The sequence below is a fragment of the Flavobacterium sp. P3_A6 genome (assembly GCF_056403035.1).
Map to the genome: position 1 here is coordinate 115,344 of NZ_JBFUGG010000002.1, position 115,343 is coordinate 230,686.

96 protein-coding genes, 2 tRNA genes and 2 pseudogenes (2 of these 100 cut by a window edge) are annotated in these 115,343 nt (G+C 34.6%); 45 read left to right on the top strand and 55 right to left on the bottom strand.

Translation table 11 applies throughout. The features are described from left to right. On the bottom strand, positions 1-270 hold the 5' portion of the coding sequence (locus AC1DVP_RS02415) for a metallophosphoesterase family protein (RefSeq protein ID WP_477181962.1). Its footprint begins 462 nt before the window's first position; 270 of the gene's 732 nt are visible here — the first part of the coding sequence; its start codon is at positions 268-270; the stop codon falls past the left edge of the window. A gap of 470 nt (positions 271-740) precedes the next feature. Continuing rightward, complete coding sequence (locus AC1DVP_RS02420; RefSeq protein WP_477181963.1) at positions 741-1,880, bottom strand: DUF5929 domain-containing protein; 1,140 nt, start codon at positions 1,878-1,880, stop codon at positions 741-743. Positions 1,881-1,992: 112 nt separating this feature from the next. Between AC1DVP_RS02420 and AC1DVP_RS02425 the strand changes: the two genes are divergently transcribed. After that, positions 1,993-2,805 (top strand): DUF4382 domain-containing protein, encoded by an 813-nt coding sequence (locus tag AC1DVP_RS02425; RefSeq protein ID WP_477181964.1) that lies wholly within the window; start codon positions 1,993-1,995, stop codon positions 2,803-2,805. Positions 2,806-2,869: 64 nt separating this feature from the next. Here AC1DVP_RS02425 and AC1DVP_RS02430 read toward each other — a convergent pair whose 3' ends face one another. Continuing rightward, positions 2,870-3,742, bottom strand: coding sequence for an aldo/keto reductase (locus AC1DVP_RS02430; RefSeq protein WP_477181965.1), 873 nt, complete (start codon positions 3,740-3,742; stop codon positions 2,870-2,872). Positions 3,743-3,966: 224 nt separating this feature from the next. On the opposite strand from AC1DVP_RS02430, the gene AC1DVP_RS02435 reads away from it, so the two are divergent. From AC1DVP_RS02435 to AC1DVP_RS02480, 10 genes and pseudogenes are all read left to right on the top strand, one after another. Further along, positions 3,967-4,971 (top strand): AAA family ATPase, encoded by a 1,005-nt coding sequence (locus AC1DVP_RS02435; protein ID WP_477181966.1) that lies wholly within the window; start codon positions 3,967-3,969, stop codon positions 4,969-4,971. Positions 4,972-5,052: 81 nt separating this feature from the next. Then, complete coding sequence (locus AC1DVP_RS02440) at positions 5,053-5,916, top strand: DUF58 domain-containing protein (RefSeq protein WP_477181967.1); 864 nt, start codon at positions 5,053-5,055, stop codon at positions 5,914-5,916. Between the two features lie 88 nt (positions 5,917-6,004). Then, positions 6,005-6,364 carry a four helix bundle protein gene (locus tag AC1DVP_RS02445; RefSeq protein ID WP_477181968.1) on the top strand — a complete coding sequence of 120 codons (360 nt, stop codon included), beginning with the start codon at positions 6,005-6,007 and terminating at the stop codon, positions 6,362-6,364. 94 nt (positions 6,365-6,458) lie between these two features. Next, positions 6,459-8,084 (top strand): hypothetical protein, encoded by a 1,626-nt coding sequence (locus AC1DVP_RS02450; protein WP_477181969.1) that lies wholly within the window; start codon positions 6,459-6,461, stop codon positions 8,082-8,084. Then, the gene (locus AC1DVP_RS02455; RefSeq protein ID WP_477181970.1) at positions 8,084-9,085 is read left to right on the top strand and encodes a vWA domain-containing protein; all 1,002 of its coding nucleotides are present in this window, start codon (positions 8,084-8,086) and stop codon (positions 9,083-9,085) included. The genes AC1DVP_RS02450 and AC1DVP_RS02455 overlap by 1 nt, the downstream gene beginning before the upstream one ends. A gap of 71 nt (positions 9,086-9,156) precedes the next feature. Next, a pseudogene (locus AC1DVP_RS02460) lies at positions 9,157-9,513 on the top strand (GxxExxY protein). A gap of 90 nt (positions 9,514-9,603) precedes the next feature. Beyond that, positions 9,604-10,635, top strand: a complete 1,032-nt coding sequence (locus AC1DVP_RS02465; protein WP_477181971.1) for a VWA domain-containing protein — start codon at positions 9,604-9,606, stop codon at positions 10,633-10,635. Positions 10,636-10,705: 70 nt separating this feature from the next. After that, a complete protein-coding gene (locus AC1DVP_RS02470) occupies positions 10,706-11,470 on the top strand; it encodes a tetratricopeptide repeat protein (RefSeq protein WP_477181972.1) in 765 nt (254 codons plus the stop codon). An 88-nt stretch (positions 11,471-11,558) separates the two neighbouring features. Beyond that, positions 11,559-13,310, top strand: a complete 1,752-nt coding sequence (locus AC1DVP_RS02475; RefSeq protein WP_477181973.1) for a BatD family protein — start codon at positions 11,559-11,561, stop codon at positions 13,308-13,310. A 13-nt stretch (positions 13,311-13,323) separates the two neighbouring features. Next, positions 13,324-14,070, top strand: a complete 747-nt coding sequence (locus tag AC1DVP_RS02480) for a tetratricopeptide repeat protein (RefSeq protein ID WP_477181974.1) — start codon at positions 13,324-13,326, stop codon at positions 14,068-14,070. Between the two features lie 140 nt (positions 14,071-14,210). Here the strand turns inward: AC1DVP_RS02480 and AC1DVP_RS02485 are convergent, their stop codons facing one another. Then, positions 14,211-14,711, bottom strand: coding sequence for a CvpA family protein (locus AC1DVP_RS02485; protein ID WP_477181975.1), 501 nt, complete (start codon positions 14,709-14,711; stop codon positions 14,211-14,213). Between the two features lie 151 nt (positions 14,712-14,862). Between AC1DVP_RS02485 and AC1DVP_RS02490 the strand changes: the two genes are divergently transcribed. The 3 genes from AC1DVP_RS02490 to AC1DVP_RS02500 all read left to right on the top strand — a co-directional run bounded on the left by AC1DVP_RS02490 (position 14,863) and on the right by AC1DVP_RS02500 (position 16,847). After that, the gene (locus AC1DVP_RS02490) at positions 14,863-15,219 is read left to right on the top strand and encodes a hypothetical protein (RefSeq protein WP_477181976.1); all 357 of its coding nucleotides are present in this window, start codon (positions 14,863-14,865) and stop codon (positions 15,217-15,219) included. Positions 15,220-15,339: 120 nt separating this feature from the next. Beyond that, positions 15,340-16,359, top strand: a complete 1,020-nt coding sequence (pheS, locus tag AC1DVP_RS02495; RefSeq protein ID WP_477181977.1) for a phenylalanine--tRNA ligase subunit alpha — start codon at positions 15,340-15,342, stop codon at positions 16,357-16,359. Positions 16,360-16,439: 80 nt separating this feature from the next. After that, complete coding sequence (locus AC1DVP_RS02500) at positions 16,440-16,847, top strand: hypothetical protein (protein WP_477181978.1); 408 nt, start codon at positions 16,440-16,442, stop codon at positions 16,845-16,847. Positions 16,848-16,995: 148 nt separating this feature from the next. Here the strand turns inward: AC1DVP_RS02500 and AC1DVP_RS02505 are convergent, their stop codons facing one another. From AC1DVP_RS02505 to AC1DVP_RS02515, 3 genes are all read right to left on the bottom strand, one after another. Next, a complete protein-coding gene (locus tag AC1DVP_RS02505) occupies positions 16,996-17,991 on the bottom strand; it encodes an NAD(P)H-dependent glycerol-3-phosphate dehydrogenase (protein WP_477181979.1) in 996 nt (331 codons plus the stop codon). Positions 17,992-18,287: 296 nt separating this feature from the next. Next, a complete protein-coding gene (locus AC1DVP_RS02510) occupies positions 18,288-19,451 on the bottom strand; it encodes an iron-containing alcohol dehydrogenase (RefSeq protein ID WP_477181980.1) in 1,164 nt (387 codons plus the stop codon). Positions 19,452-19,564: 113 nt separating this feature from the next. Further along, positions 19,565-20,335 carry a type 1 glutamine amidotransferase domain-containing protein gene (locus AC1DVP_RS02515; RefSeq protein ID WP_477181981.1) on the bottom strand — a complete coding sequence of 257 codons (771 nt, stop codon included), beginning with the start codon at positions 20,333-20,335 and terminating at the stop codon, positions 19,565-19,567. Positions 20,336-20,424: 89 nt separating this feature from the next. On the opposite strand from AC1DVP_RS02515, the gene AC1DVP_RS02520 reads away from it, so the two are divergent. Further along, entirely contained in the window at positions 20,425-21,321 is an 897-nt protein-coding gene (locus AC1DVP_RS02520; protein ID WP_477181982.1) for a LysR family transcriptional regulator, read from the top strand. Here the strand turns inward: AC1DVP_RS02520 and nadD are convergent, their stop codons facing one another. The 4 genes from nadD to AC1DVP_RS02540 all read right to left on the bottom strand — a co-directional run bounded on the left by nadD (position 21,322) and on the right by AC1DVP_RS02540 (position 23,937). Further along, positions 21,322-21,933 (bottom strand): nicotinate (nicotinamide) nucleotide adenylyltransferase, encoded by a 612-nt coding sequence (gene nadD / locus AC1DVP_RS02525; protein WP_477181983.1) that lies wholly within the window; start codon positions 21,931-21,933, stop codon positions 21,322-21,324. Between the two features lie 66 nt (positions 21,934-21,999). Next, the gene (gmk, locus tag AC1DVP_RS02530; protein ID WP_477181984.1) at positions 22,000-22,569 is read right to left on the bottom strand and encodes a guanylate kinase; all 570 of its coding nucleotides are present in this window, start codon (positions 22,567-22,569) and stop codon (positions 22,000-22,002) included. Positions 22,570-22,637: 68 nt separating this feature from the next. Next, positions 22,638-23,498 carry a YicC/YloC family endoribonuclease gene (locus tag AC1DVP_RS02535; protein ID WP_477181985.1) on the bottom strand — a complete coding sequence of 287 codons (861 nt, stop codon included), beginning with the start codon at positions 23,496-23,498 and terminating at the stop codon, positions 22,638-22,640. 88 nt (positions 23,499-23,586) lie between these two features. Further along, a complete protein-coding gene (locus tag AC1DVP_RS02540; RefSeq protein WP_477181986.1) occupies positions 23,587-23,937 on the bottom strand; it encodes an arsenate reductase family protein in 351 nt (116 codons plus the stop codon). A 160-nt stretch (positions 23,938-24,097) separates the two neighbouring features. Here AC1DVP_RS02540 and AC1DVP_RS02545 point away from each other — a divergent pair, with 160 nt between their 5' ends. Both AC1DVP_RS02545 and AC1DVP_RS02550 read left to right on the top strand, forming a co-directional pair. Next, positions 24,098-24,553 (top strand): DinB family protein, encoded by a 456-nt coding sequence (locus AC1DVP_RS02545; protein ID WP_477181987.1) that lies wholly within the window; start codon positions 24,098-24,100, stop codon positions 24,551-24,553. Positions 24,554-24,611: 58 nt separating this feature from the next. Beyond that, positions 24,612-25,769: pseudogene (locus AC1DVP_RS02550) on the top strand (cystathionine gamma-synthase); the annotation flags it as partial. A 58-nt stretch (positions 25,770-25,827) separates the two neighbouring features. Here AC1DVP_RS02550 and AC1DVP_RS02555 read toward each other — a convergent pair. Further along, positions 25,828-26,613, bottom strand: coding sequence for a THC0290_0291 family protein (locus AC1DVP_RS02555; RefSeq protein ID WP_477181988.1), 786 nt, complete (start codon positions 26,611-26,613; stop codon positions 25,828-25,830). Between the two features lie 300 nt (positions 26,614-26,913). Between AC1DVP_RS02555 and gdhA the strand changes: the two genes are divergently transcribed. From gdhA to recO, 3 genes are all read left to right on the top strand, one after another. Then, complete coding sequence (gdhA, locus tag AC1DVP_RS02560; protein ID WP_477181989.1) at positions 26,914-28,257, top strand: NADP-specific glutamate dehydrogenase; 1,344 nt, start codon at positions 26,914-26,916, stop codon at positions 28,255-28,257. Positions 28,258-28,655: 398 nt separating this feature from the next. Further along, positions 28,656-30,950, top strand: coding sequence for a type IX secretion system anionic LPS delivery protein PorZ (gene porZ / locus AC1DVP_RS02565; protein ID WP_477181990.1), 2,295 nt, complete (start codon positions 28,656-28,658; stop codon positions 30,948-30,950). A 66-nt stretch (positions 30,951-31,016) separates the two neighbouring features. Beyond that, complete coding sequence (gene recO, locus AC1DVP_RS02570) at positions 31,017-31,730, top strand: DNA repair protein RecO (RefSeq protein ID WP_477181991.1); 714 nt, start codon at positions 31,017-31,019, stop codon at positions 31,728-31,730. Positions 31,731-31,932: 202 nt separating this feature from the next. Here the strand turns inward: recO and AC1DVP_RS02575 are convergent, their stop codons facing one another. The 21 genes from AC1DVP_RS02575 to AC1DVP_RS02675 form a co-directional block, all read right to left on the bottom strand. Then, positions 31,933-32,373 carry a peptidoglycan-binding domain-containing protein gene (locus tag AC1DVP_RS02575; RefSeq protein WP_477181992.1) on the bottom strand — a complete coding sequence of 147 codons (441 nt, stop codon included), beginning with the start codon at positions 32,371-32,373 and terminating at the stop codon, positions 31,933-31,935. 49 nt (positions 32,374-32,422) lie between these two features. After that, positions 32,423-33,718, bottom strand: a complete 1,296-nt coding sequence (locus tag AC1DVP_RS02580; protein WP_477181993.1) for an ATP-binding protein — start codon at positions 33,716-33,718, stop codon at positions 32,423-32,425. A gap of 183 nt (positions 33,719-33,901) precedes the next feature. Beyond that, positions 33,902-35,500: an eCIS core domain-containing protein gene (locus AC1DVP_RS02585; RefSeq protein ID WP_477181994.1), complete on the bottom strand. Its 1,599-nt coding sequence runs from the start codon at positions 35,498-35,500 to the stop codon at positions 33,902-33,904. A 28-nt stretch (positions 35,501-35,528) separates the two neighbouring features. Further along, positions 35,529-36,161, bottom strand: coding sequence for a YkgJ family cysteine cluster protein (locus AC1DVP_RS02590; protein WP_477181995.1), 633 nt, complete (start codon positions 36,159-36,161; stop codon positions 35,529-35,531). Between the two features lies 1 nt (position 36,162). Further along, positions 36,163-36,768 carry a hypothetical protein gene (locus AC1DVP_RS02595; RefSeq protein ID WP_477181996.1) on the bottom strand — a complete coding sequence of 202 codons (606 nt, stop codon included), beginning with the start codon at positions 36,766-36,768 and terminating at the stop codon, positions 36,163-36,165. Positions 36,769-36,836: 68 nt separating this feature from the next. Next, positions 36,837-38,381, bottom strand: coding sequence for an eCIS core domain-containing protein (locus AC1DVP_RS02600; protein ID WP_477181997.1), 1,545 nt, complete (start codon positions 38,379-38,381; stop codon positions 36,837-36,839). 48 nt (positions 38,382-38,429) lie between these two features. Continuing rightward, positions 38,430-39,572, bottom strand: a complete 1,143-nt coding sequence (locus tag AC1DVP_RS02605) for an eCIS core domain-containing protein (protein WP_477181998.1) — start codon at positions 39,570-39,572, stop codon at positions 38,430-38,432. 25 nt (positions 39,573-39,597) lie between these two features. Continuing rightward, positions 39,598-41,172, bottom strand: a complete 1,575-nt coding sequence (locus tag AC1DVP_RS02610; protein ID WP_477181999.1) for a contractile injection system tape measure protein — start codon at positions 41,170-41,172, stop codon at positions 39,598-39,600. A 3-nt stretch (positions 41,173-41,175) separates the two neighbouring features. Next, complete coding sequence (locus AC1DVP_RS02615) at positions 41,176-41,742, bottom strand: hypothetical protein (protein ID WP_477182000.1); 567 nt, start codon at positions 41,740-41,742, stop codon at positions 41,176-41,178. A 10-nt stretch (positions 41,743-41,752) separates the two neighbouring features. Then, positions 41,753-44,728 (bottom strand): hypothetical protein, encoded by a 2,976-nt coding sequence (locus tag AC1DVP_RS02620; RefSeq protein ID WP_477182001.1) that lies wholly within the window; start codon positions 44,726-44,728, stop codon positions 41,753-41,755. 10 nt (positions 44,729-44,738) lie between these two features. Continuing rightward, positions 44,739-47,765, bottom strand: coding sequence for a hypothetical protein (locus AC1DVP_RS02625; protein WP_477182002.1), 3,027 nt, complete (start codon positions 47,763-47,765; stop codon positions 44,739-44,741). A gap of 10 nt (positions 47,766-47,775) precedes the next feature. Continuing rightward, the gene (locus AC1DVP_RS02630; RefSeq protein WP_477182003.1) at positions 47,776-51,009 is read right to left on the bottom strand and encodes a hypothetical protein; all 3,234 of its coding nucleotides are present in this window, start codon (positions 51,007-51,009) and stop codon (positions 47,776-47,778) included. A 7-nt stretch (positions 51,010-51,016) separates the two neighbouring features. Beyond that, the gene (locus tag AC1DVP_RS02635; RefSeq protein WP_100432813.1) at positions 51,017-51,430 is read right to left on the bottom strand and encodes a GPW/gp25 family protein; all 414 of its coding nucleotides are present in this window, start codon (positions 51,428-51,430) and stop codon (positions 51,017-51,019) included. Positions 51,431-51,691: 261 nt separating this feature from the next. Continuing rightward, complete coding sequence (locus AC1DVP_RS02640) at positions 51,692-51,985, bottom strand: PAAR domain-containing protein (RefSeq protein WP_100432814.1); 294 nt, start codon at positions 51,983-51,985, stop codon at positions 51,692-51,694. After that, positions 51,985-53,667 carry a phage baseplate assembly protein V gene (locus AC1DVP_RS02645; RefSeq protein ID WP_477182004.1) on the bottom strand — a complete coding sequence of 561 codons (1,683 nt, stop codon included), beginning with the start codon at positions 53,665-53,667 and terminating at the stop codon, positions 51,985-51,987. The genes AC1DVP_RS02640 and AC1DVP_RS02645 overlap by 1 nt, the downstream gene beginning before the upstream one ends. A 4-nt stretch (positions 53,668-53,671) precedes the next feature. Beyond that, positions 53,672-54,442, bottom strand: coding sequence for a CIS tube protein (locus tag AC1DVP_RS02650; protein WP_477182005.1), 771 nt, complete (start codon positions 54,440-54,442; stop codon positions 53,672-53,674). Next, complete coding sequence (locus AC1DVP_RS02655) at positions 54,439-54,615, bottom strand: DUF5908 family protein (RefSeq protein WP_477182006.1); 177 nt, start codon at positions 54,613-54,615, stop codon at positions 54,439-54,441. Before AC1DVP_RS02655 ends, AC1DVP_RS02650 begins: the two co-directional genes overlap by 4 nt. A gap of 11 nt (positions 54,616-54,626) precedes the next feature. Continuing rightward, positions 54,627-55,085 (bottom strand): phage tail protein, encoded by a 459-nt coding sequence (locus AC1DVP_RS02660; protein WP_477182007.1) that lies wholly within the window; start codon positions 55,083-55,085, stop codon positions 54,627-54,629. Between the two features lie 5 nt (positions 55,086-55,090). Then, positions 55,091-55,531 (bottom strand): phage tail protein, encoded by a 441-nt coding sequence (locus AC1DVP_RS02665; RefSeq protein WP_100432818.1) that lies wholly within the window; start codon positions 55,529-55,531, stop codon positions 55,091-55,093. 32 nt (positions 55,532-55,563) lie between these two features. Beyond that, on the bottom strand, positions 55,564-57,495 hold the full coding sequence (locus AC1DVP_RS02670) for a phage tail sheath family protein (protein ID WP_477182008.1): 1,932 nt from the start codon (positions 57,493-57,495) through the stop codon (positions 55,564-55,566). A gap of 27 nt (positions 57,496-57,522) precedes the next feature. After that, on the bottom strand, positions 57,523-58,194 hold the full coding sequence (locus AC1DVP_RS02675; protein ID WP_477182009.1) for a Pvc16 family protein: 672 nt from the start codon (positions 58,192-58,194) through the stop codon (positions 57,523-57,525). 260 nt (positions 58,195-58,454) lie between these two features. On the opposite strand from AC1DVP_RS02675, the gene ileS reads away from it, so the two are divergent. The 3 genes from ileS to AC1DVP_RS02690 all read left to right on the top strand — a co-directional run bounded on the left by ileS (position 58,455) and on the right by AC1DVP_RS02690 (position 62,994). Beyond that, complete coding sequence (gene ileS, locus AC1DVP_RS02680) at positions 58,455-61,916, top strand: isoleucine--tRNA ligase (protein ID WP_477182010.1); 3,462 nt, start codon at positions 58,455-58,457, stop codon at positions 61,914-61,916. 4 nt (positions 61,917-61,920) lie between these two features. After that, positions 61,921-62,301, top strand: coding sequence for a TraR/DksA family transcriptional regulator (locus AC1DVP_RS02685; protein ID WP_100432822.1), 381 nt, complete (start codon positions 61,921-61,923; stop codon positions 62,299-62,301). 87 nt (positions 62,302-62,388) lie between these two features. Then, a complete protein-coding gene (locus AC1DVP_RS02690; protein WP_477182011.1) occupies positions 62,389-62,994 on the top strand; it encodes a lipoprotein signal peptidase in 606 nt (201 codons plus the stop codon). Between the two features lie 324 nt (positions 62,995-63,318). Here the strand turns inward: AC1DVP_RS02690 and AC1DVP_RS02695 are convergent, their stop codons facing one another. The 4 genes from AC1DVP_RS02695 to AC1DVP_RS02710 form a co-directional block, all read right to left on the bottom strand. Continuing rightward, positions 63,319-63,513, bottom strand: a complete 195-nt coding sequence (locus AC1DVP_RS02695; RefSeq protein ID WP_477182012.1) for a hypothetical protein — start codon at positions 63,511-63,513, stop codon at positions 63,319-63,321. Between the two features lie 45 nt (positions 63,514-63,558). Further along, positions 63,559-64,122: a 5-formyltetrahydrofolate cyclo-ligase gene (locus tag AC1DVP_RS02700; protein ID WP_477182013.1), complete on the bottom strand. Its 564-nt coding sequence runs from the start codon at positions 64,120-64,122 to the stop codon at positions 63,559-63,561. Next, positions 64,091-65,353, bottom strand: coding sequence for a pyridoxal-dependent decarboxylase (locus AC1DVP_RS02705; RefSeq protein WP_477182014.1), 1,263 nt, complete (start codon positions 65,351-65,353; stop codon positions 64,091-64,093). Before AC1DVP_RS02705 ends, AC1DVP_RS02700 begins: the two co-directional genes overlap by 32 nt. A 63-nt stretch (positions 65,354-65,416) precedes the next feature. Then, entirely contained in the window at positions 65,417-66,394 is a 978-nt protein-coding gene (locus tag AC1DVP_RS02710) for a succinylglutamate desuccinylase/aspartoacylase family protein (RefSeq protein ID WP_477182015.1), read from the bottom strand. A 151-nt stretch (positions 66,395-66,545) separates the two neighbouring features. Between AC1DVP_RS02710 and uvrC the strand changes: the two genes are divergently transcribed. The 12 genes from uvrC (at position 66,546) to AC1DVP_RS02770 (ending at position 83,109) form a co-directional block, all read left to right on the top strand. Further along, the gene (gene uvrC / locus AC1DVP_RS02715) at positions 66,546-68,342 is read left to right on the top strand and encodes an excinuclease ABC subunit UvrC (protein WP_477182016.1); all 1,797 of its coding nucleotides are present in this window, start codon (positions 66,546-66,548) and stop codon (positions 68,340-68,342) included. 89 nt (positions 68,343-68,431) lie between these two features. Beyond that, positions 68,432-70,585 carry a patatin-like phospholipase family protein gene (locus tag AC1DVP_RS02720; RefSeq protein WP_477182017.1) on the top strand — a complete coding sequence of 718 codons (2,154 nt, stop codon included), beginning with the start codon at positions 68,432-68,434 and terminating at the stop codon, positions 70,583-70,585. 247 nt (positions 70,586-70,832) lie between these two features. Continuing rightward, positions 70,833-71,990, top strand: a complete 1,158-nt coding sequence (locus tag AC1DVP_RS02725; RefSeq protein ID WP_477182018.1) for a homogentisate 1,2-dioxygenase — start codon at positions 70,833-70,835, stop codon at positions 71,988-71,990. A 120-nt stretch (positions 71,991-72,110) separates the two neighbouring features. Further along, positions 72,111-72,470 (top strand): four helix bundle protein, encoded by a 360-nt coding sequence (locus AC1DVP_RS02730; RefSeq protein WP_477182019.1) that lies wholly within the window; start codon positions 72,111-72,113, stop codon positions 72,468-72,470. Between the two features lie 93 nt (positions 72,471-72,563). Further along, entirely contained in the window at positions 72,564-73,724 is a 1,161-nt protein-coding gene (gene hppD / locus AC1DVP_RS02735) for a 4-hydroxyphenylpyruvate dioxygenase (protein ID WP_477182020.1), read from the top strand. Between the two features lie 277 nt (positions 73,725-74,001). Then, positions 74,002-74,775 (top strand): DUF3108 domain-containing protein, encoded by a 774-nt coding sequence (locus AC1DVP_RS02740; RefSeq protein ID WP_477182021.1) that lies wholly within the window; start codon positions 74,002-74,004, stop codon positions 74,773-74,775. Next, positions 74,772-75,704, top strand: a complete 933-nt coding sequence (locus AC1DVP_RS02745) for a tryptophan 2,3-dioxygenase family protein (protein ID WP_477182022.1) — start codon at positions 74,772-74,774, stop codon at positions 75,702-75,704. The genes AC1DVP_RS02740 and AC1DVP_RS02745 overlap by 4 nt, the downstream gene beginning before the upstream one ends. 17 nt (positions 75,705-75,721) lie before the next feature. After that, complete coding sequence (locus tag AC1DVP_RS02750) at positions 75,722-76,939, top strand: peptidoglycan DD-metalloendopeptidase family protein (protein WP_477182023.1); 1,218 nt, start codon at positions 75,722-75,724, stop codon at positions 76,937-76,939. Between the two features lie 322 nt (positions 76,940-77,261). Continuing rightward, positions 77,262-78,905, top strand: coding sequence for a glucose-6-phosphate isomerase (gene pgi / locus AC1DVP_RS02755; RefSeq protein ID WP_477182024.1), 1,644 nt, complete (start codon positions 77,262-77,264; stop codon positions 78,903-78,905). A gap of 296 nt (positions 78,906-79,201) precedes the next feature. Beyond that, positions 79,202-82,009 (top strand): TonB-dependent receptor, encoded by a 2,808-nt coding sequence (locus AC1DVP_RS02760; RefSeq protein ID WP_477182025.1) that lies wholly within the window; start codon positions 79,202-79,204, stop codon positions 82,007-82,009. A 100-nt stretch (positions 82,010-82,109) separates the two neighbouring features. Further along, positions 82,110-82,532 (top strand): hypothetical protein, encoded by a 423-nt coding sequence (locus AC1DVP_RS02765; protein ID WP_477182026.1) that lies wholly within the window; start codon positions 82,110-82,112, stop codon positions 82,530-82,532. 82 nt (positions 82,533-82,614) lie between these two features. Further along, positions 82,615-83,109, top strand: a complete 495-nt coding sequence (locus AC1DVP_RS02770; RefSeq protein WP_477182027.1) for a septal ring lytic transglycosylase RlpA family protein — start codon at positions 82,615-82,617, stop codon at positions 83,107-83,109. A gap of 167 nt (positions 83,110-83,276) precedes the next feature. Here AC1DVP_RS02770 and AC1DVP_RS02775 read toward each other — a convergent pair whose 3' ends face one another. Further along, positions 83,277-83,747: a CYTH domain-containing protein gene (locus AC1DVP_RS02775; RefSeq protein ID WP_477182028.1), complete on the bottom strand. Its 471-nt coding sequence runs from the start codon at positions 83,745-83,747 to the stop codon at positions 83,277-83,279. A 189-nt stretch (positions 83,748-83,936) separates the two neighbouring features. Between AC1DVP_RS02775 and dinB the strand changes: the two genes are divergently transcribed. After that, entirely contained in the window at positions 83,937-85,019 is a 1,083-nt protein-coding gene (gene dinB / locus AC1DVP_RS02780; RefSeq protein WP_477182029.1) for a DNA polymerase IV, read from the top strand. Between the two features lie 135 nt (positions 85,020-85,154). Here dinB and AC1DVP_RS02785 read toward each other — a convergent pair whose 3' ends face one another. From AC1DVP_RS02785 to rseP, 9 genes are all read right to left on the bottom strand, one after another. Then, positions 85,155-86,102 (bottom strand): transglutaminase family protein, encoded by a 948-nt coding sequence (locus tag AC1DVP_RS02785; RefSeq protein ID WP_477182030.1) that lies wholly within the window; start codon positions 86,100-86,102, stop codon positions 85,155-85,157. Positions 86,103-86,108: 6 nt separating this feature from the next. Then, the gene (locus tag AC1DVP_RS02790; RefSeq protein ID WP_477182031.1) at positions 86,109-87,062 is read right to left on the bottom strand and encodes an alpha-E domain-containing protein; all 954 of its coding nucleotides are present in this window, start codon (positions 87,060-87,062) and stop codon (positions 86,109-86,111) included. A 392-nt stretch (positions 87,063-87,454) separates the two neighbouring features. Then, complete coding sequence (locus tag AC1DVP_RS02795; protein ID WP_477182032.1) at positions 87,455-87,817, bottom strand: hypothetical protein; 363 nt, start codon at positions 87,815-87,817, stop codon at positions 87,455-87,457. Between the two features lie 29 nt (positions 87,818-87,846). Beyond that, positions 87,847-89,283, bottom strand: coding sequence for a circularly permuted type 2 ATP-grasp protein (locus AC1DVP_RS02800; RefSeq protein ID WP_477182033.1), 1,437 nt, complete (start codon positions 89,281-89,283; stop codon positions 87,847-87,849). Between the two features lie 437 nt (positions 89,284-89,720). Next, positions 89,721-91,076: an alpha-amylase family glycosyl hydrolase gene (locus AC1DVP_RS02805; RefSeq protein ID WP_477182034.1), complete on the bottom strand. Its 1,356-nt coding sequence runs from the start codon at positions 91,074-91,076 to the stop codon at positions 89,721-89,723. Positions 91,077-91,359: 283 nt separating this feature from the next. Beyond that, the gene (locus tag AC1DVP_RS02810; RefSeq protein ID WP_477182035.1) at positions 91,360-91,500 is read right to left on the bottom strand and encodes a hypothetical protein; all 141 of its coding nucleotides are present in this window, start codon (positions 91,498-91,500) and stop codon (positions 91,360-91,362) included. A gap of 92 nt (positions 91,501-91,592) precedes the next feature. Next, positions 91,593-91,666 (bottom strand) — tRNA-Asn (locus tag AC1DVP_RS02815). Positions 91,667-91,705: 39 nt separating this feature from the next. Next, positions 91,706-91,779: transfer RNA gene (locus AC1DVP_RS02820), tRNA-Asn, on the bottom strand. Positions 91,780-91,861: 82 nt separating this feature from the next. Continuing rightward, entirely contained in the window at positions 91,862-93,205 is a 1,344-nt protein-coding gene (gene rseP / locus AC1DVP_RS02825) for an RIP metalloprotease RseP (protein WP_477182036.1), read from the bottom strand. 201 nt (positions 93,206-93,406) lie between these two features. Between rseP and AC1DVP_RS02830 the strand changes: the two genes are divergently transcribed. The 5 genes from AC1DVP_RS02830 (at position 93,407) to AC1DVP_RS02850 (ending at position 101,360) form a co-directional block, all read left to right on the top strand. After that, positions 93,407-94,477 carry an NADH:flavin oxidoreductase/NADH oxidase gene (locus AC1DVP_RS02830; RefSeq protein ID WP_477182037.1) on the top strand — a complete coding sequence of 357 codons (1,071 nt, stop codon included), beginning with the start codon at positions 93,407-93,409 and terminating at the stop codon, positions 94,475-94,477. Between the two features lie 115 nt (positions 94,478-94,592). Further along, complete coding sequence (locus AC1DVP_RS02835) at positions 94,593-95,633, top strand: Gfo/Idh/MocA family protein (RefSeq protein WP_477182038.1); 1,041 nt, start codon at positions 94,593-94,595, stop codon at positions 95,631-95,633. A gap of 77 nt (positions 95,634-95,710) precedes the next feature. Then, on the top strand, positions 95,711-96,925 hold the full coding sequence (locus AC1DVP_RS02840; protein WP_477182039.1) for an MFS transporter: 1,215 nt from the start codon (positions 95,711-95,713) through the stop codon (positions 96,923-96,925). A gap of 228 nt (positions 96,926-97,153) precedes the next feature. Continuing rightward, positions 97,154-99,991: a carboxypeptidase-like regulatory domain-containing protein gene (locus AC1DVP_RS02845; protein WP_477182040.1), complete on the top strand. Its 2,838-nt coding sequence runs from the start codon at positions 97,154-97,156 to the stop codon at positions 99,989-99,991. Positions 99,992-100,010: 19 nt separating this feature from the next. Then, positions 100,011-101,360, top strand: coding sequence for a DUF5689 domain-containing protein (locus tag AC1DVP_RS02850; RefSeq protein ID WP_477182041.1), 1,350 nt, complete (start codon positions 100,011-100,013; stop codon positions 101,358-101,360). 115 nt (positions 101,361-101,475) lie between these two features. Here AC1DVP_RS02850 and AC1DVP_RS02855 read toward each other — a convergent pair whose 3' ends face one another. The 7 genes from AC1DVP_RS02855 to AC1DVP_RS02885 all read right to left on the bottom strand — a co-directional run bounded on the left by AC1DVP_RS02855 (position 101,476) and on the right by AC1DVP_RS02885 (position 110,193). Next, positions 101,476-103,593 (bottom strand): glycoside hydrolase family 97 protein, encoded by a 2,118-nt coding sequence (locus tag AC1DVP_RS02855; protein WP_477182042.1) that lies wholly within the window; start codon positions 103,591-103,593, stop codon positions 101,476-101,478. A gap of 387 nt (positions 103,594-103,980) precedes the next feature. Beyond that, entirely contained in the window at positions 103,981-105,627 is a 1,647-nt protein-coding gene (locus AC1DVP_RS02860) for a DUF6377 domain-containing protein (protein WP_477182043.1), read from the bottom strand. 99 nt (positions 105,628-105,726) lie between these two features. Further along, positions 105,727-107,157, bottom strand: a complete 1,431-nt coding sequence (pyk, locus tag AC1DVP_RS02865) for a pyruvate kinase (protein WP_477182044.1) — start codon at positions 107,155-107,157, stop codon at positions 105,727-105,729. A gap of 5 nt (positions 107,158-107,162) precedes the next feature. Then, the gene (locus tag AC1DVP_RS02870) at positions 107,163-107,651 is read right to left on the bottom strand and encodes an IPExxxVDY family protein (RefSeq protein WP_477182045.1); all 489 of its coding nucleotides are present in this window, start codon (positions 107,649-107,651) and stop codon (positions 107,163-107,165) included. 115 nt (positions 107,652-107,766) lie between these two features. Further along, positions 107,767-108,507, bottom strand: a complete 741-nt coding sequence (gene rnc, locus AC1DVP_RS02875) for a ribonuclease III (protein WP_477182046.1) — start codon at positions 108,505-108,507, stop codon at positions 107,767-107,769. Position 108,508: 1 nt separating this feature from the next. Further along, positions 108,509-109,768: a beta-ketoacyl-ACP synthase II gene (fabF, locus tag AC1DVP_RS02880; protein ID WP_477182047.1), complete on the bottom strand. Its 1,260-nt coding sequence runs from the start codon at positions 109,766-109,768 to the stop codon at positions 108,509-108,511. Between the two features lie 188 nt (positions 109,769-109,956). Beyond that, a complete protein-coding gene (locus tag AC1DVP_RS02885; protein ID WP_007137004.1) occupies positions 109,957-110,193 on the bottom strand; it encodes an acyl carrier protein in 237 nt (78 codons plus the stop codon). Positions 110,194-110,371: 178 nt separating this feature from the next. Between AC1DVP_RS02885 and purN the strand changes: the two genes are divergently transcribed. From purN to AC1DVP_RS02905, 4 genes are all read left to right on the top strand, one after another. After that, the gene (gene purN, locus AC1DVP_RS02890) at positions 110,372-110,941 is read left to right on the top strand and encodes a phosphoribosylglycinamide formyltransferase (protein WP_477182048.1); all 570 of its coding nucleotides are present in this window, start codon (positions 110,372-110,374) and stop codon (positions 110,939-110,941) included. A gap of 2 nt (positions 110,942-110,943) precedes the next feature. Further along, on the top strand, positions 110,944-111,423 hold the full coding sequence (rnhA, locus tag AC1DVP_RS02895; protein WP_477182049.1) for a ribonuclease HI: 480 nt from the start codon (positions 110,944-110,946) through the stop codon (positions 111,421-111,423). Positions 111,424-111,498: 75 nt separating this feature from the next. Next, the gene (locus tag AC1DVP_RS02900) at positions 111,499-112,422 is read left to right on the top strand and encodes a PfkB family carbohydrate kinase (protein WP_477182050.1); all 924 of its coding nucleotides are present in this window, start codon (positions 111,499-111,501) and stop codon (positions 112,420-112,422) included. Between the two features lie 142 nt (positions 112,423-112,564). Continuing rightward, entirely contained in the window at positions 112,565-114,463 is a 1,899-nt protein-coding gene (locus AC1DVP_RS02905; RefSeq protein WP_477182051.1) for an amidophosphoribosyltransferase, read from the top strand. Positions 114,464-115,220: 757 nt separating this feature from the next. On the opposite strand, the gene AC1DVP_RS02910 is transcribed toward AC1DVP_RS02905, so the two are convergent. After that, positions 115,221-115,343 carry the end of a superoxide dismutase gene (locus tag AC1DVP_RS02910; protein ID WP_477182052.1) on the bottom strand. Its footprint extends 486 nt past the window's final position, so 123 of the gene's 609 nt are visible here — the last part of the coding sequence; its start codon lies beyond the right edge, outside the window — the gene reads right to left on this strand; the stop codon is at positions 115,221-115,223.

Here is a 115,343-nt window from a genome sequence, read left to right on the forward strand (position 1 = left end):
TTCTCCTCCATGCTGATGCCATTGCTCATTGTCTTTATTGTCTTGGAGCCATTCTCTTAACAGCTCATCATGATTACCGCGGATGCAAACAACATCATGAGTTTTTTGCAATGCGATCAAAAAATCAATTACCTGCGGGGACTGACTCCAGCCATCTACATAATCCCCCAAAAAAATGAGTTTGTCTTCTGTGCTTACGTTTGCTCTTTCCAGAATTTGATGCAAGGCTCTCAAACCGCCATGTATATCTCCTACTACTAATGTTCTCATATTCTCAATTTGTTCTTTTACAAAAATAGCAGAAAAGTAGAATTGATGGATTTTTTTTAAAGATATAAAGCAGTTTGTTTATAAGAGAGAAAATGGAACTTAAAAGTGTTTGAATTTCAAAGACAAAGTGATTTTGAAAAAAATAAGAATTAAKCCTAAAATAAATTTAAGTTTTTATTAAGAATAAATCGGTTGAAAGGCTGTTTATAGTCGTTGAATTTCAATATAATAATAACCATGGTATAGTAATTTTCAGTATTTTTGAAAGCCAAAATATCATTGCTTTTAGTGATTGTTTGGTATTAGGAATCATTGTAATTTTACTTAAAATTTTTTAAAATGAATGCACTTCTGACCTTATTGCTTTTAATGACTAATTTTATTTGTCAAGTTATTATTGATGTGGTTACTTGGGTAGCGGGATTATTCAGCTAATATATGACAAACGGAATTGCAATAAGAGAAATATCTTATTGCACATCATATTTCATTTTTCTTAAAATTCGTAAAGCTTCTTTAAACGAAAGATAGATTTGCGCAAATGGCTTCAGCAATTCTTTGGAGTCAATCAGTTTTTGTTTAGCATCTTCAAAACCGTTGAGATAACAAATCATGAAGGTGGAAGGCAAATGATTCAAATCCTTTTTTTCCCGTTCAGTTAATTTAATATTTTTTTCGAGTTTATGCAGCAAAGCAATGTTCGAATTGTAAATATGGAATAACATTTTCTTATTATATTCAGGAGGCTCAAAAAGTATTTTCCGGTCAATTTTATAATACCCGTTATCATGAAAATGGATTGTTTGCTGTTCCAGCGGATAGTAGCTGGTCTTGTCGTTCAATCCTAGCGGAACATATTCGATAATCGTAAAACTGTCTTCATCGTAGCTAATTTCAACCACATCCTGAGCCGAATAGAATAATTTGATCTGTTCGTTAATCAGCTCAATATCAACTCGGGACAAATAGGTTTTGTTTTTGGATTTTTTGACAATTCCTGCCCAGCAAATGACAAATAATTCTTTGAAGACTTTGTATTTTGGAGCCATGTCCTTATGGCGGTAATTCATAAAATCAATGACGCCGTCAAGAGTATATTTGATGCTGTTTCTTGAGTTATTTTCAATGCCGATAACGGTTTCAGTATTTTGATGGTTTTTCTCTATCTCACCTTCAATCGGCATTGTATTGCTGCCACGCCGAACAAAAATACTGTTGGCAGGAATTGTATGTATTCCTTTTTTGAAGAAAGAAGTTTTACTATTGGGTTTTATAGTAACAAGTCCAATTACTTTGTCTTTTGGCAAATTAGGAAAAGGTACGTTTTCATATTGAATTCTAGGTGGGTTTTCAAGAAAAGCATTCACTAAATTCTGAATTCTGCTATCGTCAAAAAAGTCATCACCGACAATTTCATTGTTTTCATCTTCGACACCAACTACTATATAAGAGTTATTAGTTGGATTAGAATTGGATAAGGCGCAAATGTGTTTCAAAAATTTTGCTTTGCCCTCTCTGGTATGTAAATTCAGTTGTCTTTTTTTGTCATAAAAGCTGCTCTCATCATTGTGAGCAAGAAGATTTTTAATAAGAAGCCGTTTGTTAATCATTGTTAATACTGGATAGTTTGAATAAAAAACACACTAAATCACAATTTGACACGTTCTAAATTTACTGATTTTATATGAATTAAATTTACTAAAAATGTAATTATCAAAGATTATGAAAACAATTAAGCCAAGTACATTAGTTTTTTTTGCAATGACAATGTTAAGTCTTGTTTTTATTGGATGTAATGAAAATGATGATTCTTCAAGTTCAGGTACATCAAATGTCATCGTAAGATTGTCTGATGCCCCCGGGGATTATAAAGAGGTAAATCTTGAGGTTAAAGATGTTTTGATAAAAAACAGCTCAAGTACTGATGATCAAGGCTGGGTAAGTATTGGAAAAAATCCAGGGGTTTATAATTTACTGGATTTAACAGGAGGGGTAACTGTTTTAATAGCAGATAATACTATTGCTTCAGGATATTTGGGACAAATTCGATTATTGCTTGGTGAAAATAATACTGTAGTGCTTAAGGATGGTACTACTCATTCTTTGAAGACACCGAGCGCTCAACAATCGGGATTAAAATTACAAGTTAATCAGACGTTACTAGCAGACAAAACCTATGAATTCTTATTGGATTTCGATGTAGAGCATTCAATTGTTGTCCAAGCAGGAGCTTCTGGTATTTATAATTTACATCCAGTTATCCGGGTTTCAACAAACGAAACTTCAGGAAGTATTAAAGGAACTATTAGCCCGCCATTAGTTGGCTATCAGGTTCTGGCATCTGTTCAAGTAGGAACAACAACAGTATCTGCCTACGCTAATGATGCAGGAGTGTTTCAATTGGACGGACTGCCTGTTGGAATTTATACGGTTACCTTAACTCCGGATATAGCATCAGGTAAGGCGATAAAAGTAATTCCGGAAGTAGCTGTTGTTAATGGAACAGTAACGGATATAGGGAATATTGCATTATAAAAATGAATCTGCATTATTTTATAAAAACAAAAAACAGCTAATTTTAGCTGTTTTTTGTTTTTAATTAAGGAATATCATTTCCTGTGCTTGCTGTCCAAAGAGAAAACCAATCTTCCACTTCCATTTCAAAAGTTGAAGCCCGCATTAAATTAGCGAGTCTATTTTTGTCGGAGGTACCGCAAACAGGTAAAATGCCAGCAGGATGTTTTAATATCCAAGACAGCAGAATAATATCATTGGAAACCTGATATTTGGAGGCTAATTCATTTGCAGTTTTTTGAATGCGCTGTGACTGCTCGTCATCTTTTCTAAAAACAGTTCCTAGCGGCGACCAGCACATTGGCGTAATCCGGTTGGTTTGCATGTGATCCAAACTTCCGTCAAGCATTGGTCTCAAATGCGTAATCGAAAATTCGATCTGATTGTAGTTTATTTTGGTTTTTGACTCGATCAGGCTGCATTGGCTTGGCGTAAAATTAGAAACACCAAAATCCAGAATCTTTCCGGTTATTTTTAATTTTTCAACAGCTTCTGCAATTTCATCTGCCTGCATTAGCGGACTTGGCCGATGCAAAAGCAAAAGGTCTAAATAATCGGTCTGCAAATGTTTCAGAGACTGTTCTGCTGAAGCTATAATGTAGTCTTTGGAATAGGAATAATGCTTGATTGTGTTATTTCTGTTTTCAGAAACCATTTGGATGCCGCACTTCGAAATTAACTGAATATCACTGCGGTTTATTTTGCTTTCGCTGAAAGCTTTTCCAAAATCTTTTTCGGTAGTGTAACCTCCATAAATATCAGCGTGATCAAAAGTCGTAATACCGTTTTCCAGACATGAATTCATAAGAGTTATCATTTGTTCGCTGGTGCAGTTTTTGCCCCAAATTCCCCAAGTCATAGTGCCGGCAATAATTTTTGAAAATGGAATTTTACTCATGGTTTAATTTTTAATGTTCCCTCTTGATTATGGGGTTAATTTAATGAATTTGAAGTTTATTTTTTTTTGTTCTTAAAAATAGATAAATACAATCATAATTCGTCCTTAAAATTGGGGGATCTGCAGAAGTTTTAACCATTTTTTAACATCCTACTTCTAAAAAAAAATTCAATTTGCACCATCAAATTAAGGATACCAAAAACAAGAGGTTTAAATATAACAATATGGAACAAAATACAGCGACTTTAGACATTAGAGCAATCAATGAAAAAATCGAAAGGGAAAGTGCTTTTATTGACCTTCTCACAATGGAAATGAACAAAGTTATTGTGGGTCAGAAACATATGGTCGAAAGACTGTTAATTGGACTTTTGGGACAAGGACATATTCTATTGGAAGGAGTTCCCGGGCTGGCCAAAACATTAGCTATAAACACACTTTCACAAGCTATTCAGGGGTCATTCAGCAGAATCCAGTTTACGCCAGATTTATTGCCTGCCGATGTTATTGGAACTATGATTTACAATATTAAAGCTAATGAGTTTTCTATAAAAAAAGGGCCGATCTTCGCTAATTTCGTTCTTGCCGATGAGATTAACCGTGCTCCTGCCAAAGTGCAGTCGGCTTTGCTGGAGGCGATGCAGGAAAAACAAGTTACAATTGGCGACACTACTTTCAAGCTAGACAAGCCGTTTTTAGTTTTGGCTACACAAAACCCTATTGAGCAGGAAGGAACCTATCAATTGCCGGAAGCGCAAGTTGACCGTTTTATGCTGAAAACAGTTATCGATTATCCGAAGATGGAAGATGAGCGTTTGGTAATTCGCCAAAACCTTAAAGGAAGCTATGATAAAGTAAATCCGGTAGTTTCTGTAGAACAGATTTTGAGAGCTCAAGAAGCTGTGCGTGAAGTTTACATGGATGAGAAAATAGAGAAATACATTCTGGATATTATTTTTGCTACCCGTTATCCAGAGAAATATAAATTAGCTGATTTAAAACCTTTAATCAGTTTTGGAGCTTCCCCCCGCGGAAGTATCAATCTTGCTACGGCTGCTAAATGTTATGCTTTTATCAAACGCCGCGGTTATGTAATTCCTGAAGATGTTAGAGCAGTAGTACATGATATTTTGCGTCATAGAATCGGAGTTACTTATGAAGCGGAAGCCGAAAACATTACATCGGTGGACATTATCAATAAAATCATAAACGAAATTGAAGTACCATAAAAAGTGAATAGTAATAAGTGAACAGTAATTAGCCTTGGTTGGTTACTATTCACTATTCACTAGTTACTAATTACTAAAGAAATGGATACAAAAGAGCTTTTAAAAAAAGTACGTAAAATAGAAATCAAAACCCGAAGGCTGAGCGATCATATCTTCTCGGGCGAGTACCATACATCGTTCAAGGGACGGGGGATGACTTTTAGTGAAGTTCGTCAATATCAATTTGGCGACGATATCCGCGCCATCGATTGGAATGTAACCGCTCGTTACAATGAAGCTCACGTTAAAGTTTTTGAAGAAGAAAGAGAATTAACCATGATGTTAATGGTTGATATTTCCGGTTCGGAAAGTTTTGGCTCTAAAAATCAGTTTAAAAAAGAAATTGTTACCGAGATTGCCGCTACCATGGCATTTTCGGCTACTCAAAACAATGATAAAATTGGATTGATTTTATTTTCCGATCAGATTGAATTGTATATTCCGCCCAAAAAAGGAAGATCTCATGTATTGCGTATCATTCGGGAGCTTATAGAGTTTGAACCTAAAAGCTACAAAACGGATATTGCACAGGCTTTGAAATTTTTATCGGGTACCCAAAAAAAGAAAGCCATTGTATTTGTCATTTCCGATTTTATGTCTGGCGAATACGAGCATACATTGAAGATCGCTTCAAAGAAACACGATATTACAGGTATCAGAGTGTATGACATTCGAGAAGAGAAAATGCCGGATTTAGGAATCGTTCCAATGACGGATGCAGAAACAGGAGAGACCAGACTAATTAATACAGGATCAAAATCAGTGCGGACGAGTTATGAAAAACACTATCATGATAATGTAAATTATTTTAAGGAAACTTTTAGTAAATCGGGTTCTGGTGTTGTGAATACTAGAGTTGATGAAAGTTATGTTACCAAATTATTAGGCTATTTTAAATCGCGATAAAGATTGCAGATTTTTGATTAACGATTTTTGATTTCAGATTTGTTGGATTGTGTAAAGATTTTTTATTTGCTGATAAACTAAAGAAATAATGAATAAACAAGAACTTGAAAACAGGTTAATAGATTTTGCCGCTACTATAATAATTTCGGCGAGTACTTTTAAAGTAAATTACGCAGGAAATCATCTAGGAGGACAAATAATTAGATCAGGGACTTCACCAGCATTAAATTATGGAGAAGCTCAAAGTGCTGAAAGCACAAAGGATTTTATTCATAAAATGGGTATTTGTTTAAAAGAATTAAGAGAAACTTTCGTGTGTTTAAGAATAGTCGAAAAAGCAAATTTAACGTCCGATTTAAATAATTTAATGATGGCAAAAACAGAAGTAAATGAGTTGATTTCTATTTTCGTAACAAGTATCAAAACAGCAAAAACAAATTTGAAATAATATATTTTTTGGATTGAAAATAATTTTTGTTCGGTGGAAAATCTGAAATCAAAAATCGTTAATCTTAAATCAGAAATTAAAGTTCCCAAAATAAATGTTTAAAAAACTATTAATATACCTACTGTTTTCAACTTCTCTTTTTGCCCAGCAAAAAGTAGTCACCAGTATCGATACCACAAAAAATAAGATTGGAGCAGAGTTTAAGCTGACTTTAAAAACTTCGGTGGATACATTGTCTAAAGTGGTTTTTCCAAAGCTAAAAAACATTGGAGCGCTGGAAGTTATTCAGTCCTATCCCATTGACACTATCAAAAAAGACGACCGATACGAATTAATTAAAAAGTACGGTTTGACTCAATTCGATTCAGGCAGATATACAATTCCAAGCATCAAAATTCTGATAAACAATAAAGAGTTTTTGACCGATTCCATAAAAGTAGAGGTTGCGAATGTGCAGGTCGATACATTGAGACAAAAAATGTATGACATCAAAGACATTGTAAAATCCGAAGATTCGTTGGGCGATTGGTGGAAATATCTTTTGGGAATTCTGTTAATTTTAGGAATTGGAGCTTTTGTTTACTGGTACACCAAAATTCGTCAAAAGAAAAAAATTGAAGAAGAAGTTTATAAAACACCAATTGAAAAAGCGACAAGCCTGCTTAATATATTAGAGAAGAAAGAGCTTTGGCAACATGGAGAAGTCAAAGAATACTATAGTGAACTGACAGACATTGCAAGAAACTATATTGAAGAAGCAATAGAGATTCCAGCAATGGAAAGCACTACTTCTGAATTGATTGAGGGACTTAAAGCGGCTTCGTTAAAAAAGAAAATGAAGCTCTCTCAGGAAACAATAGAAAATTTATTTGTTGTTTTGAAACAGGCTGATTTAGTAAAGTTTGCTAAATCGAAACCGCTGGAATTTGAAATTACCGAAGACAGAAACAAAATTCAAAAAGCGATTTTAACACTTGACGAGGCTATTCCTGTTGAGGTGCCAATTGAAGAAGACACTATTTTGAATGAAGCTCAAAAGCAAAAACAAATTCAAATTTTACTTAGAAAAAAGAGAAACCAGCGTATTGCAATATCGATTGGATCTATTCTTTTTCTGCTTTTTGCAACAACAGCCTTCTTTATAGCGACCAAAGGATTTGACTATGTAAAAGACAATATATTGGGGCATCCGACTAAAGAATTACTGGAAGGCGAATGGGTAAAAAGTGAATATGGAAATCCAGGCGTTATTATTGAAACTCCAAAAGTTTTGAAGCGGATGGATTTGACAAAATCATTGCCAAAAAACGGAATGGCATTAATCAAAGAGATGCAGTCATTTGGATATGGAAGTTTGTTGGACAATTTTTACATTATGGTATCCACTATAAAATATAAGAAGGAAGGAACATTGGATTTATCCAAAGCTATTGAAAGTTCTTTAAAAGTATTGGAAACCCAAGGAGCGCAAAATATGATTGTTAAAGAAGAGGATTTCCAGACTAATAAAGGGATAACAGGTAAAAAAGGTTATGGAACTTTCTCAAGGATTGATGGTCAGAATCAAACGAGTTCCAAAATATATTATGAAATTTTGCTATTTGGGCAAGAAGGAGGATTACAGCAAATTATGATTCTTCACGAAGAAGGAGATCGTTATGCGACAGAATTATCAGACCGTATTCTGAATTCTGTAGAACTTAAAACTGCAGGTAACTAATGGAAAAAATGACCTTTTTAAATCCAGAATTTTTTTGGTTGTTCCTTCTAATTCCGATTGCAGGCGTTTGGCTAGTTTGGAAAAGAAATCAGAGGTCTGCTACCCTAAAGATGAGTTCGCTTCAAGGATTCAAAGGGACGGAATCTTTGACAACGAAACTAAAACCGGCGTTAGATATTTTACGGTTATTAGCATTGACATCATTGATTGTGGCTATGGCCAGACCCAGAACAGTGGACATCAGCAATAAGACAAAAACAACAAAAGGGATTGACATTGTTGTAGCTGTCGATGTATCTGGAAGTATGCTTGCAAAGGATTTGAAGCCAAACAGAATGGAGGCCTTAAAAAGAGTGGCAGCCAAATTTGTTGACGAAAGACCAAATGACAGAATAGGATTAGTAGTCTATGCATCTGAAGCTTATACAAAAGCACCTGTAACCAGCGATAAAGCGATTATCCAGGAAGCGATCAGAAGCATAAAATATGATAATGTTTTGCAGGACGGAACTGGAATCGGTATGGGATTGGCAACAGCCGTAAACCGTCTTAAAGACAGCAAAGCCAAAAGTAAAGTAGTTATTTTATTGACAGATGGAGTAAATAACGCAGGATTTATCGAACCGGAAACAGCATCAGATATCGCACATCAATATGGTATAAAAGTATATACTATTGGTATTGGCACCAATGGAATGGCAGAATCTCCTTATGCAATTGGCCCAAACGGGCAACTCCTCTTTCAAATGATGAAAGTAGAAATTGATGAGCAGTTGATGAAGAATATTGCCATGAAAACTGGCGGGAAATATTTTAGAGCAACCAGCAATGACAGGTTAGAACAAATTTATAACGAGATCAATAAACTGGAAACTACTGAAATCGAAGAATTGAAATTCTATGATTATGATGAAAAATTCAGGCCTTTTGTTTTACTGGCAGGTTTTTTATTATTGTTTGAATTCATTTTGCGCAAAACAGTATACAGGAGTTTTATTTAGGTTTAAACACAAAGTACACGAAGAATGCGCAAAGCCTACAAAGAGAAAGTTACAAAAAGTAAAAAATAGAGATGAGCGAAAATGATATATCAAAAATTGTTTTTGAAAGTGCATTAAAAGTTCATCAAGTTTTGGATCCAGGTTTATTAGAAAGTGCTTATGAAGAATGCTTATTTTATGAATTAAAAAAGCACAATTAAAAAATTGAAAAACAAAAACAATTGCCTCTAATTTATGAGGAAGTTAAGCTGGATGCGGGTTATAGAATAGATATTATTATTGAAAATAAATTTATAGTTGAAATTAAATCAGTTGAAGCTTTGAATGACGTGCATTTGGCACAACTGTTAACATACTTAAGATTGTCAAATTGCAAATTAGGTTTGTTAATTAATTTCAATGTCAATTTATTGAAAAATGGTGTCTAAAGAGTAATAAACGGAACTTTATAAAAAAACAGTTTGCAATTAACTTTGTGGACTTAGTGAAAACTTAGTGACCTTAGCGGTTAAATAAAAATGGAATTAGACGAACGCAATTATTTATACCTTCTTTTTATACTGCCAGTTTTGGTGGTACTTTTTCTGTTTAATTTATATTGGAAAAGAAAGAAACAGCGCGAATTTGGAGATTTGGAAGTTATCAATAGGCTAAGCCCTGAACGTTCTGTTTTTAAACCAGCTTTAAAATTGGCAGTGTTGCTTTTGGCATTACTGGCGCTGATTATAGGTTTGGTGAATCCAAAAATCGGCACGAAGTTAGAGACTGTAAAAAGAGAAGGAATAGACATCGTCTTTGCTATGGATGTATCCAAAAGTATGCTTTGCGAGGATGTAGCCCCAAGCCGTTTGGAAAAAAGCAAACAAATCGTATCACAGATTATCAATCAGCTGGGGAATGACAGGATAGGAATTGTAGCGTATGCTGGAAGTGCTTTTCCAGTATTGCCGATAACAACCGATTATGGTGTGGCCAAGATGTATCTGCAAAGCACGAATACTGATATGGTGTCTTCTGTAGGCACTTCTTTTGATGATGCCATCAAAATATCATCTACTTTTTTTGATGATAAAAAAACCAGTAAACTGCTGATTATGATATCTGACGGAGAAGACCATTCTGAAGGAGCCGAAGCTGCAGCAGAAGAAGCAAATAAATTGGGAATTAAAATCATCACAATTGGAGTAGGAACAGAAAAAGGAGGCACTATTCCTTTGAAAAGAAATGGAGTTGTCGAAAGTTATAAAAGAGATAACAACGGAGAAATTGTAATTACGAAACTGGTTCCGAAAAACCTCGAAGCAATTGGGAAAGCTACAAAAGGAGGTTATGTAAACGGAAACAACACCAAAGAAGTAGTGGATTACATAAAATCGGCATTGGATAAAATTCAAAAAACTGAATTTGAAGCAACCCAAATGGCTGATTTCCAATCGCAGTTTCAATGGTTTTTAGGGTTTGGATTTGTATTATTATTTGCGGATATTTTCTTATTAGACAGAAAAACCAAATGGGTAAACAAATTGGATTTATTTGGAGAAAATAAATAAAGTACAAAAATCAAGCAAACCAACAAATCAACTGCTGTTAAGTCATCTTGAAAGGAATATTGAAATGAAAATGAAAAATAGAATTATATACTTATTGCTGATGCTTTTAACTTTTGTGGCCAATGCCCAAGAGAAAGACAAAGTTTTGCCTAAAGCAAATGAGGAATTTGCAGCTAAAAATTTTGTGGAAGCCGAAGCCGATTATAGAATTTCACATTCTAAATTTCCAAACAGAACGGTGGCCTCCTATAATTTAGGAAATGCAATTTACAGGCAAAATCAGTTTTCGGAATCCAAATTTGCGTTTGATAATGCGTTGAAGAGCCTAAAGACAAGACCGCAAAAACACAAGGCTTTCCATAATTTGGGAAATGTTTTTATGAAAGAGAAGGATTATACCCAAGCTGTGGAAGCGTATAAAAATGCCTTGAGAAACAATCCTGAAGATGAAGAGACACGCTATAATTATGCTTTGGCCAAAAAAATGCTAAAAGATAATCCGCCTCCAAAAGACGATAAAAAGAAAGACAAGAATAAGGATAAGGACAAAAACAAGGATAAGAAAGAGGACAAAAAAGACAAAGACAAAAAGGACGACAAGAAAGACGGCGATAAAGATAAAAAGGACGATAAAAAAGACGGAGACAAAAACAAAAAAGATGACGGCAAACCCAAAGATGATCAAGGGCAGCCAAAACCTAAACCAGGCGGAATTCCAAAACAGCGAATGGAAAATCTTTTGGATGCTGTAAACAACGAAGAAAAGAAAATACAGGATAAAGTAAATGCCAATAAAGTAAAAGGATCTCCTGTAAAAACAGAGAAAGACTGGTAAAATTCAAGTTGATTTGTTTAATCGTTTATTTGTTTATTTGAACACTTAAACGATTAATCAGTTAAATATTTAAATGATTAAAAAAGTAATGAAAAGATTTTTAATTTTATTTCTATTATGTTTTCAAGGACTTTTGGCTCAAGTACAATTTGAGGCAAGAGTGAGCAAAACGACGCTTGGACTCAACGAGAGACTTCGTATCGATTTTGTAATGAATATTGATGGTGATAATTTTGTGCAGCCTTCTTTTGAAGGTTTTAGGATTATTGCTGGACCAAGTCAGCAGGTTAGCCAATCTTGGATCAACGGAAAAACATCTTTCGAGAAAAGTTATTCTTATTTTTTATTGCCTACTCAAAAAGGCACTTTGACAATAAGACAAGCCGTTATTGAGTTTAACGGTCAGATTTATAAAACGCAGCCTATAAAAATAAATGTAACTGCAGCTACACAGCAGCCGAGAGATCCAAATGATTCTCAAATTTCTGCAGATGATAATCTCTATTTAGTTGCCGAAATTTCCAATACCAGTCCGTATATCAATCAGCCGATTACGGCAGTTTATAAATTGTATTTCAGTTATAACATCGGCATTGATAATTGGAAAGAGCTTAGCAAACCTAAATACAATGATTTTTGGAGTCAAAACATCGAAATCAAACAATTGGTTGCCGAAGAGGGAATGTTTAAAGGAGAGAAGTATCGTTATGTTGTATTAAAAAAAGTAATTCTATATCCGCAAAAATCTGGAAAGCTGGTGATTGAGCCTTTGTCAATGGATGTTGATGTTAAACTGCCTACTAATCGTAGAAATATGTTTGGTCAAGTAGAAGTCATAGACGGAAATAAGCATGTATCGGCAGGAGCCAAAACTATCAATGTAAGAGCATTGCCAGAAGCAGGAAAACCAGCTGATTTTTCAGGAGCTGTAGGTAAATTTGATTTCCAAGCTATTCCTTCGAAAACCACTTTGAAAAACGGAGAAAGTCTGGATCTTGTTTTGAGTGTTGCCGGGACAGGAAATCTAAAATTATTTACGCTGCCAAAACCAGAAGTGCCAAACGCATTAGAAATGTATGATGCCGTACATAGCGAAAAAGTAAACACGCCATTATCTGGAATGAATGGTAAAATATCTGATTCGTATACAATAGTACCGCAATATAAAGGCGATTATGTCATTAAGCCAATGCATTTCTCGTATTTTGATTTAGGAACAGGCACTTACAAAACGATAAGTTCATCGGAGATAAAAATTAGTGTTCTGGATGGGCCATCACAAGCGGCAGAGACACAACATGTCGCCACAAGCGCAGGTAAAAATAAAATTGAGCCTGCTGAGCAATTCAGGTATATTGATTTAAGAACAGATCTTGTATCAATTAAAGAGCCTGTTTTTTTTGGGTCTAATAAATTCTATGCTTTATTGTTTTTACCATTCTTATTGCTTCCGATAATTGTATTATTCAGAAAGAAAAAAGAAGCAATCGACAGCGATGTTTTTGGCAATCGAATTAAAATGAATAATAAATTGGCTAAGAAATATTTATCCGAAGCCAAAAAACAAATCAACAATAAAGAGCCTTTCTATGTGGCGCTGGAAAAAGCGATGCATAATTTCTTGAAAGCAAAACTGCATATCGAAACTTCTGAAATGAGCAAGGATAATATTCAAGAATTATTATTGTCCAGAAAAGCGAATCCTCAGGCGGTAAATGATTTTATTGCGCTAACCGAGAATTGCGAAATTGCGAGATATGCGCCATCATCAAGCGCAACAATACAGCACGATTTTGATAAAGCGGTAGCCATCATTTCTGAATTAGAAAAACAGATTTAATTTTGAAATTAAAATGAAAAATATCTTTTACTTATTATTATTGGTTTCACAAGTTTTCTTTGCCCAAACAGGCTTTGAAAGAGGGAATGATTTATATAAAAGCGGGAAGTACGAACTTGCTGTCAAAGAGTATGAATCAGTTTTGGCTGCAAACAAAGAATCAGCCCAATTGTATTTTAATTTAGGGAATTGCTATTATAAACTGCAGCAAACGGCTCCGTCAATTTATAATTACGAAAAAGCTTTAGTTTTAGATCCAGCAAACAAAGAGGCATCAAACAATATAAAATTTGCTCAAAAGCGTACAATAGACGAAATTAAAGTAATCCCTAAAGTAGGTTTTGCAAAAATCCTTCGTGATTTTACGGGAATTTACCCATTCGATACTTGGGCTTATATAGCCATTGGCTTTGCATTTTTGTTTCTGACTTTTTTTATAGTCTATTATTTCTCTCAAACAGTAGTGACTAAAAGGATTTTCTTTGTAGGAATGTTTATAGTTTTACTTTTTGTACTAATGAGTGTTGTAGCAGCTTTTTTTGAAAAAAGTCATTTTGACAACGAAAGGCCAGCTATAGTTTTTGCTGAATCAGCCGATGTAAGGAGTGAACCTCAAAATGCCAGCAGCTCGATTTTTATTTTGCATGCAGGCACCAAAGTATATGTAGAAGAAACATTAGATAACTGGAAAAAAATTCAGCTAACTGATGGAACTGAAGGCTGGATCGACAGTAAAGCAATAAAAGAAGTGAAGGATTAGTTTTTTAGACAGCAGACAGCAAGTTTGTGTTTCACTTGTTGATATTTAGATTAAAACAGAACAGCCCATGGTACAAACTATGGGCTGTTCTGTTTTAAGAATCTAGCTAACTGAAGCCTGAAAACTGCTATCTTAAAAAATTACTTTCTTGCTTTATCATACCACTTCTCAATAGAAGGAAATATAAATCCTGCTGTTTTTTGAATCGGGTTAAAGAAAATGGATTTGTCCAGTGTTTCTTTTTTGGCCAAATAATTATGGTAATTTATTTTTTCGAAAACCGTAAAAAATATACTCATGATTAAAATGGTTTTCAGCACTCTGAAAAAACCGCCGCCAAGGCTGTTGATCCAACCCAAAAAAGCAAAATCTGCTATATTGGTCAGGAACTTTCCAAGCATATAAATCCCAATAACCACGATGATAAAAGTTAAGATAAAAGCAAAAACCTGAATAGTATAGGGATTCCAATGCAGCCAGCCCGATAAAATACTTTTCACAACATCCGAAAATTTTATGGCAATGTAAATTCCCAAAATAAGTGAAAAGAACGAAGCCATTTCCACAAAAAGCCCGTTTTGGATTCCTTTATACAATGAAAAACACAATAGTCCGCCTATAACAATATCAAAAAAACTCATTTTTTTATTTTAAAATTTGATGTTGCAAATATAAAAGAATTGTTCGGTAACCATTGTCAAATTTCAAGTTGTTATCTTTGCGTAAAATAATTTGATTATCTTTTTTGAAAATCTACATTCAAAAATCGTTAATCTGCAATCAAAAATAAGAATGTCAAGAGACACACAACTGAAAGAACGCTGGGAACGGCTTGTTAATATACTTTCCAATCAATTTTCGCAAGGCGAAGATTTAGATTTGGATGCTATTATTTATTTAATCGGAGTACAGGAATTAGGAAAAGTGCACCGTGAGTTCAAAAAAGATGAGAAACTCAATTTGATGCATATCGCTATTTGCCGATTATTAGAACCTTACGGATTCTACGAATTCGAATTTTTTGATGAAGAAGGATGGCCTCATTATGCAGTAAAAGAACAATTACCGCCTTTAAAAGCTGGAGAACAATCCGTTTTGATGAAAGAAGCTATCGTTAATTATTTTCTGGAAAGACAAGTTATAGATTAGTAATTAGCAGTAAGTGATTAACAATTAGTTTTATTGCTAACTTTTTTTAGACTAATCACTAATTACTTTTCACTAATCGCCAAAAAAAGCTAAATTTGCACTCTCAATTATGGAATGAAAATGATAGACAAGATAAAAGAATATATTGGTGAAGCTCAGGCGTTCTCCACACAAAACACTGCAGAATTAGAAGCATTTAGAATAAAATTTTTGGGAACCAAAGGTTTGTTGAAAGATCTTTTTGCCGAATTCAGGAATGTGCCTAACGATCAAAAAAAGGAGTTTGGACAAGTAATCAATTTACTTAAAACTTCTGCCGAAGACAAGGTAAAATCCATTCAGGAAACCCTAGCAAGTAAAGAAGAAGTAAAAGGTTTTTATGGAGACTTGACCCGTACGGCTGAACCAACAATTATTGGTTCCCGTCATCCTATTTCGTTGGTAAAAAACCAAATTATCGATGTCTTTTCAAACATCGGGTTCAACGTGTCCGAAGGTCCTGAAATTGAGGATGATTGGCACAATTTCACTGCATTAAACTTACCGGAATACCATCCGGCGCGTGATATGCAGGATACTTTTTTCATCCAGACTAATCCTGATATTTTGTTGCGTACGCACACTTCATCCGTGCAGGTGCGTTATATGGAAAACAACAAACCGCCTATCCGTACCATTTCTCCAGGGAGAGTTTTCCGTAATGAAGCCGTTTCATCACGCTCACATTGTATTTTCCACCAAGTGGAAGGATTGTATATTGACAAAGATGTATCTTTTGCCGACTTGAAGCAAACCCTTTTGTATTTCACAAAAGAGATGTTCGGAAAATCAAAAATCCGTTTACGCCCTTCCTATTTTCCGTTTACCGAGCCAAGTGCCGAGGTTGATATTTATTGGGGTTTAAAAACCGAAACCGATTACCGTATCACCAAAGGAACCGGCTGGCTAGAAATCATGGGCTGCGGAATGGTAGATCCAAACGTACTTAAAAACTGTGATATCAATCCGGACGAGTACAATGGTTTTGCATTTGGAATGGGAATCGAGCGGATCGCAATGCTCTTATACCAAATTGGCGATATTCGTATGTTTTATGAAAATGACGTGCGTTTCTTAGAGCAATTCAAAGCAAGTATATAATATAATTTATGCGAAAGTCAAAAGTCGAAAGTTTCAATGTTTGGGACTTTCGACTTTCGGCTTCATAACTTTTGACGACAATGAAGAAAGATATTACCATCCCCGAAGTAGAAAATGTATTCCTGGCTGCCGTTCAAGAATGGAGTGATGATTTTATGGAAAAAGTATGGTATGCCTATTTAATAAACGACAGTGATTTTCAGCTAGACAGCGTTATGGTCGTTTCCAAAGCATTTGGAACTATTGACGGCGAAATGAAGAAAACATCTCTTTTGCGTCACGCATTTATGGAAGTTCCAGCCGTTTCAGTAGTGAAAATAGAAATGATAGAAAAAAGCGTATTGGCACTCAACAATGAATTTATGGTGACCTATTTTATCGGAAACACGTTATACGACAAAAAATTTATTTTCAAAGCCAACAGCATTAATGAAACTAACGTGGAAGAAGTACCGCTCTTGTTTGTAGATGGAGTGATGGTGAAATAGAGAATAGAAGAAAAGAATTAAGAAAATAGGAATAGACTTTAACATAAAACAGAAAGGGTCAAGACAAGACTAATTAAATTTGTCTTGACCCTTTCTGTTTTATGTTTACAACAAAATCTTTTCTCTTGATTCCTTTTTCTAAAAAATCTTAATCCAATTCCTCAGTTAGTTTTTTAAATACTGCTTTGGCTTCTTTTCCTTCGTACAAAATAGCATAAACAGCATCAATGATAGGGGTGCTTGCACCATAACCTTGATTAAGTTTGTAGGCGCTTTTTACAGCATAATAACCTTCGGCAACCATACTCATTTCCATTTGTGCCGATTTTACGGTATATCCTTTTCCAATCATATTTCCGAACATTCTATTTCTGGAAAAAACAGAATAACCTGTAACCAATAAATCTCCCAAATAAGCAGAATCATTGATGTTTCGCTTCATTTTATGCACTTTCTTGATGAATTTCTTCATCTCGCGAATTGCATTGCTCATAATAACCGACTGGAAATTATCGCCATAACCCAATCCGTGCGCAATCCCTGCAGCAATGGAATAAATATTTTTTAGCATTGCGGCATATTCAGTTCCTATAATATCGTCAGAGATTTTTGCTTTGATATAGTTTCCGGATAAATTTTTGGCAACGATGCCAGCTTTGTCCTGATCGCCACAAGCAATCGTTAAGTATGAAAGTCTTTCTAATGCTACTTCTTCGGCGTGGCAAGGACCCGTAATTACACCAATATTGTAATAAGGAATATCATATTTGTAATGAAAATGTTCCCCAACGATCAAACTGGTTTCGGGAACAATTCCTTTTATGGCAGAAAAAATTATTTTGTCTTTCAGGGAAACTGTCAGTTTTTCCAGTTCGCCGTTTAAAAAAGCGGAAGGAATTGCAAATATGATGTAATCTGCATAAGCGACAGCTTCGTTTATATCATTGGTAAGTTTTAGTTTTGTATTGTCAAATTCTACAGAGCTTAAGTAATTGGGATTGTGCTTGTAATTTTTAATGTGTTCTATGGCAGCGTCATTACGCATATACCATGAAATCTCGGGAAGATTTACGCACAACATTTTAGCTATAGCTGTAGCCCAGCTTCCGCCACCAATGACTGCAAATTTTAAATTATCGGACATTTTTTTATTAAATTTCACCAAAAGTACTTAAAATTATATCAATAACACAAATTAATTTTCTTTGCAAGTCTTGAATTTATTGGACTTTATAAAGTTTCTGCTAAAAAAATAGATTATTAATATTTTTTTTTGATTTTATACAATATAAACACAACACTTACGTTGTAAGTCATTATAAATAAATTGTTTACAATTTAAATATAAAATTGAGTTAGTTAGTTTTGTTTTAGTATTTTAAAAGGCGTTCTTATTGGTTAAGTGAACGCCTTTTTTTATTTACAGTTTTTGGTACAGATTTAATAACTTGCCAAAACAATTTCTTTTACTTTTTCCAAAGTAATATTTTGTTTTTCTCCTAAGGCTTTCCAGCCTCTTTTTTCAAAACGGTCTACAATGAAATCGGCAGTTTTTTCGATATTTTCCGCATTTTCGGAGAGCAGGGTTTTCATTCCCATAGTGTGAAAGAAGGCAACTGTTTTTTCAATAGCTTTTGTAGCAATTTCTTCTTCAGATCCTGTTAGATTAAAGACGCGTTTTCCATATTGAGCCAATTTTTCTTTTTTGGTTTCAAACATTACTTTATATAAGTTAGGGCCAATGATTGCTAGTGTTCTGGCATGGTCAATTCCGTAAAGGGCTGTCAATTCATGGCCAATCATGTGGGTTGCCCAATCACTTGGAACTCCTTTTTGAATCAGTCCGTTTAAAGCCATGGTACAGCTCCACATAAAGTTGGAAGCCAAAGCATAATCCGTTGGATTTTCTGCCACATCTGGACCAATTTGGATTAAGGTCTGCAAAATGCTTTCTGCAATTCGATCTTGTAAAAACCCTTCGTGCACATAGGTTAGGTATTGCTCCAGTACGTGTGTGTAAGCATCCACAACTCCATTTTGCAGTTGTTTTTTAGGCAATGATGCAATGACAGTCGGGTCACAAATGGAAAATTTAGGAAATAGAGCGGAACCGCCAAAATCTAGTTTTTCTTGAGTCGACGCAATTGTTACCACCGAACCCGAATTCATTTCGCTTCCTGTTGCGGGCAAGGTAAGAACGGTGCCAAACGGAATCACAGCTGCTCCTTCTTTGAAAAGTATTCTCTTTTTTAGAATATCAATTGGATCACCTTCAAAAGGAACGGCAGCCGAAATAAATTTAACACCATCAATAACGCTTCCGCCACCGACGGCCAAAATAAAATTAATGTTTTGTTCTCGGATAACAGCAACGGCTTTCATCAAAGTTTCAAAACGAGGATTGGCTTCGATTCCTCCAAATTCAACGATTTCATATCCTTCCAGGCTTTTGCGAACCTGCTCGTGAACTCCATTTGCAAAAATGCTTCCTCCGCCATATGCTAAAAGGATTTTGGCATTTGTTGGAATTAATGTATTTAATTTTTCTATTTGTCCTTTTCCAAAGACCAATTTGGTAGGATTGTATAATTCGAAATTTAGCATGATGTTTGTTTTTTATTAAAGACACTAAGTTGCTAAGATTCTAAGTTTTATGAAAGTTTATTTTCAAATATAATTTACTTAAATCTTAGCAGCTTAGTTTCTCAGAATCTATTTTATTTTTTTGAATTCAATTGAGCCAATAATTTCGCAGCAACCAGTTTGGATGAAGCTGGGTTTTGACCAGTAATTAATAATCCATCTTCCACGGCGTATGGATGCCAATTTTCACCTTTACTATAAATTCCTCCATTTGCCTGTAGTGCATCTTCCAATAAAAAGGGAACAATTTTGGTTAACCCAACTGCTTCTTCTTCGGTGTTGGCAAAACCAGTTACTTTTTTTCCTTTTACCAAAAATTCGCCATTTGCTTTTACATTTTTTAAAACCGCAGGAGCATGACATACAAAGGCTACTGGTTTTTTATGGGTATAAAATGACTCAATCAACGCAATGGAATTTTTATCTTCAACTAAATCCCAAAGCGGACCGTGGCCTCCTGGGTAAAAAACGGCATCATAATCAGCTTGATTAACATCGGCTAATTTTTTGGTATTTTTTAGTTTCTCCAATAAAACGGCATCTGCATCAAATCGTTTTGTGTCCTCGGTTGCCGATGAAGGGTCGGCACTTTTTGGGTCAATTGGGGGTTGTCCTCCCTTAGGCGTAGCGATGTCAATAATCACGCCTTTATCCAATAATGCATAATATGGAGCCGCCAATTCTTCGATCCAAAATCCTGTTTTTTCACCTGTGTTACCCAATTGATCGTGGCTGGTAACTACGAATAATACTTTTTTCATCTTTTTATTATTTTGTTTTTGTGCAGTTGCCATAAAGCAGCTCACGGTTAATGCTAGAAGAGTTAATACTGTAAATTTTCTCATGATTTAATTTTTTAGTACAGCAAATTTATGGCGAAAATGATATTAGTAAAAATAATTTAAATTATGTTTGTGATAAATATATTTATATCATGGTCAATCTGGAATGGTACCGAACGTTTAAATCGGTGTATAAAAACGGAAATTTTTCTTTGGCTGCCAAAGAATTATTTATTAGTCAGCCCGCTGTAAGTCAGCAAATAGTGATGTTGGAAGCACATGTGGGCTACAAGCTTTTTAACCGAAAGTCCAAAGGGGTTGAACCGACAGAATATGCTAAGTTACTCAATAATCTAATTATTGATGCTTTGGATCGATTGGAGAATGTTGAGAACGGATTTAGAGCCAAAGCTTTTAATGCTAATAGATTGTTGTCGGTCGGTATTTCCAGGCATTTAATGAGCAGTATAGGGAGTGTTTTGGTCGCTAAATTTGATTTTATCGATTTTACATTCCATAATAATGATGCGCTTTTTGATTTAGTGAATTCCAAAAAATTGGATTTTGCCATAGTGACCAAAAAAATCGACACTTTTGACACGATTCAAAAAAAGGCAGGTGATATCAAGCAAGTTATAGTTGGTTCTGCAAACATCGAACTTTCGATTTTTAAGCAGAATATTAAAACCAAAGATTTTAAAGCCATTGAGAATTGGCTAAACGATCAAAAATGGTACAGTCACGATGCCGGAATTCCGCATATTAAATTATTCTGGCTTCATGTTTTTGCCAAAAAAAGGCCATCAATTGTGGCCAATTATATCATTCCATCAGAATATGAAATGCTGGAAATTCTTAGCAAGAATACAGGAGTTGCGGTTACTTGGAATATTAATGCTAAAAATTTTATTCAGGAAAAAAAACTGCAATTGATATGGAACAGCAAAGAAATGCCAAGCACAGAAGTATTTTTATTATCAGGTAAAAATGATAATTTGAGTCCTTTTTTTGAGGACATAATGGAGGAATTAAAAGAATGTTTAAATTGATTATTTCCTGTAAAAATTATTATGATCGATATATTGCCAAACTTTATTAGGCAATAAAGGCTGAACATTTTTCCCTTTCTTCACATTTTCCCGAATAAAAGTCGAAGATATTTCAACAACGGGAGCGTCAATCAAATGGATTTTTGGATGATTTTTAAGTTCCAAATCCTGCTTCGCCAGTTCGCCTTTCAGGCTCGTGTCGGTTTCTGATGAAATTCGGGGATAAACATAGATATCGTGGTGTTCCAAAATAACTTCATAGTTTTTCCATTTGTGCAGTGACTTCAGGTTGTCTTCGCCCATAATCAGGGAGAATTCATGATTTGGAAATTTTTCCTGTAAATGAACCAGTGTATTTACCGTGTAATTGGGCTGTGTTAATTTAAACTCAATATCCGAAGGTTTTATTTTTGGGAAATCTTCGGTAGCAAGATGCACCATTTGCAAGCGGTGGTAATCGTCAAGTAAAGTAGCTTTCTTTTTTAGCGGATTGTGTGGTGTTACGACCATCCAAATCTGATCTAAATCGGCATGCTCTGCCATGTGATTGGCAATGATAAGATGCCCAATATGAATTGGATTATAGGTTCCGAAATAAAGTCCGATTTTCATTTTTTAGTGATTAGTGATTAGTTGATAGTGATTAGCGTTATTTATTAATCACTATCAACAAATTACTTATTTTACAAAATCCTTAACCAATTGATACGCTTCTTCAAGGGCAACAGGTAAATCGTAGTTTTTTATAATTACGTCAAATTGTGGTGCAGTTGCGAGTTCTACCGAAGCTTTGGCGATACGCATATTGATTTTATCTTCGCTTTCGGTGGAGCGTTCTTTCAATCTTCTTTTGAGTTCATCTACGCTTGGAGGCTTTACAAAAACAGCCAAAGTTTCTTCTGGGAATTTATGTTTGATGCGCAAACCGCCAGCTACGTCAATATCAAAAATCACGTTTTTGCCTTGCGCCCAAATGCGTTCTACTTCGCTTTTTAGCGTGCCATAGAAATTGTCGCGATAGACTTCTTCCCATTCTACAAAATCTTCTGCTTTGATGTGGTTTTTAAACTCTTTCAAGGACATAAAGTAATAATCCTTTCCGTTTACTTCTTCGCCTCGTGCTTCACGTGTAGCTGCCGATATGGAAAACTCCAGATTCAAATCTTCTTTTCCTAATAAATGCCTGACTATAGTGGTTTTCCCAGATCCCGATGGCGCCGAGAACACGATTAATTTTCCTTTTTTCATTGTTTTAGTAATTAGTGATTAGTGAGTAGTAATTAGCACTATTCACTAATCACTACTCACTAATTACTTTATAGTACATTAAGCACTTGTTCCTTAATTTTTTCTAATTCATCTTTCATCTGAACCACTAATTTTTGCATTTGTGCATGATTCGATTTGGAACCCATAGTGTTGATTTCACGGCCCATTTCCTGTGTAATGAATCCAAGTTTTCTACCGTTGGCTTCTGTTCCGTTGATGGTTTCCAAGAAGTAATCCAAATGATTTGTCAAACGAACTTTCTCTTCGGTGATATCCAGTTTTTCTAAGTAATAAATCAATTCTTGTTCAAAACGATTTTCATCCACATTGACTTTCAATTCTGCGATTGCAGTCTGCAAACGGTCTTTTATTGCCTGAACACGCTCCGGATCTAGTGCCAAAGCTTCATTCATGTATTGGCGAATGTTCCCGATGCGCAATTGAAATTCATTTTCCAGAGATTGACCTTCGTCTTTTCTAAAATTCAGAATGTTTTGCAACGCTTCTTCGATTACCGTTTGGATTTGAATCCAGTCATTTTCGTCGATTTCCTCGCGTTCTATTTTCATAGTGTCCGGCATACGCACGGCCATTTTCATTAATTCGGTTTCATCGGCATTGGCATACACTTCTCTCAATTGATTGATGTAGGCTTTTACGATAGGCACATTTACTTTGGTGGAAGTCTGTTCTGCGGTACTTTCGATAAAAATAGAAAAATCAACTTTGCCTCTTTCCAGTTTTAGGGCGATTTGGTTGCGTAAACCCAGTTCCATTTCGCGATAGAGAGAAGGCATTCGTACATTTAAATCCAAACCTTTACTGTTTAAAGATTTTACTTCTACCGTAATTTTTTTGGATGGTAATTGCAAAGTGGCTTTACCAAAACCAGTCATCGATTGTATCATATATTTTTCTAAAAGTGTTCAAAGATAAGGAAAAAGTTTTCAGTGATCAGCTTTTGGTATTTAGAGACTTAGTTGATGCCTTTTGGGATTAACCCAATGCTTTCATCACTTGAAGAATGTTTTGCTGTGTGTTGCCAATGTAGATTTTGTCATTGATGATAAAAACGGGACGGCTCAGAAAAGTATAATGTTCCAAGATGTATTTTTTATAATCATCTTCGGTGAGGGATTTGTTTTTTAAATCCATCGATTTATACAGTTGTGCTTTTTTGCTGAACAAAGCTTCATAACTTCCCGAAAGATTATACATTTCCTCTAGTTCTTCAACAGTAATAGGATTTTGCTTGATGTCATGAAAAGCCAGATCATGGTCTTTTGGAAGTGATTTTATAATTTTTCGGCAAGTGTCACAAGATGCGAGGTAGTATATTTTGTTCATTATTTTTCTATTTTCTAAATGCAAAGGAAAACATTTGACATTTAAAATGTTTATTTTTATGCAAAAATTACGATGATGAAGTCGTCTTTAGTAACAATTTTGACAAAGTAAAAAAAGACGATTACATATATTACCATAATAATAAATAAATTTTACATACATGAAAGATACATTTGAAGTTAACAGTACTAGCAGAAAAATGCTAAATGCTTATTTTGAAAATTACACATTAGAGCAATTGAATAAAATTCCAGAAGGATTTGGTAATAATTTAATTTGGAATATTGGTCACATTGTTGTGACACAGCAATTATTAGTTTATAAATTATCAGGATTGCCAATGATGGTTTCGGACGCAATGGTAGAAAAATATAAAAAAGGGACGAAGCCAGAACAGGATGTTACGCAAGCAGAGGCAGATGAAATAAAAGAATTATTGTTTGATACGCTGCATAAATTGGAAGTAGATTACAACAATGGTATTTTTGTAAATTATCAAGAATACCCGACTTCTACTGGATTTATTTTGAAAAGTGCTGTAGGAGCTATAGAGTTCAATAATTTTCACGAAGGGCTTCATATTGGAATTATGATGAGCATCAGAAAGTTTGTATAGATTGTTTATCAGCTCAATAAAAGCAAAGCGGTAATTTAGACAGAAGCAAAAAGAATCTAAAAAAGATAAAATGAAATTTAATACCAAAGTTATTCATGGAGGTCAGCATCATGATCCGAGTACAGGCGCAGTAATGCCTCCAGTTTACCAAACTTCCACATTTGTGCAGACAAGTCCAGGAAAACCTTTAAACCCAGATTATGAATACAGCAGAGCGGCAAATCCAACTCGTACTGCTCTTGAAAACGCTTTGGCAAGTATCGAGAATGGAACACGCGGTTTAGCTTTCTCATCAGGACTTGCAGCTACTGACTGTATTTTGAGATCGTTTAAAGCAGGTGATGAAATCATTGCGATGGACGATTTATATGGCGGAACCTACAGAATGTTTACCCGTATTTATAAAGATAGCGGCATCATATTTCATTTTGTAGACATGAATGATTTGGATAAATTCGAGGCATTAATTAATAGCAATACGAAATTGGTTTGGGTCGAAACCCCAACTAATCCTTTGATGAAATTGGCCGATATTCAGGAAATTGCCAAGATCACGAAAGCCAATAATATTCTTTTTGCGGTGGACAATACTTTTGCAACTCCTTATTTGCAAAAGCCGTTGGATTTAGGAGCAGATATTGTCATGCACTCAGCGACCAAATATTTGGGAGGACATTCGGATGTAATTGCGGGCGCTTTAATTGTAAAAGACGAAGCTCTTGGAAATCAATTGCATTTTCAGCAATTTGCGACTGGAGCAACTTTAGGGCCAATGGACAGTTTTTTGGTGCTAAGAGGTATTAAAACCCTGCATTTAAGAGTACAGAGACATTGTGAAAATGGTGATAAAGTAGTTCAGTTTTTGAGCAATCATCCTAAAATAAAAACCGTTTATTATCCAGGATTACAGAGTCATCCGTATCACGAAATTGCCAAAAAACAAATGAGCGGATTTGGCGGAATGGTTTCTTTTACTTTTGTATCTGGTAAAAAAGAAGATGCGATAGATTTTCTGGAAAAGCTAAAAGTTTTTACGCTGGCAGAATCTCTTGGAGGTGTCGAATCATTAGCTAATCATCCAGCATTAATGACGCATGCATCCATTCCGGAGGACAAGCGAAAAGAAGTCGGAATCACTGATGATTTGGTTCGTCTGAGTGTAGGTATTGAAGATGCCGAAGATTTAATAGCCGATTTGAATCAGGCATTAGCATAAAACTAAAAAATCCAACTTTGATTATAAAGTTGGATTTTTTTATGTAAGAAATATTTTTTTAATTGTCCAGATATAGAATATATCCTAATCCGATAAAAGTTAACCAGTCATTATTTTTGTTTTCTGTAAACAATTCTCGATTAGGATTAAGACCGTCAACCCAATCCGAATTGAAATATTGAGCTCTTATATCAAATACAAGATCAGACATTGGGCTCAGTTTATAACGGGTTCCAATATTTAGAACTCCAGAAAAAACCATTTTGCTTTCATTAGAAAATCCATAAGGATGCCCGTCTGAAGGAACCAAATATTTCGGATGAGTGGTAGTTGTATTTCCAAGCTCGCCTAATTCAGAAGTTGCTGTAGCAGTATAAAAATTGACTTGAGGGCCCAAAGCTATATATGGTGCAAAACTTCCTATTGTTCTCTCAAAATCGTGAATATGCACAAAGCTGTATTCAAGCTGAAAACCTAAATTAACTAATTGGGTTGAACCTCGCATCGCTTTCAGCTGTTTCGATGCGATTGTGTTTTTTTCAGCCCATTTTCCATAATGCTGTAAATTGGTTTTACTATAGGAAAGCTCATTTCTCACTTTGAAATGTTCTGCGAAATAGTTATTTACAAAGTCAGTATAGGAGAAATTCATATAGTCGACAAATGCAATTTGAAACCCCATATTGTTTAAATTGGTTTGTGTATCGTTACGCTGACCATAATCAGAACGAAATTCAATCCGTCCAGCTATTACACCTATCTCATGGCTGATTCCTGCTTGCGAAAAGGAATTAAATGGCAAGCCAGTTAATAGTAGTAATGCAATTATTTTTAGTTTAGTCATAAGTAGGCGGCATTTTAGTGACTGAGCAAAGATATGAAAAGCACCAAGATAGAATTTATTAAATATAAAAAATAAATAGTAATAAAATTAAATTTAAAAAAAAGAGTATATCTTTATAATCATTATTAATACTATATCGATTTCGTAAAAACACTATCTCATGTATTGAATTTTTTATAAATGACTAATAAAAAGATAATTTTACTTCAATATGGTGTAAAAAAAGTTAAAATATTCGAATAAGATGTATCTTTGCAAAACTAACGGAAGCGTTTATCAAACGCTTATAATTTATTAACCATGTCACAAAGTATTACAGATTTTATAGAATTGGTTGCCAAAAAAAATCCGAACGAGCCGGAATTTATGCAAGCTGTTACTGAAGTTGCCGAAACAGTAATCCCTTTCATCGAAGAAAATAAAAAATATCAGAACAAAATGATTTTGGAAAGAATGGTCGAGTCAGATCGTATTATTATGTTCCGAGTAGTTTGGGTAGATGATAAAGGTGATACACAGGTAAATAGAGGATACCGTATTCAAATGAATTCGGCTATCGGACCATATAAAGGAGGGATTCGTTTCCATCCTTCAGTAAACTTAAGTATTTTGAAGTTCTTGGCTTTTGAACAAACTTTTAAAAACAGTTTGACCACATTGCCAATGGGCGGTGGAAAAGGTGGAGCCGATTTTGATCCAAAAGGAAAATCAGACAACGAAGTAATGCGTTTTTGTCAATCTTTTATGACAGAATTATCAAAACATATTGGTGCCGATACAGACGTACCTGCCGGAGATATTGGTGTTGGCGGAAGAGAAGTAGGATATATGTTTGGTCAATACAAAAGATTGGTAAACGAATTTACTGGAGTTTTAACAGGTAAAGGAATTTCTTTCGGTGGGTCATTAATCCGTCCGGAAGCTACAGGATACGGAGATGTATATTTTGCACAAAGTATGTTGGCTACCAAAGGCGAAAGCTTCACAGGGAAAACAGTAGTAATTTCCGGATCTGGAAACGTCGCGCAATATGCTGCCGAAAAAGTAATTCAATTGGGAGGTAAAGTAGTGACTATGTCTGATTCTGCTGGATATATTTATGACGCCGATGGAATTGATGAAGCCAAATTGGCCCATGTAATGGAAATCAAAAATGAGTTGAGAGGAAGAATCAGCGATTACGCTGCTAAATATCCAAATGCAAAATATGTGGCCGGTAAACGTCCATGGGAAGTGAAATGTGATGTTGCTTTACCTTGTGCAACCCAAAACGAATTGAACGAAGACGAAGCAAAAACGCTTGTTGCCAACGGATGTATTTGTGTTGCCGAAGGAGCAAACATGCCTTCTACACCGGAAGCTATTCACGTTTTCCAAAAAGCCAAAATTTTATTCGCTCCGGGAAAAGCTTCCAATGCTGGTGGAGTAGCTACTTCAGGACTTGAAATGTCCCAAAACTCATTGCGTTTAAGCTGGACTTCCGAAGAAGTGGACGAAAGATTAAAAATGATCATGAAAGACATCCACGCTTCCTGTGTAAAATATGGTACCGATGCAACAGGTTTTACAGACTACGTAAGAGGAGCCAACATCGCTGGATTTGTAAAAGTAGCCGATGCTATGCTTGCTCAAGGAGTTGTATAGAAATTTTAGATTTCTGATTAACGATTTCTGATTTCTGATTTTAAAGCAGGATTGATTAATCACCATTAATAAATACAAAATGCCTTTTTTCTGTAAAGATTAAAGGCATTTTTTGTGCTTATAAAATTCAGTTCTAATGGCATTTACTTCGTCAGTTTGTAAAAGCTCGTGTGGGCGAAACCCCATTATGAAAAGGAGGCTGATTTAACATTCCGATTATTCGCCCCCCTTTCTATAATGCGGTCGGGCTATCCGCTCCGCAGCGACATCCCTTTCGCAGGCTATTATATCATTCAAAAGGTAAGTGCTGTATTTTATATTTTTAAAATCGTTAATCTTCATTCAAAAATCCTTAATTCTTTCCTTTGTGTTATATTTGTGAACCAATTTGTTGTTCAATGCAAAAAAGACTGTCATACCTGCTTTTTTTACTCATGGTTCAAATCACTTTTGCTCAAAGCAATTTGTCTTGGCAAGGATATTTCTCTTATACCCAAATTAAAGCCGTTTCCGAATCGCCAAAAGCAATTTACGCCGCTTCTGAAAATGCCTTGTTCTCCAAAGATAACAGCACCAATATTATAAAAACTACCACAACAGTCGATGGACTTGCGGGCGAAACCATTACGGCACTGTATTACAGCCCAACTTTTAATAAAACAATTATTGGATATCAAAACGGTTTATTAACCGTAATCAACGAAGCCGATGGGTCGATGCTTAGAGTTGTGGATATTATCAATAAAAATTTGCCGGCCAATATAAAACGAATCAATAATTTTATGGAGTACAACGGAATTGTCTATGTCTCCACCGATTTTGGAATCGTACAATTCAATTTAACCACTTCGCAATTTGGCGACACTTATTTTATTGGCGACAATGGTGCCGAAATCAAAGTTTCTCAAACGGCAATTTACAACGGATTTATTTATGCATCCACATCCAGTGGTATTCGAAAAGGAAGTATAACTAATCCCAATTTAATTGATTACAAACAATGGCAAGTAACAGCAACAGGTGATTGGTTCGGAATTGCCTCTTTAGGAACTGAGCTGTATGCTGTAAATGCAACGGGCTATGTTCACAAATACGATTCGGCATCCAATACTTTTAATGGCTTTTTGCAATTATCAGAACCTGCTGTTAATTTTCGATCAACTGCCGATTACTTGATTGTGACAACACCCAATTCTGTTTTGATTTACAATAAGCAAATGGTACTGCAGCGCCAAATAAATAAAGATCAGATTCTGCAGATGAATTCAGCCTTTAGCTGTGCTACCATAATTGACGCTGTTATTTTTATAGGAACCACCGAAAACGGATTGATAACAACAACGCTTTTGCCCTCATTAACATTTGATAATATAACTCCAATTGGGCCTTCCCGAAATAGTATTTTTGCGCTGCAGGTTACCCCAACGCAGCTTTGGACAGTGTATGGGGATTATGATAATTTTTATAATCCGTATCCATTGGATAATTTAGGAATTAGTAAATACACCACAGCGGGATGGCTCAATATTCCTTTTGATAAGGTGCTTGGTGCCAAATCTATGACTCGGATTGCAATCAATCCTGCAAATGAAAAAGAAGTATATGCGAGTTCTTATTTTTCAGGTTTATTAAAAATACAAAGTGATATTCCAACGATTTTATACAATCAAAACAACAGCAGTTTAGAATCTTTGACAATCAGCCCGCCGGATCCCACTTATATCGATATTAGAATCGGGGGGACGGCCTTTGATAAATCGGGAAATTTATGGATTAACAATTCTAGAGTTGTAAATGGTCTAAAAATGCTAAGTCCCGGCGGACAATGGAAGAGTTATGCCATGGATAAAATTATAAATACACCTGGGAGCAATGATTTTGGCACTATGGTTATTGATAAGTATGGGACAAAATGGATGTCGACCAATATAAATGGCGTAATAGGATTTAACGAAAGCAGCAATACGTTCAAAAAAATGACTTTTGGCGCTGATCAGGGAAATTTGCCCGTACAAGATGTTCGGGCTCTTGCTGTAGATAACAAAAATCAGCTTTGGATTGGAACCACAAAAGGATTGAGAGTTTTGTATAACGTGAATGACTTTCAAACCGAAAGCCAGTTAACAGCGGAAAGCATTATTATTATGGAAGATAATCTGGCTCAAGAACTGCTTTACGAGCAATTTATAACCGACATTGAAGTAAATGGTGCTAATGAAAAATGGATTGCAACTGCAGATGCAGGCGTGTTTTTGGTCTCTTCAAATGGTCAGGAAACCAAGTATCATTTTACCACAGATAATTCGCCGTTGCCAAGTAATGTGATAAACGATATTAGCATTAATAAGGGTACTGGCGAAGTCTTTATAGCTACTTCCAAAGGTTTGATTTCGTTTAAAGGAATTGCCACTTCGGCCAGCAATAATCTAAATAATGTATATGTGTACCCTAATCCCGTTCGTCCAGAATACGAAGGGACTGTAAAAATAAACGGATTGCTTAACAAAGCCAACGTAAAAATTACCGATGTTGCGGGAAATCTAGTTTACGAAGCCACTACCGAGGGCGGAACTTTAGAATGGGACACCACTGCTTTTGGGAAATACAAAGTAGCATCTGGGGTGTACATGGTTTTTGTATCTGCTCAAGATGGAAGTGAAACAAAGGTTAAGAAAGTGATGATTATAAGGTAGTGCTAAATAATCAGTTTTTTAGTATTCAGCATCCATCCGAAAATCCAATAATCTAATAGTCCAAACTTGTTAGTCAAAACCAAAGCCATAGTAATATCAGCCTTAAAATTTCAGGAAAAAAGCTTGATTGTAAAATGTTTTACTTTATCCAGCGGACTGAAATCGTACTTTGTGCGGGATGCTTTTTCGTCTCGGAAAACGAGCCAAAAAATGGCTTATTTCCAGCCTTTGACTATTATAGAGATTGAAGCTGTTCATAAAAACAAAGGAACTCTGGAAAATTTCAAAGAAGTAAAAATATCGTCCCCTTTTCATTCAATACATTCGGATATTTTCAAAAGCACTATGGTTTTGTTTCTTTCCGAAATTCTGCATCATTCCATTCACGAGGAAGAGAAAAATGAATCCTTGTTTACTTTTTTAGAAACCGCTTTGCATTGGTTAGACCAGCACGATGAAATTTCTAATTTTCATTTGATTTTAATGCTGGAAACAACAAAATATCTTGGGTTTTATCCAGATACGTCAGATATCGACATGGCTTTTTTCGAAATGATAGAAGGCGTTTTTACTCCTTTTCATGCTATTAGTTCACTCACAGAACATGAAACTCAATTGTTTAAAAAATTAATTCAGCTGAAATTTGATAACGACCAAAAAACGTTTCATGTCATTGAAAGACAATTGCTTTTAAAGATTTTAATTGATTATTACAGCTTTCATCTCGACGGATTCAAAAGACCAAAATCGTTAGATGTTTTGAAAGAAGTTTTTTCTTGATATTATTATAGGTCATAAACAAAATGCTAAATATTTCCTTTTAGCAGAAACTATATTTACTAAAAATTAATCAGCTATGTTTACACTAAAGACTCAATTGTGCCAACAGTATCGTAGCTGTAGGTTAACGGCATCAGGATTTTGATTTTTTTCCCTGAATAGAAGCTGTTTGGTTAATTATTGCCTGAACAAATCCCATGCACTAAAACCATTCGGTTCCTTCATGTCCGTCCATATGGCTTCGTACCCAAGGATCAGAATTACTTTGATTGTTGATTACAAGTTCAAAAGGATGATTTTTAAGGTGATTTTTGGCTATATTCAGAATTAATACTCTTAAATTATTCCCTGATACTGTGTCTTCAAAAGCTTTTTTGAGTGGAGATGCCAGTAAATAGAATACTTTTTGGTCTATACTTCCTGTTTGCGGTAAGTTGTTGAATTTTTGAAAATTAACAACTGTTTTCTCAGTTGGTGGTAAATCTCCGTCAATACCAGTAGCAGTTCCCGAGCTTGGATTTTGCATTGCAAATAAATTTAGCCAAGACAGAATTTTTTCGATGTCTTTTTTGTTGTTGGCCGCACCATTTCGTTGTTGGGGACTCTTTATGAGTAACTCTTTTTGGCAGAATGTTTTTTGCATGACTTTTTTGTTTTAAATTTTTCCCAAATTATGTTACATCTTCTCAATTTTATCCAGTTTTGGAAACCAAAGTTGACGTAATAAAAAGTTTTTCTTCTTTGTTGTATTCTAATTCGATTCCTTTCATAATATGCTGGGAATCAATTACAATTGTGTTTTCGTCAAGTGTTTGTAAACAGGCAAAAGCCATTGCCGACACTATTTGCGCACCATTGAGTTCATAATTTTTGGCTGCTGTTTCGAGAATGTTATGATCTTTGAGTTTCGTTTTTTTAGGCATACAGTTGTGCCATAATTGCAGTCGTTCTTCGGCAGTGGGTTTGTTAAAATGAATAATAGAATTGAATCTTCTTAAAAAAGCATCGTCAATATTATTTTTAAAATTTGATGTAAGAATTACCAGGCCGTTAAAATTTTCGACTCTTTGCAATAAATAACTAACCTCTTGGTTTGCGTATTTATCATTGGAAGATTTGGTTTGTGTTCGTTTTCCAAATAAGGCGTCGGCTTCGTCAAAAAGGAGAATCCAATCTTTATTCTCGGCTTGAATGAATATTTTTTCGAGGTTTTTTTCTGTTTCACCAATGTATTTGGACACGACTTGTGATAAATTAATACGATATACATCTTTTCCAAATTCCTTTCCGAGCAAAGTAGCTGTAAGTGTTTTTCCTGTACCCGATGATCCATAGAATAAACTTCGGTAACCAGGTGCAATTTGTTTGGCCATTCCCCAATCGTGACGCAATTGATTTTGATGTTTTAGCCAAAGCTTGATTTGATGGATTTGATAATGTGTAGTTTCATTTACAACCAAATCTTTCCATTCCATCTTGGTGGTGACTTCTTGTGCTGGAAAGTTTGGACCAAATTTGGGTTTTAGTTTTTCGCCAAAAAATAAAAGATGAACTATTTCTGGTTGCAAAATAATGCGTCCGCTCATTAATGGTTCCCCTTCTTTTACATCACCCAGAAATAAAATGTTTTCTTTGAAAAACCAGTGATTGGGAGAGAATAAATCCTGTATTTGCAATCGGTAATTAATATCCTCTTTTGCCAAAATATATTGTATCGTTTCCCCCGTTGGCAACATTCCTCTGTGATTGTCCAGTCGAATTCCTCCCAATTCTGAAATTTCACCACCCTCTGGAAACACTTCTTTTATGATGGTGTCAAGAAAATTGGGCAGTACATGCGGGACTAAAGCCAATAATAGGATTACGGACTCAGCATGAGTTGTTTCTTTTTTTAATACTTCTGAAAAAGAGTTTTGGAAATTATAATTTGGGCCTATCTCATTTGAAAGGCTAGAAAAAATATAAGATTTTAGAGTTTGAAACAGCATAGTTTTTTTCTTTTATTCAATCACTTAGGTTTAACAAGTTTAGCAGAAGTATTCTTCTTTTTTTAGACTTTGGTCATTGTTTTTTCATTCTTAATGGTTATAAATTGTAACTTATTAAGGATTGTTTTTGTTAATTGAATTTAAGAGCCTAATTCAGAACTTTTTTATTTAGATCAAAATTTTTTATTGGAAAACAAATCCAATTTTTAAGGACAATGCTTGTAAAGCTGGATCATTTCTAACTATATTTTTAATTATGTTGTATTCAAAGCCTATCATTAAAGAGTTTTGAATATTATAATTTAGGCCTGCACCGCCTGTTATACCTACTCCCCATCTGCTACTATCCGAAATATTTGTACCAGCATCCGGAGATATTATTCCGCCTATTCCTCCTCCATAGATGTAAAAATCTGGTAGGTAAACTATTTTTTGAGGTTTAAATTCTAATTGTAAACTTGAACTGAGGAAAGATGGACTACTAGAAGAAAGCCCAATTGAAGCTTGATTTAATGATTGAAATCTTAGTTTATTTCCTAAAATAGAATAAAATTGATGAACATATGATCCTTGTAATGAAATTCCTGATGATTGATTTTGGAATGAGCTTGTATTGAAATCATAACCAATTCCAAAAGTTTTTTTACTTCCGTTCATCCATCCGGATAATGCATTTGGAGAATCCCATAATAATCCATATCCTCCAATAGGGCTTTTATTAACTGATTTTAGAATATGACTTGTAAAACTTGTACATTGATTGCTATATAAATTATAATCAGGTTTAGAATTACAAAAACTAATTGCGGCATTTTTAGCGCTATCAAATTCTGTATCTGTTAATGTAAATTCTTGGGTGGATGATGGTTTATGTGCTGTGTCTGGATGATGTACACAACCTTTTACATCTTTAAATGGTTCAGAAGAATCAAAACCTGATTCTGGCCAAAAACCATAAGACCAATATTCTCCATTTGTTTTAATTAATGTAATCCAAGAATGTCCTACTGGCCAAGATTTACTGCCACCTTCTTTTTTAAGAGGAATAGTTAAAAAATCAGATTCTTTATCAACATTTATAATTAATTTGGGCTCATCTATTTTGCTTTGTGTTCCATCTTTTTTTGAACAATCGGCTGAACAATCGGCTGAACTTAATTTTTGTACTTTCCTTTCAACTCCACCACCTTGCTGCACCGTATGCGTCAACTCATGCGCCAACAAATGTTTGCCCGAGTCAGAATTCGGGTTGTATTTACCTTCGTTAAAATAAACATCATTGCCTACTGTAAATGCCTGTGCATTTAGTTCTCTACTCATTTGAACCGCTTGGCTTCCGGTATGAATTTTTACATCTGAAAAATCGGTGCCAAAACGGCTTTCCATAAAGTTTTTTGTGCTATGATCCATTACGCTTCCTCCACCTTTCGAACTATTAATTTGATTTTCAACGTGACTTGGCGCGTATGATTCGCTACCATTTTCTGTTGATGAACGTTGAATTAATGGTGATATACTTTCAGCTAATGATTTTTTTTGAATTTTTTCCTCCTGTTCACATGCGGCACATTTTCTTTGCACCAATGCGCCTGTATGAGACACATTTTGTTGTTGGGGCTCCTGCATCCGCATCACCTTATTAGCCACAGCATCTGCTTCTACTTCATAATTGTCATTGGCAGAGCCTACACTCAATTTTTTTTGAATGACAGGTGTAAAAAAAGGAACATTTGGTTTTCCTGTTTTTGGCTTGGGTTCTGAATGACTTGGCGAGTGATTCATTATTCGTTTTTTATATTTTGTTTTTTAATTAGGGCTTCATATATACGTCCATTAGCTTTAATTTTTCCTCACTTAAACATTCATCAATCCATTTTTGATTTAATATCATATTATCAAAGTCCTTCCAAATACGGTTATCATTTGCACAGCTATATTTTTTACAAACTGAGGGGCGATTTTCATAAACATTACATTGTTTGTTTTCATTATTAATATGACAACAATAACCATTGGATTGATGTCTTATATGGTAGGGCTTTCCTAATTCCCACTTTAATTTTCCTTCTTCTATTTCCTCAATACTCAGTGCAAAAGACAATTTACAACAAACCGCTTTACAAATGCTCATCCTTTCTTCACAGTTTACCGGAACAAAAATTGTAGATTCGATTGCTTCATTATCGTTTCTTATAGCTACTCCTAGGGTAGCGTATTCTTTTTTTTCTATAACTTCTTTTTTGACTAATTCAACATATTTTTTTAAATCCTCTGGCACAACCATTCCTTTATCGGTTAGATAATCTATTAACCCATACAAAAAAAAATCATTTTCATTTTGACGAATAATTTGTTGTGACAATATTGTGTGTGTAAAAAGACTTGCTTTTTCAGTTTGACGCTCTAATTCATTATAACTAAAATTCCTTCCTTGATTCTCCATTTTATTTCAGTTTTTCTTTTAGTCGTTCTATTTCTAAATCTCTATCTGAGAAGTTTTCATAATACTTTATAGGGATTCCGCTTATTTTACTAATATAATAAGCAGCTGCATCTTTTACACGATATTTTAAACTATTTCCTATTGTTGCTTCTTGACTACCTTCATAAAAAAGTATATGTGAATTTGTTAATAGTTCGATTAAATATGGGATTGTTTTTTTTTTAGTTATCATTAAATGATTCCCTAATATCCCAAAATCGTTAATTCCATTTTTATCAGAAAAATACATAAACCCCCATAAATTCCCTGAAAGACGAAATTCTTTAGAAGTATCGCCTGTTATAAATAAGGCTTTGGTGTAAACATATGCTACTATGTCTTCTAATTTTTTCTTTGGTAAAATTTGTTTAAAAAATAATATTTCAGAGGCTAATAGTCGAGTATAATCATCATATTTGGATTGAGTAAAGATATTTAACAGACTATCTTGATTTTCACCCTCCTGCCATATAGAATCTATTTTATTATAGTCGCCCAACTGAAATAAGCCTTGAAAACCAGTTTTTTTCAAATTGGTAGCAATATTGTCTTCTTTATTATTTTTCATTTTCAATGATTTATTATTTAATGCTAATCTGAATAAAAATAGGGTTAAATTAACTATTTATTAAATTATTATTTTGAAGGGACCTCACGCTCAAAATTTGTGAATGGGAAAGTCCCTATTGTTGTTATATAACCTCTTACACCTATATTAGTTCCTTCTAAAATTTCAATATGAGATTGAATTATATCAGAATAATCCGAAAGTAATTTTACTCTTGTATTTACTGGTATTGATGCTATTGGATTTACATTCAATATTTCATCAACTGGACTAGCAAATATTTGTACAGCAGTATGTAGAGGCAAATCAACATTTTCTGCTCCAGTTGATGATTTTCCAACATTCCATAATTCAGCAGCTTTCATAAAACTAGGAGAAGGTTGTCCAAATGAAACCACATTGAGATCAATTTTTGAAAATTTTCCTTTATCATCAGTTCTCCATCCCCATCGTACAGAACCATAATATGTCCCCGCTTGTAAACCTTTTGTTGCTATTGCCGTAGTTTCAAATATATGCCTTGCATCTTTTTGTGCATTTGATCTTCTTGGACTATCAATTAACAATGCATCTTGATTTTTCAAAGTTCCAGTTGAATCTTTATATCTCCAACCATGTTGTCCCCAACTTACAGCAACAGTTGTGTCATCAAGAGTTGGACTTGCAGGATCACTTGTTGGATATATAGGATTATTATAACCCGATGCCCTATCTATTGCTGTACCTTCATTAGTTTCACCAGGCCCTGTATTAATACTAGTAGCATCAATTGCCTTGATAGCTCTAGTTGAAGCAGCCGGAGTCAATACTGTAGCTCCTCCTATAATTGCTTGAACAGATTGTGTTAATCCAATTAATTCTGCATTAACGTTTTCTCTTGTCTTAAATCTTAATTTAATATCAACACCACGGACTCCTCCTGATTTTTTAACTAATTTATATTGATCTGTATCCCATTCGCCTCCTAAAGTAATTACGCTTCGTTGTATTCTTCTCATTGCTAACCCAGGAGATTTGCTCTGTTGCACAGTATGCGTCAGTTCATGCGCGAGCAAATGCCTGCCAGAATCAGTATTGGGACTATATTTCCCTTCATTAAAATAAACATCATTACCTACCGTAAAAGCTTGTGCATTTAATTCACGACTCATTTGAACTGCCTGACTTCCGGTATGAATTTTTACATCTGAAAAATTGGTGCCAAAACGGCTTTCCATAAAGTTTTTTGTGCCATGATCCATTACGCTTCCTCCGCCTTTCGAACTATTAATTTGACTTTCAACGTGACTTGGCGCGTATGATTCGCTACCATTTTCTGTTGATGAACGTTGAATTAATGGTGATATACTTTCAGCTAATGATTTCTTTTGAATTTTTTCCTCCTGTTCACATGTGGCACATTTTCTTTGCACCAATGCGCCCGTATGAGACACATTTTGTTGTTGAGGTTCCTGCATCCGCATCACCTTATTAGCCATAGCATCTGCTTCTACTTCATAAGTGTCATTGGCAGAGCCTATACTCAATTTTTTTTGAATGACAGGGGTAAAAAATGGAGTATTTGTATTTACCGTTTTTGGTTTAGATTCTTTATGTGTTGGTGAATTGATCATAGAAAAAAGTTTTTAAATATATTTTTATGATATTTATAATCCTAAAATTTAGGGTAATAAATTACACTGACTTGTAGTAAGTTCATCTACGCCAACATTTCTGATACTTCCAGATGCAATTAAATTATTAGGATCTGGATGATGACCTCCGTTCCTTAAAAGAATATGTACAATTTCATGAGCTAAAGTATCCACAACACCACTATTTGTAACTGAAACTGACAAAGGCACTCCTGTAAGTACTCCTGGATAACCATATGAGCCTCCTCTATCTCCGTAGGTGTTAGATGGTACAAAATAAACATGTATTACATCTGAACCTCCTGGCTGATGATTTAGCATTGTATCTRATTCACTATTTATAGTTGTACTTTCGTTCAGAATATCATTTGGAGAAATATCGTTCAATAACGTTGTTTGCCATGATTGTGCTCCAACAACATTTAAATTGATTCCGCATTGGCATAAAACAGAATTAGCATAATTAACATCACCATATGTATTTCTTGTAGAACCTGGCAAAGAAACGAGATAAATATCTATTGTTTTTCTTGTTGTGCATGGTAATCTATCCATTTGTATCTTTCTCCCAATCCCGCCGTTTTGCTGCACGGTATGCGTCAATTCATGCGCTAACAAATGTTTCCCAGAATCAGTATTTGGGCTATATTTTCCTTCATTAAAATAAACATCATTCCCAACAGTAAAAGCTTGTGCATTTAATTCACGACTCATTTGTACAGCCTGACTTCCAGTATGAATTTTTACATCTGAAAAATCAGTCCCAAAACGGCTTTCCATAAAGTTTTTTGTGCCATGATCCATATTGTTTCCGCTACCTTTTGAATTATTGATTTGGTTTTCAATATGGTTTGAAGCTTGAGATTCGCCACCACTTTCTGTTGATGAACGTTGAATCAAAGGCGTGATATTTTCGGCTAAGGGTTTCTTTTGCAACTTTTCTTCCTGTTCGCAAGCGGTACATTTTCTTTGTACTAATGCTCCCGTATGAGAAACATTTTGTTGTTGAGGTTCCTGCATTCTCATCACTTTATTAGCCACAGCATCAGCTTCTACTTCATAATTGTCATTGGCAGAACCTATACTCAATTTTTTTTGAATGGTTGGTTTAAAAAACGAACTGCTTTTTGCCGTATTTACTTTTTCTGACGGTAACATCATTTTGTCCATAACAGTATTCTTTAGCATTAAATAATCAACTCCAATTGCAGGTTAGATACTCTTCCATCCACGGGGTTTTGACCATCCCAATGCCCCAGGGAAGTTGTTCCAGTAGTATGTCAAATCCTTTTTCTTCCACCCATAATTCAAAACGGGACTCGCTTTGAATTATGATTTTGCCATTTCTTTGCAAAAAGGATTCCTGTAAAGCTTCTACAGAGGATTTTTGCATTACTTTCCAATGTTCAGAAACGGCTTGTAACAAACTATAACATTTTTCTTTTTCTTTTTTTGTAATTTTTAATTGGGTATTTACGACGCTTTCTATGGGGAATCCACATAGAATTTTATTTAAAAACAACTCATTTTCATAACTTCTTTCCTGTCCTGTAATCATAAATTGGGTCAATAAAATGGCTTTGTGCTGATTCATTTTCGTGATCCAAATATCATTTTTACACAAGTTCAATTGTTCAAACAAGGATTTCAGGAAAGGATGCAAAATAACCAAGCCTGCATTACTTATAAATTGTGTTTCGTTATCAAAGATTTTCTTTGATTTGGTAATTTCTAAGTTTTCATCAAAAGTATAATCATTTGATTTTTCTATTATTTCTATGAAATCATTCTTCAATGAATTTGGAGTATCACTTCTTTTTAAACTTTCGATAAAAAAACTCATTTCTTGAAAAACAGTTTTGTTGTCGGTTTTACTATTAGTGTTTATAATTTTGAAAATTGCCCTCATTTCATTCAAAGAAATTGCCCAATGTTTTGAAGACAATTCAATGAAAGTTTTAAAAATCAATTCTTTTGAATTGTGTTTTTTTTGAATATAGTTTGTCCATTCCAATACTTCAAACCATTGTAATACGAAAGCTTTGTTTGTTTTGAATAGCTGTTTAAATTGTTTTAATTCATACAAACTGCTTTCTTGATTTTGAAGAATTTCTTGGAAATGAGAAACTGAAATTAATTTGAAATCCACTAATGAATTAACACACTTCTTTTTAAAAAAAACTGGAATAGAAAAAAGCCATCGTTCAAAACAGATCGTGTCTTCATTTAGGTTTTTAATAAGTTCTTCTAGAAATTCATTTGTGATTTCTATTTTAGAAACAACTTCAGTTAGATTTTTAGAAATAGAATTTTCTGCCAAAACACCTGTTTTTAAAAAATGAAACAACAAAAAACTTAGATGCTGTTCTTTAGTGATAAATCCTTTTTGTACAATGTTATGATTGTTACTATTATTAATTTTAAAGAGGGAAGTATTGTTTTTTAAGTATTCTTCAATTTGCAGTAAAGAATGGTTGTCAGCATTATCAATCTCAAAAAGGGGAATGTTGTTCTTTAGGTATTCTTCGATTTGTAGTAAAGAATGATGTACCAGTTCATTTTTCCAATTTTTTATTGACACATTGGGGAGTTCAAGCACTATTAAATCGATGTTCCAAATATGCTTATCAACGGCATATTTATCGAATAAAATTTCTAATTTGGGATAAAAATGGTTCTCCAACAATGAACTCAATTGATTTTGTATTTCTTTTCCAAAATCTGGAGAAGAACACTGAATATCAAAAGTATGTTGTTGGAGTAAATGCATTTGCTATAATTTAATGTTAGGTTTTGGACAATGAATTGCAATAGAAGTGAAAATCTGATCGCCATTAAAAAGGTTGTCATTGATTTCTTGGCTTTCGATTTTAATAGAAAATAAATCTTTTGTTATAAAAAAATTTAAACTCCCCACTCTAAATTTTTTGCCATCAGTTGACCCAGTTTGTGTCTTTTTTATTTTTACTAAAAAATCCATTTGGTTGCTTTGGCCTGAATCAATGATAGAGTCTAGGGCTTTCATAATTTGTGGATTATCATTCGGGAATTTCAAATCATTCACGTTATTTTCTTTAATTTGTATTTTAAAAGTGATGTTTGCAAATGATTTTTCGATTCCTCTAATCGAATAATCAAGCAAAGCTCCATGTGGATCCTTTAAAGTCGTTTTGCTTTCAAAGGCAAAAGTGGAGGAGCCGGCTGCTCCTTGTTCGTTTAGTTCTACACAGTCTAAAATATCTTTAAGTATGGTATTTGTATCTGTTGCTTTGATATCACCTCCCGTTTTAATAATAGTATCAATTTCTTGAATAATTACTGTTTTGTTTTTTGCTGCCATGATATTGCTTTTATTTGTTAGTATTGAAATCTTTTTCGTTAAAATCTGTAGTCCTGAAATCGCCAATCATTTTGACTATTATGGTTTGATTGTTTTCGCAAACCTCCCCTAATTGTTTGATTGAGACCTTAAACTGTTGTGCCTTTTCATTAAATTTGAAGGTGTGGGAAACAGGACTTTCTTTTGTTGTCATTTCTGAATTATCTTCAAAATCAAATAAATATTCGTGTGTATCCTTCAGTATTGGGTTCGTAAAATGAAATTGGTTTGGGTCTTTTTTATCTCTTTCGACCGTCCATTTCAATGTTGATGGGGCGAAAATTTCGAAATCGATGGTATTGCTAAATTCCTCATCTAATTCATATTGTAAAGAATAGGATTGGGACACTTTGATTGAATTTTGACTTGGAACCAAATAGTATTTGTCGCTTTTTTGAATTACGGCATCTTTTGCGGTTCCAGAGAATTTACCTCCCGATTTACCTTTAATTTTTATTTCATATTCATCACTGTCATTGTTGCAATATTTAAGGATGTCTAATGAAATGAATAAAGGTTCGTTGACTTCTATTTTCACTTCGATTGTATTGCCATCACCGCAACAGGCATAGGGCAGGAAGAAATCGGCAATGATGAGCTGTTGAAATGTATTGCCTTTAGAAATTGGAATGATTTCATACTGTAAAGCATTTTTTATGTTTTCGAGAATAAAACTACTCATTTCAAGAGTATAGTTTTCATCCATATTGTATTTGGCAACCTCTATTAAATTGGCTTTAATATTATCTGTTTCGGCTTTACATTTGTCTATAGTAGATGGTTTTGTTTTAATTTGAGATTTGTAATCCGTAAATTTTACGCTGTCTATTAATTCTTGTTTTACGCTATCGGCAATATTTATGTTATTTCGATAAGAGGTTACCTCTGTCAGTAAGTTGGTGTATAGAAGTGGCGGAGCTGCAGCCTTAAAGATAGAGCTGTCAACATAGACCAAAACAAAAGTTCCTCCTTTGGTAACACCAGCTTTATGCTCCAGTCCGGGATGTTTTTTTATATAGGTGGAAAAGAATAAATCTTTATACGTTTTTTGCCATCTCAAGTTGGCCTCTTCATAGATTACGGTAAATGGATCGTCCAGGAACAATTCGTTGATATCGTCCATACGGTCTATTAAATCCTCTGCAAGTGTAGACAAGGTGGCGTTAAATAACTGAATGCACCATCTGTGAAATAAAAAGACATAATTTAATTGTTTAAATATTTCATAAAAGGATTTGTAATTGGGCAGGAATTCTTTTAAATCATTGGTTAAAAGATTTTTCAGCTGAGCCAAAATATTTTTGAAATTGTCAATATTCTGTTTGGTAATAACTTTGTTTTGTTCCAAAGCATCTCTTCTCACATCCATCCATTTAATTACAAATTCAGTAATGTTATAAATTCTTTTTCGTGCTAAATCATAATCGGTTTCCAGATCATCCCATCTGCCATCAAACTTTAAAATATCAACCTCTTTATTGAGAAAATCCACAGCATTTAATGCCGTTATTTTAAAAGGGAGACTGTAGCTGTCTTTGATTAGCGTAAGGTCTTTGATGGCTTTTTTATAATTCATACCGATATGTCCTTCGATTCTAAAAAAGTTGTACGGCTCCATTTCGAACAGTAATGGTTTTTGCACCTCGATTTTATTTGTATAATTTGGAATATCGGAATGGTAAGAAAGTATAGTGTCGTTTTTGGTTTTTAGGGTTAATTCGGGATTCCATTTTTGGTTCAAATCCACTATTTGGTTATAATAAAAAGGAATCGCTTTTTTGGATAAAAAATCCGAACCATAGGAGGAAGGGGTGATTTTTATTTTTCCCGCTTTTTGCATTTCAAAAGAATTGATTATGGAAGACAATCGTTCAAAAAGAAGGATGAATTTTTTGAGTTTTACAGCTTCTTTTTTTGTTGCATTCAAAGATGGAGTAAAAGCGGTTCTATAAACATTACTATTCGAAGAATTTGTTCCCAAAACCACGTGAAATGGGAATAGGCTTTCGTTGACACAGCAAAAGGAAGGATTGATTTTTTTGAATTCTATAATTTCATTGTAAGCCAGCGTTATGTCCGAAATCCAATCCCAAAGATATTGCACACCCACATTTGATTTATGGATGTTTAACATTTCATCCATTTTAGCTTTGCTGTTTTCGAATATTGCAAAACTGTTTTGATTGGGCAAAATATATTTGTGATCGGTATAAAGGTCTTTGATAGCGTTTGAAATAGTCAGAAGTTGAGTAGCTTCAAATACTTTTTTGAATTCATCCAAAACAGATATGCCTGTAATTAAATTTTTATGGGGAACATTATATCTTGGGAACGTTAATTTTGAATAATTTTCGTCTAAATGTTGTTCTGGAAGCAAACCTTTAGTTAGTTCATTTATAGGGATGACCAAAGGTCTAACTATGAATTCCATTCGTTTTCCCTTGTCATCACAATTGGTTGTATTGCAGTTTTTTTGGTCAATTAACGAAACTTCAAGAAACAGTATAATAGCCTTATTGATAAAAAAGTCTTTTGAAATAGGTTTTTTAGCAGGAACAGTGGAACTTGAAGGAAGCAGTTCAATACAATTTTTTATGGATTCGTATTGGGGAGCATATTTAAAAATGAAATTTAAATGTGGTTCTCTGGTATAATCTGGTTTTAAGAAAGAATCCGGCAAGTCAAAATCCTGATAATGGGTAAGTGTCGTTTCTGCCCAGTTCATTTGAAAGCCGAGTGAGGTAACTGCCGTGCCACAACTAATTTTTACAGTATTATCGATTAGAAAAGAAAGGTCCAATCCACAAACAATCCCTAAACCAATTAGATTTTTTCTTGTAATACGATCTTGTTCCTCTAAGTGGCTTACTACCAGATTAAGCTCTTTTTGACTTAAGACCTGATCGGCTTCAAAAACTGGATAAATAGGTGTATTATATGCTTCCATGATATTGTTTTTATAAAGTTCCTAATGATGTATTCCCTAAAATAATTGGATTGATTGATTCACTTAGTTGGCAATCGTAAAGATTTCCCTCTGGATAAATTGTGTTGAGCTCTTTTAATGCCAGTACAAGCTCATTTAACTCGGTTTTGTATTTTGTTTCCTTGGCAGGTGTTAGTTTATTTTTACAAAAATCCAATCGATACTGCCGATAATTTTTTAGCCAAGTTTTGTATTTTCCTTGAAACGCCAGTAAGTCTTTTGCATTAACCCAACATATCTTTAATAAAACATGAGCCGGAGCTTCCTGTCTGAATATTTTTTCGGCATATTTTCTAAAAGTTAAATTTTTGAAACGCGAAAGATAACCGGGCAATATAATGGTAGCCTTAAATGAATAAGGGTCGTTGTTGGCAATATCATCGCATTCGTCATTCAGGCAAACCGATAGTAAATCATCATCCGAAAAAGTTTTGTTATTAAAAGGTCTCAGCAAAATATGCTCCAGACAATAAAAATTTTCATAGTACAGATTGAACGTTTTTATCATTTTTTGCAAATATTCAAATGCTTCGGTCTCAGAAATGAATTTGCGCTCTAGCCTGGCTATTTTTTTGTTTTCGTCTACCAGATATAAGTAAAAATGGACACCAACATTGGCTATTTTATAAAGGTTTTGATCCAAAAAATGCAGTTGGGACCAATTCCATTTTTCTTCCAGATTTGTTGCCGGAGCAATAATTTTAAATAAAAAATCTTCGTTTAGTGTTTCGACTGTCCATTGTTTTTGAGGCCCTTCCTCGGTTACAATGTTTCTTAAAGGGATTTCGTTTATTCCTAATAATCTGGCTACTCTTTTTTCGTAACCACCTCGATGATTGGTTTTCCAAAAGGGATTAAAATGCAGCGCATTCGAAACAATAGATGCGTTCAAATAATCGATTCCCAAACCGCGATTACTGCTAATTTCGGGATACACGTTGATAAAATTTTGCTTGTCCAGTATTAAATCATCATAGTCAAATGAAAGGCTTCCCATACCCGATGTGTCACTGGAAACCTGATACATCATAAAAACATAATCATTGAAACTTTCGGCAAAACGAGCCATCAAATGATCTAAAACTCTATTTTTTCGATCATGAAAAAGAATTTTGGACTCGTATAATGAAACATCATCATCTGATTCGCCTTCCAATAGTATTTTTTTAAGGTCATCTTTATATAATTCTTTCGAATAAAAATCATTTCCGGTTTCATCGTCTTTGTCCAAGTACACTGGAAAATAGGATTTTTTGAGAGCATCAACATCTGTGTTAAATAATTCTTTTGCATTGTAGAGCTGACTGAAAAAATCAGCTAATAGTTGCTCATAAAAGAACAAGTATCCTTTGAGCTGTTTTGTCTGCGCTTTTCTAAGATCGGTTTCTTTGTCTGAAACATAATTTTTACCCAAACCATACGTAACTGGAAATTCATCCTGTATGCTATTGTAACTGTTAAGTGGATAGTAAGTACCGTTTTTTACCTCAAAATCATTGTTTGCCCCTTTTAATTTTTTTTGGTTGAACAGCGTTTTGGACATAATCACTTTTTGCTCTACCAGCATTAATTGGTTTTCCGAAAGCAGAAAAGGAATATTTTTTTGAAACAGCAACAGTTTTGATTTTAATGCATTGAAAACGGGTTTAACTTCTCCATTAAGTGTCAAAACCCAGCTTTTATTTATCGCATTGGGAATTGGTTTTCCCAAAAGATTATAAGCCGTCATCAAAAGATTTTTGACCGATTTAACCCCTTTTATCGCCATCAAAACGGCTATAATATCTGAAGTGTGAATCTCTTTTGTCAATTGTGCTTTCGCTATTTCTTCGTCTTTTAAAAAGCCATGAGTCAATTTTGGACCTAAAAATATATCTTCGGAATGGTATCCTTCTTTTACTAATTGAGAAAGAGAATAGAAATTAATTTTAGGGGAAATAACAGCATCAATAGCAATTTGAATCTGGCTCATTACATCAATAACATCGAAACCAGGTTCTATTTCAATATCTGCACAAATTCCAATATCTACTTTTTCTATGATTTGAGTACATAAATAGTCATCAGTTAGGTTTCTGTTTTGATGCAGTCGAACCGCAACGGCCGAAAAAATATCTTGAATTTTATTTTTCTTTTTTTCAAATAAAGAAATGATTTCACATACATTTTTTTCGGTTTTAAAATGATCTAAAACTAAATCCAGTTCGTTTTTGTCTTCGGAGAATATTCTAAAATGCAAGAATTCACTCGGTTTCGAATACCTGTTAACTACTAGGTAAACAATGTCCTGTATTTTTTTTACGCTTTCGATTGTAATTTTTGAGGGCGTATTCATTTTCTTAAATAAGTTGCTGTCAGGATCATCCCATTGAGTAAACTGAGGAACTATTTTAAGATTAATCCAACGGTTTTTTTCCCAAAAGGAAAATTCTAAAATCAAGGTATTCAAATCGCCCAAAATGGGATCATCATCCAATTCTACTTTTATTTTATTCAGACCTCTTAACTGCAATTTGCTTAAAGCGATATTTTTTTTATTGGTGCTTTTTAAACTTAGTTTGTCTTCTAATTTGTTGATGTACAATTTCGCCTCACTTTCATTTGGAACGAGATAACCATACGAATCAACTTCTTTTTTGGTGGCCAATAGCCAAGCATTAGCAACCCCATCAATGTCTATAAGCAGTTTTCTAAAATCTATTTCGGTTAACGGAGCATTTGTAAAAATGTTTGAAGCACTAAAGAACGTTTTGTTTTCTATTAGCCCTTTTTTATTGGTCAAAAGATCTTTTATGTCAAAATCAGCTCGGTAACCTAAATCCGTAATGGCATAGCATAGTACATCTAAGATTGTTATTCCAGGATCGTGAGCATTATAATCAGTCCAAAATTTAGAGCCTAATTTTTCGATATAGCGCAAGCCTTCTTTCAACAAGAACTGAAAATCTTGGGAAGGAGGTAAAACTCTATTTTTTTCTATATAATATTCAGATGGCATAGTTTACGTTTTAAATTGCTAGAATTTGATGGGAATCATTTGGGATAAACAATGTGTAATCTGTTTGCGGCGAAATTTTATTCAAGTTTTGAATGGCACTTCCCACCACTTCATTATTGGCATCCAGAATATACTGATTGACTTTGAAATCAATAAGATAATCGACGTAGCTCTGATTGTCAATTAATTGAATTATGGATGAAAACTCTATTTCATTGGCAAAATTTATTTCTGATGTTTCATAAGCCCACGGACTTAAATAGGAGTTAATGGTTTGTTTTAATTCGGTTATGTACAACCCGGAATCCATTCCTTCCTGCAAATGAAACTTTACTTTGAATAAGACTTCTACTTTTTCCTGTTTGGGTGCTTTTACATTAATTCTTGCGTGAGGAGATGCAATTTTGGCCAGGTGTTCTTTTATCAGGAGCATTTTATTCAGGCTCAAAAGCGGTTTCCAATTGACGTTATCCGAAACTGATGATTTTGCAACTGGAATTAAAGTCACATATCCCGCCGAAACATTGGAAATCACAGTGTCATATCGATAATGGTTTAATGCTTTTACTCTGTAGACTTCTGGGAATTCCTGCAACACAATCTTCTCGTAATCCCAAGTGGTTATGGCTCTGTTTTTATGGCGCAGTCTCTCACTGGTTCGGGTGTATAATGTACTGTCGGGCTCTTTGATTCTTCCGCTAAAAGAGGAGTATGGCTGAACTATTTTTTTTACCTTATTTATTGGTTTGTAGATTTTGCTTATGGTTTCTTTTGGGGTATTTTCTAAAAAAACTGCTCCCGATTTTTCATAATCGGTTAAAACAGCTTTTAGGGCTTGAGCATGGACTCCTATAAATTTGCATACAGCCTCGATGTTTGACACTGCTATTTTTAGCCAAAACAAATTCGATTCCAATTCGGTATTTGATGTTGAATCAAATTCTGGGATAGTAATAGAAATAAGTCCAGATTGTGTGAGGGAAAATGTTTCATCCCCGATAGCGTTAGAGTCTAATTTTTTCCAAGTGTTTTTGTCCAGATACTCCCATGATACTGTTGCGGGTTCTAGTAGCGGGTTTGCAGTACCCTCTTCCAATTGGATTAAAAAACGAAGTCCATCTTTTGGGTTTGCTTTTTCAAATCCTAAATAAACTTCACCTTCCAAAGTTTTTTTTTGTTTAAAATAAAAAACTCCCTTGTCTATTATTTTGGCATAKCCAAAGGGTAGTATACTATAGACTTCTATTATATTAGTTTCATTTTTTCGAGTACTTAAATCAATATTTTCGTTTAGATAGTAATTAAAAGTAAATTCTTTTACTCTTGGTTTAAAGGGCAAGTGTGCTTTAACTTCGCTACCGGCAGCTACTATATATTTAAACATAAAAGCATCGGCATTGAACGCATCATCGAATAATTCTATTCTGAATTTTCCATTTGAAGAAATTTGATTACTGGCTATTTCTTTATAATTKTATTCGGTTAAAGGATATAAATTAGGAATCACAATCGTATTTGAACTGGACTCTGGAGGGAATTCTTTATAGGAAAGAATAGGGATGTTTTGATAAATCAGGGTTTGATTAAAAAAAGATAGATTTAAAGGAAATATATTGGATATAAAAATTGGAATTGACGCTGACTTATATTCTTCATAAATACCATTAGTAAGTGTAAGGGGTTTTAAATTATAGTATGGCGTGTCTGATATTAATCCAATAGAAGCAACTGCATTCTTTTTCATAAAAAACTCATTGGAACTAATAATCATGCCATTGCCTGTTTTTGGAATTTCTCCAAAAGGGAAAAATGATTTCTCTGTGTCGATTTTTCCAAAGTCTGAATCCAATACAAACGATTTAAAATGATTTACTTCCACTTGAATCGAAATGGTTTCAATGGCATTAATAACGTGAATGTTTTTTGGAACAATTTTCAAAACAGGAAATTCAGTTTGAATTAAAAACTCAGAATGTAATTTTTTATTGAAGGGTATGATTTTTTTTTCGGTGGCTGGAATTTTTAATTGTATGGAACTAGTCCCTGTTTTTGGATCTTTTTCGGTATTTTTTTTAATTGTGATTTCGATTGTTTTTTTTTCGCCAGTGATATAAAAATCAAAATCAGATGCTTTATAATCTTTATCATTAAATCGCAAAGAAATAATCCGTTCCCCACTTTGCAAATAAAAAATAGGGCTGGCAATCATTATTCCCTCTTTATAGAACTGTTTTTCGGTTGTAAAGGCATTAAATCCTTTATTCTTGGCATTAAAAGCAAGCAAATCTGTCTTGAAATAGAAATCCTGTTGGAGATACATACTTAAAAAAGAATGCAGTTTGATCCCATTCACAGCTTGATCAGCTGTAGATTCATAAAATTTTTTCTGACCAACACTGTTTTTTCCGGCTATAAAAGCAGTTCCTTTTGGAATCAAAAACGACTTTGCATCAAAAGGTTCCACTGTTAAATGAACGTAATCCGGTTTTGCATTTTGATTCTCGGTGCGTAAAATATCTTTATAATAAAAGTCCAAATGGTTTTTTGTGTATCCATTTAACTTGGTCTTGGCAATGTCCAATAACTTTAAAAAAGAAAGGAACAGCGTGTATTGAGGAGAATGTTTTGGATAGCTGTTAAGTTGGAAATCGATAGCACTTTTGGTAAAATTTTTCCATGAAAGCAATAGGCCGAAAAGTTGCTGCGTCGTTTTAATAAAGACATAATTTTTTAAAAGAGCAGGAATGTCTACAGCACTGTTTATTTGATTTTTAATAAGCTCAAACTGATTTTTGATGGAATAAGAAGCTGCGACTAAATTTTCTTTTTCAATGATTTCATCGTCCAGTAATTTTGTTTTTTTCTCTAGTTTATCAAATTCGGTATATATCAAATTAAAATACTCTATTAATCTCGTTTCTTGTGTGGCAGGATCACTAATTAAGTAGATCTCATTTTTTTTAATTTCAAATGATTTTGGAAGCAATTCAATATTCCAATGTGCAATTAATATAAGGATAGAAGTAGATTCTTTCTGAAAAAAAACAGACCAATTGCTTTCTGAAATATTATATTCGTTAAAGAATTTTACATATTCCGAAAGCTTTTGCACAAATAATATAAAGTCCTGTTCGTTTCTTTCATCAAGAAGAAAATAATCGGGTTGTAAAGCGGGTTTTACCCGATCATTTTGAGTAGTCCCCATTCCGTTGTGTATTGATAATATCGATTTGCAGTTTTCCATTGTACACTTATTGTTTTACAAATGTTCCTTCTTCTAAATAATATGGGAATACATAATTTTTTCTGGAATTGGTGGCTCTAATTCTATACGTAATTTCAATATTGATTAATCCATTATTGGTTTCAACCATAGCAAAATCTACATTCAGTAAATCCACACGCGGTTCATATAACAATATGGCATTTTCAATGATAACCTTTATTTTGGTAAGCAATGTAATGGTTATATTTTCGTATAATAAGGCAGTCAAATCACAGCCAAAATCAGAACGCATCACTCTTTCTTTCAGTTGTGTAGAAAGCAAAATATGCAGGCTCTGAAAAATATCGGCCTCATCAGATACCATTTCCACAGTGCCAGTTAAGTTGTTAAAAGTGGGAGGGAATGACCATCCTGTTCCTAAAAATGAATCTGTTTTCATCAAGTTAATTTTATAATAATTATCCAATTTTAATTATCTGGGCGTGACCCGGCTGAGAAAAGGGGCTTACTTATAGAACCGCTCATACAGCCCCTTTCTCAACCGGGTCGGGCTATCACGAGCGCTTTGGCGCCTTGCTCTATCCCTCACGCGCTCTCAGGAATTCAAGATCATTTTATTTTTATCAATGAAAACCTGCTAGGTATTCCTTTTCAACATTCAAAATTTCTTAAATCCGAAATCTACAATCTTAAATCATTTTCACCCTCCTATTATAACAGTAGGACAACCCATAACAACAGTCCCTCCATGTGCAGTCGAATCTCCCATCCTCACTGCCGCTTTCCCACCGATGAAAACAGAAGAAGATCCAGCTGTTAATGAATCTGGAGGACCAGCACAAACACAATTATCTCCCACAACCGAAGCTGGCATACCGCCTATTAAAACCGTTGAGTTGCCTCCTGGCAGAATAGGTCCTCCCACGTGGGGTACCGGCCCAGGCTCTACCTTAGGGCACACATGCATATCCGAAACTCTTGCGGCTAATCCCATTAATTGATGTTTACTGTACCCCCTTTTATGTCTGTTTTTGCACTTCCTTCTATGGCTATTTGAGTGCCTTCTATTTTTATGTTTCCGCTGGCTTTTAGATTCAAATCTTTAAAGCTTTCGATAGATATGCCTTGATCGTCCAAGGTTATTTTATTGCTGTTTTCGTCTTCAATCACAAATCCTTTCAGGTCATCACTTATGGTTAGTTTGTTTCCTTTTTTGGTACTTAATTCAATGCTTTTTTTATCATCATCGATAACTATTTTAGTTCCTTCCTTGGTTACAAAACCCTTAAAGAAATTATCTTGCGTTATCGGAAAAGGCATTGCTCTTGTAGAACTATAAAGACTCCCAAGAATTATGGGTGTGTCCGGATTGTTTCCCAAACAACCCAATATAACCTCATCATTCACACTCGGAATAAAATAACTGCCCATATTATTTGCAGCATTCATTGTGGCTAGCCGTGCCCAAACCCCTTCGCCATTTTCAGACAGCATTGGAATACGAACTTTAATTCGGAATTGATTATTGGGATCTTCTTCAATTTGAGTCACGATTCCTATCAATAATCCGTTCACGGTATTCGATTGTCCTACCTGTGCATGCGCATTGTTAACACCCGTAGTGGTATTCTCCGTAAACGATCTTTCGCTTTCTAAGCCATAAGTGAATTCTGTTTTCCAACAGCCATTGGAAATAAGATGTTCCTCAACACTAATTAATAAAGTTTCCTTATCTATTTCGGGGTTGACTTTATTAAAACTTATGTATTCTCCAATCTTTGCTTTTAGATTTCCAAACGTGGTTACTTTTCCGCTAATGGACGCTATTTTGCTTTTAGCAATAATAGTATCTGCAATTCTTTGCAGAGTTGCAGGTTGCAGGTTGGTTTGGTCGATTCTTACGGTATGTGTATTTTCGGTGGCCTCTTGCTGTGAAGTCACAGTATTAACCGCTTGATTTTCGATATCCCAATGCTGAATGGTAACCATAGACCTTCTTCTCTCAGGATCCACTCTACCTGTATAGGCAAAAACATTAATGCCATTTTCAGCCATATAAGCAGTAGTGATTTCAGGATTAACAATGTCAATGCCTGTGAATTCTGTATTACGTAGCCCCACTAACATACCGATGGAATCCAAAAAACCAATCAAATAATCCCAAGGAACTGCAGTGTTATTTTGCGTAATATGCTCTTCGCTCCAACTTTGTCCAGATAAATTTTCGCTCAGCTGTAAATCATTTGTATAAGTAGTCAATCTTTCTCCAAAAGGTTGATTATTATTCTCTGCTTCAGATGAAGTTTGAGTCAATCGTAATGCAACATCTTTACACTCTATTTTAGCAACAACATTACAGTTTTCATGTTCAATATCCAGCGATTTGACAACGCCTTTAAAAAGTGTTTTCATTTCTTTTTCAAAAGAAATTTTCACTTCAATAGTTATGGGTACTGTTCCTTGGCCTCTATTCAACGATTGAATTGGAGAACTCTGAGCTCCTTTAAAATCATCTTCCGAGCAAGTAAACGTAAACTTTGCAAATGGAATTTTATTCAATTCAAAATGTACTTTTCCTTCCGTCAAAAAAACATCCAAACCTTTATTAACCCCATTAATGAGAAACTCCATTTTAAGTAAAGTGTCAGAAGGATAAAAGGGTTTTATACTTGGCATTGAATTATAGTTTTGGTGGGAATTTTATTTTTTGGCCTAAGCTTACTTTTCTAAAACTTAATAATTTGTTATTCTTGGCAACATCGATATAAAATGAATTGTTATCATAAATGGATTCTGCCAGTAAGGTTAAACTATCATTCATCTTTATTACTCTTTCGTGTGTAAGATCTGGAGAGCTTTTATTTTCTTTTGCCACCATTATTTTATAAGAAACGGTTCCCTTAAAAGTGCATTTTACTTTGGCTCTTATAGGTCTTCCGTCTTTTCTAAAAAGAGTGTATTCAATATCCATGCTTTTTAGCCGGCAACTTAAATTATAGCCTCCCCACAACAGTCTTAAATAAGCAGTTTGATGGGTGTCACCATCATAGCCCATCAGTAAATTTTTGAATTCTTCAACATCTTTTTCGACGGTTTCAACCTCACCAAACGGATTGACAATAGCCGGTTTTAGTGCATTGGCAATGTCGCCTAGAGCATCTAGAAATGTTTCTTCGCCTTTGCCATCTTTTATTTTTCCGGGGGGAACTATGCCGGAACTGTCAAAAAAGAAATCAAAAGTAACCTCTTCTCCTTCAATTCTATTAAAGCTTAAATCACTGCCAGACGTTCCCATTGCTTGACTTTCGCAAAAAACAACATTATGCTTCATCGTGTATTTTTCGGGATTCAATTGTACAATGATGGTCTTTTTTGGAGGTTCAATGTATTCTTTTGAAGGAAAAACTTCGATATGCATTTTGTCAATTATTCCTAATAATCCCTTTATCATCGTTCCATTTTTTCTTTAATTTTCTCTAGTACTTTCGAAGTGCATTCCTTAACTATTTCCGACTTCAACTCATTCAATTTCAATGAATTTAATTTGAGAGATGCGTTTGAATTAGCATCGGATGTTTCAATAACGTTCACTTTAATCCGTAATTCTTTAATTTCAATTGCCATATAATTTTTTTTTAAAAACTTGGAATTGGAATTTCTTTGAAAAAATTGTATTTCAAAGTAATGGTTTCAATAATTATTTTATTCTCTTCTGCATTGAAATCACTAAATTCATAACTCAAAGGAATGGCGTGTGAGACATACCAGACTTTTACAGGATTGCCTTTTTCATTGAGCAGCGACACAATCAAATTAGCAGGATAAAAGATGAAATTTTCCAATGCCTGATTACACCACATAGACAATCCAGACATATCCGTTGTTAAACCTCTTTTTAGAACTAAATCCTGGTAACCGGAACGAAGGGGAAAATTATGTTTAAATTTATTTTGCCCCCCCTCGGTATAAGATTCTGTTTCCATAGTGACTTTTAATCCATTTACACTTTGAAATTTTGTATCAATTGAAAATTGAGGCACCAATTCAAATATCACCGAAAAGTGAAAGCCTGCTAAAGGGTCATTGCCTGGCATATGGGTTACGATTTATATTCAATAGTAAAACCATGATTGGCAATTTCTACAGTATCAATGGCAACCTCATTGGCATCTGCTTTCAAATCTGTGCATTTTAGGGATACTATGAAGCAGTCTTTCACGCTCCAAACTACTTTTGGCTCGTGGTTTTCGTCCAATAGCGATATGGTAACCGTTCTTTTTTGAACTGTATTTTGAGCAACGGTATTGTACCATTCAAAGAACTCGTTGTCTCCTACAAATACACCTCGTTTCAGGGTAATGTTACTTAGTTTTTGCATACCGGGCATTTTTCTTTTAAAGTATTCTGGGCTGGAACCAACACGATGTTCTAAAATATCCATCTCTTTGTTTAGGCCTGAAACTTCTGTAAAGGCAATTTTACTACCACCCCAGTCTACACTAAAATGGAACTTTGGTAACGGAAAATCAGTATTAGGCATATCGTTTTATTTTTAAGTTAAATAATTGAGTATTATGATCTTTGTTGCATTTGTTTGAATTCCAATATGATAAATTCAGCAGGTCTGGAAGGCGCATAGCCAATTTTTACAATCATTCTGCCGTCTAAAATATCTTGTGCCGACATAGTTTCATTTAGACCAACCTGAACAAAAAAAGCATGTTCCGCTTTGGCACCAGCCAATGCACCGTCGTTCCAAAGTGTGGTTAGGTAATTGTCCAGCATTCCTTTTACGCTAGCCCATGTTTGGGCTACGTTTGGTTCAAAAACAAATTGATTGCAGGCTTTTTTTGCCGATTCTTCTATCATATTTGCCAATCGGCGAACATTGATATATTTCCAATCGTTGTTGTTTCCAGCTAGTGTTCTTCCCCCCCAAACGATAAATCCTTTGCCAGTGAATTTTCGTATGGCATTGATGGATTTCCCGGTTTCATGAATGTTCATATCTTCTTGATCGGTGTCATTAATATCAGCGGTTAAACCAATAATACCACTAACGCTTACATTTGCTGGAGATTTCCAAACGCCTCTAGAAGCATCTGTTTGAGCATAAATACCAACCATCGCTCCTGATGGAGGAACGGTATTCATAGTTTGAGAAAGTTTAGCCACAATTGCTGAATAAATAGGAATACTTGATGTTAAGCTGTTTTCTTCTTCCGTAACATACTTTTCAGTTGATTGGCTCAATCCATCTATTGCTGTTACAATTGCTGTATGAAGTTTGTTCAATTGTGCTTTAATTTTTGCGTAATCAGCCGCAATATCCGTTGTGTCCGGATCTGAGGTTAATAACTTTAAATACAAATTAGGTTGTGCAGGAACTTTTGTCTCAGAAGGTTTGAAATCAACAGCGCCTTCTTTCCAAGGAATGTCATCAAAAGCATTCTTTATTCCAGGGGTACTGTAGTGTACTGTATATGTTGCTGTAGTTAAAAGATAACGGGATTCAAAATCAACTAATTTTTGCGCAAACGGGCGTAATAATACAGGAATGGAATTATTTAAATAGGTTTTCAATCCTGGGTTTGCTAATGTACTGGGTTTGCCGTAAATCTTTAGTAAGTTCCAAATATTGCCTGTGAATGAGACTACATGAGCAGGAGCTGTTACTGCATCAATCTTTGGATTGGCGACTTTGGCATCACTCCATTTTTTTAACAAACCTGTAGTGCCATTATTGACATCATTGTATAAAGCACCAAAGGCATCAATCATCGGTTTGATTTTGGCATCAGATGAGTATATTGTTCCAAAATCTACTTTGCCACTAGCTGTTCCGTTTATATCATTAAATCTATAAGTGTATGGAAAAGCAGTTTTCAAATAAGGATAATAAGAAGATCCGTATTTCATGTTTTGATTGCCAACATTGTCTCTAAAAGCACTGCTGTCCGCAATAAGGCTTGTTTCTTGTTTGACATCCATAACTGTAAATCGATCCATTAATTTAGCACATTGAGCTAAAGCTTTTTGTTGTACTAATCCCAACAAAACAGCACTTAAATTCACAGCATCCGGAAATAATATCAAAGTTGGTTCATCGAATTTTTCTAATTTTTCTATACCAATTTCAAAAACGCCATTGCTGTTGATTGTTGCCGTATAATTACCTATAGAAACGATATAGCAAACACCGCCTCCATTAGTGTAAAAAAGGCGAATGCTGTTATAGAGTTTAAAGAGACTTTCGGTAACAGTACTATTGTCTGTTGGAACTAAGTTTGAGTCTAATTCGACCACAACGGCTTTGGGCAAAGGAGCTCCACCAAAAATTTGTTCAAACTCCATAAAGGAAGAAATCCGAATTGGAACTGTGGGTCCTTTTTCTGTATAACCCACAAATGCAGGTATGGCAGTTGCTACTTGAGCAATTGAAGGCGGAAATGCATCAATCTCATTGATATATACTCCAGGTGTTTTAAGAGAACTTACATTCATGACAATTTTTTTTATGGTTATATGTTGTTATTGTTCAGTTTTTATAGTTTCTAAAAGCCCAATAAGATTATTTTTATCGTTTTCCCAAAGGTCAATTTCAACTTCTTTGATTACTTCTTCTGTGATGACAGTATCTATTTGTACAGGATACAATCTCATTTTAAATAAGATAGAAGGCATATATTTTGATCCCAAATAAGACCACATTTGATTTAACTGCTCCATAGTTAAGCTTGTGGTTTCAAAAGTTATTTTGGAATAATTCAGTTTTTCAGCTTCCGTTTTTGACATAAAAGCCGGATAATAAATCAGTTCAGTATCATCACTTTTGTAATAAAAAGTATTGTTTTGCTGGAAGTAGTTTATGAGCAAATTCAGTTTTTCGATACCCGCCAGATACAAATCGGATTCCTCAACATAAGAGCTAAATAATATTGAAAAAATAAGATGCTGTGTTGGGTTTTTATATCTCGAAATGCTGATTTTATGGTCTGCCTCTTTTAGATAAACTGATTGATTTTTAAGAGTTCTGTCTTCTTCAATATTTACTATTGATAAAATAAGTGGGGATTTTGTCAAATTTAATTTGGAGGTATCTTCCAGTGTAGCTATGTTGGTAATAGCAATATCCAAGGTATTTGAATTAGGCTCTGATTTTATTTTCAAAATTAGATTAGAAAAAATTTTGGATATATTCATGGCTGTAAAATTTGTAACTAACTGAGATAGAGAACCAAACATACAACTATTTAAAGAACAGAAAACAGGTATAAACACCTGTTTTTTATTTGTAAATACTTAATTACTAGTAATTTAAATGTTTTTATTTGCTTTTATTTTTAAAATAAAATGATTGTCTCAGGTATTCAGAATACAGTAAAATATAACTTTTACGGGTGCTCATTGCCTTTTTATTTTAAAATTTCTTACTTTCGCACCACGATTAAGAAAAGGATAAAATGAGCACAAAATTTACTGAATACAAAGGACTTGACTTGCCAACAGTGGCATCAGAAGTGCTGGATTTTTGGAAGAAAGAAAATATATTTGAAAAGAGTGTAACCACCCGCGATGGGGCTGAACCGTTTGTGTTTTTTGAAGGCCCGCCCTCGGCAAATGGATTGCCTGGAATTCACCACGTAATGGCACGTGCGATTAAAGATATTTTTTGCAGATATAAAACCCAAAAAGGATTCCAAGTGAAGCGTAAAGCTGGTTGGGATACGCATGGTTTGCCTGTAGAATTAGGTACTGAGAAAGAACTTGGAATTACCAAGGAAGATATTGGAAAAAAAATAACAGTAGAAGAGTATAACGAAGCGTGCAAAAAAACCGTAATGCGTTATACCGATGTGTGGAATGACCTGACCGAAAAAATGGGGTATTGGGTGGATATGGAAGATCCGTATGTGACTTACAAATCCAAATATATGGAATCGGTTTGGTGGCTGCTGAAACAGATCTACAACAAGGATTTGATGTACAAAGGCTATACTATTCAGCCGTATTCTCCAAAAGCTGGGACAGGATTGTCTTCTCATGAAGTTAATCAGCCGGGAAGTTACCGTGACGTAACTGATACTACGGTTGTGGCTCAATTTAAAGTGTTGGATGATCAAAAAGAATTGGTTTTCAATACTTTTTATGATTATATCAGATCCAATAATTTAAAACATTATAAGTTCGAAAGACTCGATTTGGATGAAATTCATTTATTGGCTTGGACGACTACGCCTTGGACTTTACCAAGTAATACAGCATTGACTGTTGGGCCTAAAATCGACTATGTTCTGGTAAAAACGTTCAATCAATATACGTTTCGTCCAACGAACGTGATTTTGGCCAAAAATCTTGTTGGTAAACAATTTGGAAAAGGATTTTTTGAAAGTACCGACCCATCAGACTTTGAAAATTTTAAAGAAGGAGATAAAAAAATACCATTTCATATTCTTGCAGAATGTAAAGGAGCTGATTTAGTTGGAATTCGTTACGAACAATTAATGAAATTGACTTTGCCATACCAAAATCCTGAAAATGCTTTTAGAGTAATTTCGGGTGATTTTGTAACTACAGAAGACGGAACCGGAATTGTGCATACCGCTCCGACATTTGGTGCCGATGATGCCAAAGTAGCCAAAGAAGCTATTCCAGAAGTACCGCCAATGTTAGTTTTGGACGAAAACGGGACTCCGGTTCCATTAGTAAACTTACAAGGGAAATTCATTGACGGTTTAGGGAATTTTTCTGGAAAATATGTTAAAAATGAATATTATACTGATAGCGATGCGCCAGAACGCTCTGTTGATGTTGAAATTGCAATCCAGTTAAAAGAAGAAAATAAAGCATTCAAAGTAGAGAAATACGTGCACAGTTATCCGCATTGCTGGAGAACAGATACGCCAATTTTATACTATCCTTTGGATTCCTGGTTTATAAAAATCACTGAGGTTAGAGACCGTATGTTCGACCTTAACGAAACCATCAACTGGAAGCCAAAAGCAACTGGTGAAGGACGTTTCGGGAATTGGCTGAAAAACGCCAACGACTGGAATTTATCACGTTCCCGCTATTGGGGAATCCCATTGCCAATTTGGAGAAACGAAGAAGGAACAGAAGAAATGCTGATAGGTTCTGTCGAAGAATTATACAATGAAATTGAAAAATCAATTGCAGCTGGTTTCCAAAAAGAAAACCCTTTCAAAGGTTTTGAAATTGGAAATATGGACGAAAAAAACTATGATTTGATTGATCTGCATAAAAATGTAGTAGATCAGATTATTTTGGTTTCAGCTTCTGGAAAACCAATGAAACGCGAATCTGATTTGATAGACGTTTGGTTTGATTCTGGTGCGATGCCTTATGCGCAATGGCATTATCCTTTTGAAAACAAGGATAAAATAGACGAAAACAAAGATTTTCCGGCCAATTTTATTGCCGAAGGCGTGGATCAAACACGTGGCTGGTTTTATACGCTGCACGCTATCGGGACTTTGGTTTTTGACAAGATAGCTTATAAAAATGTTGTTTCCAACGGATTAGTTTTGGATAAAAACGGACAAAAAATGTCCAAGCGTTTGGGTAATGCAGCCGATCCTTTTGAAACTTTGAAAGAATATGGTCCTGATGCTACGCGCTGGTATATGATTTCAAATGCAAATCCTTGGGATAACTTAAAATTCGATTTAGAAGGAATCGCCGAGGTGCGCCGTAAGTTCTTCGGAACGCTTTATAATACTTATTCGTTCTTTAGCTTGTATGCTAATATCGATGGTTTTAAATATGAAGAAGCAGAAATTCCGGTAAACGAGAGACCAGAAATTGATCAATGGATTATATCTGAATTAAATACTTTAATAAAAGTAGCCGATGAAGCCTATGCAGATTATGAGCCAACAAAAGCTGCCCGTGCTATATCCGAATTTGTACAGGAGAATCTAAGTAACTGGTACGTTCGTTTGTGCCGCCGCCGTTTCTGGAAAGGAGAATATGCGCAAGATAAAATTGCAGCTTATCAAACGCTTTATACGTGTTTATTGACAGTCAGTAAATTAAGTGCGCCTATAGCTCCATTTTTTATGGATGCCCTTTACAGAGACCTGACAAAAGCGGCAGAAACAGAAAATTTTGAGTCAGTACATTTAGCTCAATTCCCGGTTTCAGTTGAAAAGTATGTTAATAAAATGTTAGAGAGCAAAATGCAGAAAGCACAGACAATTTCTTCTCTTGTTTTATCATTACGCAAAAAAGAGATGATTAAGGTGCGTCAGCCACTGCAAAAGGTAATGATTCCAGTACTTGACGAGAATCAGAGGCTAGAGATTGAAGCCGTTTCCGATCTGATAAAGGCAGAGGTAAACGTGAAAGAAATCGTACTTTTAGACGATGCTTCGGGTATTTTGATTAAACAGATTAAACCGAATTTCAAAGCTTTAGGGCCACGTTTCGGAAAAGATATGGGATTGATTTCCAAAGAGATACAAAATCTATCAACAGAACAAATCTCACAATTTGATAAAGAAGGCACGCTATCGGTCGTAATTGCGGGAAATAGTGTAATTTTATCACTGGAAGATGTAGAAATATCATCACAGGACATCGAAGGATGGCTGGTTGCCAATTCAAACGGAATAACAGTTGCGTTAGATATTACAATTTCTCCAGAGCTAAAACAAGAAGGAATTGCAAGGGAATTGGTGAACAGGATTCAAAATATCCGGAAAGATACCGGATTTGAAGTGACAGATAAAATTAAAGTACATTTGCAAAAGAATGATACTTTGGAAACAGCAGTAAAAGCCAATGAAGACTATATTAAATCGGAAACACTGACGGAAGTGCTTGTTTTTGAGGAAATTATGACTAATGGCACGGAAATTGACTTTGATGGAATAACAACAAGTATAATAATTACAAAAAATTAGTATTATGGTAGATGAAGTTGCAAGATACTCTGACGCTGATTTAGCAGAGTTTAAGGAAATCATTCAGAATAAAATCGTAAAGGCTCAAGCCGATTTAGATTTGATTAAGAGCGCCTATATGAATGACCTTAACAACGGTACGGATGATACATCTCCCACGTTTAAAGCATTTGAAGAAGGCAGCGAAATCATGTCAAAAGAAGCAAACTCACAACTTGCAATTCGTCAGGAAAAGTTTATACGAGATTTGAAGAGTGCATTATTTAGAGTAGAAAATAAAACGTACGGTGTTTGTAGAATTACCGGAAAATTAATTGGAAAAGAAAGACTAAAAATTGTTCCTCATGCCACAATGAGCATCGAGGCAAAAAATCTTCAAAGATAAAAGTCTTTATGCCACAATAATTAACGCTCCTTTAGGAGCGTTTTTTTTTCTTAATTTATTACTTTTACGGCGTTAAAAATTTTATAGATGTCATTAGTCAAAGCATATTTTCTTATTGTTCTTATATTGTTGGTAGATCAGGTATCTAAAATTTATGTAAAAACAAATTTCATTTTAGGAGAAGAGGTTCATGTATTCAATTGGTTTCAAATTCATTTTATCGAAAATGAAGGGATGGCCTGGGGAACAAAAATACCTGGGGAATACGGAAAATTAATATTAACGGTTTTTAGATTATTTGCCGTAACAGGAATTGGTTATTGGCTGTGGGATGCTGTAGAAAGAAAGAAAAGTTCCAATTATCTTATTGTCGCTATTGCCTTGATATTTGCAGGCGCATTAGGAAATATAATTGATTCTGTATTTTATGGAGTTATATTCGACAACAGCCATCAGCAGTTAGCCACTCTATTCTCAGATAACCCTTATGGAACTTGGTTAAACGGACAGGTAGTAGATATGTTTTACTTTCCTTTTGTAAGAGATTATCCAATGCCGGAATGGGTTCCTTATTTTGGCGGGCGCAATTTTACTTTTTTCAACGCTATTTTCAATATTGCCGACATGGCTATTTCAACGGGTGTTGGGATTTTAATAGTATTTAATAAAAAAGCATTTCATAGGAATCATTAATATTTCGTCTCCATTTCTTTCAAAGAGGATTTGGGCAAGACCACAATAGTAAAAGGGGGCACTTTGCATATCGCTTAGCCGCCCCTTTTACTATTGCGGTCGGGCTATACGCGCTACGTTGGTAGCTTGCTTCTATCCCTCTTGCGGTCGTAAGTGATGGTAATTAGTTTTTAATCTTGCAGGATGTTTTTTTAACTTGAGTCAGATTGTTTCTTTATTTTTAATAATAGAAAAATGACCAAATCTTTCTGCTCCAAAATTTAGTTCACTTTTTTTGGAAAAAATTAAAAGAGGCAAATCCATTACAGACTGCCTCTTTTCGTTTTATTTATTATGGCCTGGAGCGTAATTTTTGGCGCTTTTTTGACCAGTTATTTTTTTAGCTTGTCCTGGAGGCATTGGTTTTGCTTTAACAGTATTGTGGCTTGTTCCAACCCTAACAGCACAATTTGATAATGAAAGACTGAATACTGCGGCTAAAATTGCGGCTGTAAATCTTGAAGTTTTAAACATTTTCATAATTTAATTGTAGATTATATACAAGGCAAAAGTACTGCTTATAAACTAGAATTCATAAACTCCGTTGGGGTAAATGCAATAATCCAACAATACATCAGTTTCAAAAACATCCGAGATGAGTTCTTCGGGTTCAAAAAATGACAGGCCAATTTTAATGGTTTCGGGTTTGCATTGAGAGAGGAATTTATCATAAAAGCCTTTGCCGTAACCTACTCGGTTTCCTTTTTGGTCATAAGCCAAAAGCGGGACAAAAACGACATCAATTTTTGTGGCAGGGACTTCAATACCGTCAACAGGTTCTGGAATGTTGTATTCGTTTTTCTTTATTTTGGTATTGTCAGTCAAAAGAAAATGAGTCATGTTTAGGGTCGGAAAATCACTTTTTGAAATCACAATTTCTTTATCTTTTCCCGACAGGAGATGCAGTATAAATTCGGTATTGATTTCCTTTTGTTCTTCAATGGGCAAAAAAAGATGAAAATAGGTTTTGTCCCAAATGGGAAGTTTTAGTATTTCATTGGCAATAGCCAGACTTTTTTCTTCAATTTCGATCTCGGAGAGTTTTTTTCGTAATGTTTTATACTTCGTTCGTAATGCTTTTTTCAACATAAAGTGATTCTTTTAAATCTGTGATAAAAGTACTCAAATGATCTACTTCTACATGATCCATAATCACAATTTTATACCATGAATTATCACCATTGTGTTTTTGAGGCACCAAATCAAATTTTTTGACCAATGCTTCTTCAATGTATTGGGCTTGAATGGTTACAATATTCATGAATGGATCTCTAAAATAAGCCACTTTTAATTCGTCCAATTGATCACATAACCACTGAGTCCTCATTTGCAGCACACGCACTTTCTCGCACCAGCCAAAAGGACCATGAGTAAACAAAATCATCCAGACTGCAACGGCATTAGAACCCGACCGGCTGCCGCAAAGGGTTAAGTCCATTCCTTCTATATATTCGGCTTCTTTGGTTAAAACATTTTCGATCAGTCCTTTTCGGCACAGAAAAATGCCAGTGCCATAAGGAGCCTGCAGCATTTTGTGAGCATCAATTGTTATTGAACTGATTTTTGGATTCTCAAAATTCAGTTCGCTTTCCTTATTGCTAAACGGATAAATAAAACCTCCATAAGCTGCGTCAATATGTATTTTGTAAATCAAATGATGCTTTTCCAATACCTGAGCGTAGTCATTGGGATTGTCAATACTCCCAAACATGGTAGTTCCCATATTTGAGATTACGATAAAATACCTTTTCCCTTTTTCCTTGGCTTTAATAATGATGTTTTCCAATTGGAAAGTGTCTATTTCCCGAGTATGAAAATCAACAGGTATTTTCAGCCAATCGAGCATCAGGATATTGGCTGCTTTTGGGATCGAGTAATGGGTGTCTTCGGATGCTAAAATAGCTATTTCATAAGGATTTGCACCCAGTTTGTAGCTAAAGTAATTGCGGTACATCCAAATGGCCTGAATATTGGCTTCAGTGCCGCCGGGAGAAATGTATCCATCATACGATTTAGGCTGTGCTTTGAAAAGATCCACTGCCAATACATCAAGAACTTCGCGTTCGATTTCCTGAGTTCCCTTGAAGGCTTTCTCAGAAGTGCCCAGCGTGTGGCATCCGATATGGTTGGGATTGGCTACATACGTCTTTAAAGTAGGCGCATCGGCCAAGAAAGAAGCTTCCTCATAATATACTTTACTGTCCAGTTTTGACGCGGGATAGCCCAGAGAAGTATCCAAAGTGAAGTTGACGTTTTCTTCTAATGCTTTTTCAATTCGGGCTTGTCTTTCTTTTTGGGATAACTTTTTCCAATACAGCATAATCTCTTATTTTATTCAAAAATAAGAGTATTGATTGGTGAAAAATATGATAATTGTTAGGTTTTACTCGCTGTCTTCCTCGGCAGTATTCGAAAGATGATAGATGGCATCTCCTTGATAAACAATAGGTGAGTGGTTGGCGTTGAGCACATATCCGTCATTTGGAGCCTTTATTTTTCGTTCGAATTTCCCAAAAGGATCTGTTATCATTCCTAATATTGTTCCTTTTTTTACAAACTGTCCAACCAGATTATTGTCAATTAATAAACCGGAACATTTGGCCCGTAACCAACCCGATTTTTCAATATAAATTGTCGGTTTCTTTTGTGGAGGAGCATAATGTTTCGGATCCAGCATATCCAAATGTTTTAGAAGGCGTTTGACCCCATTAATGCCTTCCTGAGCCACTTCGTGATTAATATCTAAGGATTTTCCACCCTCAAACAGCAGCATTTTTATGTTTAATTTTTCGCTGGAACTTCTAAAAGAACCTGCTATATTTTTTGAGTACAAAGTGAAAGGAGCATTAAAGGCATCGGCCAGCAGTTTTGTATTTGGGTTATTTGGCGTAAGCCTGATCTGCGGGGCGTTAAATCTACTGGCGCCCCCAGCATGAAAATCGACGGCATAATCTACAAGCGGCATGATTTCGGTTATGATATGATACGCAAATCGGCTGGCCAAAGATCCTTTTCTGCTTCCTGGAAATACCCGATTCAAATCTCTTCCATCCGGAAAATCTCTGGATCTATTGATAAATCCATAAATGTTTATGATGGGGATGCAAATGATGGTGCCTTTTTTGGGCTTGTTTATTTTTTTGGTAATGAGCTGTCTTACGATTTCGATGCCATTAAATTCGTCTCCATGAATGCCTCCGGAAAAAAGGACGACAGGACCTTCAATCTTGGAACGTCTTATAATAATCGGAATCGTTAGTTTGGTAGTAGTGTGCAATCTGGCAATTTCCAGCTGAATCGTTTTACTTTCTCCAGGCAAAACGCTTTCGCCAAAAATGACTAATGGTTTTGAGTTTTTCATGTTTTAAAATAAAAATCTAAATATAGAAATTATTTATTTGGTATTAGAAAAATCATATTGGTTTGCTTGATTGTTATTTGTAAATTTGGAAAAATGAAGAATTGGGATTTTTTTGATATAAAAAATTAATCCTCAGAAGCTTTTAAAAAAAATGACCAACCCAACTTTAGCCCTGCAAATACAAACCCTCCCTGATGGTCCTGGCGTATATCAATATTATGACAAGGAAGGGAAGATTTTATATGTGGGCAAAGCCAAAAATCTAAAAAAGAGAGTCTCTTCCTATTTTAACAAAATCCACGATACGGCCAAAACCAATGTGCTGGTTAAGAAAATTGTAACCATCAAGCATATTGTTGTTCCCACAGAAACTGATGCGCTTTTATTGGAAAACAATCTAATAAAAACACTGCAGCCCAGATACAATGTGCTGTTGCGTGATGATAAAAGCTATCCTTGGCTGTGCATTAAGAAAGAACCTTTTTCCCGAATTTTTGCCACCCGCAGAATGGTCAAAGACGGGTCTGAATATTTTGGGCCTTATACCAATTTCAAAACCGTTCATACGATTTTGGATTTAATAAAAGAACTGTATCCGTTACGGACCTGCAATTATGATTTGAGCAAAAGCAATATTGACAGCGGAAAATTCAAAGTGTGTTTGGAATATCATATTGGCAATTGCAAAGGACCTTGTGAAGGTTTAGAAACATTGGAGCATTACCAAAAACAAGTGAATGCCATTCGTGAAATTTTGAAAGGAAACTTCAAAGAGAGCATGAAAGATTTTAAGCGTTTGATGACCAGTTACGCACAAGACATGAAGTATGAAGAGGCACAAAAAATAAAGGAAAAGATTGAAATTTTAGAAAACTATCAATCACGTTCTACCATTGTAAATCCAAAGATTACCAATATTGATGTCTTCTCTATAGTTTCTGATGAGAGCGCTGCTTTTGTTAATTTTCTGCAGATTTCGCATGGATCGATCATTCGATCACATACGATGGAAATTAAGAAGAAACTGGAGGAAACAGACGAAGAATTACTAGAATTGGCTATAATAGAATTAAGAGAGCGTTTTCAGTTATTGTCCAAGGAAGTGATTGTGCCATTTGAAGTAGATTTAGGCGAACAGATAAAAATTACCGTACCGCAATTAGGAGACAAAAAACAAATATTGGATTTGTCGATCCGCAATGCTAAGTTTTACAGAATTGAGCAGTTGAAACAATTGCAGATAGTGGATCCAGACCGCCATACCAATAGGATTATGGCTCAGATGAAAAGCGATTTACGCTTGCCGGTAGAGCCTAGACATATAGAATGTTTTGATAATTCGAACATTCAGGGAACAAATCCCGTTGCCGCCTGTGTGGTTTTCAAGGACGGAAAAGCCAGTAAAAAAGACTACCGTCATTTTAATGTTAAAACTGTAATTGGTCCAGACGATTTTGCTTCGATGGAAGAAATTGTTTTTCGCCGTTACAAAAGATTATTGGGCGAAAATGAACCTTTGCCTAATTTAATAATTATTGACGGAGGGAAAGGACAATTGTCATCAGCTTTAAAAAGTATAGATGCTCTGGGACTGCGCGGTAAAATAGCTATTATAGGAATTGCCAAAAGACTGGAAGAGCTATTTTATCCAGGAGATTCTATCCCGCTGTATCTTGATAAAAAGTCGGAAACCCTAAAAGTCATTCAGCAATTGCGGAATGAGGCGCACCGCTTTGGAATTACTTTTCACCGGGACAAAAGAAGCAAATCGGCACTGAATTCTTCTATAGAAAGCATTCCTGGAATTGGCGAAAAAACAATGCTTACATTAATTCAGCATTTTAAAAGTGTTAAAAGATTAAAGTTAGCTGCAGAAAAAGAAATTGCTGACGTTATTGGAGTATCAAAAGCCAAAAAAATTACCGACTTTTACAAAACGCAAAAATGATTTTTTTTAAAGAAGTAAAAAAAATCTAAAATCAAAGTAACTTGCTCCTTATGTATAGAATATTGTTTTTTATTCTTTTTTTAACTTGCTTGAATTCATTTTCACAAGATGCGCCCAAAAGACCTAAAATAGGTTTGGTGCTAAGTGGAGGCGGAGCCAAAGGATTTGCACATATTGGGGTTTTAAATGTTTTGGAAGATGCTGGAATAAAAATAGACTACATTGGCGGCACCAGTATGGGTGCAGTCATAGGAGGGCTTTATGCTATGGGATACAATGCTAAGCAAATAGATTCTATTATTGMGACGACCAATTTCAGTAATGTTATTAGCGACTTTATTCCCCGATCTTCCAAAAACTTTTATGAAAAGCGAAATGATGAGCTGTACGCTTTAATACTGCCATTCAATAAATTTAGTATTGGCACGCCCGAGGCATTGTCTAAAGGAATGTACAATTTCAATTTATTAAGCCGTTTGACATTCCCAGTTCGGCATGTTCGTGATTTTAACGAATTGCCTATTCCTTTTTTGTGTATAGGAACTAATATTGCGGCTGGAGAACAAGTGGTTTTTAATAAAGGAATATTAGCGCAGGCTATAACAGGAAGTTCGTCTTTGCCTTCCATCTTTGCACCGATAATTATTGATAATAACCTCATTATTGATGGAGGAGTGATTAATAATTATCCTATAGACGAAGTTCGAAAAATGGGAGCCGACATAATAATTGGGGTCGATGTACAGTCAGGTCTGCTTAATATAGACGAGTTAAGAAGCGCTTCGAGAGTTTTCTTTCAGATTACTAATCTGCAGATGATTGAAAGAATGAAAAAAAATGCAAATCTAACAGAAATTTACATAAAGCCAGATGTGAAAAATTACGGAGTGGTATCTTTTGAAAGAGCCGCCGAAATTATCAAAAAGGGAGAAGATGCCACTTTTTCCGTATATGAAAAAATAGATCTTTTAGTAGATAAAGCAAATCCGTATCATAAACCCAAACTGAATGTTCAAACCGATAGCTTGAGCATTGTAGATATTAAAATAAATGAACTTAAAAATTATTCAAGAGATTACATTATTGGTAAATTAAATTTTAAACCGAAGTCTAAAATAAGTTTCAAAGATTTGGAAACAGGAATAAATAACCTGAATGCCACGCAAAATTTTAGTAATGTGAGTTATTATTTTGATAAAAACGGAGAATACGATGATTTGGTTCTTACCCTAACAGAAAGTCCTGTAAAAACAAATTTAAAATTTGCTTTGCATTATGACGGATTGTATAAAAGTGCTGTTTTGGCTAATATTACCAATAAAAAAACGTTTTTCAAAAATGACTTTTTATCCGCCGATTTGGCGCTAGGAGATAATGTAAGATATTATTTTGACTACTATATTGATAACGGATTTCAATTGAGTTATGGTTTCAAATCACAGCTTAATCAATTCAATAAAAACATTCCTGTTAGTGTAATAACCTACAATAAGCAAGCATCAAATTCCATAAATATTGATTATTTGAATTTGACAAATCAACTATACATTCAATCTTTATTTGCGCAAAAATTTCTTATTGGTGTGGGAGCTGAGTTTGAATATCTGGACATTTCCTCACAGACGCTTGAGTTAAATCCAAATATTACAAGGAGTACTTATGGCAGTGCTTTTGGGTACATCAAATATGATTCCTATGATAATAAATACTTTCCAAAAAAAGGATGGTATTTCTCAGGGAATCCTCAGTTTTATATGTTTTCTTCAGAGAGTGATGTTAATTTCAAGCCTTTTTTTATTATAAAAGGGGAGGCAGGAATCGCCAAAACAGTTTTTAAAAATGCAACCATCAAATTTCAGACTGAGGCAGGAACATCCGTTGGTGATAAAAGTATGCCTTATTTTGATTTTATTTTGGGCGGGTATGGATATTATAACAACAATAATTTCAAGTATTTTTATGGGTATGATTTTTTAAGCATTTCAGGAAACAGTTATTTAGAATCAACGTTTACATTCGACTATGAAGTTTTTAAAAAGAGTCATATTAATTTATCGGCCAATTATGCTAATCTCGGTGATGATCTTTACAATTCGTTAGATTGGGTTTCATTGCCTAAATATTCAGGTTATGCCTTGGGTTATGGGTTAGAAACCGTAATTGGTCCTGTCGAAATAAAATATTCCTGGTCGCCGGAAATTTCTAATTCTTATATTTGGTTTTCTGTTGGATTTATTTTTTAATTTGTATTTTTTGTTAAAAAAAATTACGACATTTGTAATTATGAAAACAAATTGGATAGGTTTATTAGAGTATCTTCAATTCTTAATCAAGAGAAATCCAGAGTGATTTTAAAGATCACAAATCCTGTATCTATTATCAAAGAATTGAATACTTGATTGTGTATATCAAAGTTTTGCTTTTTAAATGCAATTCAATTTGACGCTGCGGTTTTTTAACGAATTGTATTATCATCTAATTTAAATTGTCATGCCAATATATCATAAACTAGGAAGTATTCCTCCCAAAAGACACACCCAGTTTGAAAATCCAAAAGGAGGTTTATATTACGAACAACTCTTTGGCACAGAGGGTTTTCATGGAAATTCCTCATTGTCTTATCACATTCATAGACCAACTCAGGTCAAAGAAATACTAAAATCATATTCAGTTGAACCCAAAATAGCCATTGGAAAAAACATAAAATCTTTATTACTGAAAGGTTTTGAATTGAAACCCGAAGACGACTTTTTGGAAAGCCGCAAAGCCATGCTGGTCAACAGAGACTGCATCATAGGATTGGCTGCGCCTAGAAAATCTTTGACGGCTTATTTCTATAAAAATGCCGATGCCGACGAAATGATTTTCATTCACAAGGGCAAAGGCAAACTCCGCACCATGCTTGGTAATATTCCCTTTGAATATGGAGATTATCTGATTATTCCGCGGGGCACCATTTATCAAATCGAATTTGACTCAGAAGAAAATCGTTTGTTTTATGTAGAATCCCATTCTCCATTTTATACGCCTAAACGGTATAAAAACCAATCTGGACAGCATTTGGAACATTCGCCGTTTTGTGAACGTGACTTCATATTGCCAAATGAATTGGAATCTCATGATGAAAAAGGAGATTTTATCATCAAAATAAAGAAAGAAGGCGTGATGCATGAAGTAGTGTATGCCGCACATCCTTTTGACGTAGTGGGCTGGGACGGTTATAACTTTCCATACGGTTTCAGTATTCACAATTTTGAACCTATAACTGGGCGTGTGCATCAGCCGCCACCAGTTCATCAAACATTCGAAACAGGAACTTTTGTGGTTTGTTCGTTTGTGCCAAGACTGTATGATTACCATCCAAAATCCATTCCTGCGCCCTACAACCATAGCAATATAGATAGTGACGAAGTGCTGTATTATGTCGATGGTGATTTCATGAGCCGCAACAATATCGAGCTGGGACACATTACGCTGCACCCAAAAGGAATTCCTCATGGACCAGCTCCAGGCGCAATGGAACGCAGTATTGGGCACAAAGAAACGAAGGAATTGGCAGTAATGGTCGATACCTTTCATCCGCTTATGGTGACTGAAGCGGCTATGGGGATAGACGATGGACAATACTATAAATCTTGGACGGAATAATTAGTCAATGTGCCAATTTGATAATTAGATAATACTATTGAAATTGTATAATTAGTTAATTATGTTAAATTTAAACATACAGATAAAAATCATCAAATTTTCTAATTATCACATTAATTTATGACTTTCAACGAAAAATACAAAGACAATGCTCTTTTGATAAAAACTTTCAATTTCGCCTTAAGTATAATTGACTACACAAACGAATTACAAGATCAAAAGAAGTTTGTAATTGCAAATCAATTATTAAAAAGTGGAACGTCAATTGGAGCAAATTCAAAAGAATCACAAAATGCAGAAAGCAAAGCTGATTTTATACATAAATTAAAAATAGCAATTAAGGAGGCAGATGAAACTGAATATTGGTTGTTTTTATGTGATGCTCACAGTGAATATCCAAATTGTAAACGTTTATTAAATGATCTTTCAGGAATTTTAAAAATTTTAAACAAAATAATATCAACATCAAAAATGAAATAGTTAGATAATTTGTAAATGTGTCAATGAGATAATTTTTATCGGAACGCATATTATCTTATTTTCTAATTGACTCATTTTCTAATTAAAAAAGTCATGGCAAAAGAAATAAAATCAGTAGAATACGGATTAGAAAAAATATTCGAAGGAGCGCAGGATTTCCTTCCGCTTCTGGGAACAGATTATGTTGAATTCTACGTAGGCAACGCAAAACAATCGGCACATTATTATAAAACCGCTTTTGGTTATCAGTCATTAGCCTATGCCGGACTGGAAACTGGGGTAAAAGACAAAGCTTCTTATGTGCTGAAACAAGACAAAATCCGAATTGTTTTAACCACCCCTTTGACACAGGATTCTCCTATTCACGACCATTTGAAAAAACATGGTGACGGGGTAAAAGTAGCCGCACTTTGGGTAGAAGATGCCCGAAGCGCTTATGAAGAAACTATGAAACGAGGTGCGCGTTCCTTTATGGAGCCAACGGTTGAGCAAGACGAGTTTGGAGAAGTGATTCGTTCCGGAATCTATACTTATGGAGAAACGGTTCATATTTTTGTAGAACGAAAAAACTACAACGGTGTTTTCTTACCTGGTTATAGAGAATGGAAATCCGATTATAATCCGGAACCAACAGGTTTAAAATATATTGATCACATGGTAGGAAATGTGGGTTGGAATGAAATGAACACTTGGGTAAAATTTTATGAAGACGTCATGGGATTTGTGAATTTCCTATCTTTTGACGACAAACAAATTAATACCGAATATTCGGCTTTGATGAGTAAAGTAATGTCAAACGGAAACGGAAGAATCAAATTTCCAATCAATGAACCGGCCGAGGGAAAGAAAAAATCACAAATCGAAGAATATTTGGATTTTTATGGCGGACCCGGAGTTCAGCATATTGCTATCGCCACCGATGATATCATAAAAACTGTTTCGCAGTTGAAGGCAAGAGGTGTGGAGTTTTTATCGCCGCCACCGCATACCTATTATGAAGCGATTCCGGAAAGATTGGGCGTACACATGGATATGATGAAAGAGGACTTGAATGAAATAGAAAAACTGGCCATTATGGTAGATGCCGATGAAGATGGTTATTTATTGCAGATTTTTACCAAACCAGTTCAGGACCGTCCTACTTTATTTTTTGAAATTATTCAAAGAATGGGAGCCAAAGGTTTTGGCGCAGGTAACTTTAAAGCTCTTTTCGAGTCCATAGAGCGCGAACAAGAATTGCGAGGAACTTTGTAAAAATCAATTATTTTTACATTATCAAAAAAAATAATAGTTAAATAACCCTTAAAGTTGCAAATGTTGTGTTAAACTTGAGTTTTTGCTAAAAATAAATCGATTTATGATATACCTTTGCACTCGCAAATAAGGAAGGGGTGGTTTCCTTCTTAGTTTCATATAAATTTTCATAATTTATAGTTTTTTGGTTAGTTAATAGCATAAAAACTCAGTCATTAATTTGACTGAGTTTTTTTGTTTCATACATTTGAGTTTATCTTAAAATGAATCGAATCCGATGAAAAAAATTATAATTTTCTTGTTAGTGGTTATCACTTTAGGTTTCGGTACGCAAAAAGAAGAAGCTTTTGCTGGAGGCGAATTTCTAAGGTTTAGAGTGCATTATGGGTTATTGAATGCAGGTTATGCAACCATCGAAGTTAAAGATGAAATACTAAACAATCTGCCTGTTTATCATGTTATCGGTAAAGGGTATTCTACGGGCATGACCAAATTCTTTTTTGAAGTTGAAGACATTTACGAAAGCTATATAGACAAGGACAACAGAAGTCCATACCGTTTTGTCCGAAAAATCAATGAAGGGGGCTATACCAAAAATCAGGAAGGATTTTTTAATCAGCGGACTAATAGAATATTGGTGAAAGATTATAAGCACAAAACCGAAAAGGCCTTTGACTTTCCTAAAAATGCTCAGGATATTCTCTCATCATTTTATTATCTGCGCAATTATCCCAATATCAATAAAATTAAAGAAGGCGAATCTGTTATTATTGATATGTTTTTTGACGGTGAGATTACAAAATTTAAGTTAAAATTCATAGGTAGAGAAGATATTAAAACTAAATTTGGAGTCGTTTCAACCATGATTTTTAGACCTTTGGTGCAGTCTGGCCGTATATTTAAAGAAGAGGAAAGTTTAACATTATGGATTTCAGACGACTACAATAAGATACCTGTTCGGATAAAAGCAACACTTTTGGTAGGGTCTGTCAAAGCGGATTTGGAAGATTACAAAGGGTTAAATAATCCGTTTAAATTAAAAGCAAAATGACAATAAATGATACCACAGCATTAATCTTGGATGAAATTGATAAAAAATTCCAAAAGATTAATCAAAAAACGGAAACCCATCTTGAAGGATTGCTTTGGTCAAAACCAATAACATATTGGGATTACATTCAAACAGATGCGCTATTGAATCTTCAGATTCAGAGAACAACACTGCCGGATGAAATGGTTTTTATCATGTATCATCAAGTCAATGAATTGCTTTTTAAAATGATACTTTGGGAAATGCATCAGATTTCATACGCTGAAAAGCTGACAACCGATTTTTTTGCCGAAAGGTTAATGAGAATTAGCCGTTACTTCGATATGCTTACCACTTCTTTTGATATTATGGGCGACGGAATGGAGGTAGAGCAATACATGAAGTTTAGAAATACGCTGACCCCTGCAAGCGGTTTTCAAAGTGCACAATACAGGATGATAGAGATTGCCTCGACTGATTTAATTAACCTTATCGATTACCGTTTTCGTGCAACCATTGACAGAAATACGCCTTATGAGTACGCCTTGGATCATATGTATTGGCAAGCTGCAGGAAAGGATCATCAAACAGGTGAGAAGTCCTATTTACTGTTAGAATTTGAACGCAAATATAAAGCGTCATTTATAACGCAAATGAAAGAATACAATACCATAAACCTTTGGCAGAAATTCAAGCAATTGCCAGATTCTGACCGCGAAAACCCCGAATTAGTTAAGGCGATGCGTCATTATGATCATACAGTAAATGTTACTTGGGTTATGGGACATTTGAATGCTGCCAGAAAATATATTGACAACGGTAAAGGAGATGGAGAGGCTACTGGCGGAAGCGATTGGAAAAAATATATGCATCCTAGATACCAAAGAAGGATTTTCTTTCCGGAGTTGTGGAGTGAGGAAGAATTGGCTAATTGGGGCGTAGAAAACTAAAGATAAAAAGAGATAGCTTGAAAAAAATATTTGTAATTATAGCAGTGCTTTTTTMCTTAATTTCTTGTAATAAGGATAAGGAAGTTGTAGAAAATCAAGTGATTCCAAAATCTAAAAAAAGTGATTTTGGATTTAAATTTTCTGATTTTAATGTGGTTCAGGATTCTGTAAAATCAGGTGATACTTTTGGAAGTATTTTGCAAAATCAAAATATTGGGGATAAAAAAGTATTCGATATTGTAGCTCAGGTAAAAGATACTTTTGATGTTCGGACTATCAGAATAAATAAACCGTATACATTGCTTCGCTCCAAGAATAAAACGAACACATTAAATGTTTTTATTTACCAGCCAGATGCACTGCATTATTATATAATTGATTTGAGAGATTCAATTGCAAAAGCTTCTAAAAAAACAAAGCCCTTAACATTAAAACGCAGAACTATTGGCGGTGTATTAAAAGGATCATTATCTGAAACTTTAGATAATGCCAAAGTGGAAGGAGCATTGGCTAGTAGAATAACTAAGATTTTTGCATGGTCTATTGATTTCTTTAAGGTTAAAAAAGGAGATCGTTTTGGTTTGACTTTTACCGAGCGCTACATCAATGATTCTATTTATGATGGTGTTGACAGTCTGCAGGCGGCTTTTTTTGAGTATAAAGGCAAAATCATTTATGCTTTTCCATTTGAGCAAAATCAAGGCTCGGGCAATGTGGATTATTATGATGAAGACGGAAAAACGCTGAAGAATTTCTTTCTTAAAACACCAATCAAGTTTAGCCACATTACTTCTCATTTTAGTTCTAATCGCTTTCATCCTGTGCAGCAGATCTGGAAAGCACATAAAGGGACGGATTATGCCGCGCCTTATGGAACGCCGATCTCGACAACAGCGTCAGGAATTGTTGAGCAGACAGGCTATACTGCCGGTAATGGAAACTTTGTAAAAGTAAAACATAATAAAGTGTATTCGACTCAGTATTTGCACATGTCCCGAATATTAGTAAGGCGCGGGCAACATGTTACTCAAGGACAAACTATTGGTTTAGTAGGAAGTACAGGACTGGCAACTGGACCGCATGTATGCTACCGTTTTTGGAAAAATGGAGTTCAAGTTGATGCATTGCGACTGAAATTGCCTAATGGTGAACCGATGAACCCGAAAAACAAAGAACGATTTTTAAAGAAAATAGAGCCTTTAAAATTTGAGTTGGATAGTGTTTCTAATCTCTAACGAAACAATGTTTTATCCTGTTTTTGATTGCAACCGTAAATAATGGCAAAGAAGCAATATGCTTGTCTTTAGCCCTGATCGAAGAGACATCCTTTTTATTTTTCCTTTAAAAATAAAAAGATAAAACGCAGAGCAGGTTCCATGTTACTAAAAATCTTAGTGTTACTGCTTCTAATATAAATGATAAAACTCAATTTTAGACTTATTTAAACCAAGTTAATTTATTCTTGTTTTTTGATATTTTATTGTTATATAATTGTCTGATTTTAGTCCATTCAAACTTTATTCAGTAAATTTGCACAACATAAAAAATAAGAATAAAATGGCTTTAAATACAATAAACCCAACCGAAACTTCTGCTTGGAAAAAACTTCAAGCACACTATACTGAAATACAAAATGCTTCAATGGCAGCTATGTTTAAAGCTGATGCATCAAGAACAGAAAAGTTTCATTTGAAATGGAATGATTTTCTTATTGATTACTCTAAAAACAGAATTAACCAAGAAACAATTGATTTGTTGCTTGAATTGGCAAAGGAAACAGGTTTGAAAAATGCTATTGCTGATTATTTTGGCGGGGCAATTATCAATCAAACAGAGAATAGAGCTGTTCTGCACACTGCTTTGAGGGCCAAAGAATCGGCAGTAATCAATGTAGACGGTGTAAATGTAATGCCAGAAGTATATGAAGTAAAGAACAAAGTAAAATCATTTACAAACGAAGTTACTTCGGGACAAAGAACAGGTTATACTGGAAAACCATTTACTGATGTTGTTAATATCGGTATTGGCGGTTCTGATTTGGGACCTGTGATGGCTGTTGAAGCATTACAGTATTATAAGAATCATTTAAATGTGCATTTTGCATCTAATGTTGATGGAGATCATGTAAATGAGATCATAAAAAAACTAAATCCAGAAACTACCTTATTTGTAATTGTTTCTAAAACATTTACAACGCAAGAAACTTTAACTAATTCTGAAACCATTAAAGCTTGGTTTTTAAAATCGGCTAAACAGGAAGATGTTGCTAAACATTTTGTAGCGGTTTCTACTAATATTCAGAAAGTAACCGAGTTTGGAATTAATCCAGAAAATGTATTCCCAATGTGGGACTGGGTTGGCGGACGTTTCTCTTTATGGAGCGCAGTGGGACTTTCTATAAGTTTGGCAGTTGGTTTTGATAATTTCAATGATTTGTTAAGTGGTGCTAATGAAATGGATGAACATTTCAAAACAGCTGATTTTGACAAAAATATTCCAGTAACATTGGCATTGTTAAGTGTTTGGTACAATAATTTCTTTGGTGCCGAAAGCGAAGCTTTGATTCCTTATACACAATACTTGCAAAAATTGGCTCCTTATTTACAGCAGGGAACGATGGAAAGTAATGGTAAAAGTGTGGGCCGTGATGGAAAACCAGTAAATTATGAAACAGGTACTATTATTTGGGGTGAGCCGGGTACAAATGCACAGCACGCATTTTTTCAATTAATTCACCAAGGGACAAAATTGATTCCTTCTGATTTTATTGGATTTGTAAAACCTTTATATGGAGATGAAGATCATCATGATAAACTGATGTCAAACTTTTTTGCTCAGACTGAAGCTTTGATGAATGGAAAATCTCAAGAGCAGGTGCAGGCTGAATTTGATAAACAAGGACTAAGCGCAGAGAAAGCAAGTGTTCTTTTGCCTTTTAAAGTTTTTACTGGAAATAAACCGACGAATACAATATTGATTCAGAAATTGACGCCAAAATCTTTGGGTTCTTTGATTGCTATGTATGAGCATAAAATTTTCGTGCAGGGGATTATCTGGAACATTTTTAGTTTTGACCAATGGGGAGTTGAACTTGGAAAGCAATTAGCCAATTCAATATTAGATGAAATTAATTCTAAAGAAGTTAAAAATCATGATAGTTCGACTCAGTTTTTATTGAATCATTTTTTAGAAAACAAATAGATTATTTTTTACGATCCGCAATAATGAAAAACTCTGATTTGATAATCAGAGTTTTTTTTTGAAATATAAGAAATGGATTAGTAAGTAAAGAAATCGTTAATTTAATGGGGAATTAGAAGATGTTAAATTCTTATTTTTTTGAATTAAAAATAACTATATCTCTAAAAGATTAACGATATAATTGCAATGTGTTTTTTATGTGTAAATAACTGGTAAAAATGCAATTAATTAAAGTTTTATTAACATTAATTCGTTTAAATGTTATAATTTTGCCAAAAATATTTAAACTAACAAGAATGAAAACAATGAAAAATTGGTTACTCTCCGGATTACTGTTTTTAATGGTTTCGACGGTATTTTCTCAAGGAAAAATTACAGGAACTATTACAGATGGACAAAGTTCGTTACCTGGTGCAAATGTTGCTATTGCAGGTACATCAGCTAGTGCTTCAACTGGTTTTGATGGTAAATTCGCCATTGATTCTAATACGAACTCTGGGCAATTAATTATTTCTTACATTGGGTATGCGAATCAAACTATTGATTTTACTATTTCAGGCGGAAAAGCTGAACTGGGAAAAATTATTTTGGTGGCCAATTCTAATGAATTGAGCGAAATAGTGGTTAAATCATCTGTTGTCGATCTTGCAAAGGACAGAAAAACACCAGTTGCTGCTTCGACAATCAAAGCTGCTGAAATTCAAGCAAAATTAGGAACTCAAGAGATTCCTGAAATTTTAAAAAACACACCTTCTGTATATGTTTCAAAAGCTGGTGGAGCTTTTGGAGATTCAAGAATTAATATTCGTGGATTTGCTCAAGAGAACATTGCTGTCATGGTAAATGGTATGCCGGTTAATGATATGGAAAACAGCCGTGTTTTTTGGAGTAACTGGGCAGGTCTTGGAGATGTAACTTCTGCAGTACAGGTTCAAAGAGGTTTAGGTTCTTCAAAATTGGCAGTTTCATCTGTGGGAGGAACAATAAATTATATTACTAAATCTTCTGATATGAAAGAAGGTGGGTCAATTTCTTCTGGTTTTGGTAATGCAAACTATTTAAAAACACAGGCATCTTATAATAGTGGTAAATTGGATAATGGATTTTCTGCATCTATCTTGTACGGCCACACTTTTGGAGATGGTTATGTAAATCAGACAGATTTTGTTGCAGATAATTATTATGTAGCTGTAGGATATACTACCAAAAATAATAAACATGATATCCAATTTACAGTAACAGGAGCACCACAATGGCATTTTCAAAGATCTACGGCTTCTACAATTGCAACATATCAGCAATATGGTTCAATTGATCATCCGAACATTAGATATAATGCAGATGCTGGATATTTGAATGGGGAGGAATACAATATCAGAAAAAATGTTTATCACAAACCGATTGCATCTATCAACTGGGATTATCAAATTAACGAGACAACTAAATTGTCTACCGTTGTGTACGCATCTAAAGGACGTGGAGAAGGTGTAAGTGCAACAGGAGGAGTTAGAGGGAAAGCATATTCTGATGCAGTAGCATTTAGAACGGCTGATGGATTGGTGGACTATGATAAAATTAAAGCTTATAATTCAGGTGTACCGGTTATGATTAGTGGTTTTACAGGTCTTCAAACTAGAGCTAAAGTAGGAGGAGTTTACCAAAACAGTTCTGCTTTCGGATCATCTACTAATACACCTGCAGCTGCTAGTTCAGGTACTTCTGGGATTTCACAAACTTCATCAATCAATTCACATGACTGGTATGGTGGTGTAATCAATTTAGATAAAAAATTAGGAGAAAACTTTACTTTGGATTTTGGTATTGATGCTAGAACTTACAAAGGATATCACTATACTGTATTGAATGATTTGTTGGGCGGTAATGAATATTTTGACAATACAAATGTGAATCAGCCAAACAGACATCTTACTACTACTTATGATACAGATGTTCAATGGAATGTTTTCAAAGATAAAAAATACGAAAAAATTGCTTTTAACAGTACAGGTAATGTACAATGGTATGGAGCTTTTACTCAATTAGAATATTCTAAAGATAATTTAACTGCTTTTATACAAGGAGCAATTTCTCAACAGAGATATAAAAGAGAGGATGATTTTGTATATAATACAGTAACTCAGCCAGCTTTGGCTTCTACTCCTTATGAAAATATTTTGGGAGGTAATATAAAAGGAGGAGCTAACTATAATATCAACGAGCATCACAATGTTTATGCAAATGCTGGATATTATTCAAAACAGCCATTCTTTAATTCAGTTTATCCAAATAATAAATCACAAGTAAATCCTAATCTTACTAATGAGAAAATATTAGGTCTTGAAGCAGGATATGGTTTCCGTTCTCGAAAATTTAATGCTAACGTTAATATTTACAACACTAATTGGGACGATAGATATTTAAAAGGTAATGCGCTTCCAGCTTCTGCAGCGACTCCAACCACCCCAGCTATTGCTGCCGGTACTACTTACACAGAATTAGTAGGTCTTAATGAGGTTCACTCTGGAATTGAATTTGAAGGGAATGCACCAATAACAGATAAACTGCGTATAAATGCAATGTTTTCTTATGGTATCTGGGAGTACAAAGGGAATGCCACTAGTAATGCTTATTGGATAGCAGATAATACGCCGGTTCCTGGATATACAGCTGCTACTTTGTATTTGGATAAGGTAAAAGTTGGAGACGCAGCTCAAATGACAGCGTCTTTGGGAGCTTCTTACGAGGTTTTGCCAAGAGTTACTTTTGATGCTAATTATAATTTTAATGATAATTTATATGCTGGAATTAGCCCCCTTAATTTCACAACTGAAGTAAATAGAGGTTCGTTGCAATTACCTTCTTTCGGGTTGGTAGACGCAGGGTTTTCATATAAAATGCTTGTAGGAGCTCATAAAGACAAATCAGTAAATTTTAGAATTAACGTGAACAACGTTTTGGATGAAACTTATATCGCAGAATCTAGAACAAACTTTTTTGCTCCTGATTATCCAACTCAATCAACTTACAAAGGAATTGCTACAAACAATCAAGTTTTCTTCGGATTTGGAAGAACTTGGAACTTTACTCTACGTTATGATTTCTAATTAGAATCTAAATAAATATTAAAAACGGCATTGACTTTTAGTTGAATGCCGTTTTTTTATGGTCTTTTTTGCTATATTTGTTTAAATTAAAAAACTATTTATGTACACGATTTTACAAAAATTTCACTCAGGTTGGGCTTATATTGCATTGTTAGTTCTTGTCGTCGCAGTTATTAATGCCATAATAGGAATGTCTTCCAAAAAAGAATTTACTTCCAAAGACAGGAAAATAGCTTTGTTTGGATTAATTGGTATACACGTTCAATTACTGATTGGGTTGATTTTGTATTTTGTATCTCCGTTAGGATTGGCTTCTTTTGGACAAATGTCTGATAAAGCACTTCGTTTAACTTCATTAGAACATCCTCTGATTAATATAATTGCTATTACTTTGATTACTATTGGCTGGTCAAAACATAAAAAAGCAACAACAAGTGAGTCAAAATTTAAAGGCTTCACAATATTTTACGGCTTAGGATTAGTGCTTATTTTAAGCAGAATTCCCTGGTCCTTGTGGTTATAACCCATTTTTAAAAAATCCTGAAAAGGATTTTTTTTTACCCATAATTTTTTTGCCTTTCAAAGTTTCACCTAATAAACTATAAATGAAAAAAATAATCACACTTTTATTTTTACTAGCCAATATTGGGATAGTAAGCAGTCAAAGTACTATTATTACAAGCAAAAAATTTTCCATTAATAAAGACACTGTAAAAAAAACTGCTAAAGCTGCAGAAAAAGTTGTTGAACCAGTTGCTATCGCCCCAGATACTGTAATTGTTGAAACTGGAAAGTTTGTATTTTTTAAAAAAGATGCTCATGCCTCTTATTACCATGACAAATTTAATGGTAAAAAAACGGCTAGCGGCAAACGGTTTGATAACAAAAAGTTATCCGCTGCGCATCGAAAATTCCCTTTTGGAACCAAACTGCGGATTACTAATGAAGCCAACGGCAAATCGGTAATTGTAGAGGTAATTGACAGAGGCCCATTTGCAAGAGGAAGAGAAATAGATTTAAGCAAGAAAGCTTTTATGGATATTGCATCCAACAAAAGCAGCGGAGCTGTGATTGTAAAAATCGAAGAGTTACGAAAGTGATAGCTTTTAGTAATTTTGTGATGAGTGATTAGCTTTTTATTGTTGATGAATTTTAGTATTTGGTTTGAAAATTTTCAACTCTCCAGCATCTCAAAAAAAGTAAAATTCTATTTTTCTAAGTTGCATTTTGCTAATCACCAATTACTCATGACTAATTACTCAAGTCGTTACCAACTCTTAAACGGATTTTTGCTCAAATAAGCATTGTAATATCTTTTATCATTGGTTACTTCTTCACCTAGCCAAATTGGTTTTTCAAAGGGTTCAGTTTCTGACTTTAATTCAATTTCAGCCATAATCAATCCTTCGTTTTCGCCATAAAATTCATCTATTTCTATAATATGATAGCCCGATTTTACTTCAAATCGGGTTTTATCGATTACGCCTGTTTCGCATAAAAGCAATAATTTCTCGGCTTCATCTACGGGAATTTCTTTTTCCCATTCAAAACGGGACAAACCAGATTCGTTGGAAATTCCTTTTATGGTCAAAAACCCTTTGTGGCCTTTTATCCGTACTCGGACTGTTCTTTCTGGAACAGCACTCAAATAGCCTTGTTTTATTCTGTTTTGAGCAAAAGCTTCTGCTTTGAATGCATCGGAAGTAACCAAAAATTTCCTTTCTATTTCTATCATCATATGTGTTTTTTGGAGCTATTTCCAGCTGTACACTATATTCCCGATTAACAAAAACTACGATAAAAAAGTCTTGTTTTTTTAATCGGGAGATGCCGTTTCTATCTGGGCTAGCCGATGCATCAAAGATATTCATTTATTTTTTAACAGTTTCGAGCTTCCATTTTTTTTAAAACGGTTTAAATTTGTAGTATGTCCGAATCGCTTCCATATAGAAAAATCATACACATCGACATGGATGCTTTCTATGCTTCGGTCGAGCAAATGGATAATCCCGAGCTACGCGGAAAACCCATTGCGGTTGGCGGTGCCGAAAATAGAGGAGTCGTGTCGGCGGCTAGTTATGAAGCTAGAAAATTTGGAGTCCGTTCTGCTATAAGCGGTGTTTTGGCCAAAAAGAACTGTCCCGAGCTTATTTTTGTCCGGCCGCGTTTTGACCGTTATAAAGAAATCTCAAAAAAAATCCACAAAATATTTCGTGATTATACTGATTTAGTAGAGCCACTTTCGCTGGACGAAGCCTATCTGGATGTTACAAAAAACAAAAAAGGTAATCCCAGTGCCAGTTTATTGGCACAGGAAATAAGGGCAAGGATTTTTAATGAAGTTGGGTTAACGGCTTCGGCTGGAATTTCGGTCAATAAATTTGTGGCAAAAATTGCGAGCGATTACAATAAGCCCAATGGCCAAAAAACTGTAAATCCAGATGAAGTCATTGCTTTTTTAGAACAATTGCCTATTCAAAAATTTTATGGAGTAGGGAAAGTTACAGCCGAAAAAATGTTTCAGCTTGGAATCTTTACAGGTTTAGATTTGAAATCGAAATCGGTTGAATTTTTAGAAAAACATTTTGGCAAGTCGGGTGGTTTCTATTATGATGTAGTTCGTGGCATTCACAACAGTGAAGTAAAGTCCAATCGAATTACTAAGTCCGTTGCAGCTGAACATACTTTTGACAGCAACCTTTCTTCCGAAATATTCATGATCGAAAAACTCGAAAAAATAGCGCAGGAATTGGAACGCCGTTTAAAAAAACATCAAATTTCGGGTAAAACCATTACATTGAAAATAAAGTACAGCGATTTTACACAGCAAACCCGCAGTAAAACAATGCCTTATTTCATTGCCGATAAAGCATTAATTTTGGAAACAGTCAAGGAGCTATTGTATCAGGAAAGGATGAAAGATTCGGTACGATTGTTAGGTATTTCTTTAAGCAATTTGAATACTGAAATCAAAAAAACTATCGTGGTACAGCTCAAATTTGATTTTTGATTTTTTTAGTTGCTGAGATACTAAGTTGCTAAGAAGCTAAGTTTTTTCTTGATTCTGTTTTATTTTAAGGTGTTTAGAGTCTTAGATTCTCAGTAACTTAGAAACTCCTAACTTATAGAATTTCTTTTAAACTGTTTATTGCTGTTGGTGCTGCTGTTGCTCAATATAACTTATTTGCTCATTTATTTCTTGTGGCATTTCTTCGAGCTGTACATCATTCATTTCTTCATAATGACGGCCATCCTCATATCCTATAGAAACACTAACGGATAGTGTTTGTCTTGCTAATCCTTTGAAAGTGCCTTTTATTAAAGTGCAATCATAAAAATTTCTGCCAACAGAGAGTTTTACGTGATTGTCCATAGTCCAAATATTATTGGTTGGATCCAGTCCCAGCCAGCCTTGAATTGGAGAATAAATTTCGACCCAGGCATGAGTGGCACCTTCACCTCTTAGTCCGCTTTCGTTAGGGCAAACATAACCGCTTACATATCTGGAAGGGATACCGGCAGTTCTTAAAAACTGCAGTAAGACATGGGCAAAATCTTGGCAGACACCTTTTTTTAATTCCAAAATTTCATCAATTGTGGTTTCTATATTGGTGATTCCTTTGGTATAGGTGAAATTGTTAAATATATAGGCATTGCATAATTGGGCAATAGTAATAATTGAATTATTGGCTATATCAAAGGTTGCCAAAACAGCATCAATATCTTGTTGTTTTGTGATTGTTTCGGGATAGCTAAGTCTTAATAAGGCAATGTCATTATTTTTTTCTTCTTGTAAATCTTTTGCGGTGGTGGCTTCGATTTCGGGAATTTTGAGAGAATGACTCACTCGAACCGTCATTCGGGATTCAATCGTCATTTCATTATGGGCTTCCAGATTATTGAAATTCGCTACATGATTGCCATAATAATCTCTAAAATGTTTTATTTCAGGATCATGGGAAATTAAGAGATGGTGATCAAGTACCTCTTGATCCTTAAAATGATGAGGAAACAAACGAATTTCGTTTATACTTTCTTTTATGGGTAAGCTGTATTGATATTTAGTGATATGTGTTATTTTAAATATTGCCATAAGGTGCTAAGTATAGGAGAAAAATAATTTTGAAAAATCGGTGGAAAACTGGTTAAGCTGTGTTTTTGTTGTTTCTAAAACTTCTTCTAATTGTTTGTCGGTCATGTGATGGTAATCAGTATAGACTATGTAACTTTTTAATCTTCCAAATTGATTGTACAATGCTCGAGCTTCACTTATTTCGCTGTCTTTTACAAGGCAATCCAAATGCTTATTGATCAAGTCCAATGTAAAAATTACGGAATGCGCAAAATCCTCATTAAAAACAACATGTTCAACAATTTTTCTATTATGTTTAATATTGCTGTAGCTTTTGAGATACAATTCATAACCGGATAATGAGAGCAAGAGTCTTTTCCAGTACATAACATCCTCGTTTCCGTCCAAATTGTAATTTATTGGAATATAATAAGCCTGAGTCATGGATATCGTCTGCAGGCATCGTTCGATTAGTTTTCCAATACTCGAAAAACTCCAGCCAAGTCCTCTAGGCATAGTAACATGGAAAATACCATTGTATAGTAACAGTTCTTTATTGAGTTTGTTTACAACCTTTAAAGCATCGGAGCTTTCAAGCTTTCTGGGGAGTTCGGGTGAATTCATATAATGATAGAGCGAATTGATGTGTTCCCAAAGTTCTTTGGTAATCTTATCTTGTGATCCTCTGGCATTTTCACGTGCTTTTACAACCAGATTTTTAACCGAATTATGATTTTGATTGTCGCAAATGATATATTTCAAAACAAAGGCGGTGTCGTTTTGTACTTCTTCTATTTGAGCGAATGTCAAATTGGTATAGTAATTTAATAAAGGTTTGTAACCTTGGCAATCATCTGTTTCCTTATCAAATGACAGAATGTAGCTTGTGTTAAGAGTTAGTAACATACCGTCTGTTCTTTCCATATATCTGTTGAGCCAGAACATTCCGTCTGCTACTCGGCTTAGCATGTTTGCTTTCATTTGAATCGATTTTTAAAATTGAGATAATAGCATTTGATTTTTAGAAACCGCATGATTGTTTTTTCTTCTGATGTAGGATTCCAAAATGGATACATCAGAAGAATTTAAAGGCTATACCAATTATTTGTTCTAGCATTTGTATATAATTGGTTCGACTATAGTTTCGAAAATAGATTCTATAATTGGAGATTGAGAGTCCGTTTTGATAGCTATTTCTTTTTTCATTGAATGATTTGAAACGATTGAGGTTTCTGTGTTAAGTAAAAACATCGCGCCTGTAACTTGACTTGTCATAATTGTTTTCATAGATATAAAATTTATTGGTTATGGTTTATATTGAAATATTGCCTTTGTTTATTGCTGTTTTTTAATGGCAATTTCATGGGTGTTGTTTAAAAATTTAAAAAGTTTAATTTGATTTTCTTTACAAATTGTATGATTTTATTTTCTGATGTAGTGGTTGTGATGGTTTCCAATTTGGGAACAGTTACCGTTTCAGTAAATTTTATTTTCGCTTTTTTACTTTTTTTTGCTTTTTTTTTGCGTGGTTCTATTTCAATATTTATTCCATCGAAAGGATCTGCAAGAGGATCAAAAACTATAGTTTGCGATAGTGTTACATTTGATGTTTCATCATTAGGAACAGTTTTATATTCTTTAGGTTTAGGATGGTTTAGGTGTTCTATGACCATCTCTGGTAAAAAGGCAAACCTTGGATTGTCTTTTTTTTCTGTGTTTGTTCTATTCTTTTCCATTTTTATTCATTTTAAAAATTAAAACGAAATTACTTTATGATCCAAGTGTCTTTACTTCCTCCTCCTTGAGAAGAGTTTACGACCAATGAACCTTCGGTTAGTGCGACTCGAGTAAGTCCTCCAGGCACAATTTCTACTCCATTGGGACCGCATAAAGCATAAGGTCTTAGATCTACATGGCGTAATTTCAATTGGCCATCGATTAAACAAGGGACTGTGCTTAGTTGAATAATAGGTTGTGCTATGAAATTTCGTGGGTTGGCCAGTATGGCTGTTTTCCCGTTTTCAAGTTCTTCTTGGGTTGCTTTATTTCCCATTATCATTCCGTATCCGCCGCTTCCATTAGTCTCTTTGATTACCATGTTTTCCATGTCGGCAAATACTAGTTCTCTCTCTTCTGGGTTTTCCATTTGGTATGTTGGAACATTTTTAAGTATGGGTTCTTCGTTAAGGTAATATTTTATCATATCCGGAACATAAGCATAGACTGCTTTGTCATCGGCAACACCATTTCCTACTGCGTTTACTAGAGCCACATTCCCGTGACGATAGGCGCTAATTAGTCCTGGAACTCCCAGTGTGCTTTCTGGTTTAAAAACCAACGGATCAAGATAATCATCGTCCAGACGTCTGTAAATAACATCCACTTGCTGTAATCCTGAAGTGGTTTTCATATAGACTTTATTGTTGTTAACCACTAAATCTCTTCCTTCTACAAGCGGAATTCCCATTTGTCTGGCCAGAAAAGTATGCTCATAGTATGCCGAATTATAAACACCAGGCGTAAGCAGAACCACATTGGGCTTAGATACATTCCGTGGTGAAAGCGAAATCAATATGTTGTGAAATATATTTGGATAGTTCCCTACGGTATTTACTTTATTGGTGGCAAGCATATCCGGAAAAATACGTTTTGTGATTTCACGGTTTTCCAGCATATAGCTCACGCCGCTTGGGCATCTTAGATTGTCTTCCAGAACATAGAATTCTCCTTTGGCACCGCGTATTAAGTCGATTCCGGCAATATGCACATGTATATTATGCGGTACTTTTATTCCGTGAACTTCCTGTATATAGTGAGGGCATGAGGCTACCAATGAGGCGGGGATTATGCCGTCTTTTATAATGTGCTGCCCGTTATATATATCTTCTAAAAATAGATTCAGCGCTTTTAACCGTTGTTTAATACCGGTTTCTACTTCGCTCCACTCCGCTCTAGTAATGATTCTGGGAATGATGTCAAAAGGAAAGATTCGTTCAATTCCTTGATTGTTATCGCTATAAACGGTAAAAGTTATTCCCTGATTCATGAATAAATCTGAAGCTTGCAACTGTTTGTCATTTAGACTTTCAGGAGTTAGGCTTTGTAAGGAGTTTAACACTTGAGCATAGGAATTTCTTACTCCTTCATTGGAGAACATTTCGTCCCAGCCTTTTGGGTTTAATTGCGGTATCAGTTTCATCATGTTTCCCTAGTATTAAATAATCAACAATTTTGTGCAATAGGGTCTATTTTACCTAGTTTTGAGTCTAAGTTATTAAATTATTGTCAGTAAAAATGATATTTATATGGTTATTTTTTAATTTATATGATTTTGTATTTTAACCTGTATTTTTTTAATGATTTTAATTTTTTTGTTTGTGTTTTTTTTAGAATTCGCATTCAAAAAATATTTTTTGAGGAAGCAGGTATAAGATAATGAGTGTTTTGCAGTTTGCTTATAAAGAAGTTTGTTTTAAAAAAAAGACAGATTTATATTTGACAGCTTTTGAGATAAATAAAATTGTGTAAAGTGTTGATTTTTGTTGCGTTCAGTTCTAAATAAAAAAAAAGACCACCATTGCTGATAGTCTTTTTTCAAATAGTATTTCTTAACAGAATCTGTTGTTGATCTTTTTAAAATCAGTATTCGTAAACTTCATAGCCCCAAGGCTTCATTTTCCATTCTTTGGAGCTTAAATTTTCTTCAATTTTCTTAAAAACATTATGTGCCTTTCCCGTCAAAGTTGGGTCTTTTATGGATATGGTCTGCTTATTTTTGGAAAAATTAAGAATTACCAAAACCTTTTTATTTCCCTTTTCCCTTACATAGGCATAAACTGCTTTATTGTCTCCAAGATGTACTTTTTTGAAGGAGGCGCTGGCGGAAAGCGCTTCGTTGTTCTTTCTTAAATGCAACAAAATTTTGTAGAATTTTTCCCTTTGAAAGTTTTTAAACGTTATGGGATCTTTATCGAAAAATTGTAATGCTCTTAAAACAGGTTCTTCCTGTCCACTGTAAATTAGAGGAACACTGTTTTTCATAGTTTGGGTAAATACGGCAAACGGTTCGTGAATAACTCCCGGAAAAGTCCCGAAATCGGCATGATTCCAGCTGTTTTCATCATGATTACTTGTGAAATACATTTGAATTGTATTTTTGGGGTATATAGTTTCATTTTCGGCATTGATACTGTCTAAGACCAGTGCCGATTTTTCGCCTTTGGCTACTTTTTCCATCATTTTAAACATGTGCCAAGGATAAACTGCATCAAAACCGCTTTTTGGGAGATAAGTGCTGTCTCCTTCGGCAAGCATAAAGATATTTTTCATTTTTTTTAATTGCGGAATCGACTTACGCCAAAAAGAAGCGGGAACATTCCAGGCAACATCACATCGGAATCCGTCTATATCAGTGTCTTCAATCCAGTATTTCATCGCACGAACCATGCTGTCCTGCAATACCGGATTTTTGTAATTTAATTGCCTTGTATCGTTCCAATCAAAAGCGACTGCCGGTTTGCCGGAGCTGTCTTTTAAGAAAAAATCGGGATGTTGCGTAATCCATCGATGGTCAGCGCCAGTGTGATTTGGCACCCAATCAATTAATACTTTCATTCCTTTATCATGTATGGATTGTACCAATTTCTTGAAATCATCCATTGTGCCAAATTCAGGATTAACCGCAGTATAATTAGAAACGGCATAATAACTCCCCAAAGTGCCTTTTCTGTCCAATTTACTTATAGGGTTAATTGGCATGAACCAAATCGTTTGCACTCCCATCGCTTTTAATCGGTCAAGGTGTTTAGCAAAAGCGTTAAAAGTCCCTTCGGGTGTGTACTGGCGAACGTTTACCTCATAAATATTGCCTTGCATGATCCAAGCGGGATGACCGTCGATTTGATCGTTGTCTGTTTTTGATAATTTGTTGTTTTGACAGCATATCAAAGAAAAAATCAATACTATAAATAGAAAAGGGATAGGACTTTTTTTCATAGCGAAAAAATTAATAATTGAAATGAGTTTGTGTTTTGATCTGCAGTGATTTATAACGTTAATGGAACAATTCGCCATAAACTACGCTAAACTAGCTGACTACTAATTTAGTGATTTATTAAACCAATTTCAAATAAAAATAACGCATAATGTATTGGCTGTCAGTCTTTTTTTTGAGTTTTAAGATACGAGGATTTTGGAAAAATCAATCTTAATTTTGTAGTATTCAATTTGATTTAGCTATAACAAGCAAAAGGAGTTTAGATATTTTCGACTTGTGGGACTATTGTTGGTTTTTTTGGATTTTACCCAAAGCCACGTTTTTTTCATAGAGAGCTACTTGTTTTTTAACAGCAGGCATAGCTTTTTTCATTTGCTCTAAGGCAAATTGTATTCTCTCATTTGTATTTGAAATATCTTTCATAGTAAACAAATTTACAAAAAATATAAATAGAATGTATTTCGAAAATTTATAAACAAAAAAAGACCATCATTGCTGATAGTCTTTTTATTAAGCTCCCCCTCTTGGGCTCGAACCAAGGACCCTCTGATTAACAGTCAGATGCTCTAACCAACTGAGCTAAGGAGGAATCACCTTAAAGGTAAATATGTTTGCTAAAAAAAGTTTGCTCCCCCTCTTGGGCTCGAACCAAGGACCCTCTGATTAACAGTCAGATGCTCTAACCAACTGAGCTAAGGAGGAAGTTGTTGCTCTTTTTAGCGAGTGCAAATATAGAATTAAATTTAAATGTAGCAAACAAAAAAAGCAAAAATAACATTCTTTTTTATTTGCCTACAATTGCTTTATAAATATCGTTTCCATTTGCAAACAATAGTAGTGAGATAAGAAGTACAAAACCAACCATTTGGGCATTTTCAAGGAATTTATCGCTTGGTTTTTTACCGCTTACGATTTCAAACAATAAAAACATTACGTGACCTCCATCGAGTGCAGGAATAGGCAATAAGTTCATAACGCCAAGCATAATTGACAATATTGCCGTAATGCTCCAGAAAACTTCCCAGCTCCAAGAACTCGGAAAAATATTATAAATGGCATGGAATCCGCCCACTTGTTTGTACGCTTTGGTTTCCGGATTGAAAATCATTTTTAATTGTTTGCCGTATCCAATCAATTGGTCTTTTCCTTTTTCAATTCCAAAAGGAATCGATTCTATGAAACTGTAGTTTTGATGTGTAATTTTATAATAGCCTAATTTCTCTAAAGAATCAAGGCCTAAGCCACCTAGTTGAACGCCAAGTTTGCCTTCTTTATTTACTTTTAGATTTAGATTTATTTGTTTTTGATCTCTCAAAATCACTGCCGAAATTGATTTATTCTTGTTGTTTTCTAAAATTACTTTAGCCTGATCCAGGTATTTTGTGGTCTGTCCGTTTAGTGATAAAAGAATGTCTTTTGGCTTAAGATTTTGGTTAGCCGATTCATCGGCTATATTACCTATAACAAAAGGGATTCTTATGGTAGACAATGGTTCTTTTTCAAATTTTGACAATTGATCAACAAAATCACTAGGCATTTTAATTGTTTGTTCGATACCGTTTCTTTCGATAATTACTTCTTTGGCGACAATAACTTTGGAGTTGATTTCTTTGTCAAAACGTATGATTTTTTCACCATCAACTGCAACGATTTTGTCACCTGATTTGAATCCGGCATTAATCATCGCCTGGTTTTCAATCAAAAGGCCATCTTTCATATCAGCATTTGAAATATAGGAATCTCCATAAACAAAAGCCATACCTATATATATGATGAAAGCCAGAATGAAATTTACTGTTACCCCGCCAAGCATAATAATCAAACGCTGCCAAGCCGGTTTGGATCTAAATTCCCATGGCTGAGGAGGCAAAGCCATTTGTTCCTTATCCATACTCTCATCAATCATACCGGATATTTTTACGTAACCGCCAAGAGGCAACCAGCCGATACCATATACTGTTTCACCAATTTGTTTTTTAAACAGTGAATACTTAACATCAAAAAACAAATAAAATTTCTCGACTCTGGTTTTGAATAATTTTGCAGGGATAAAATGCCCTAATTCGTGAAGTATAATAAGTAATGATAAGCTCAATAAAAATTGAGAAAGCTTGATAACTATTTCCATTTTTTAATTTTCGGTTCTTTAATGACGGACAAAAGTACTATTTTCTATTTTATTAATTACGCTATATTTTTGAGTACCCTTTTAAATGTTTGTTAATTAATGCATTTTTCATTTTTATTTTCACGTTAGAGCAATAACTTTACTACATAAAAATCCTGTTTTAATACTATTTAGGCTTAAAACATTAATATCGTTGTATTTATGTCTTCACAATTATTTTCTCCACTACAGATAAAAAGCATCATATTCAAAAATAGAATTACAGTTTCTCCAATGTGCCAATATTCGGCGGAAGATGGTTTTGCCAATGACTGGCATTTAGTACATCTTGGCAGCCGCGCTTCGGGTGGTTCGGGTTTGATTATTCAAGAAGCGACAGCTGTTTCACCCGAAGCAAGAATTTCTCCAAGCGATTTAGGTTTGTGGAGCGATGAACACATCAAAAAACTGCAGTCCATTACTAAATTTATTATCAGTCAGGGTTCAATTCCGGGAATACAATTGGCTCATGCAGGCCGAAAAGCCAGTGTTTCTTCACCTTGGTATGGAAACAAAAAGCTAGACAGAAACCAAGGCGGGTGGGAAACTGTCGCTCCAAGTGCCATTGGCTACCACGACAATGAGCCAGCCCCTACAGCATTAGACGCAGAGGGTATTCAAAAAATAATCTCCGATTTTAAATTGGCAGCACGCCGAGCGGTTCTTGCAGGATATCAAGTAATAGAAATTCACGGGGCGCATGGTTATTTATTTCACCAATTTTTGTCGCCTTTAGCTAATGTTAGAACTGATGAATATGGCGGTTCTTTCGAAAACCGAATTCGTTTGCTTCTGGAAGTGCTCCAAGCAGTGCAGTCAGAATGGCCTAAAGAGTTTCCGTTATTGGTGAGAATCTCTGCTACTGATTGGGCAGATGGTGGATGGAATGTTGAAGAATCGGTACAGCTTTCTAAAGTTCTAAAAGAGAAAGGAGTCGATTTAATCGATGTTTCTTCAGGCGGATTGGTGTCTCATCAGCAAATCCCTTTGGGACCAAATTATCAGGTTCATTTTGCCGAAAAAATTAAAAAGGAAACTGGAATTTTGACAGGTGCAGTTGGCTTAATTACCACTTCGCAGCAAGCCGAAGCTATTGTAGCAAGCGGAAAGGCGGATCTAGTTTTGTTTGCCAGAGAGTCGCTGAGGAATCCGAATTTAGGATTGGCTTTTGCGCAGGAATTAGGAGTTGATATTCAATGGCCAAAACAATATGACAGAGCCAAAATGAGGTGAGTTACTATCCACGCATTTTTCTGCAAGGTCTTTTTTTGATCTTGTAGGTATTAAATTTAAGAACCATATCTACAAGGTTTCGGAAACGTTGCAGGATAAACTATAATAAAAAAATATGCAAAAAATAAAAACCGCACTATTGTCTTACGGAATGTCTGGAAAAGTTTTCCACGCTCCTTTTTTAGAATTTCATGAAGGATTTGAATTGGCTGGTTCTTGGGAAAGAAGCAAGCAATTGATTCAATTGGATTACCCAAATGTAAAAAGTTTTGCCACTTTGGAAGAGGTGCTTCAAAGCGATGCCGATTTGATAATTGTAAATACGCCAGTTGGAACTCATTTTGAATATGCTAAGCAGGTTTTGCTTGCCGGAAAGCATGCCGTAGTCGAAAAAGCTTTTACTACTACTGTTGCCGAAGCTCAGGAATTAACGAATCTGGCTAAAGAAAAAGGATTAAAACTTTCAGTATTTCAAAACCGAAGATGGGATAGTGATTTAAAAACTGTACAGCAAGCTGTTTCCAGTAATGTCCTAGGAGAATTAGTGGAAGCTGAATTTCATTTTGACCGCTACAATCCAATTTTGAGTCCAAAAGGACATAAAGAAACAGCCAATTCAGGCGCCGGAATTCTAAAAGATTTAGGACCGCACATAATTGATCAGGCTTTGTATTTATTTGGGTTTCCCCAAAGTGTTTTTGCCGATATTCGAATAACCAGAGAAAATTCATTGGTGGATGATTGGTTTGATATTTTGCTGTATTATCCTGATTTTAGGGTGCGGTTAAAAGCCAGTTTTTTTGTAAGGGAAGCCAATCCTGCGTATGTTATTCATGGAAAAAAAGGCTCTTTACTGAAACCTCGCGGTGATGTGCAGGAAGATGAATTGAAACTGGGAAAAAAACCAAACTTGGATACTTGGGGAACAGAGCCAAAAGAACTGGAAGGATTTTTGCATACTGAAATTAATGGTGAAATTATCAAGAAAAAAGTACCAACGCTTCAAGGTAATTATTATTGGTTTTTTGATGCGGTATATCAGTCGATTGTGAATGGTCTGCCTGAGCCTGTAACGGCACAAGAGGGTACTCATGTAATGCAGATTATTGAGGCATCTATTCAAAGCTGTGAACAGAAAAGAAGTATTGATTTATAATTTAATAGTTAATTGCAGTTCTGAATTAAATAAATTCATTTAAGTACTTTTGCATTTCATTTTAAAGAGGGATCATTTTGCAATATTTTAATTTTATAGGCTGGTATAAAGCCAAAGGAAAATACAAGAAAAATTATAGAGATGCCAAAGCATCCTATTTGCTTAGGATTCGCTTGGCGGTTTCCATGTTTTATTTTGCTATGGGCTTGTGTTTTGCTACTTGGGCAAGCCGGATTCCAACTATAAAATCAGCGCTGAATTTAAGTGATGGTCAATTAGGAACTATTCTTTTTGCTTTGCCAGTTGGTCAGTTAACAATGATGTATTTTTCGGGTAAATTAGTTACCCGTTTTGGAAGCCATCGCATTTTGCCCTTTGCAATCCTGATGTATGCGGTAAGTTTAACTAATTTAGGTCTGGCTCAAAATGCATGGCAATTGGCTCTTGGATTATATACTTTTGGAATATTTGGCAATCTGACTAATATTTCTGTAAACACTCAAGGAGTTTATACCGAAGGGCTTTTTAAAAGAACCATTATGTCTTCGTTTCACGGAATGTGGAGTTTGGCAGGTTTTACAGGTGCATTGGTAGGTTTGGGAATGTTAGCATTGCAGCTCAGTACATATACTCATTTCTTAATAGTTGCTTTCACCGCATTTTTGCTGATTGCTTTTAATTTTAAATTTTTGATTAAGGCCAAAGAAACCATTAAAATCGAGAAGAAAAAAGGTTTCCGAAAACCAGATAAGACTTTAGTTTTGCTGGGTGTTATTGGTTTTTGCAGTATGGCAAGCGAAGGAATTATGTTTGATTGGAGCGGAGTTTTCTTTAAAGATATTGTCAAAGCTCCCGGTGCTTTAATAATTTTAGGATACACTTCGTTTATGATTATGATGGCAAGCGGCCGTTTTTTTGGAGACAAATTAATCAATAGATATGGACGAAAAAAAGTAATGCAAATCAGCGGAATTATGATTTCATCAGGTTTCTTTACTGCTGTCATTTTTCCTTATATAGTACCTTCAATGATTGCTTTTATGATTATTGGATTGGGGGTTTCGACGGTGGTTCCTACTTTGTACAGTATTGCAGGCAAACACCCTACAATCCCTACTGGAGAAGCTTTGACGACTGTCTCAAGCGTTAGTTTTCTTGGTTTTTTGATGGGACCGCCCGTTATTGGACATATAGCAGAGCTGTCAAGTTTGCGTTTTTCTTTTGCTTTTATTGGAATCTTTGGTGTTCTCATCGCTTTCATGGTAGGGCGAATTAAAGTGATTAGCGAATAATCACAAAAACAAGTATTTATCTTATTTTTTTAAATAGTTTTTTTCTTATTTTTGCGTTTCGATGTCAATCGGCAGCTATTTTTATTCGGTTGATATTCAAAATGCCACAGTGGACTTAGGTCTTTACATTTTTATTTTTTCCAAAACTTTTTTATCCTTTTTGAACGAATTTAATCTTTGGATTTGTTGTGTTTACCACAATCCATTTCATTAGTTTGCAAAATAAGTATGCGGAAATTTTTGTTAGGAATGCTCTTTTTATGGAAAATAACTTTTGTTTTTGCTCAAAAACCAACAGGGATTAAAGGAAAAATTATTGACTCTAAAACACAAAAACCATTAGAAAATGTAGTGGTTTCGATTGAAAACACGCAGCTGATGCAAATCACCTCTGGTGATGGTGTTTTTAGTTTTTATGCTGTTGCAGCAGGAAATCAGTTGCTGCTGTTGCATAGCCAAGGCTTTAAGGATATACTGCTCTCTATTGTAATTGCTAAAGATCAAATGCTTGATTTTGGAATTATTCCAATGGAAGATAACCAAATGGTAGAACAGCAGACGGGCTTAATCACGCTTCTTGATAGTGATTTGAGCGATGACAACAGCGGTTCCGAAAGCACTTCGGGACTTTTGCAGTCTTCCAGAGATGCTTTTCAGCAAGCAGCAGCTTTCAATTGGGGACAAGCTCGTTTTAGAATCCGAGGATTGGACAGTCAATATGCCACTACAACTATTAATGGCGTTACGATGAACAAGCTGTATGATGGCCGTCCGCAATGGGGCGATTGGAGCGGACTGAATAATGCGGTTCGGAATCAGGAATTTACAGTGGGTTCTTTTCCTTCAGATTATGCTTTTGGAGGGGTTTTGGGTACACAGCAAATAAATACTCGTGCTTCTATTTACAGACCTGGCACTATACTTTCCTTTTCGGGGACTAATACGAATTATTCTTGGCGAATGACAGGGACTTATGCATCAGGAATGAACAATAATGGCTGGGCATTTATAGTTTCGGCAGGAACACGTTGGACTGAGGAGGGCTATTTCGAAGGAACAAATTATAATGCTATTGCCGGTTTTATTAGTGTGGAAAAGAAAATAAATGATCAGCATTCTTTGAATTTTACCGGATTTTACACCCCTAATTCCAGAGCCAAAAATTCACCAAATACTGCTGAAGTTACTGAATTAACAAACTCCAACTACAATTCCTATTGGGGCTGGCAAGATGGCAAAAAACGAAATGCCAGAATTAAAACTATTGAAGAGCCCATCCTGATGCTGAATCATTTTTATACCATCAATGATTACACTACTCTAAATTCAAGTTTGACGTATCAATTTGGTAAAATCACCAACAGCAATATTGATTACCAAAATGCGAATAGTCCCGATCCGACTTATTACAGGAAGATGCCAAGTTATTACAGCTCGCTTTATGCATCAGATAATGGCGAGTATTCGGGAGAATTCACTCCTGATTATGAGAATGCAGAAAAAAGCGCAGCGTTGTTTCTGGCCAATAATCAAATTAATTGGAACGCTTTGTATTATGCTAATCAGTCTCCAGTTTTGGATGCCAATGGGGAAATAACAGGATATATTCCAGCTAAAAGTAATTATGTTTTGTACAAAGATTGTACGGACGACCAAACGATAATGGCAAATTCTACTTTCAATACACAAATAAGCGACAACCTTTACTTGACAGCTGGAGGTTTTTACAGTCATTTAAAATCCCATAATTATCAACAATTAACAGACTTGTTAGGAGGTTTGTATTTTGATGATATCGATGTTTTTTATAATGGCGATCAATCACAATCCGATTTGAATCATCCCGACAGGCAGGTTGTGGAAGGAGATACTTATGGTTATAACTTTAATTATGTTGCCAATACTTTAGATCTTTTCACCAACTTTAAATTCACGTATGATAAAGCTGATTTTTATTTGGCACAAAATTTTAGAAGCACTAATTATCAGCGGGAGGGTTTGTATCAAAACGGAATTTATCCAACCAATTCTTTTGGAAAAAGTGAGAAAGTACAGTTTGAAAATTTTGGGTTTAAAGGAGGTATGCTTTTCAAAATTTCGGGAAAACAGCAACTGAATTTTAACGGAGCTTATCTTTCCAATGCGCCCACCATCCGAAATACTTTTCCAAATGCACGTTTGAACAATTCGGTTGTTGATGGTATAAAAAATGAAAATATAAACAGTTTGGATGCAAGTTATTTTTACCGGACACCAAAATGGCAAACCCGTTTTACACTTTTTTATGCCCAAATAAAAAACATTACCCAAACTTCATTTTTTTATGCTGAAGGGATTTTTGATGACGGAGCAGGATATGCCAATACCGATGCTTTTGTAAGCCAAACATTAACGCATTTGGATAAGAAGAATTTTGGTGCCGAATTCAGTTTACAATACCAATTAACCACAACGATAATGGCTAGTTTTTCGGGAGCGTATGGTCAATATACGTATGATAGCAATCCGAATGTTACCATAACCAATGACGCTCAAGCAACTGCCGAAAATTCCAATCCAGTATTTGATTTTGGAAAGGCAATATTAAAAAATTACCATCAGGCGGGAATGCCTCAACAGGCTTATGCTTTAGGAATCGAATATAGAGATCCCAAATATTGGTGGATTGGTGCCAATATCAATTATTTGGCTAATAGTTTTATAGATATTTCGCCTATTTCCAGAACGGAAACATTTTATAAAAACCCAGCCAGTGGTTTCAATTTCCCTGAAGCTTCAGAGGAAAGAGCAAGAGAGCTATTGAAACAAGAGGAATTTGATCCTATGACTTTATTGAACATTTCGGGAGGAAAATCATGGAAAATGAAAGGTAAGAACATCGGGCTTTTTGCAACGTTAAATAATGTTTTGGACTTGAAGTATAAAACAGGAGGATATGAGCAAGCAAGGAATGCCAATTTTAGACAGCTCAATCAAGACGTTTCGAGTGGAACTCCCAATTTTGGAAATAAATATTTTTACGGTTATGGGCGAACGTATTTTGTGAATCTGTACATCAATTTATAAATTTTAAAAATAAATGAATATGAAGCTGCAGTTCTACACTGTTTTTTTAGGAATTACAATGATTTTTGGAAGTTGTTCTAAGGAAGATTTTGATGTGCCTAAACTCTCTTGTACTCAACCCGATTTGAAAGTAAACCGCACGGTTCAAGAAGTTCGAGCCGTTACTAATTCTATTGTGACACAATACACTTATGATGATATTATCGAAGCGTATGTGGTTTCCAGTGATGAAGCAGGAAACTTTTTCAAGACTATTTCGTTTCAAACATTTGCAACGGCTACAATCCCAGCGACAGGTTTTAGTGTTCCTGTAGATGCTTCAAATACCTACATTGATTTTAGATTAGGCAATAAGGTTTATATCAAAATGAAGAATCAATATACGGATACTTATTTTGGAGGAATGCGTATTGGAGGGATTTATGTCAATACGTATAATGAGGGAGGTGTAGGTAGAATTTCTCCAAACGATTATAAAAACGTATTGAATGCTTCTTGTACTATGATAGACGAGGAATTATTGGTTCGTCCTATTTCAATACCTGATTTGTTGCAGGATTCAAACATCAATACACTGGTAGAATTGTCGGAGGTGCAATTTACAAAAGAGGCTATCGGACGGCATTATTATGAAGAATCCAATGATGTTGGAGGAGGAACCAATTGGAGTTTAATGGATAAATTAGGGAATCAGGTGTTGTTTCGCACCAGCAGTTTTGCTGATTTTGCTGATAAAATTGTGCCTGATGGAAGCGGAAAAGTTCGCGGGGTTTTAACCAAATTTGGTTCGGATTATCAGTTATTAGCGAGGTCTGAAAAGGATGTAACGATTACAGGAACAGCGTCTGTCCCGTTCTTTTCTGAAAATTTCCAAAGTGTCGAAACCAATACTAAACTCAATCTTCCAGGCTGGGCAAATTTAGTTCAGAAAGGAACAAAGTATTGGATAGGAACAGTGTATGCCGGTAATGGCTATGCCGAGTTTAATACAACGGGAACGAAAGTAGTATCTAATGTGGCTTGGCTGATTTCCCCAAAAATTGACATGGATTTACATACTAATGAAGTGCTAACTTTTAGAACTGCACAGCATCACTTGGACGTTGATTCTTCCTTAAATTCATTAGAAGTATATGTTTCAAATAATTTTGATGGCTTGAATATAACCAAAGCAACTTGGACACAGCTCAAGGTTGTATTGCCTAAACAAGCTACGCCTTGGTATCAGTTTGTGGGTTCTGGAGGAGTGGATTTATCATCCTATAAAGGGAAAATAAATATTGCTTTCAAATACACAGGATCAGGAAAAGATCTTGCTTTGGATGGTGCCTTTCAAGTAGACGATGTACAGATTTATGGAGATAAATAGCGTATATGGTTTAAAAATTTTAAACCATTAAGAAATTAAGGGTTAAAAACTTAATGAACCTTAATTTCTTAATGGTTATTTATTTGTTTAATCCGTTAGGATTAGAATTAGGTCATTATTTTTTGTTTTCAATGATGCTTATCGCATAACCGCCACCTGCCGCACTCAGTTGCGTAAGCTTTGATTTATTGGTTACCTCTATTTTTCGAACAGTATAAGCTTGCGGATTTGTTTTATAATCAGCGCCTTTTGCATCGGCATAAATAGTCGCAGTGTATTTTTTTCCTTTCTCTAAAAATGTAAAACTGATGTTCGAAGTGCGCGGTTCATATCCATTAACATTCCCAATAAACCAGTTGTTAGTTCCTTTTGCTTTTCGGGCTACAGTAATGTATTGACCAGGTTCTGCTTCCAGATAGTTGCTTTCGCTCCAATCTATTGCCACATCTTTGATAAACTGAAAAGCATCTGGAAATTTATTGTAGTGTTCAGGAAAATCAGCTGCCATTTGTAACGGACTGTAAAGCGTTACATACAATGCGAGTTGATTGGCAATGGTGCTGTTTACATGTGATTTATTGTTAGGACTAAATTTGCTTAAATCCATTTCGAAAATTCCTGGAGTATAATCCATTGGCCCACCGATTAATCGGGTAAAAGGCAAAAGTGTAACATGGTTTGGTTTTGATCCTCCAAAAGCCTGATATTCTGTTCCTCTCGCAGCTTCGTTGCCAATTAAATTCGGATACGTTCTGCATATACCAGTTGGTCGGACTGCTTCATGCGCATTGACCATAATTTTATATTCGGCTGCTTTTTCTATTGCGTATTGATAGTGATTTATCATAAATTGGTTGTAATGATTATCACCATTGGAGATGATACTGCCTACGTAACCGCTTTTTACAGCATCGTATCCATTGTCTTTCATGAATTGATATGCTTTATCCATGTGACGCTCATAGTTGCGAACCGATCCGGATGTTTCGTGATGCATAATCATTTTTACGCCTTTGGATTTTGCATATTCGTGCAGGCCTTTTACATCAAAATCAGGATAAGGAGTTACAAAATCAAAAACGTAGTCTTTCGAATGGCCAAACCAGTCTTCCCAGCCTTCGTTCCAGCCTTCAACCAATACGGCATTAAAACCGTTTGCCGACGCAAAATCAATATATTTTTTCACATTTGCGTTGTTTGCGCCATGTGTTGCATTTGGTTTTGCTTTAGAAAAATCAGTAATGCCTAATTGTACAGAGGGGAATTCATCGGTGTACGACCATGAGCTTTTTCCAGTAATCATTTCCCACCAAACACCAACATATTTAACAGGCTTAATCCATGAAGTATCTTCTATTTTGCAGGGATCATTTAAATTTAGCGTCATTTTTGATGCTAAAATTTCTCTGGCATCATCACTAACGATGATAGTACGCCAAGGCGAATGGGAGGGAGCTTGAATATTTCCTTTATCTCCTTTTTCATCTGGAGTTAACCATGATTCAAATACCATGTTTTTATCATCCAGATTCAAGTGCATGCAAGAGTAATTGATTAATGCAGCCTCGTGCAGATTGATGTATAAACTATCATTTGATTTCAGCATGAGGGATGTCTGCACACCGGTTGGGGAAAAAGAAGTTTGCGATAAGTTGGCGGTTTTTGCTTTTTCGGTCAGACCTCTTATTTCAGATAATTTAGAAGTGGTGTAATCATATTCCTGTGTGTCATAATCTCCTGGAATCCAAAAAGCAGTATGATCTCCAGTCATTACAAATTGTGTTCGCTCTTCTTTTATGACAAAATACACCAAGTTTTTTTGGGTTGGAAATTCATAACGAAAACCCAAACCATCATTAAACAATCGGAAACGAATGATGATTTGTCTGTCGGTTTCTTTTTGATTAAGTGTTACAGCCAATTCATTGTATTGGTTGCGGATGGATTCAGTTTCTCCCCAAACTGGTTTCCAAGTTTCATCGAAAGTAGAGGTTTTAGTGTCAATTAGGGTAAAATCATTCAGTAAGGATTTTTTATCATTTTTAAGTTCAAGCCCTAATTTACTTGGCTTTATAACTGTTTTGTTTTTGTAGTTTAGGCTATAGCTTGGAGTTCCGTCGTTTTGCAATGCAAATTCCATAGTGAAATTTCCGTTGGGAGATTTTAGCTGCTGTGAATTGGCATACTGCAATGCCATAAAATAAAATAAAGCGGTATAAAGTAACTGTTTCATATAAAATAAGATTTGTTATTATCTCAAAATAGTTTTACGAAATCGATTTATTTTAAAATCATTGGTCATGATTAAATTGACAAATGATGAGGTGTTTTATTATTTAAAAAATATCATTTTCGAAAAAGTAAAAGTATATGCTTTACAGTTCGAAAAATTTTAATTTTTGTAAAAAGTAGATTTGTTTTTTAAAATTACAAAATAAATACTTAAAAATCAGCAAGTTGATATTTTTTAGCTTTTAAAAAAAGTGGTGCTTTAGAAAGATATAAATTAAAAAATAAGAAGTTTTAATTCAAATGACTTCTTTAAAAATAGGACTTCTGATGTAATTCGACATGTTACTGCTTCAAAAATAAAGTATCGAATTGAGATAAATGGAATGCGTTATTTATTGGTTGTTCCAATCTGCATTACTTTTTCTTCAAATTCATCTCTAGGACCAGCCGATTTGTTTTTGAGTTGGGAACGGTAATTGTATATTGTCGAAATCGAGTAACGAAGAAAAACAGCGATTTTGGCACTGTCTTTTATACCCAAGCGGATGAGTGCAAAAATCCTTAATTCAGTATTGAGCTGCTCGCCTTCTTTTGGATGAATTTTTTCGTTTGGAATGAGTAGATCATTAAACTCATGAATAAAATCTGGAAATAATTGTAAAAAGGTTTTGTCAAAATTGGCATAAAATTCTTTTAATTCATTTTCGATGTATTCTTTTGATTTTACGGTACTCACAAGATCGTTTATTTTTCCCGTTGTTGCCAATACATTAAGCTTTCGTTGGTATTCATCCAGTTTCCCTAAATAGTCTGAACTTTGATCCATATAGCGGCCAATATAAATTTCTTTTAAAAAATTGGCTTCTGTTAAGGTGTTATTCGATAGATTTAATTTTTCATTAAAAGTATTTAGCTCGGAATTCAATTCAGAAAGTTTATCATTAGCCAAACTCAATTCTTTTTTTGCAACTGATAATTTTTTCATTTGCTTAAAAAGTAAAAATAAAAGCACTAATAAAACAAGAACCAAGAAAGCGGCACTAATTAAAAAGACAACTAATTGGAGTTTGTTGGTTTCATTTTGCTGTTGGTATGACTCACTGATGATAGGAAGCATTTTTGATATTTCATAGGTTCTCAAGCGGGCATTGCACAGAACAGCGTCATCTAGTGAACGTTTGATATAGGTATAAGCCCGCTCAATGTCTCCATCTTCATAAAGCAAAAATGCTAATGAACGAAGCGAAATATATTCTTTTTTAGATAATTGGAGGTCGGATAAGGCAGAAATGCTTAACCATTTTTTTTCCTGTAATCTGTCATTTTTTTGTTTATAAGCTTGTGAAATAATATAAGATATAATCGCCCGATTAGAATCGTCGTGATAGATTTTTGGAAAATATGGAAGCAATAATTGTAGCGTTTCATCAGGTTTTTTATGGTCTAAACACCAATCAGCCTTAGCTATAATATACGAAACAGAATTGGCTGGGTAATAGGCAATACAGGAGTCCCGGTATTTTTTTGAAAACACAAGATACTTTTCTTTTTCATGAGGTGAAGAGGCATTGTCAGCCATTTGTCCATAAATTGTTCGGCTAACATCGTAAAAAGAACCTTTTAGAGAAGAAGTTGGTGAAATGCTAATGGAATTGAGAATATCGACGCCTTCTTTGTACATGCCTAGTGTTCCCATTATAGACACGAGATTTATTTCTGCTTGAATTAATTTAGCAGAGTCTTTAAGACTTTCTGCAATTTGGAGATTTTTTCTGGCATAGGCCAAAGCTGAGTCAGATTGATAAGAATTGTAATTGATGTACAGTTTTTGTGTGATTTCGTATCTGGAAATTGGAATGAGGGTATTTTTTAAATGCGATTTAAGCTGAGTGATTTTCCGTTCTTTTTTTTGGGTATAGGAGGAATTGTTTTCAATAGTCTGATCTATTTCAGATAATAATGCATCTGAATTTTTTTGCGCTAATGAACTGTAAGGCAACAGCAAAATAGTGACAAACAGTAAAAAATGATTCATTCAACTAGGATTTATTTTTGTAAAAATAATTAAAAAACGAAAAAACCGTCTTGAATTTTTAAAAATTCAAGACGGTTTAATATATTAATTGACTAAAAGTTATTCTATTTCAGAAATTCTTAAAGTGTTTACCATTCCTTTTTCAGAAATAGGCATAGCGGCCAAGTTGATTAAGAAATCTCCTTTTTTCACAAATCCTTTATCTTTTACAATACTATTTACGTCAGTAACAGTATCATCCGTACTCACTGATTTTTCATAATAAAAAGATTTTACTCCCCATAATAAATTAAGTTGGGTTAGAATTCTTTTATTTGAAGTAAATACTAAAATATGTGCAGATGGTCTCCAAGCAGAAATTTGGAATGCTGTATAACCGCTATTTGTTAAAGTACAAATTGCTTTAGCTTTGATTACATTAGCCATTGTAGCGGCATGCTGACAAATTGTTTTAGTAATAAAACGGTTTGTTCTTACTTGTGGAGAGTTTTGAGGTACTTGAATAAGTGGTGAATCTTCAACTGCTTCAAGTATTTGGGTCATTTTTTGAATTACTTGTACTGGGTAGTTTCCAGTTGCGGTTTCACCAGATAGCATTACTGCATCAGCTCCATCCATAACTGAGTTAGCTACGTCATTTACTTCAGCACGAGTTGGAGTTAAGCTGGTAATCATAGTCTCCATCATTTGGGTAGCTACAATTACTGGGATTCTAGCCGTTTTAGCTCTGTGGATTAGTTCTTTTTGAACTAAAGGCACTTCGTGAGCAGGTAATTCAACACCTAAGTCACCTCTGGCAACCATTAATGCATCACAATAAGCTACAATTCTGTCCATATTTTCTAATGCCTCTGGCATTTCGATTTTGGCTATAATTGGAATTTTATAGTCAGAGTGTTTTGCAATTAATTCTTGCAGATCTTGTAAGTCTCTAGGAGTTTTAACGAATGAAAGCGCAATCCAGTCTAATTTTTGTTCTATTGCAAAAATGGCATCAGCTATGTCTTTTTCAGTCAATGCAGGTAATGAAATTTTAGTGTTTGGTAAATTTACCCCTTTCTTCGATTTCAATTCACCTCCTTGGATAACACGAGCAATAACCTCAGTTTTTTTATCAGTTGAAACAATTTCAAAGATTAATTTTCCATCGTCAAGTAATATTCTTTCCCCAGGATTAACATCATTTGGGAAATTTTGATATTTCATGAATACCTTTTTTGAGGTACCTATGATATCTTCAGCAGTTGTGAAAGTGATTAAATCACCATCGTTAACAACAACTCCGTCTTCCATAACTCCAACACGAAGTTTAGGGCCTTGTAAATCTCCAAGAATTCCAGTAGTGTATCCAAACTCTTCGTTTATACCGCGTATAATGTTGATTTTATTTTTAACATCTTCGTAATCAGCATGAGAAAAATTTACTCTAAATACATTTACACCTGCCTCAATCATATCCTTAATGACTTCTCGTGTACTACATGCAGGCCCAAGTGTGGCTACAATTTTGGTTTTTTTGTTTGTAAGCATTTTTTTTAAAAAATTAAATTGTTTTTAGATTTTATTTTATTTATGTCAACAATATAGTTAGTAGCTATTTGATCAATTGAATTCAGCTCACTTTGAATTTCCAAAAGATTGGTGTTGTCTTCGCTGTTTTCTATTTTCAAAAAGTAGTTTACTTTTTTAAATTCAGGAAGCATGTACACTTTTTTTGCTACTTCTATGTCAAAATTTGTAAACAAACCTTGATTGTCTTCTTTTTTTTGTTGAATGACTTTGTTTATATTTTGTATCAAATCCCAAGAGATATCCTTTTTCTTTTCATAATAATGAAATCTAGAAAAATGAACTTCCCCTTCCTTATCAGTAATTTGAATTTCTTTGATAGATTTATTCAGGTTTACATGAAGTCTTTGATTGATAAAATAAGCCAATCGGTAATCTTCTAATGTGGTGTGAATAGCGATAAGACTATAATCTATTTCGTCAAATTCACCAAAATCCAATTTATGAATTGCCATGGTCATTAAAAAATAAGCTGTAAATATAATATTTCTAAATTAGTAAAAGGTTGCTTACTGGCTAGGATTATGATATTTTATTAACGAAAACGATGTAGCATCGATAATCATTTAGCTATTTTCTTTCAATTTTCTCTTGAAAAGCAAAGTAAGCGCGTTGCGAGGCTTTTTCTTCAGCTTTCTTTTTTGAAGTAGCCCTGGCTTTTGCAATAACCTTGTCATCTATACTTAGTTTAACACCAAACAGGCGCTGCCCGTCAATTGCATTGTCATCAAAAATATCATAATGAAATTGTTTTTTCTCTTTTTGGCACCATTCTATCAGAAGACTTTTATAACTGATTACTTTTCCTTCTAATCTAGCAATGTCTACATAGGGTATTATGACTCTTTTTTGAATGAATTTTTCACAATATCCATATCCTTTATCTAAGTAGATTGCGCCAATTAAAGATTCGAATATATTGCCATGTATGTTTTCTCCAAAATGATGCACAGGAACTTTGCTTTCAACAAACTCTATTAAGTTCAAATCCTTGCCCAACTCATTCAGATGTTCTCTGCTTACTATTTTTGAGCGCATTTTTGTTAAATAACCTTCGTCTCCTAACGGCGCCTCATTAAATAAATAGGCGGCGATAACTGAGCTTAACATGGCATCACCTAAAAACTCAAGTCTTTCGTAATTGATGGGATTGCCTTTTAAATCAATACGGTTTGATGAGCGGTGTGTAAATGCTTTCTTGTAAAACTCCAGATTTATAGGGTCAAATCCAAGGATGGATTGAATAGCAGTAAAAAAAATCCCGTCTTCTTGAGAACGGGATTTTGAGAATATTTTTTTAAGAAAACGCATTTTATGCTTTGTAATCTAATTTTTTAACCAAAACACAAGCATTGTGACCGCCAAATCCAAATGTATTACTCATAACAACGTTCATTTCTCTTTTTTGAGCAACGTTAAAAGTAAAGTTTAGTTTAGAATTAATACTTTCATCATCTGTGAAATGATTAATCGTAGGAGGAACGATTCCGTGTTTCATGGAAAGAATTGCAGATATAGTTTCTATTGCTCCAGCAGCACCAAGTAAATGTCCTGTCATTGATTTGGTAGAATTTAAATTCATGGTATAAGCATGTTCTCCAAATACATGTTCAATAGCTTTGGATTCTGCTAAGTCACCAAGCGGAGTTGAAGTTCCGTGCATATTTACACCATCTACATCTGTTGGTTCTAGTCCCGCATCTCTCAAGCAGTTTAACATCACATTTTTTGCACCCAATCCTTCTGGATGCGGAGCTGTAATATGATGAGCATCGGCAGACATACCTCCACCGCCAATTTCACAATATATTTTTGCACCACGGGCAACAGCATGTTCGTACTCTTCCAAGATTAATGCTCCAGCACCTTCGCCAAGAACGAAACCATCTCTGTCTTTATCCATCGGTCTTGAAGCTGATTTTGGATCGTCATTTCTGGTAGATAAAGCATGCATAGCATTAAAACCTCCCATTCCTGCAATTGTCACAGCTGCCTCAGAACCGCCTGTAACCATAATGTCAGCATGTCCTAATCGAATATAATTGAAAGCATCAATAATAGCATTTGTAGAAGATGCACAAGCTGAAACAGTTCCAAAGTTAGGTCCTCTAAAACCGTATTTTATAGAAATATGGCCACAAGCAATATCTCCAATCATTTTTGGAATAAAGAAAGGATTGAATTTTGGTGTTCCGTCACCTGCGGCATAATTTAGAACCTCAATTTGAAAAGTCTCTAAACCGCCAATTCCTGATCCCCAAATTACACCTGCACGATCTTTGTCTATAGTGTCTAAATCAAAATTAGCATCTTTCATCGCCTCTTCAGAAGACACCATAGCATATTGTGCATATCTGTCCATTTTACGGGCTTCTTTTCTGTCGATAAATTCTTCAACATTAAAGTTTTTCAATTCACATGCAAAATGAGTTCGGAATTTTGATGCGTCAAAATAAGTTATTGGTGCAGCACCGCTTATTCCGTTAATCAGGCCATTCCAATATTCTTGAATATTATTCCCAATGGGAGTAAGAGCTCCAAGGCCTGTTACAACAACTCTTCTTAAAACCATAACGTTTTTATTTTTGTTATCTTTTAACAAATAAAGCCCATGCTTTCTATACTATAAAAAGTAACTAAAAGAATCATGGGTATTTAATGTAAATATAATTTGATTGAATTTCAATCGAAAATTTAATTTATTTAAATAATAACACCCGATTAAAAATTATAGAATTTTAGTAATCGGGTGTGTAATTATTATTTTTTAGCTTCCTCGATGTAAGAGATAGCTTGACCTACAGTAGCAATGTTTTCTGCTTGATCGTCTGGAATCTGAATGTCAAATTCTTTTTCGAATTCCATAATAAGCTCAACAGTGTCTAATGAGTCAGCTCCCAAATCATTAGTGAAGCTTGCTTCTGTTACAACTTCGTTTTCGTCAACACCTAATTTGTCTACGATAATCGCTTTTACTCTTGATGCAATGTCTGACATAATCTTTTAATTTTAGAATTTAATTTGTTGGCAAAAATAAAACAACTTTATTTTAAAACAACTATTTAGTGAATAAATGTGTGTACTAATTTATAAAATTTATTCCAACAAAGATTTCGTAAACCTATTTATTTTCGTTTTTTATTCCTTTTTTTGCATAAAATTTAAAAACAGAATTATGAAAAGAATACTGATATTTGCTTCTGGATCGGGGTCTAACGCTGAAAATATTATAAAATATTTCGAAAGCAGATCTGTTGGAACTGTAGTAGCGGTTTTTTCAAATAATTCTAATGCAGGGGTTCTTGGCAAAGCAAAAAAATTAGATGTTCCTACTGTTATTTTTTCAAAAGACGATTTAAACTCAGGAAAAGTATTACAAAATGTAATTACGTTTCAGCCTGATTTAATAGTTTTAGCAGGTTTTTTATTAAAATTTCCTGATGATTTGATTGAAGCTTATCCAAATGCGGTCATAAATATACATCCAGCTTTGTTGCCAAAATTTGGCGGAAAAGGAATGTATGGAATGCATATTCATAAAGCTGTTGTGGAAAATAAAGAAAAAGAAACAGGCATAACTATTCATTATGTAAATGAAAACTACGATGAGGGGAATATTATATTTCAGCAAAATGTTGCTCTTTCTGAAAGTGACACGCCAGAATCAGTTGCTGTAAAAATCCATGAATTGGAACAAAAACATTTTCCAGCGGTTATTGAAAAACTTCTAATTTCTAATTTCTAACTTTGGAATACGACGTACACATTTATACTGACGGAGCGGCTAAAGGCAATCCCGGTAATGGAGGATATGGAGTTGTTATGGAATGGGTAGGGAAACCTTATAAGAAAGAATTCTATGAAGGTTTCAGGCATACCACTAATAATAGGATGGAATTATTGGCTGTTATTGTAGGTTTAGAAAAGCTTAAAAAGGAGAATACTTCAGTTTTAGTTATTTCGGATTCAAAGTATGTTGTAGATTCAGTGCAAAAGAAATGGGTTTTCGGTTGGGAGAAGAAAGGTTTTGCTGGAAAAAAAAATCCCGATCTATGGAAGCGCTTCTTAGTTGTGTACAAGAAGCATCAAGTAGATTTTAAATGGATAAAGGGACACAACAACCATCCCCAAAATGAAAGATGTGATGAGCTGGCTGTTATGGCTTCTATGCAAAAGCAGCTTTCTATTGATGCTTTTTACGAAAAAGAAGAGGGTAAATTTTTATGAAAACTTTGCGTACTTGACCCGTTGCAATATTGCAACTTATGGACTATCTTTGCACCCTAATTCGAAACTCATATAATGAATAAATTATTGATTGTTGGAACAGTAGCTTTCGACGCAATTGAAACTCCTTTTGGGAAAACAGACAAAATTCTAGGCGGAGCAGCAACTTATATAGGAATTTCTGCTTCTTTTTTTAATGTAAAATCGGCTATAGTTTCTGTTGTTGGAGATGATTTTCCACAAGAATATCTGGATTTGTTAACAGACAGAAATGTTGATATTTCCGGAATTGAAGTTGTTAAAGGAGGGAAAACTTTTTTCTGGAGCGGGTTGTATCACAACGATTTAAATTCAAGAGATACTCTAGTGACCGAATTAAATGTTTTGGCAGATTTTCAGCCAAAAGTACCCCAGGATTATAAAAATGCCGAAATTGTGATGTTAGGTAATTTACATCCTTTAGTGCAAAGCAGTGTTTTGGATCAAATGGAGACCAAACCAAAACTGGTTGTTCTCGACACTATGAATTTTTGGATGGACTGTGCTTTGCCAGAATTATTGGCAATCATCAAAAGAGTAGATGTTATTACCATAAATGATGAAGAAGCGCGTCAGCTTTCAGGAGAATATTCTTTAGTTAAAGCGGCCGTAAAAATTCATGAAATGGGACCAAAATATGTGGTAATTAAAAAAGGGGAACATGGAGCTTTATTGTTTCATAATAAAGAAATTTTCTTTGCGCCAGCATTACCGTTAGAAGAAGTTTTTGACCCAACAGGTGCAGGAGATACTTTTGCAGGAGGGTTTTCGGGATATATAACACAAAGTGAAAATGTTTCTTTTGAAAATATGAAAAATGCAATAATTTATGGTTCGAATTTAGCTTCCTTTTGTGTAGAGAAATTTGGAACAGAAAGGATGATTGATTTAGAGGAGAATGAAGTGGTCTCAAGACTGAAACAGTTCAAATCCCTAACCCAGTTTGATATAGAATTATAATGTTCTAAAGCCTCTGATGTGAGGCTTTTTTTAATTAGTACAGTCAATATTTATAAGATGCGGTACGAATTTGCTTCGTATTTAATTTAAAGAAAAGTTATACAGACACCAATAAATACCAACAACTACAAACAACAAAACAATGAGCGACGCTTTAAAACACGAATGTGGGATAGCTTTAGTTAGACTTTTAAAACCTCTCGAATTTTATAAAGAAAAGTATGGTACCGCTTTTTATGGTATACAGAAAATGTACTTGATGATGGAGAAACAGCATAACCGCGGTCAAGACGGAGCTGGTTTTGCAAGTATTAAAATGGATGTAGAACCTGGTGAAAGATACATAAGCCGCGTTCGTTCTAATCACGCACAGCCAATTCAAGACGTTTTTAAACAAATAAACGAGAGAGTAAACGAAGAAATGGAGGCTCATCCTGAGTATGCAGATGATGTTCAGAAACTGAAAGCAAATATTCCTTATATAGGAGAATTGTATTTAGGACACGTTCGTTATGGGACTTTTGGTAAAAACAGTATCGAAAGCGTACATCCGTTTTTACGTCAGAGTAACTGGATGCATAGGAATCTGATTTTGGCAGGAAACTTTAATATGACTAATGTTAAAGAGCTTTTTCAAAATTTAGTAGAATTAGGACAGCATCCAAAGGAAATGGCTGATACCGTTACTGTAATGGAAAAAATAGGTCACTTTCTTGATAAAGAAGTTATGCAGCTCTACCAAGACTGCAAGGCTGAAGGTTATTCTAAGAGAGAGGCTTCACCCGTTATTGCTGAAAGGCTTGATATTGCCAAAATTTTGGCTCGTTCATCCAAAAATTTAGATGGAGGATATGCTATGGCTGGTCTTTTAGGTCATGGTGATGCTTTTGTTTTTAGAGATCCTGCGGGAATTCGTCCAGCTTATTTTTATCAGGATGATGAAATTGTAGTAGTAGCTTCTGAAAGACCAGTTATTCAAACTGTTTTTAATGTTCCGTTTGAAAAAGTAAAGGAAATTGATCCGGGAAGCGCCTTGATTATTAAGAAAAACGGGGACATTTCTATGAAAGAAATTCTAACTCCAACTGTAAAAAAGGCATGTTCATTTGAACGCATCTATTTCTCAAGAGGAAGTGATGCTGAAATTTATCAGGAAAGAAAAGATTTAGGAAAATTGATTTTACCAGCAGTATTGGAATCTATTGATAATGATACAGACAACACTGTTTTTTCATACATTCCGAATACAGCAGAAACTTCTTTTTATGGTTTGGTGGAAGCGGCACAGGACTTTTTGAATCAAAGAAAGACAAATTTCATTCTTGAAAATAAAGATACGTTAACAGTTGACTCTTTAGAAAAATTACTTTCTGTAAAAATTAGAACTGAAAAAGTTGCGATTAAAGATGCTAAACTGAGAACTTTTATTACTGAAGACAGCAGTAGGGATGATTTAGTTGCCCATGTTTATGATGTGACCTATGGAGTAATCAAACCAACTGATAATCTTGTAATTATTGACGATAGTATTGTAAGAGGAACTACTCTTAAGATGAGCATTATTAAAATGATGGATCGTCTAAAACCAAAAAGGATTGTAATAGTTTCTTCTGCACCACAAATCCGTTACCCTGACTGTTATGGAATTGATATGGCAAAACTGGAAGGATTAGTTGCTTTTAGAGCAGCTTTAGAGTTGTTGAAAGAAAGAAACCTGTATCATATTGTTGATGAAGTTTATGCTAAATGTAAAGCTCAGGAAAACTATCACGACAATGATGTTGTGAATTATGTTACTGCTATATATGATTCTTTCACTTCTCAGGAAATCTCAGATAAGATTGCCGAAATGTTAAGTTCATCAGATATTAACGCAGAAGTAAAAATTATTTTCCAAACAGTGGAAGATTTGCATATCGCTTGTCCAAAAAATTTAGGAGATTGGTACTTCACTGGTGATTATCCTACTCCAGGAGGGAATCGTGTGGTAAACAGAGCTTTTATGAATTTTTATGAAGGTAAAGACGCTAGAGCATATTAGTCATATTGTCCGATTATCGGGTATGTAGGTACTTTATCGAATTTATTTTTAAAATCATTAATGCCAAAGTATATTTGTTCTACCATAATTTAGTAGGTTAAGTTTATGGCAGATTTGGGGCAAAAAGGGTGAAAGTAACATTTCACCTTTTTTATTGGCATAAAGTCGCCTTTTGATTTTTATTATTCCAATGAAGAGTTGTTAATTATTGAATAAACAAGAGTTAAACAGGTTGAAGGTGAGTTAATTAACCGTTTGACGATTTTATAAGGCATTCATCGAAAATAATTTAGAAATAGTTTTTTACAATGTATATTTGACTACCATAATTTTTAGTAGGTTAAGTTTATGGTAGATTTGGGGCAAAAAGGGTGAAAGTAACATTTCACCTTTTTTATTGGTATAAAGTCATCTTTTATTGCCTAACAATATATTTATAGCGAGATATTCAACAATAAAACATACTGGATTACAGTTAACTATTAGTTAAACGAGTTTATTGGGCATTCATCGAAAATAATTTAGAAATAGTTTTTTACAATGTACATTTGACTACCATAATTTTTAGTAGGTTAAGTTTATGGTAGATTTGGGGCAAAAAGGGTGAAAGTAACATTTCACCTTTTTTATTGGTATAAAGTCTCAAAAAGAAAATAGAATTTAGACAAAAGAAAAAAGTATGTACCAAAAAAAATAGACGAACAAACTCTAGGTTCATCCGTCTATTCTCAATATTGTTTACTCTATTTTCTTCTAACTATTTTTCTAAAGCAAAACGTCTAGATACTTCTGTCCAGTTAATCACATTGAAGAAAGCTTCAATATAATCAGGTCTTCTGTTTTGATAGTGTAAGTAATAAGCGTGTTCCCAAACATCCAT

Coding starts and splice junctions, on each gene's coding strand:
- AC1DVP_RS02870 (WP_477182045.1), bottom strand. CDS start 107,651: ATGGCAATTCATAAATTGGATTTTGGTGAATTTGACGAAATAGATTAT.
- AC1DVP_RS02620 (WP_477182001.1), bottom strand. CDS start 44,728: ATGGAAGCATATAATACACCTATTTATCCAGTTTTTGAAGCCGATCAG.
- AC1DVP_RS02640 (WP_100432814.1), bottom strand. CDS start 51,985: ATGGGATTAGCCGCAAGAGTTTCGGATATGCATGTGTGCCCTAAGGTA.
- AC1DVP_RS02475 (WP_477181973.1), top strand. CDS start 11,559: ATGAAAAGATTTTTAATTTTATTTCTATTATGTTTTCAAGGACTTTTG.
- AC1DVP_RS02590 (WP_477181995.1), bottom strand. CDS start 36,161: ATGGAGAATCAAGGAAGGAATTTTAGTTATAATGAATTAGAGCGTCAA.
- AC1DVP_RS02455 (WP_477181970.1), top strand. CDS start 8,084: ATGGAAAAAATGACCTTTTTAAATCCAGAATTTTTTTGGTTGTTCCTT.
- AC1DVP_RS02675 (WP_477182009.1), bottom strand. CDS start 58,194: ATGAATATATCCAAAATTTTTTCTAATCTAATTTTGAAAATAAAATCA.
- AC1DVP_RS02420 (WP_477181963.1), bottom strand. CDS start 1,880: ATGATTAACAAACGGCTTCTTATTAAAAATCTTCTTGCTCACAATGAT.
- porZ (WP_477181990.1), top strand. CDS start 28,656: ATGCAAAAAAGACTGTCATACCTGCTTTTTTTACTCATGGTTCAAATC.
- AC1DVP_RS02710 (WP_477182015.1), bottom strand. CDS start 66,394: ATGAAAAACTCAAAACCATTAGTCATTTTTGGCGAAAGCGTTTTGCCT.
- fabF (WP_477182047.1), bottom strand. CDS start 109,768: ATGGTTTTAAGAAGAGTTGTTGTAACAGGCCTTGGAGCTCTTACTCCC.
- AC1DVP_RS02690 (WP_477182011.1), top strand. CDS start 62,389: ATGTCATTAGTCAAAGCATATTTTCTTATTGTTCTTATATTGTTGGTA.
- AC1DVP_RS02775 (WP_477182028.1), bottom strand. CDS start 83,747: ATGATGATAGAAATAGAAAGGAAATTTTTGGTTACTTCCGATGCATTC.
- AC1DVP_RS02585 (WP_477181994.1), bottom strand. CDS start 35,500: ATGAATCACTCGCCAAGTCATTCAGAACCCAAGCCAAAAACAGGAAAA.
- AC1DVP_RS02520 (WP_477181982.1), top strand. CDS start 20,425: ATGGTCAATCTGGAATGGTACCGAACGTTTAAATCGGTGTATAAAAAC.
- AC1DVP_RS02905 (WP_477182051.1), top strand. CDS start 112,565: ATGAGCGACGCTTTAAAACACGAATGTGGGATAGCTTTAGTTAGACTT.
- AC1DVP_RS02805 (WP_477182034.1), bottom strand. CDS start 91,076: ATGAAAAAAAGTCCTATCCCTTTTCTATTTATAGTATTGATTTTTTCT.
- AC1DVP_RS02600 (WP_477181997.1), bottom strand. CDS start 38,381: ATGATCAATTCACCAACACATAAAGAATCTAAACCAAAAACGGTAAAT.
- AC1DVP_RS02510 (WP_477181980.1), bottom strand. CDS start 19,451: ATGCTAAATTTCGAATTATACAATCCTACCAAATTGGTCTTTGGAAAA.
- AC1DVP_RS02485 (WP_477181975.1), bottom strand. CDS start 14,711: ATGAGTTTTTTTGATATTGTTATAGGCGGACTATTGTGTTTTTCATTG.
- AC1DVP_RS02740 (WP_477182021.1), top strand. CDS start 74,002: ATGAAAAAAATTATAATTTTCTTGTTAGTGGTTATCACTTTAGGTTTC.
- AC1DVP_RS02490 (WP_477181976.1), top strand. CDS start 14,863: ATGTCAAGAGACACACAACTGAAAGAACGCTGGGAACGGCTTGTTAAT.
- pheS (WP_477181977.1), top strand. CDS start 15,340: ATGATAGACAAGATAAAAGAATATATTGGTGAAGCTCAGGCGTTCTCC.
- AC1DVP_RS02430 (WP_477181965.1), bottom strand. CDS start 3,742: ATGAGTAAAATTCCATTTTCAAAAATTATTGCCGGCACTATGACTTGG.
- AC1DVP_RS02645 (WP_477182004.1), bottom strand. CDS start 53,667: ATGCCAAGTATAAAACCCTTTTATCCTTCTGACACTTTACTTAAAATG.
- AC1DVP_RS02800 (WP_477182033.1), bottom strand. CDS start 89,283: ATGATGAAACTGATACCGCAATTAAACCCAAAAGGCTGGGACGAAATG.
- AC1DVP_RS02660 (WP_477182007.1), bottom strand. CDS start 55,085: ATGCCAGGCAATGACCCTTTAGCAGGCTTTCACTTTTCGGTGATATTT.
- AC1DVP_RS02745 (WP_477182022.1), top strand. CDS start 74,772: ATGACAATAAATGATACCACAGCATTAATCTTGGATGAAATTGATAAA.
- AC1DVP_RS02700 (WP_477182013.1), bottom strand. CDS start 64,122: ATGTTGAAAAAAGCATTACGAACGAAGTATAAAACATTACGAAAAAAA.
- AC1DVP_RS02540 (WP_477181986.1), bottom strand. CDS start 23,937: ATGAACAAAATATACTACCTCGCATCTTGTGACACTTGCCGAAAAATT.
- AC1DVP_RS02795 (WP_477182032.1), bottom strand. CDS start 87,817: ATGGAAAAGAATAGAACAAACACAGAAAAAAAAGACAATCCAAGGTTT.
- AC1DVP_RS02845 (WP_477182040.1), top strand. CDS start 97,154: ATGCGGAAATTTTTGTTAGGAATGCTCTTTTTATGGAAAATAACTTTT.
- AC1DVP_RS02595 (WP_477181996.1), bottom strand. CDS start 36,768: ATGAAAAATAATAAAGAAGACAATATTGCTACCAATTTGAAAAAAACT.
- AC1DVP_RS02465 (WP_477181971.1), top strand. CDS start 9,604: ATGGAATTAGACGAACGCAATTATTTATACCTTCTTTTTATACTGCCA.
- nadD (WP_477181983.1), bottom strand. CDS start 21,933: ATGAAAATCGGACTTTATTTCGGAACCTATAATCCAATTCATATTGGG.
- AC1DVP_RS02450 (WP_477181969.1), top strand. CDS start 6,459: ATGTTTAAAAAACTATTAATATACCTACTGTTTTCAACTTCTCTTTTT.
- uvrC (WP_477182016.1), top strand. CDS start 66,546: ATGACCAACCCAACTTTAGCCCTGCAAATACAAACCCTCCCTGATGGT.
- AC1DVP_RS02835 (WP_477182038.1), top strand. CDS start 94,593: ATGCAAAAAATAAAAACCGCACTATTGTCTTACGGAATGTCTGGAAAA.
- pyk (WP_477182044.1), bottom strand. CDS start 107,157: ATGCTTACAAACAAAAAAACCAAAATTGTAGCCACACTTGGGCCTGCA.
- AC1DVP_RS02545 (WP_477181987.1), top strand. CDS start 24,098: ATGAAAGATACATTTGAAGTTAACAGTACTAGCAGAAAAATGCTAAAT.
- AC1DVP_RS02435 (WP_477181966.1), top strand. CDS start 3,967: ATGGAACAAAATACAGCGACTTTAGACATTAGAGCAATCAATGAAAAA.
- gdhA (WP_477181989.1), top strand. CDS start 26,914: ATGTCACAAAGTATTACAGATTTTATAGAATTGGTTGCCAAAAAAAAT.
- AC1DVP_RS02790 (WP_477182031.1), bottom strand. CDS start 87,062: ATGAAAGCAAACATGCTAAGCCGAGTAGCAGACGGAATGTTCTGGCTC.
- rnc (WP_477182046.1), bottom strand. CDS start 108,507: ATGCGTTTTCTTAAAAAAATATTCTCAAAATCCCGTTCTCAAGAAGAC.
- AC1DVP_RS02670 (WP_477182008.1), bottom strand. CDS start 57,495: ATGAATGTAAGTTCTCTTAAAACACCTGGAGTATATATCAATGAGATT.
- AC1DVP_RS02685 (WP_100432822.1), top strand. CDS start 61,921: ATGGTAGATGAAGTTGCAAGATACTCTGACGCTGATTTAGCAGAGTTT.
- AC1DVP_RS02695 (WP_477182012.1), bottom strand. CDS start 63,513: ATGAAAATGTTTAAAACTTCAAGATTTACAGCCGCAATTTTAGCCGCA.
- AC1DVP_RS02470 (WP_477181972.1), top strand. CDS start 10,706: ATGAAAAATAGAATTATATACTTATTGCTGATGCTTTTAACTTTTGTG.
- AC1DVP_RS02575 (WP_477181992.1), bottom strand. CDS start 32,373: ATGCAAAAAACATTCTGCCAAAAAGAGTTACTCATAAAGAGTCCCCAA.
- AC1DVP_RS02785 (WP_477182030.1), bottom strand. CDS start 86,102: ATGGCAATATTTAAAATAACACATATCACTAAATATCAATACAGCTTA.
- AC1DVP_RS02555 (WP_477181988.1), bottom strand. CDS start 26,613: ATGACTAAACTAAAAATAATTGCATTACTACTATTAACTGGCTTGCCA.
- rseP (WP_477182036.1), bottom strand. CDS start 93,205: ATGGAAATAGTTATCAAGCTTTCTCAATTTTTATTGAGCTTATCATTA.
- AC1DVP_RS02615 (WP_477182000.1), bottom strand. CDS start 41,742: ATGGCAGCAAAAAACAAAACAGTAATTATTCAAGAAATTGATACTATT.
- dinB (WP_477182029.1), top strand. CDS start 83,937: ATGTCCGAATCGCTTCCATATAGAAAAATCATACACATCGACATGGAT.
- AC1DVP_RS02705 (WP_477182014.1), bottom strand. CDS start 65,353: ATGCTGTATTGGAAAAAGTTATCCCAAAAAGAAAGACAAGCCCGAATT.
- gmk (WP_477181984.1), bottom strand. CDS start 22,569: ATGAAAAAAGGAAAATTAATCGTGTTCTCGGCGCCATCGGGATCTGGG.
- AC1DVP_RS02625 (WP_477182002.1), bottom strand. CDS start 47,765: ATGCCATCTGAATATTATATAGAAAAAAATAGAGTTTTACCTCCTTCC.
- hppD (WP_477182020.1), top strand. CDS start 72,564: ATGGCAAAAGAAATAAAATCAGTAGAATACGGATTAGAAAAAATATTC.
- AC1DVP_RS02665 (WP_100432818.1), bottom strand. CDS start 55,531: ATGCCTAATACTGATTTTCCGTTACCAAAGTTCCATTTTAGTGTAGAC.
- AC1DVP_RS02580 (WP_477181993.1), bottom strand. CDS start 33,718: ATGCTGTTTCAAACTCTAAAATCTTATATTTTTTCTAGCCTTTCAAAT.
- AC1DVP_RS02810 (WP_477182035.1), bottom strand. CDS start 91,500: ATGAAAGATATTTCAAATACAAATGAGAGAATACAATTTGCCTTAGAG.
- AC1DVP_RS02760 (WP_477182025.1), top strand. CDS start 79,202: ATGAAAACAATGAAAAATTGGTTACTCTCCGGATTACTGTTTTTAATG.
- AC1DVP_RS02850 (WP_477182041.1), top strand. CDS start 100,011: ATGAAGCTGCAGTTCTACACTGTTTTTTTAGGAATTACAATGATTTTT.
- AC1DVP_RS02855 (WP_477182042.1), bottom strand. CDS start 103,593: ATGAAACAGTTACTTTATACCGCTTTATTTTATTTTATGGCATTGCAG.
- AC1DVP_RS02635 (WP_100432813.1), bottom strand. CDS start 51,430: ATGAAAACAGATTCATTTTTAGGAACAGGATGGTCATTCCCTCCCACT.
- AC1DVP_RS02885 (WP_007137004.1), bottom strand. CDS start 110,193: ATGTCAGACATTGCATCAAGAGTAAAAGCGATTATCGTAGACAAATTA.
- AC1DVP_RS02425 (WP_477181964.1), top strand. CDS start 1,993: ATGAAAACAATTAAGCCAAGTACATTAGTTTTTTTTGCAATGACAATG.
- ileS (WP_477182010.1), top strand. CDS start 58,455: ATGAGCACAAAATTTACTGAATACAAAGGACTTGACTTGCCAACAGTG.
- AC1DVP_RS02480 (WP_477181974.1), top strand. CDS start 13,324: ATGAAAAATATCTTTTACTTATTATTATTGGTTTCACAAGTTTTCTTT.
- AC1DVP_RS02440 (WP_477181967.1), top strand. CDS start 5,053: ATGGATACAAAAGAGCTTTTAAAAAAAGTACGTAAAATAGAAATCAAA.
- AC1DVP_RS02770 (WP_477182027.1), top strand. CDS start 82,615: ATGAAAAAAATAATCACACTTTTATTTTTACTAGCCAATATTGGGATA.
- AC1DVP_RS02765 (WP_477182026.1), top strand. CDS start 82,110: ATGTACACGATTTTACAAAAATTTCACTCAGGTTGGGCTTATATTGCA.
- AC1DVP_RS02725 (WP_477182018.1), top strand. CDS start 70,833: ATGCCAATATATCATAAACTAGGAAGTATTCCTCCCAAAAGACACACC.
- AC1DVP_RS02515 (WP_477181981.1), bottom strand. CDS start 20,335: ATGAGAAAATTTACAGTATTAACTCTTCTAGCATTAACCGTGAGCTGC.
- AC1DVP_RS02610 (WP_477181999.1), bottom strand. CDS start 41,172: ATGCATTTACTCCAACAACATACTTTTGATATTCAGTGTTCTTCTCCA.
- AC1DVP_RS02830 (WP_477182037.1), top strand. CDS start 93,407: ATGTCTTCACAATTATTTTCTCCACTACAGATAAAAAGCATCATATTC.
- AC1DVP_RS02535 (WP_477181985.1), bottom strand. CDS start 23,498: ATGATACAATCGATGACTGGTTTTGGTAAAGCCACTTTGCAATTACCA.
- AC1DVP_RS02860 (WP_477182043.1), bottom strand. CDS start 105,627: ATGAATCATTTTTTACTGTTTGTCACTATTTTGCTGTTGCCTTACAGT.
- AC1DVP_RS02730 (WP_477182019.1), top strand. CDS start 72,111: ATGACTTTCAACGAAAAATACAAAGACAATGCTCTTTTGATAAAAACT.
- AC1DVP_RS02655 (WP_477182006.1), bottom strand. CDS start 54,615: ATGGCAATTGAAATTAAAGAATTACGGATTAAAGTGAACGTTATTGAA.
- pgi (WP_477182024.1), top strand. CDS start 77,262: ATGGCTTTAAATACAATAAACCCAACCGAAACTTCTGCTTGGAAAAAA.
- AC1DVP_RS02650 (WP_477182005.1), bottom strand. CDS start 54,442: ATGATAAAGGGATTATTAGGAATAATTGACAAAATGCATATCGAAGTT.
- AC1DVP_RS02500 (WP_477181978.1), top strand. CDS start 16,440: ATGAAGAAAGATATTACCATCCCCGAAGTAGAAAATGTATTCCTGGCT.
- AC1DVP_RS02505 (WP_477181979.1), bottom strand. CDS start 17,991: ATGTCCGATAATTTAAAATTTGCAGTCATTGGTGGCGGAAGCTGGGCT.
- purN (WP_477182048.1), top strand. CDS start 110,372: ATGAAAAGAATACTGATATTTGCTTCTGGATCGGGGTCTAACGCTGAA.
- AC1DVP_RS02900 (WP_477182050.1), top strand. CDS start 111,499: ATGAATAAATTATTGATTGTTGGAACAGTAGCTTTCGACGCAATTGAA.
- AC1DVP_RS02445 (WP_477181968.1), top strand. CDS start 6,005: ATGAATAAACAAGAACTTGAAAACAGGTTAATAGATTTTGCCGCTACT.